92 protein-coding genes, 4 tRNA genes and 1 other annotated feature (1 of these 97 only partly in view) are annotated in these 115,343 nt (G+C 44.9%); of the genes, 44 read left to right on the plus strand and 52 right to left on the minus strand.

What is annotated here, in order from left to right; translation table 11 throughout:
* On the plus strand, positions 1–80 hold the final stretch of the coding sequence (locus tag L1076_RS05410; RefSeq protein ID WP_104037840.1) for a hypothetical protein. 151 nt of this gene lie to the left of the window's left edge; 80 of the gene's 231 nt are visible here — the last part of the coding sequence; the start codon falls outside the window, past its left edge; it ends in the stop codon at positions 78–80.
* A 200-nt stretch (positions 81–280) separates the two neighbouring features.
* On the plus strand, positions 281–580 hold the full coding sequence (locus L1076_RS05415) for a hypothetical protein (protein ID WP_038873539.1): 300 nt from the start codon (positions 281–283) through the stop codon (positions 578–580).
* 75 nt (positions 581–655) lie between these two features.
* Here the strand turns inward: L1076_RS05415 and L1076_RS05420 are convergent, their stop codons facing one another.
* Positions 656–1,717 (minus strand): LacI family DNA-binding transcriptional regulator, encoded by a 1,062-nt coding sequence (locus tag L1076_RS05420; protein ID WP_104037841.1) that lies wholly within the window; start codon positions 1,715–1,717, stop codon positions 656–658.
* 232 nt (positions 1,718–1,949) lie between these two features.
* Between L1076_RS05420 and L1076_RS05425 the strand changes: the two genes are divergently transcribed.
* The 4 genes from L1076_RS05425 to L1076_RS05440 all read left to right on the plus strand — a co-directional run bounded on the left by L1076_RS05425 (position 1,950) and on the right by L1076_RS05440 (position 9,269).
* Positions 1,950–4,052, plus strand: coding sequence for an alpha-galactosidase (locus L1076_RS05425; RefSeq protein WP_237303315.1), 2,103 nt, complete (start codon positions 1,950–1,952; stop codon positions 4,050–4,052).
* A 133-nt stretch (positions 4,053–4,185) separates the two neighbouring features.
* The gene (locus L1076_RS05430) at positions 4,186–5,907 is read left to right on the plus strand and encodes a solute:sodium symporter family transporter (protein ID WP_104047056.1); all 1,722 of its coding nucleotides are present in this window, start codon (positions 4,186–4,188) and stop codon (positions 5,905–5,907) included.
* A 523-nt stretch (positions 5,908–6,430) separates the two neighbouring features.
* Complete coding sequence (locus tag L1076_RS05435; RefSeq protein WP_237303316.1) at positions 6,431–7,897, plus strand: HD domain-containing phosphohydrolase; 1,467 nt, start codon at positions 6,431–6,433, stop codon at positions 7,895–7,897.
* Between the two features lie 181 nt (positions 7,898–8,078).
* Positions 8,079–9,269: an amino acid aminotransferase gene (locus L1076_RS05440; RefSeq protein ID WP_237303317.1), complete on the plus strand. Its 1,191-nt coding sequence runs from the start codon at positions 8,079–8,081 to the stop codon at positions 9,267–9,269.
* Between the two features lie 121 nt (positions 9,270–9,390).
* Here L1076_RS05440 and L1076_RS05445 read toward each other — a convergent pair whose 3' ends face one another.
* Positions 9,391–10,032 (minus strand): outer membrane beta-barrel protein, encoded by a 642-nt coding sequence (locus L1076_RS05445; RefSeq protein ID WP_038871763.1) that lies wholly within the window; start codon positions 10,030–10,032, stop codon positions 9,391–9,393.
* A gap of 228 nt (positions 10,033–10,260) precedes the next feature.
* On the opposite strand from L1076_RS05445, the gene L1076_RS05450 reads away from it, so the two are divergent.
* Positions 10,261–12,150, plus strand: coding sequence for a DUF294 nucleotidyltransferase-like domain-containing protein (locus L1076_RS05450; RefSeq protein WP_042602704.1), 1,890 nt, complete (start codon positions 10,261–10,263; stop codon positions 12,148–12,150).
* An 8-nt stretch (positions 12,151–12,158) separates the two neighbouring features.
* Complete coding sequence (locus tag L1076_RS05455) at positions 12,159–12,878, plus strand: 3'-5' exonuclease (protein ID WP_181028016.1); 720 nt, start codon at positions 12,159–12,161, stop codon at positions 12,876–12,878.
* A 77-nt stretch (positions 12,879–12,955) separates the two neighbouring features.
* On the opposite strand, the gene L1076_RS05460 is transcribed toward L1076_RS05455, so the two are convergent.
* Both L1076_RS05460 and L1076_RS05465 read right to left on the minus strand, forming a co-directional pair.
* Positions 12,956–14,839, minus strand: a complete 1,884-nt coding sequence (locus tag L1076_RS05460; protein ID WP_038871766.1) for a methyl-accepting chemotaxis protein — start codon at positions 14,837–14,839, stop codon at positions 12,956–12,958.
* 228 nt (positions 14,840–15,067) lie between these two features.
* Positions 15,068–16,639 carry a BCCT family transporter gene (locus tag L1076_RS05465; RefSeq protein WP_038871767.1) on the minus strand — a complete coding sequence of 524 codons (1,572 nt, stop codon included), beginning with the start codon at positions 16,637–16,639 and terminating at the stop codon, positions 15,068–15,070.
* A 395-nt stretch (positions 16,640–17,034) separates the two neighbouring features.
* On the opposite strand from L1076_RS05465, the gene cosR reads away from it, so the two are divergent.
* Positions 17,035–17,511 (plus strand): MarR family transcriptional regulator CosR, encoded by a 477-nt coding sequence (cosR, locus tag L1076_RS05470; protein ID WP_038871769.1) that lies wholly within the window; start codon positions 17,035–17,037, stop codon positions 17,509–17,511.
* A 55-nt stretch (positions 17,512–17,566) separates the two neighbouring features.
* Here the strand turns inward: cosR and L1076_RS05475 are convergent, their stop codons facing one another.
* The 6 genes from L1076_RS05475 to L1076_RS05500 all read right to left on the minus strand — a co-directional run bounded on the left by L1076_RS05475 (position 17,567) and on the right by L1076_RS05500 (position 23,554).
* Positions 17,567–18,205: a response regulator transcription factor gene (locus tag L1076_RS05475; protein WP_042602707.1), complete on the minus strand. Its 639-nt coding sequence runs from the start codon at positions 18,203–18,205 to the stop codon at positions 17,567–17,569.
* A complete protein-coding gene (locus L1076_RS05480) occupies positions 18,198–19,553 on the minus strand; it encodes a cache domain-containing protein (RefSeq protein ID WP_042602708.1) in 1,356 nt (451 codons plus the stop codon). Before L1076_RS05480 ends, L1076_RS05475 begins: the two co-directional genes overlap by 8 nt.
* A 134-nt stretch (positions 19,554–19,687) precedes the next feature.
* Positions 19,688–20,974, minus strand: coding sequence for a TRAP transporter large permease subunit (locus L1076_RS05485; RefSeq protein WP_104036092.1), 1,287 nt, complete (start codon positions 20,972–20,974; stop codon positions 19,688–19,690).
* A 12-nt stretch (positions 20,975–20,986) separates the two neighbouring features.
* Positions 20,987–21,526 (minus strand): TRAP transporter small permease subunit, encoded by a 540-nt coding sequence (locus tag L1076_RS05490; protein ID WP_038876092.1) that lies wholly within the window; start codon positions 21,524–21,526, stop codon positions 20,987–20,989.
* A gap of 131 nt (positions 21,527–21,657) precedes the next feature.
* Positions 21,658–22,752 (minus strand): TRAP transporter substrate-binding protein, encoded by a 1,095-nt coding sequence (locus L1076_RS05495; protein WP_042602709.1) that lies wholly within the window; start codon positions 22,750–22,752, stop codon positions 21,658–21,660.
* Between the two features lie 412 nt (positions 22,753–23,164).
* Positions 23,165–23,554 carry a MarR family transcriptional regulator gene (locus tag L1076_RS05500; protein ID WP_038871782.1) on the minus strand — a complete coding sequence of 130 codons (390 nt, stop codon included), beginning with the start codon at positions 23,552–23,554 and terminating at the stop codon, positions 23,165–23,167.
* Between the two features lie 271 nt (positions 23,555–23,825).
* Between L1076_RS05500 and L1076_RS05505 the strand changes: the two genes are divergently transcribed.
* Entirely contained in the window at positions 23,826–24,494 is a 669-nt protein-coding gene (locus L1076_RS05505; protein ID WP_045422413.1) for a DUF2982 domain-containing protein, read from the plus strand.
* 25 nt (positions 24,495–24,519) lie between these two features.
* Here the strand turns inward: L1076_RS05505 and L1076_RS05510 are convergent, their stop codons facing one another.
* The 15 genes from L1076_RS05510 to nrfB all read right to left on the minus strand — a co-directional run bounded on the left by L1076_RS05510 (position 24,520) and on the right by nrfB (position 39,033).
* Positions 24,520–25,176 (minus strand): MBL fold metallo-hydrolase, encoded by a 657-nt coding sequence (locus L1076_RS05510; protein WP_054757135.1) that lies wholly within the window; start codon positions 25,174–25,176, stop codon positions 24,520–24,522.
* Positions 25,177–25,306: 130 nt separating this feature from the next.
* Positions 25,307–25,855 carry a DUF882 domain-containing protein gene (locus L1076_RS05515; RefSeq protein ID WP_237303318.1) on the minus strand — a complete coding sequence of 183 codons (549 nt, stop codon included), beginning with the start codon at positions 25,853–25,855 and terminating at the stop codon, positions 25,307–25,309.
* A 173-nt stretch (positions 25,856–26,028) separates the two neighbouring features.
* A complete protein-coding gene (locus L1076_RS05520; protein ID WP_038876084.1) occupies positions 26,029–27,621 on the minus strand; it encodes a L,D-transpeptidase family protein in 1,593 nt (530 codons plus the stop codon).
* 104 nt (positions 27,622–27,725) lie between these two features.
* The gene (locus tag L1076_RS05525) at positions 27,726–28,808 is read right to left on the minus strand and encodes a DUF1513 domain-containing protein (RefSeq protein ID WP_237303319.1); all 1,083 of its coding nucleotides are present in this window, start codon (positions 28,806–28,808) and stop codon (positions 27,726–27,728) included.
* Positions 28,789–29,826, minus strand: coding sequence for an imelysin family protein (locus L1076_RS05530; protein WP_237303320.1), 1,038 nt, complete (start codon positions 29,824–29,826; stop codon positions 28,789–28,791). The genes L1076_RS05525 and L1076_RS05530 overlap by 20 nt, the downstream gene beginning before the upstream one ends.
* 10 nt (positions 29,827–29,836) lie before the next feature.
* Complete coding sequence (locus tag L1076_RS05535; protein WP_237303321.1) at positions 29,837–31,219, minus strand: di-heme oxidoredictase family protein; 1,383 nt, start codon at positions 31,217–31,219, stop codon at positions 29,837–29,839.
* A gap of 94 nt (positions 31,220–31,313) precedes the next feature.
* Positions 31,314–32,576, minus strand: a complete 1,263-nt coding sequence (locus L1076_RS05540) for an imelysin family protein (RefSeq protein ID WP_039977592.1) — start codon at positions 32,574–32,576, stop codon at positions 31,314–31,316.
* 177 nt (positions 32,577–32,753) lie between these two features.
* Positions 32,754–33,401, minus strand: coding sequence for a GTP cyclohydrolase II (ribA, locus tag L1076_RS05545; RefSeq protein ID WP_181146191.1), 648 nt, complete (start codon positions 33,399–33,401; stop codon positions 32,754–32,756).
* A 227-nt stretch (positions 33,402–33,628) separates the two neighbouring features.
* On the minus strand, positions 33,629–33,805 hold the full coding sequence (locus L1076_RS05550; protein ID WP_038871948.1) for a hypothetical protein: 177 nt from the start codon (positions 33,803–33,805) through the stop codon (positions 33,629–33,631).
* 144 nt (positions 33,806–33,949) lie between these two features.
* Positions 33,950–34,360: a heme lyase NrfEFG subunit NrfF gene (nrfF, locus tag L1076_RS05555; RefSeq protein WP_038876075.1), complete on the minus strand. Its 411-nt coding sequence runs from the start codon at positions 34,358–34,360 to the stop codon at positions 33,950–33,952.
* A complete protein-coding gene (locus L1076_RS05560; protein WP_038876074.1) occupies positions 34,347–34,880 on the minus strand; it encodes a DsbE family thiol:disulfide interchange protein in 534 nt (177 codons plus the stop codon). The genes nrfF and L1076_RS05560 overlap by 14 nt, the downstream gene beginning before the upstream one ends.
* Positions 34,858–36,765, minus strand: a complete 1,908-nt coding sequence (nrfE, locus tag L1076_RS05565; RefSeq protein WP_237303322.1) for a heme lyase NrfEFG subunit NrfE — start codon at positions 36,763–36,765, stop codon at positions 34,858–34,860. The genes L1076_RS05560 and nrfE overlap by 23 nt, the downstream gene beginning before the upstream one ends.
* A 9-nt stretch (positions 36,766–36,774) precedes the next feature.
* Positions 36,775–37,746: a cytochrome c nitrite reductase subunit NrfD gene (nrfD, locus tag L1076_RS05570; protein ID WP_104037852.1), complete on the minus strand. Its 972-nt coding sequence runs from the start codon at positions 37,744–37,746 to the stop codon at positions 36,775–36,777.
* On the minus strand, positions 37,743–38,429 hold the full coding sequence (gene nrfC / locus L1076_RS05575) for a cytochrome c nitrite reductase Fe-S protein (RefSeq protein WP_237303323.1): 687 nt from the start codon (positions 38,427–38,429) through the stop codon (positions 37,743–37,745). The genes nrfD and nrfC overlap by 4 nt, the downstream gene beginning before the upstream one ends.
* 1 nt (position 38,430) lies before the next feature.
* Entirely contained in the window at positions 38,431–39,033 is a 603-nt protein-coding gene (gene nrfB / locus L1076_RS05580; RefSeq protein WP_237303324.1) for a cytochrome c nitrite reductase pentaheme subunit, read from the minus strand.
* A gap of 449 nt (positions 39,034–39,482) precedes the next feature.
* Here nrfB and nrfA point away from each other — a divergent pair, with 449 nt between their 5' ends.
* Entirely contained in the window at positions 39,483–40,910 is a 1,428-nt protein-coding gene (gene nrfA / locus L1076_RS05585; RefSeq protein WP_237303325.1) for an ammonia-forming nitrite reductase cytochrome c552 subunit, read from the plus strand.
* A gap of 105 nt (positions 40,911–41,015) precedes the next feature.
* On the opposite strand, the gene L1076_RS05590 is transcribed toward nrfA, so the two are convergent.
* From L1076_RS05590 to gyrA, 3 genes are all read right to left on the minus strand, one after another.
* Positions 41,016–41,570, minus strand: a complete 555-nt coding sequence (locus L1076_RS05590) for a hypothetical protein (RefSeq protein WP_039977597.1) — start codon at positions 41,568–41,570, stop codon at positions 41,016–41,018.
* Between the two features lie 42 nt (positions 41,571–41,612).
* Positions 41,613–42,236 carry a tetratricopeptide repeat protein gene (locus tag L1076_RS05595; protein ID WP_042602730.1) on the minus strand — a complete coding sequence of 208 codons (624 nt, stop codon included), beginning with the start codon at positions 42,234–42,236 and terminating at the stop codon, positions 41,613–41,615.
* 121 nt (positions 42,237–42,357) lie between these two features.
* Positions 42,358–45,006 (minus strand): DNA gyrase subunit A, encoded by a 2,649-nt coding sequence (gene gyrA / locus L1076_RS05600; RefSeq protein ID WP_038876068.1) that lies wholly within the window; start codon positions 45,004–45,006, stop codon positions 42,358–42,360.
* Positions 45,007–45,315: 309 nt separating this feature from the next.
* Between gyrA and ubiG the strand changes: the two genes are divergently transcribed.
* The 4 genes from ubiG (at position 45,316) to yfaE (ending at position 50,295) form a co-directional block, all read left to right on the plus strand.
* Positions 45,316–46,023 carry a bifunctional 2-polyprenyl-6-hydroxyphenol methylase/3-demethylubiquinol 3-O-methyltransferase UbiG gene (gene ubiG, locus L1076_RS05605; RefSeq protein WP_038871823.1) on the plus strand — a complete coding sequence of 236 codons (708 nt, stop codon included), beginning with the start codon at positions 45,316–45,318 and terminating at the stop codon, positions 46,021–46,023.
* Between the two features lie 497 nt (positions 46,024–46,520).
* Entirely contained in the window at positions 46,521–48,803 is a 2,283-nt protein-coding gene (gene nrdA / locus L1076_RS05610) for a class 1a ribonucleoside-diphosphate reductase subunit alpha (protein ID WP_038871826.1), read from the plus strand.
* Between the two features lie 80 nt (positions 48,804–48,883).
* A complete protein-coding gene (nrdB, locus tag L1076_RS05615; RefSeq protein WP_038871828.1) occupies positions 48,884–50,017 on the plus strand; it encodes a class Ia ribonucleoside-diphosphate reductase subunit beta in 1,134 nt (377 codons plus the stop codon).
* Positions 50,017–50,295: a class I ribonucleotide reductase maintenance protein YfaE gene (gene yfaE / locus L1076_RS05620; protein ID WP_038871832.1), complete on the plus strand. Its 279-nt coding sequence runs from the start codon at positions 50,017–50,019 to the stop codon at positions 50,293–50,295. Before nrdB ends, yfaE begins: the two co-directional genes overlap by 1 nt.
* A gap of 80 nt (positions 50,296–50,375) precedes the next feature.
* On the opposite strand, the gene L1076_RS05625 is transcribed toward yfaE, so the two are convergent.
* Positions 50,376–51,608: a CinA family nicotinamide mononucleotide deamidase-related protein gene (locus tag L1076_RS05625; RefSeq protein ID WP_039977600.1), complete on the minus strand. Its 1,233-nt coding sequence runs from the start codon at positions 51,606–51,608 to the stop codon at positions 50,376–50,378.
* Between the two features lie 199 nt (positions 51,609–51,807).
* Here L1076_RS05625 and L1076_RS05630 point away from each other — a divergent pair, with 199 nt between their 5' ends.
* Together L1076_RS05630 and L1076_RS05635 are read left to right on the plus strand one after the other, a co-directional pair.
* Positions 51,808–52,710 (plus strand): DUF3943 domain-containing protein, encoded by a 903-nt coding sequence (locus L1076_RS05630; RefSeq protein WP_038871838.1) that lies wholly within the window; start codon positions 51,808–51,810, stop codon positions 52,708–52,710.
* A gap of 241 nt (positions 52,711–52,951) precedes the next feature.
* The gene (locus L1076_RS05635) at positions 52,952–53,464 is read left to right on the plus strand and encodes an ACT domain-containing protein (RefSeq protein WP_038871841.1); all 513 of its coding nucleotides are present in this window, start codon (positions 52,952–52,954) and stop codon (positions 53,462–53,464) included.
* Between the two features lie 80 nt (positions 53,465–53,544).
* On the opposite strand, the gene nspC is transcribed toward L1076_RS05635, so the two are convergent.
* The 10 genes from nspC to uvrY all read right to left on the minus strand — a co-directional run bounded on the left by nspC (position 53,545) and on the right by uvrY (position 63,839).
* On the minus strand, positions 53,545–54,678 hold the full coding sequence (gene nspC / locus L1076_RS05640) for a carboxynorspermidine decarboxylase (RefSeq protein ID WP_045460222.1): 1,134 nt from the start codon (positions 54,676–54,678) through the stop codon (positions 53,545–53,547).
* A gap of 337 nt (positions 54,679–55,015) precedes the next feature.
* Entirely contained in the window at positions 55,016–56,269 is a 1,254-nt protein-coding gene (locus L1076_RS05645; RefSeq protein WP_237303326.1) for a carboxynorspermidine synthase, read from the minus strand.
* 18 nt (positions 56,270–56,287) lie between these two features.
* A complete protein-coding gene (locus L1076_RS05650; protein WP_237303327.1) occupies positions 56,288–59,179 on the minus strand; it encodes a pyridoxal phosphate-dependent class III aminotransferase in 2,892 nt (963 codons plus the stop codon).
* A 753-nt stretch (positions 59,180–59,932) separates the two neighbouring features.
* Positions 59,933–60,008 (minus strand) — tRNA-Gly (locus L1076_RS05655).
* 11 nt (positions 60,009–60,019) lie between these two features.
* Positions 60,020–60,106, minus strand: a tRNA-Leu gene (locus tag L1076_RS05660).
* Between the two features lie 80 nt (positions 60,107–60,186).
* Positions 60,187–60,262, minus strand: a tRNA-Gly gene (locus L1076_RS05665).
* Between the two features lie 21 nt (positions 60,263–60,283).
* Positions 60,284–60,357 (minus strand) — tRNA-Cys (locus L1076_RS05670).
* 399 nt (positions 60,358–60,756) lie between these two features.
* The gene (gene pgsA / locus L1076_RS05675) at positions 60,757–61,314 is read right to left on the minus strand and encodes a CDP-diacylglycerol--glycerol-3-phosphate 3-phosphatidyltransferase (protein WP_005530466.1); all 558 of its coding nucleotides are present in this window, start codon (positions 61,312–61,314) and stop codon (positions 60,757–60,759) included.
* A 46-nt stretch (positions 61,315–61,360) separates the two neighbouring features.
* The gene (gene uvrC, locus L1076_RS05680) at positions 61,361–63,193 is read right to left on the minus strand and encodes an excinuclease ABC subunit UvrC (protein ID WP_102386971.1); all 1,833 of its coding nucleotides are present in this window, start codon (positions 63,191–63,193) and stop codon (positions 61,361–61,363) included.
* A 1-nt stretch (position 63,194) separates the two neighbouring features.
* Positions 63,195–63,839: a UvrY/SirA/GacA family response regulator transcription factor gene (uvrY, locus tag L1076_RS05685; RefSeq protein ID WP_005434947.1), complete on the minus strand. Its 645-nt coding sequence runs from the start codon at positions 63,837–63,839 to the stop codon at positions 63,195–63,197.
* A 429-nt stretch (positions 63,840–64,268) separates the two neighbouring features.
* On the opposite strand from uvrY, the gene L1076_RS05690 reads away from it, so the two are divergent.
* Positions 64,269–66,632 carry a DNA polymerase II gene (locus tag L1076_RS05690; RefSeq protein ID WP_237303328.1) on the plus strand — a complete coding sequence of 788 codons (2,364 nt, stop codon included), beginning with the start codon at positions 64,269–64,271 and terminating at the stop codon, positions 66,630–66,632.
* Between the two features lie 26 nt (positions 66,633–66,658).
* Here L1076_RS05690 and L1076_RS05695 read toward each other — a convergent pair whose 3' ends face one another.
* A complete protein-coding gene (locus L1076_RS05695) occupies positions 66,659–67,426 on the minus strand; it encodes a nucleotidyltransferase (RefSeq protein WP_038880500.1) in 768 nt (255 codons plus the stop codon).
* Between the two features lie 187 nt (positions 67,427–67,613).
* Between L1076_RS05695 and yeiP the strand changes: the two genes are divergently transcribed.
* Together yeiP and L1076_RS05705 are read left to right on the plus strand one after the other, a co-directional pair.
* Entirely contained in the window at positions 67,614–68,180 is a 567-nt protein-coding gene (yeiP, locus tag L1076_RS05700; protein WP_005431209.1) for an elongation factor P-like protein YeiP, read from the plus strand.
* A gap of 2 nt (positions 68,181–68,182) precedes the next feature.
* Positions 68,183–68,503, plus strand: coding sequence for an HI1450 family dsDNA-mimic protein (locus tag L1076_RS05705; protein ID WP_005431208.1), 321 nt, complete (start codon positions 68,183–68,185; stop codon positions 68,501–68,503).
* Positions 68,504–68,667: 164 nt separating this feature from the next.
* Here L1076_RS05705 and rluB read toward each other — a convergent pair whose 3' ends face one another.
* Positions 68,668–69,606 carry a 23S rRNA pseudouridine(2605) synthase RluB gene (rluB, locus tag L1076_RS05710; protein ID WP_038871854.1) on the minus strand — a complete coding sequence of 313 codons (939 nt, stop codon included), beginning with the start codon at positions 69,604–69,606 and terminating at the stop codon, positions 68,668–68,670.
* A gap of 345 nt (positions 69,607–69,951) precedes the next feature.
* On the opposite strand from rluB, the gene L1076_RS05715 reads away from it, so the two are divergent.
* Positions 69,952–70,662, plus strand: a complete 711-nt coding sequence (locus tag L1076_RS05715; RefSeq protein WP_237303329.1) for a calcium-binding protein — start codon at positions 69,952–69,954, stop codon at positions 70,660–70,662.
* A gap of 112 nt (positions 70,663–70,774) precedes the next feature.
* Here the strand turns inward: L1076_RS05715 and L1076_RS05720 are convergent, their stop codons facing one another.
* A complete protein-coding gene (locus L1076_RS05720; protein WP_038871858.1) occupies positions 70,775–71,395 on the minus strand; it encodes an L-threonylcarbamoyladenylate synthase in 621 nt (206 codons plus the stop codon).
* A 39-nt stretch (positions 71,396–71,434) separates the two neighbouring features.
* Positions 71,435–72,310, minus strand: coding sequence for a PHP domain-containing protein (locus L1076_RS05725; RefSeq protein WP_237303330.1), 876 nt, complete (start codon positions 72,308–72,310; stop codon positions 71,435–71,437).
* Between the two features lie 94 nt (positions 72,311–72,404).
* Between L1076_RS05725 and L1076_RS05730 the strand changes: the two genes are divergently transcribed.
* The 15 genes from L1076_RS05730 (at position 72,405) to L1076_RS05800 (ending at position 87,345) form a co-directional block, all read left to right on the plus strand.
* Complete coding sequence (locus L1076_RS05730; protein WP_038871861.1) at positions 72,405–72,530, plus strand: trp operon leader peptide; 126 nt, start codon at positions 72,405–72,407, stop codon at positions 72,528–72,530.
* Positions 72,477–72,580: a sequence feature (Trp leader region), on the plus strand. It overlaps the preceding gene by 54 nt.
* Before the next feature lie 125 nt (positions 72,581–72,705).
* Positions 72,706–74,271, plus strand: coding sequence for an anthranilate synthase component 1 (locus tag L1076_RS05735; protein WP_237303331.1), 1,566 nt, complete (start codon positions 72,706–72,708; stop codon positions 74,269–74,271).
* A gap of 16 nt (positions 74,272–74,287) precedes the next feature.
* Positions 74,288–74,896 carry an aminodeoxychorismate/anthranilate synthase component II gene (locus L1076_RS05740; RefSeq protein WP_038880512.1) on the plus strand — a complete coding sequence of 203 codons (609 nt, stop codon included), beginning with the start codon at positions 74,288–74,290 and terminating at the stop codon, positions 74,894–74,896.
* 37 nt (positions 74,897–74,933) lie between these two features.
* Positions 74,934–75,944, plus strand: coding sequence for an anthranilate phosphoribosyltransferase (gene trpD, locus L1076_RS05745; protein ID WP_237303332.1), 1,011 nt, complete (start codon positions 74,934–74,936; stop codon positions 75,942–75,944).
* 13 nt (positions 75,945–75,957) lie between these two features.
* Positions 75,958–77,397: a bifunctional indole-3-glycerol-phosphate synthase TrpC/phosphoribosylanthranilate isomerase TrpF gene (gene trpCF / locus L1076_RS05750; RefSeq protein WP_054757117.1), complete on the plus strand. Its 1,440-nt coding sequence runs from the start codon at positions 75,958–75,960 to the stop codon at positions 77,395–77,397.
* Positions 77,398–77,461: 64 nt separating this feature from the next.
* Positions 77,462–78,652, plus strand: a complete 1,191-nt coding sequence (trpB, locus tag L1076_RS05755) for a tryptophan synthase subunit beta (RefSeq protein ID WP_005376781.1) — start codon at positions 77,462–77,464, stop codon at positions 78,650–78,652.
* Positions 78,652–79,458 (plus strand): tryptophan synthase subunit alpha, encoded by an 807-nt coding sequence (gene trpA, locus L1076_RS05760; protein ID WP_038880521.1) that lies wholly within the window; start codon positions 78,652–78,654, stop codon positions 79,456–79,458. Before trpB ends, trpA begins: the two co-directional genes overlap by 1 nt.
* Positions 79,459–79,795: 337 nt before the next feature.
* Positions 79,796–81,055 carry a dicarboxylate/amino acid:cation symporter gene (locus tag L1076_RS05765; RefSeq protein WP_038871875.1) on the plus strand — a complete coding sequence of 420 codons (1,260 nt, stop codon included), beginning with the start codon at positions 79,796–79,798 and terminating at the stop codon, positions 81,053–81,055.
* A 158-nt stretch (positions 81,056–81,213) separates the two neighbouring features.
* The gene (locus L1076_RS05770) at positions 81,214–82,413 is read left to right on the plus strand and encodes an acyl-homoserine-lactone synthase (protein ID WP_038880524.1); all 1,200 of its coding nucleotides are present in this window, start codon (positions 81,214–81,216) and stop codon (positions 82,411–82,413) included.
* A complete protein-coding gene (locus L1076_RS05775; RefSeq protein WP_038880527.1) occupies positions 82,406–84,949 on the plus strand; it encodes a hybrid sensor histidine kinase/response regulator in 2,544 nt (847 codons plus the stop codon). The genes L1076_RS05770 and L1076_RS05775 overlap by 8 nt, the downstream gene beginning before the upstream one ends.
* A gap of 94 nt (positions 84,950–85,043) precedes the next feature.
* The gene (locus L1076_RS05780; protein WP_038871884.1) at positions 85,044–85,286 is read left to right on the plus strand and encodes a hypothetical protein; all 243 of its coding nucleotides are present in this window, start codon (positions 85,044–85,046) and stop codon (positions 85,284–85,286) included.
* A 132-nt stretch (positions 85,287–85,418) separates the two neighbouring features.
* Positions 85,419–85,991 carry a septation protein A gene (locus tag L1076_RS05785; protein WP_237303333.1) on the plus strand — a complete coding sequence of 191 codons (573 nt, stop codon included), beginning with the start codon at positions 85,419–85,421 and terminating at the stop codon, positions 85,989–85,991.
* A gap of 137 nt (positions 85,992–86,128) precedes the next feature.
* Positions 86,129–86,524 carry an acyl-CoA thioester hydrolase YciA gene (gene yciA / locus L1076_RS05790; protein ID WP_038871890.1) on the plus strand — a complete coding sequence of 132 codons (396 nt, stop codon included), beginning with the start codon at positions 86,129–86,131 and terminating at the stop codon, positions 86,522–86,524.
* 119 nt (positions 86,525–86,643) lie between these two features.
* Positions 86,644–86,940 (plus strand): YciI family protein, encoded by a 297-nt coding sequence (locus tag L1076_RS05795; RefSeq protein WP_038871892.1) that lies wholly within the window; start codon positions 86,644–86,646, stop codon positions 86,938–86,940.
* 3 nt (positions 86,941–86,943) lie between these two features.
* Positions 86,944–87,345, plus strand: a complete 402-nt coding sequence (locus L1076_RS05800) for a GspS/AspS pilotin family protein (protein ID WP_038871894.1) — start codon at positions 86,944–86,946, stop codon at positions 87,343–87,345.
* Positions 87,346–87,448: 103 nt separating this feature from the next.
* On the opposite strand, the gene metE is transcribed toward L1076_RS05800, so the two are convergent.
* Complete coding sequence (gene metE / locus L1076_RS05805) at positions 87,449–89,731, minus strand: 5-methyltetrahydropteroyltriglutamate--homocysteine S-methyltransferase (RefSeq protein WP_237303334.1); 2,283 nt, start codon at positions 89,729–89,731, stop codon at positions 87,449–87,451.
* A 263-nt stretch (positions 89,732–89,994) separates the two neighbouring features.
* Between metE and metR the strand changes: the two genes are divergently transcribed.
* A complete protein-coding gene (gene metR / locus L1076_RS05810; protein WP_038871949.1) occupies positions 89,995–90,906 on the plus strand; it encodes an HTH-type transcriptional regulator MetR in 912 nt (303 codons plus the stop codon).
* Positions 90,907–90,927: 21 nt separating this feature from the next.
* Here the strand turns inward: metR and L1076_RS05815 are convergent, their stop codons facing one another.
* Positions 90,928–91,128: a DUF4250 domain-containing protein gene (locus tag L1076_RS05815; RefSeq protein WP_005445023.1), complete on the minus strand. Its 201-nt coding sequence runs from the start codon at positions 91,126–91,128 to the stop codon at positions 90,928–90,930.
* Positions 91,129–91,311: 183 nt separating this feature from the next.
* Complete coding sequence (locus L1076_RS05820) at positions 91,312–92,022, minus strand: hypothetical protein (RefSeq protein WP_038871898.1); 711 nt, start codon at positions 92,020–92,022, stop codon at positions 91,312–91,314.
* A gap of 211 nt (positions 92,023–92,233) precedes the next feature.
* On the opposite strand from L1076_RS05820, the gene L1076_RS05825 reads away from it, so the two are divergent.
* Positions 92,234–95,932, plus strand: coding sequence for an Ig-like domain-containing protein (locus L1076_RS05825; protein WP_237303335.1), 3,699 nt, complete (start codon positions 92,234–92,236; stop codon positions 95,930–95,932).
* Between the two features lie 74 nt (positions 95,933–96,006).
* Here the strand turns inward: L1076_RS05825 and L1076_RS05830 are convergent, their stop codons facing one another.
* Positions 96,007–98,463, minus strand: a complete 2,457-nt coding sequence (locus tag L1076_RS05830) for an EAL domain-containing protein (RefSeq protein ID WP_237303336.1) — start codon at positions 98,461–98,463, stop codon at positions 96,007–96,009.
* Between the two features lie 409 nt (positions 98,464–98,872).
* Here L1076_RS05830 and L1076_RS05835 point away from each other — a divergent pair, with 409 nt between their 5' ends.
* The 6 genes from L1076_RS05835 to L1076_RS05860 all read left to right on the plus strand — a co-directional run bounded on the left by L1076_RS05835 (position 98,873) and on the right by L1076_RS05860 (position 108,363).
* Complete coding sequence (locus L1076_RS05835; RefSeq protein WP_237303337.1) at positions 98,873–101,236, plus strand: YgiQ family radical SAM protein; 2,364 nt, start codon at positions 98,873–98,875, stop codon at positions 101,234–101,236.
* Between the two features lie 308 nt (positions 101,237–101,544).
* On the plus strand, positions 101,545–102,027 hold the full coding sequence (locus L1076_RS05840) for a hypothetical protein (RefSeq protein WP_237303338.1): 483 nt from the start codon (positions 101,545–101,547) through the stop codon (positions 102,025–102,027).
* Positions 102,028–102,408: 381 nt separating this feature from the next.
* Positions 102,409–105,915: a T6SS effector BTH_I2691 family protein gene (locus L1076_RS05845; protein ID WP_237303339.1), complete on the plus strand. Its 3,507-nt coding sequence runs from the start codon at positions 102,409–102,411 to the stop codon at positions 105,913–105,915.
* Positions 105,916–105,918: 3 nt separating this feature from the next.
* The gene (locus L1076_RS05850) at positions 105,919–106,866 is read left to right on the plus strand and encodes a hypothetical protein (protein WP_237303340.1); all 948 of its coding nucleotides are present in this window, start codon (positions 105,919–105,921) and stop codon (positions 106,864–106,866) included.
* Positions 106,867–106,869: 3 nt separating this feature from the next.
* Positions 106,870–107,829, plus strand: a complete 960-nt coding sequence (locus tag L1076_RS05855) for a hypothetical protein (protein WP_237303341.1) — start codon at positions 106,870–106,872, stop codon at positions 107,827–107,829.
* A 66-nt stretch (positions 107,830–107,895) separates the two neighbouring features.
* The gene (locus tag L1076_RS05860) at positions 107,896–108,363 is read left to right on the plus strand and encodes a DUF2079 domain-containing protein (RefSeq protein WP_237303342.1); all 468 of its coding nucleotides are present in this window, start codon (positions 107,896–107,898) and stop codon (positions 108,361–108,363) included.
* Positions 108,364–108,478: 115 nt separating this feature from the next.
* On the opposite strand, the gene L1076_RS05865 is transcribed toward L1076_RS05860, so the two are convergent.
* The 5 genes from L1076_RS05865 to L1076_RS05885 form a co-directional block, all read right to left on the minus strand.
* Complete coding sequence (locus L1076_RS05865) at positions 108,479–109,801, minus strand: CoA-disulfide reductase (RefSeq protein ID WP_237303343.1); 1,323 nt, start codon at positions 109,799–109,801, stop codon at positions 108,479–108,481.
* A gap of 76 nt (positions 109,802–109,877) precedes the next feature.
* Positions 109,878–111,284, minus strand: coding sequence for a cation:dicarboxylase symporter family transporter (locus tag L1076_RS05870; RefSeq protein ID WP_045405788.1), 1,407 nt, complete (start codon positions 111,282–111,284; stop codon positions 109,878–109,880).
* Positions 111,285–111,324: 40 nt separating this feature from the next.
* Positions 111,325–111,708 (minus strand): RidA family protein, encoded by a 384-nt coding sequence (locus L1076_RS05875; protein ID WP_010447452.1) that lies wholly within the window; start codon positions 111,706–111,708, stop codon positions 111,325–111,327.
* Positions 111,709–111,732: 24 nt separating this feature from the next.
* Complete coding sequence (locus L1076_RS05880) at positions 111,733–112,401, minus strand: PAS domain-containing protein (protein WP_039974952.1); 669 nt, start codon at positions 112,399–112,401, stop codon at positions 111,733–111,735.
* A 554-nt stretch (positions 112,402–112,955) separates the two neighbouring features.
* Positions 112,956–115,052: a methyl-accepting chemotaxis protein gene (locus L1076_RS05885; RefSeq protein WP_237303344.1), complete on the minus strand. Its 2,097-nt coding sequence runs from the start codon at positions 115,050–115,052 to the stop codon at positions 112,956–112,958.
* Between the last annotated feature and the right edge of the window lie 291 nt (positions 115,053–115,343).

Here is a 115,343-nt window from a genome sequence, read left to right on the forward strand (position 1 = left end):
ACTTAGACGTTCCAATTGGTGAAACGGCGACTGAAGAACACGCTAAAGCGGCTATTATCAAGCATTTGAATGGTCAGTAAACCGAGCTAAGCACCTAATTTAAATAGGGTTACTATCAGAAAAAGCACGTTAACTGACCTGAATGAGAGCTGTGCAGCGGAATCGATTATTTATCAACAAGATTAATAGATAGTTGTCACATTATTTTCGATGACATCTGTTACATTTATAGAGTAATGGTGATGCACACCTCAACTCATGACTATGAGAGACGATAATAATGACTAAGTACAACGAAAACGACATCCAATACAAAGGCGAAACCAACGGTGTTCATGCATGGAGCACACCATCAGGTCAACCTTATTACTGGCACCCAGATTGGTTGCACGTGGCTGAAGACGCAACGGGTTCTCACCCTAAGCAAAAAATTGAAGTTGAAACATCAGAAGCGCCGACTGAAAAACATGCGTTAAAAGCTATTCTAAAACACATGAATGACTGGGCAACAGGCAAACTGTCTTCTAACCCAGACATCGAAACCAACGCTGTAGAATCAGAAATGAATCTGAAGAAGTAAACTTAGCGATTCCTGATAGAGCCCCGCATGGACGGGGCTTTTTTGTAACCACGGCAAAAATCATTAACAGTTCAACTAAGGTAATAGACGACGTATGTTCTCTAAGTGCGTCAGTATTTCTTGCTTGTCATAAAGCGTGTCCGCCTTTGCTGATGTGCTTTGTCGTTCAACCAAGCTGATTGGCAATACTTCTGACACAACGCCTTGCCCTTTTTCCATCTGACTCAGTACTAACTTGACCGCCCTACGTCCAAGTTCATTGAAATCTTGCTTAATCGTTGTCAGAGGGGGTGAGAAAAACTGGCTGTCTTGAATGCCATCGAACCCAACCACAGAGACGGTTTTAGGTACATTAATACCCGCCTCCGAAAGCGCGCATAACACGCCAAGCGCCATCTGATCATTCGCCACCAATACAGCATCAAAAGGCACACCTTTTAACACGGCGTCTTTAATAGCGTTGTAGCCACTGGCTGCTTGCCAATCTCCCTCATAGTATGCCGCTTGCACCAATTCATGTTGCTGAATCTGTGATTGCCATTCTTGGTAACGAATCTGAGAAGCCGTAGATGCCTTGGGGCCAGAAATACACACGAAGGATTCGCGCTTATGTTCGATCAAGTGAGAGATCGTTAAATTTGCCCCAGCTTTATGGTCACAACTGAGAGAATTGACGGGCGTCCCCTCGGGTACATCAATAAAAACCAGCGTGAGCTGACTGAACTGCTCCACAAGGTTTTCTGCCATCTCTCTGGTTACCGGGGCGTTGATGATAATGGCATCAACTTGCTGGGCAATGAGCTCTCGGATTGCACTACGGAATTCCTCAATGGAGTTGTCACCTAACACTGCCAGCGCCGTCGCGTAATCCATCTCGTGCGCTTGATTGCGAACGCCATTAGCAATAAGAGCAACACCGTGCAGTGAGATATCCAAAGAGACAATACCGATGATCCGCGACTTCGCTCGGCTCAACATTTGTGCCCCTTTGTTCGGCACATAGCCAAGCTTTTTGATTGCGTCGTTGACTCGCTTTCGTGTTTCTTCTGCGACGTTATCCGCGCCGTTGGTTACGCGCGACACGGTTTGCGTCGATACTCCAGCTAACCGTGCAACATCTTTAAACGTAACTGCCACTGCGTTCTCCTATTCTGATTTACTGTTCACTCTACCAAATTCATTCGAATGTTCTCGTGAACAATGTCGTAAAAAACATGAAAAAATGTTCCCGAAAACAGCAGATCTAGCACACAAAACCACGTTCTAAAACCTGTTCAAAGTCACATTTAAACGGCTATTCAATCGAAATAAAACCAAACAAGCGCATGATTATTTGCAGATTAAATGTTTGCGAAAACAGAGAAACAACATGCAAAAAATTGTTCACTTAAAATCCAAGAATCACAGCATGATCATTAAAGTGGATCGTGTTCCTGAAATCCTTCATTGGGGCGCAAAGATCGCTCAGATCGATCCCGATTTAATGCTCTCAACCGAGCGTCCTATCTCTCAGGCTCGTCTTGATGTCGACGTACCGTTATCGCTTTGCCCTGAGTTGGGCAGCGGTCACTTTAATGCACCCGGGATTGAGGGGCATCGCAATGGCGAAGACTGGGCTCCCGTGTTCACAACCACATCCATTGAGCACGATGACAACAACGCGACATTTACCCTTCAAGATGACATTGCGGGTCTTGAATTATTGATTGAGCTACAACTGGACTTTAACAGTGACGTGGTACAAAAACGCATCACAGTAAAAAATACGACTGCCGGTGAGTATTGCTTAGGTAAGCTCTCCTCTACCCTGCCACTTCCTAACCATGCAAACGAGCTGATGACGTTCCACGGGCGTTGGTGTCATGAGTTTCAAACTCAGCGTTTGAGCTTTGAGCATGGTGGCTTTATGCAAGAAAACCGTCGCGGTCGCACCTCTCACGAAAACTTCCCAGGTTTGTTCGCAGGCACTAATGGCTTTAGTGAGCAATTGGGGCAAGTTTGGGGCTTCCATCTTGGTTGGAGTGGTAACCACCAACTTCGTGCCGATGTTCGCAGTGACGGTCGTCGCTTTGTTCAAGCTGGTGAACTGCTACTGTCTGGTGAAAAGCGTCTACAAAGCGGTGAAACCTACCAATCACCATGGCTTTACGCGACATACAGTAACTCGGGTTTGAATGAAATATCAGAGCGATTCCACGAATTTGTTCGTGCCAATATTATTCAATTTCCAAACAATAAGCCTCGTCCTGTGCACTTAAACACGTGGGAAGGCATCTACTTCGAGCACAAACCTGAATACATCATGCAGATGGCAACCGAAGCTGCTGAGATGGGTGTCGAGCGCTTCATCATTGACGATGGTTGGTTCATTGGTCGTGATGGCGAACGCGCAGCGCTTGGTGACTGGTACTTGGATGAAACGAAGTACCCGAATGGTCTTGAGCCTGTCATCGAGCACGTAAACAGCAAAGGCATGGAGTTTGGTCTTTGGGTAGAGCCAGAGATGGTCAGCCAAGACTCAAACCTATATCGCCAACATCCAAATTGGGTATTGAGTCTGCAAGGCTACCACCAGCCTTCAGGTCGCTGGCAATACGTGTTGGATTTGCAAAACCAAGATTGCTTCAACTATCTGTTTGAGCGTTTGAATGACTTACTGACTCGCTACAACATCGGCTACCTGAAATGGGATATGAACCGTGAATTGGTTCAACCTGGGCATCAAGGTAAACCCGCTGTGCATGGCCAAACGAAAGCGCTATACCGCTTGCTAGACGAACTTCAAGCTGCGCATCCGGCGGTTGAAATTGAGTCTTGCTCTTCGGGTGGTGGTCGTATTGATTTTGAAATCCTTAAACGCACTCACCGTTTCTGGGCTTCTGATTGTAACGATGCATTGGAACGTCAAGCGATTCAACGTGGTATGAGCTACTTCTTCCCACCTGAAGTTATGGGCGCTCACATTGGTCCCGCAGAGTGTCACTCAACCAATCGTCGCCATGCGATCAACATGCGTGGCGTGACGGCGTTAAGTGGTCACATGGGTGTGGAGCTCGACCCAGTAAAAGAAAGCGCGGAAGAAAAACAGGCTTTTGCTCATTACATTCAACTGCACAAACAGTATCGCGATTTGCTTCATTCGGGACGTACTTTCCGCATCGATCCTGCCGATCAAAACCAGAACATCTATGGCGTTGAGAACGGGCAAGAAATGCTGATTACGGTGTGTCAGTTGGCCATGCCAAATCATGCGCTGCCATCTCCACTTCGCGTTAGCTGTGCGGATAAAAACGCCCGTTACGAAGTCAAGATTGTTGAAATGCCAAAAACCAGCTTCCAGTTGATGAAGCAACGTCCGCAATGGCTAGACAAAACCCTGACGCTAAGTGGCGATAACTTAAAAGAAATTGGGGTAACGCTTCCGATTCTCGATCCAGAATCGGCGCTCATTGTTCATCTTAAGAAAATGTAAAACTCTATCTGTGCCCTCTAGCGACCGGGTTTCAACTTCGCGTTGTTCCTGATAAAACACTCCTATACGCGCTAGAGGGACACCCTACAACTAACAAGCAAAACTTAATTGCTTAACTTGTTAAGGAAACAAAATGTCTATTACAGTATTACTTTCGTTCTTGCTGTTTACAGGCTTTGTTGTGGTGTTCACTTACAGCAAAGTTAAAAACGATAAAAACACCTCTCAAGACGGTTTCTTCCTTGGTGGACGAAGCTTAACAGGCGGGCTGATTGCCAGCTCCTTGATTCTAACCAACCTGAGTGCCACCAGCTTCGTTGGCATGAGTGCGCAATCCTACACCCACAACATGAGTGTGATGGGCTGGGAAGTGGCCTCTGGCGTCACACTGGTTATCATTGCGCTGCTGCTTGTTCCTCGCTACCTTAAGCAAGGCATCACCACCATTCCTGACTTCTTAGAAAGTCGTTACGACATGTCGGTGAAGAAGTTCGTTACCCTGTTGTTCTTGTGCCAATACGTCATCAACATTCTACCTACCACTCTTTACGCTGGCGCTGTGGTACTGGGCGAAATCTTTGATGTGCAAGCTTTGCTGGGCATTTCAGAGTTCAGCTCTATCGCCCTGATTTCCGCCACTATTGGTTTGTTGGGTTTCTTCTACGCGATTTACGGCGGTCTAAAAGCCGTGGTAATTGCAGACACGATCAACGGCGTTGGCTTGATCACCGGCGGTTTGATGATCCCTGTATTTGGTCTGATGGCATTAGGCGGCGGTAACTTTATGGAAGGTTTGGACGTATTGCTGACAGCCGCACCGGAAAAGCTGCAATCCGTAGGTAAAGAGACCGATCCACTGCCGTTCTCTACTCTGTTCACAGGTCTATTGCTGGTTAACTTGTACTACTGGGGTACTGACCAATCAATAATCCAACGTGCACTTGGTGCGAAGAACCTCAAAGAAGGTCAGAAAGGCGTGATTCTGGCGGGTGCGATTAAAGTTATCTCTCCACTTTTCCTAATCATTCCGGGCATCATTGCGTTCCATATGTTTGGCGCAGATGCGGGCAACCCAGATACGATGTACACACGCTTAGTGAACGAAGTATTGCCTAAGCCGCTTGTTGGTTTCTTCGTTGCGGTCATGTTCGGCGCTATCCTAAGTACCTTTAACGGCGTATTGAACAGCTCAACCACCTTGTTTGCTTTGAACGTTTACAAACCATTATTTGGCAAAGACAAATCGGATGAAGAGTTGGTCGGTAAAGGTCGTATCTTCGGCGTTATCATTGCGATCATTTCGGTCTGTATTGCCCCTTTCATCATGTACGCACCAGAAGGCTTGTTCCAATACCTACAAATGGTTGCGGGCTTCTTTAGTGTGCCTATCTTCACCATCGTGTTTGTGGGCTACATTTCAAAACGTGTTCCTGCTATTGCCGCTAAAGTTGCTTTGGTCGTGTTTGTTAGCTCCTACGCTGCGATGCAATTGGTCTTTGGTACACCAATCCACTTCCTACACCAATTGGCGATTCTATTCGTCGTGTGTACTGCTCTGATGTTTGCGATTGGTCACTTCATGCCGCGTGATACAGACTACGTAATGCCAGTGAATGAGAATATCGATGTGACGCCATGGTCATTCCGATTTGAAGCATCAGCGGTCATCATCTACATGGTATTGGGTGCTTACGTGATGTTTTCAGACTTCGGTTTTGTCTCAAGCGATCCGACTATCATGCAAGTGTACGGCTTCTGTGGTCTGGTCTTGATGTTCGGTGTAGTTTCTAACTACTTCATCAAACGCAGAAAGCACAAAGAAGTGTCAAAGCTCAATGACATGTACATGCCTTAAGTCGACTTAGATTGCGCACATAAAAATCGGAGCACTGGCTCCGATTTTTGTTTTCTACCGAAACTTCGTCATCAACAAAGAGCTTTTGAGGAAAGAAATGTCTCCTAAAGGCACTTTTAACCTTTCGGATTTTTCGAGGTAAACGCAACACAGGAAGAACAAATATATAGAGTAAGATAATTAGAACGAAACTTTAAATAAATTATGTAAATACATCATCAGACCTTATAAAACCTAGAAATCTCGATATTCATGCAATCATCTATTCGCCGCTCTGTTCACATTAATGAGTGTCCCTGTGAGGCAAGTCGAAGTGCGGTTTTACTTTCAAGTTAAAGATGCACCCTATTTCCCTTTCCCTGTCCTTATAGCGCTTAATGAAATCTATCGCTAGAATCGCAGGTCTTTGATTTTACAAGTGACAGATCAATCAACAGCATCAATAACATAACCAAGTTCCTCTCTAGAAGCGCAACCAAGAGCGAAGACAATGATGTTGAGGATGATCTTAGAAAGGTTAATCATGGCGAATACTAACTACAACGCACCGCTAACATTGCAACTTTATTTAGCCGCTGCATTCTTTTTTGGCACCTATGGCGGACGCGTCTGCCCCATGCTCAGTACGCTCAGCGTTTACGAAGTCATTTTGCACTGCGCCGTGGTGTTTACCTTCATCTATTTAGTGCGTCACTTTATTCTCGCAACACACCCGTTAATTGCACAAAACCGCCAAGCGAAGCTGGATACGATTTTATTTACTGCGGTTAGCATCCCTTTCGCCGCTTATTACAACCTTCAATATGACTTTACGTTCGATAGTAATGTAAAGGTCTTGTTTGGCATGGGGCTGTTTGGTTTCCTGACAGGTTCTATCCTTCAACTGCAAAGCAAATTGGCTCAATTTAATGACTTGCGTCAGCAAAACCAATTCGATTTTGTCCTCTCAGGGCAACGCCAGTCTATGGTCAAACAGATGATCGGGATGATGATTGCGTTACTGATCACTCTCACCGCAATCTTAACCATGGTCGCAGTAAAAGACATTTATTGGTTAGAGCAAAACCCAGAACAAATCAGCAATGGTTTAGGCAAGATCAGTTTTATCAAGGAACTGGTGTATATCGCGTTGGTTGTAGGGGGATACGTTATTGCCATCATGGTGTTATGGACTCGCTTGATGCAGAAGATTTTGTTTAGCCAAGAACAAGCATTATTGGAAGTCACTCAAGGTAAGGTGGCTCAACGCCTCCCGGTCTTCCAACATGATGAGCTAGGCTCAATGGCCTGCCTCACCAACCAAATGCTAGACAGCTTGCAAGTTTCGCAAGACGAGGTGAAAACGACGCGTGATGTTGCCATTGTCAGCCTGTCCGCCTTGGCAGAGTCTCGCGATAACGAAACTGGTGCTCATATCATGCGAACGCAGGAATACGTCAAAGTGCTGGCAGAACACTTAAGTCAGTTTGAACAACATCGCATGTTACTGACTCCCAATTACATTGAACTGTTGTATAAATCGGCCCCGCTTCACGATGTGGGTAAAGTCGGCGTGCCTGATAGTGTGTTACTCAAACCGGGTAAATTGACCGACGAAGAATTTGAGATCATGAAGGGTCATGCTGAAATTGGTGCCGAAGCGTTGTCAATTGCAGAAAAACAGCTAGGAAGTAGCTCATTTTTGCGAGTTGCGAAAGAGATCGCGCTGACACACCATGAAAAGTGGGATGGAAGTGGTTATCCAAATCAACTCTCGGGTGAAAGCATTCCCCTCTCTGGCCGATTGATGGCACTCGCAGATGTTTATGATGCACTTATTTCAAAGCGTGTATACAAGCCAGCGTTCAGTCATGACAAGGCAAAATCAATCATTCTTGAAGGAAATGGCAAACATTTTGACCCGCAAGTTGTCGACGCTTTCCTTGCTGTAGAAGCGCAGTTTCAGCATATCGCACATCAATATCAAGATGCTCAAGATCTCGCCGCTTAGCGAATTATCCCCCTCTTAACTCCACAGTTAAGAGGGGTTTTCATAGCAAAATCTTTGCTTATGTTAGAATTCTGTTTCAAATCAAAACTTTTTTAAGTTTTCTTTTCACTAACTGTTGTAACGAATATTGCTGAAAGGTATAAATGTCAGCAGACCCCTTCGATTAACATGGATGAAGATTATGTTTGAAAAAGTAGTTGCCGCTCCGGCCGACCCTATTCTTGGACTTACTGAAGAGTTTAAAAAAGATACTCGCGCTGAAAAAATCAACCTAGGCGTTGGTATTTACAAGAACGAACAAGGTGAAACCCCTGTTCTTGCTACCGTAAAGAAAGCCGAAGCAGCACTGATTGAAACTGAAAAAACCAAATCTTACCTAACAATCGAAGGTACAGCAGAATATGGTCTGGCAGTACAAAAACTGCTATTTGGTGCAGACGAAGAAATCGTTACGAGCAAGCGAGCTAAAACAGCTCAAGCACCTGGTGGTACGGGCGCTCTGCGCGTTGCCGGCGAGTTTATTAAACGTCAGCTTGGCGAAGTGAAGATCTGGATCAGCAACCCAACTTGGGCAAACCACAACGGCGTGTTCACTGCTGCAGGCATTGAAACGGCACAATACAGCTACTACAACGCAGAAACGAAAGACAAAGACTTTGATGCGATGCTGACAGATCTTCAAGCTGCATCGGAAGGCGATGTTGTGCTTCTGCATGGCTGCTGCCACAACCCTACTGGTATCGATCCAACGGCTGAAGAGTGGGAAGCTCTGGCGAAGCTAGTGGCAGACAAGAAACTACTGCCTCTATTTGACTTTGCATACCAAGGTTTTGCGAAAGGTGTCGAAGAAGATGCAGAAGGTCTTCGTATTTTCGCGAAGTACAACAAAGAAATCCTAGTGGCGAGCTCTTTTTCTAAGAATTTCGGCCTATACAACGAGCGTGTAGGTGCATTCACTCTAGTTGCTGAATCAGAAGAAGTAGCAACAACCGCATTCTCGCAAGTGAAAGCTATCATCCGTTCTATCTACTCTAACCCACCAGCGCACGGCAGTGCAGTTGTGACTCACATTCTAGGCGATGCAGAATTACGCGCAGAGTGGGAAGCTGAAGTAGCAGAAATGCGTGACCGTATCCAAGAGATGCGTGAGCTATTCGTTGCAACTCTGAAAGCTGAAGGTGTAGACGCTGACTTCAGCTTCATCGAGCGCCAAAACGGTATGTTCTCATTCTCTGGTCTATCTAAAGAACAGGTAAACCGCCTGAAGGAAGAGTTTGCAATCTACATTGTTGGCTCTGGTCGTATCAGCGTAGCAGGCATGACGAAGTCAAACATGGGTCCTCTATGTAAAGGCATTGCGGCAGTTCTATAACTCCGCTTTAGCTAATAGAAAGCACAATCAGAAAAGGTCAGCACATGCTGACCTTTTTGTTTTTGTGTGTTTCATTTCAAACAGCATCGTCACAAGCCGATGATGTAATTCAACCATTGCTCTAATAAACGAACTTAAAGCTGATGCCCACTTCGTTAATATGATCAGAGCTCTGATTTTGATAATCCGTATCTCGGAACTGATAGTACAAACCTGTACCAATCACATCATGCCACTGATAATTGAAAGCAATCTTGTAGTTGTTCTCATCAACGATATCACTTCGATTTAAATGCACTTCAGCCGTACCCATTAATTTTTCACTGAATAGGTAGTTAGCACCAATCGTCACGCCTTGGATAAACTCGCTTTCTGATGAAATCGTATTGTCACTCTTATCATCGGTTGCCTTAGCTTTTATGGCACCGAGCCCATAAACGCCATACACATCCAGTTTTTCGTTAATACCATAACGGTATCCACCACCAAACATTAAACGGTCAATGCGCAAAGTGAAGTCGTCTGGGTGGAAAAACTGTGCGGAGTAATCCACATTAAACAACCAGTTATCGGTCAGCAGATAGTTACCACCCAATCCTACGGTGGTGGCATTCGAGTTATCTAACCATTCTTCGTTGGTCGTACCCGCGCCGAGGTCGAGGTTAATGTGTTCATACCCAAATTTTGCGGCTTGTTCTGCCTCTGAGGCAACGCTCATTATAGGTAATGCTACAAGAGGTGCAGCTAATAACAATCTTACCATTTTACTTCCTTCCATGAGTGTCATCCAAAAGTACTTATGCTCTCTAGTTCGACTACAGTTTATTGATTTAATTCGGCATCTTGATGACAGCGTAGCCGAATTGATGGCGCTTTGCCGTGCGACTTGTCTGAATCTTATCATTGCGCACGAAAAACAGTGATCCGATAAGATTCTGTTTTAAAACTAAGTTAAGATTACTCTATCACTTGCAAACCAAAAGGCACCTTAATGGAAGCAGAACTTCTCGAGATATATAACTTTCTCGCCAAGTATCCCCCATTCAACGAGCTTCCGGAAGAAACGCTCATCAAAGTGACAGAGAACATCGAGATCTCTTACTACCGTCAGGACACCCCTATCATCCATTTAGGAGACCAAATTGACGACCTATATATGGTAAGAAGTGGCGTAGTTGAAGTCTATCGACGCAAAGGTGAGCTCTACAACCGCCTCGATGAAGGTGATCTTTTCGGTCAAATGGGCCTTCTTACTAACAACAAAGTTCGCTTTCCAGTAAAGGCAATCGAAGACTCCCTGCTCTACTGCATTCCGCAAGACATTTTCCAAGAGCTTTACGATAACTTTGACTCATTTGCCGACTTTGTCGAAGTTGAAAACAGTGCAAGACTACGCCAAGCCGTGTCTGAAAATAATGACGCGAATGATCTGACGACATCGAAAGTAAAAACACTGCTGACGCGCGATGCGCCGACCATTGAGCGAGGCCAAACCATTCAAGAAGCCGCACAGCTTATGGCGCAAGACAATGTCTCTTCGTTGTTGATTGTCGACCCTGAATTTGTTCTTGATGAAGATGACCCGCAATCGCCTGTCGTTGGTATTATTACTGACCGCGATTTGTGTACCCGTGTTTTGGCCGAAGGTTTGTCGCCTCAAGATGACGTTTCAACGGTGATGACGACAGAAGTTATTTCCCTCGATCACAACGCCTATGTGTATGAAGCCATGCTAACCATGCTGCGCTATAACGTGCATCATTTGCCTGTCGTGAAAGACCAGATGCCAATTGGCATTATTGAAGCCACCGATATCGTTCGTTACGAATCTCAAAACTCTCTGTTGTTGGTGAGCAGTATTTTCCAGCAACAAACCATCGAAGATTTAGCGATCGTTGCCGACGAAGTGAAAAGCAGCTTTGTACGTTTAGTAAATGAAGACGCAAACTCTCACATGGTTGGCAGTGCGATGTCAGTGATCGGGCGCAGCTTCAAACAGCGCTTGCTTGAGATGGCAGAAGAAGAATTAGGCCCACCACCCATTCCCTATTGCTTCCTAGCACTGGGCTCAATGGGTCGAGATGAGCAGTTGTTGGTCACAGACCAAGACAATGCCATCATCCTTGATGATACATACAAAGAAGACAAGCACGGCAAGTATTTTGAAGCGCTGGCGCAATATGTCAGTGACGGTTTGAACGTATGTGGTTACAAGTATTGTACCGGCGACATTATGGCAACCAACCCTGAATGGCGTATGACTCGCTCGCAATGGGAAGAGTGCTTTGCAGACTGGATTGATGACCCTAACCCGAAAGCGCTACTGAATGCGTCTATTTTCTTTGACTTAGATGGCGTTTATGGCCGCTTAAAATGGGCAGAACAACTGACCAGCTTTATCGTTCGTCGCGCGCGTAAGAATAACCGCTTCCTCGCTTGCTTGGCTCGCAACGCCTTAAATCGAACGCCTCCACTTGGATTCTTCAAAGACTTCGTGATGGAAAAAGATGGTCAACACAAAAACTCGATCAACTTAAAACGTCGTGGTACTGCACCATTGGTGGATTTGATTCGTGTTCACTCTTTGGCGGTAGGTTCTCGAGCTCAAAACTCTTTTGAGCGTTTGGATGACATCATTGACGCGGGCATCTTACCGAAAGGACGTGCGCAGGACTTGAAGGACGCAATGGAGTTCATCTCTATGGTTCGTATCCGTCACCAAGCCATCGATGTTGAACTCGGTATTGAGCCGGATAACAACATCGAACCAGAGAACTTATCGGATTTTGAACGACGTAATCTTAAGGATGCTTTCCAAATCTTGAGTAATGGTCAGAACTTCCTCAAGTTCCGTTATCAGGCAAGCAATAAGTTTAAGTGAGACACGGAATGATAAAGAAGCTGTTTCAAAAACCTTTTGTCCAATGGCCAACCAAGTTTCAAAGCAAATTAGAAAGCGCGAAGGATGAACGTCTGGTCGCTTACTATAGCACCGCACTGCCTGCGCCAGAAACACCATTATCTGAGGTAGAGTTTGTCGCCTTGGACTTTGAGACTACTGGGTTGAATCCGCAAAAGAACGGCATTATCACCATTGGTTTGGTGCCGTTTAATCTTAATCGTATTTTCCTTCGCCAAGCAAAGCACTGGAAAGTAAGACCGCAAGAAAAGCTCGATGAAGAATCAGTCATCATTCACGGCATTACACACAGTGAGCTGATAGACGCACCCGACTTAGGAGAGATCCTCGGACCATTATTGGAAAGCTTAGCGGGCAAAATTGTTGTCGTTCACTATCGTCGTATTGAGCGCGAATTCCTCGACCAAGCGCTACGAGCGCGCATTAAAGAAGGCATCGAGTTCCCTGTATTGGATACGCTGCAAATTGAAGAGGACATTCAACAGCGCCTCTCTGGCGGCCTTTGGAACAAGTTAAAAGGGAATAAGCCGAAGTCATTGCGCTTAGCTCAATCTCGTCGCCGTTATGGTCTGCCGGATTATACACCTCATCATGCGTTAACGGATGCAATCGCCACAGCAGAACTACTTCAAGCCCAAATTGCCCATCACTACAGCGAAGAGCAACCTATCAGTAGTCTTTGGCTGTAGGTCATAGCGAATCGAGAATACTTTCCGCTGATAAACAAAAAAGGAGCCAATCGGCTCCTTTTTAATGTTCAAATCACTTACAGTTTAAATCGATTAATCTCTTGTTCTAGCTCATGAGAAAGTTCAGATAGGTGCGCAGCTTGCTCTGCGGCCTGATGCGCTTCAACTGACAACTCGTTGGAGACATCGCGGATGCCTTCTGTGTTGCGCGTAATTTCTGTTGTTACGGACGCTTGCTCTTCAGCAGCAGACGCAATTTGTGTTGCCATGTCGCTAATGCGTTCTACTGCAGTGTGAATCTGAGTGAGGCTCACCGCTGCTGAGTTCGCATCATCCACGCTGGTGTCAGCAAGACGACGGCTGTCATCCATAATACCTACAGCTTTTGCTGTCGTACCTTGCAACATCTCAATCGTTTCTTGAATCTCTTGAGTAGACGCATGAGTACGTTGACTCAGAACACGAACCTCATCAGCAACCACCGCAAAACCACGACCTTGCTCACCCGCACGTGCCGCTTCGATAGCTGCGTTTAGTGCTAGTAGGTTAGTTTGCTCTGCAATACCTTGGATCGTGGAAAGAATCGTATTGATTGCATTACCGTGCGCCTCAAGCTCTTGAATCACGTTCGTCGCCACTTGGACTTCTTGTGCAAGGTTCTGGATAGAGCCTTGAGTTTGAGTCACTTGACCTGAACCATGAACACACGCTTGCACCGCTTCTTCCGAGCTTGATGCAGTATTGTCAGCATTGCCTGCAATCTCTTGTGTCGCCGCAGCCATTTCATTTACCGCAGTCGCAACCATATTGATTTCGTCTTGCTGGTAAGAAATACGTTGGCTACGCTCCTCAGCCTGTTGAGCGGTCGTACGAGCTTGCTCTGACAACGATGCAGAAACGTGGCTAAGCTTGGTTACCATAGTATGCATGTTGCCCACAAAACGGTTAAAGTTTTCGGCAAGTTTACCAACTTCATCATCACTACGTGGTTCAAGACGTTGTGTTAAGTCACCTTCACCAGAAGCAATCTCTTCAAGCGCCTGCGATACACGGCCAAGATCGCGGAACAAGAAGCCGACTAACCAAGACACCGCTGCAATCACTACGATGGTGATGAGAACAGCTGTAATCAGCATTTCGCGTAGTAATTGTGCATGGCTCGCCTCTTCAGTTGCACGATCCATTTCAATCGCGAACATCCAGTTTGTACCTGGCACTTTGCTGAAGTAGTAAAGCTTCTCTTGACCTTTGATCGTTGTTGTCTCAATCGAACCTGTATTGGCTGCACGCTCAATCGAATCTTTTGAAAATTGGTTAGAAAGGTCCGTAATTGGCTTAAGTGTCAAGCTCTTGTTCGGGTGCGCAAGGAAAGTACCGTCGTTCATGTCGATCAACATGGCATGCGCATTTTCACCCGCGTCCAAACTGATCACGTCATTGATCAACTGATCAATCAAAACGTCAGCACCCACTACACCAATGAATTTACCGTTCTTCATTACCGGTTCGGCAATGGTCACCAGTAGCGCGTTAGTGATCGCATCCTGATACGCTTCAGTGATGATCTGCTTACCCGCTGATTTCGCTTCAGTGTACCAAGGGCGAGTACGAGGATCGTAATCGGCACGGTTGCGTTCTGGATGAGAACGGTACATACCACCTTCCGGAGTACCTAGGAAGATATCGTCAAAGCCCCCCGCTTTGCGTGCTTGTTGTAGGAAAGGCACAACGTCTTGCTCAGTTGAGTAATCGTTGAAAGCCGTCGCAATGTCTTTGCGAATCGCAACCCAGTCAGAAATACCTTCTGATGCTGCGTTACTTAGGCTTTGTGCTCGTGAATAGACACCTGAACGCGTCTGATCAAACAATTGACCAGCCGACAACCAAGTTAATGCTGTTGCCATCACTACAACAGCAGAGAGGCTTGCGCCAATTAGCTTTTGTTTTAATGATAATTTCATAATTATTATAAGAAGTTGGGAGAACAGTTAAGGAGGCTGAATCTTACACACTTCTGACAAAGTAATCACGAAGATTGTTCACAAATTTAATACGATAACCTGTTGTAAAATAAAGAATTTGATTCGCCATTTTTTTGGCAAGCGTCAGAAAAATCGCACAAAAAAAGCCAGCATTACGCTGGCTTTTTAACTTATTAATATCTAAGAGATATTTATAAATCTTATCAATTATTGTCGTTCTGTTCTCATGCCCATCAATAAACTGACACACATGGCAAGCAATACGAATGTGAATGGAAGCGCAGTTGAGATTGCACCAGCTTGCAGTGCTTGAACCGCTTCTGAGCCACCGATCCACAGTAGTGCAACCGCAATTGCGCCTTCCATAAATGCCCAGAATACACGTTGTAGAACTGGCGCATCCACTTTACCACCAGCGGTAATGCTGTCGATAACTAAAGAACCAGAGTCTGAAGAGGTAATAAAGAATACCAATACCAGAACAACCGCAATGATAGATAGGATGTTACCAAATGGCAGAACATCAAACATTTGGAACATCGCTAATGAAACGTCAGTTAGACCGTTTGCACCTAGCTCACCCACATTGTTGATCACTTGGTCGATAGCCAGACCACCGAATACTGACATCCAAATCAACGTCACAGCTGTAGGGACAATCAGTACCGCCGTGATGAACTCACGAACTGTACGGCCGCGAGAAACTCGCGCGATGAACATACCAACAAATGGTGACCATGAAATCCACCAAGCCCAGTAGAATACAGTCCAGCCTTGGAACCATGCTTCATCAGTACGACCAAACGGATTACTCAGCGGAATTAGGTTCTCTACATACGACATAAATGTCGTCGGAATAGAACCAAGGCTCACAGCCCAACCAATTAAACCAACAAGGATAAGAAGTAAAAAGGCAATAACCATGTTGATGTTACTAATGACTTTCACACCACCGTCAATACCGCGAATAACGGATACAACAGCGAGTAAAGTCACAACAGTAATGACAACAATCTGCAAGCCAAGCCCAGGCTCAACACCGAACACGTGGTGAATACCACTTGCTGCTTGTTGTGCACCTAAACCCAAAGACGTCGCAAGACCAAATAGAGTTGCTAGTACCGCTAGGATATCAACAATATGGCCAGCCCAACCCCAAGCGCGATCACCCAATAACGGGTAGAAGATCGAACGCATTGATAGCGGCAAACCTTTGTTATAGGTAAAGAAGGCGAGTGAAAGCGCAACCACACCGTAAATTGCCCAAGGGTGTAGACCCCAGTGGAACATGGTCGCACCTAGTGCTAACTTAGCCGCCTCTGGTGTATTCGCTTCAACACCCAACGGTGTCTCATACCAACCGGTGAAGTAAGCCACTGGCTCAGCAACACTCCAGAACATCAAGCCGATACCCATACCTGCAGCGAACAGCATAGAAAGCCATGATATGAAAGAGTAATCGGCAACGGCATCTTTACCACCAAGGCGAATCTTACCCATTGGTGAAACAATCAATACCAAACAGAAGATAACGAAGATGTTACCGGAAAGGATGAACAGCCAGTCAAACGAGCTGATGATTTTCAGCTTAATGCCATCTAACGCTGTTTTTGCGGTATGTGCATCAAGAACTAATGCAGCAATAAGAAATAGTGCAATGAAACCCGCACTGATACCAAAAACAGGATTATGTACGTCAAAACCCCATTTTTGCACGTTGTCTTGACCAACCGTATAGTCGGTACTGTCGATACTGTACTTATCTATACCTTTTGTCATTGTTCCTCTCTTTTGCATTCTAGTTTTTCGACGCAGCGCCAAAAAACCTTTCGAACACGATACATTTTATTTTCCATGAAAGTGGAAGATCCTACCATTTGAGGCGTTTTTGTCTATCTTTTGCTGATAAAAAATCCAATAACTTACTTTTAAATCAGAAAAATCCACCAAAAAAAGCGAAAACAACCACAGCAATAATTAGACCACAAACATTTCTTACTATAATAATTCTAGGTCATCCTTTTTTACCCGCAAAAAACCATAAATTTAATAAGGAGAGCCAAGGCAAATAATTGAAAAATGGTGTCGCGATCCCTGACTAACCCCTTTTATTAGCAACGCTTTTGAGTTAGTGTCGCGTCGTTACATGATCCCTTAATGACTGGATTACTAAATTGGAAAAGTACGAAGAAGTCTTGGTCTCGATTCGTCAGATCATCCGCGCCATTGATTTACATTCTAAAAAGTTGAGCAAAGAGTCTGGTTTGACGGCTCCACAGCTGATTCTTATGCGTGCCATTAGTGAATTAGACAATGTCACGATTAAGCAACTGTCTAGCCACACCAATATGAGTCAGGCAACCGCTACCACTATTTTAGACCGTTTAGAGCGTAATCAGCTTGTTGAACGCCGCCGTAGTGTGGAAGACAAGCGTAAAGTGCATGCAGTGCTAACAGAAAAAGGACAAGAAGCGTTAAAACAAGCGCCAACGCCACTTCAAGAGCACTTCATCAGCCGCTTCCAAAAACTGGAAGAATGGGAGCAAAGCTTGCTGCTTTCGTCTGTTCAGCGCATTTCTACCATGATGAATGCGGAAGATATCGATGTTGCACCAATGCTAGAGATCGGCAGCATCACCAAACCTGAATAACATGCTTTGTTAGCGCTCATTCGTCCAGTGATGAGCGCTTTCTCCTACCCAGAAATCACTCTGTCAAACCAGTCTCAAACGCGTATTTAGCCAATTCCGCTGTCGAGTGCAGATCCAACTTGTGCTTAATGTTGTGGCGGTGCGTTTCTACCGTTCGATAGCTAATATCTAAAAGCGTAGCAATTTTTTTGCTGCTATTGCCCTGAGCCACCAGTTTCAATACCGCTTCTTCACGGCGACTGAGTGGGTTCGGCTTTTGTGCCGCAGGTACAACATCTTGTGTAAATAATGTTTGAGTAACCGATTCACAAAAATATGTTGAACCTTGGTTGACGGTTTTTATCGCTTGTACCATTTTTTCTGCCGAGATTTCTTTAAGCATGTAGCCGACCGCACCCGCTTGCATCACCTTCATGATGTATTCACGATTGTCATGCATGGTAAGCATTAAGATTTTACTCTCGGGTAGTTCCTCCTTAATCACCCCCGTGGCTTCGATACCGTTCATGATCGGCATACTGATGTCCATCAAGATGACATCAGGGTTAAGTAACTTAGCGACTTCGATGGCTTCCAGCCCGTTACTCGCAGTACCGATAACATTGATGTCAGACTCAAGCTCCAAGCGTGCCATAAAACCATCAAGCACGACTTGGTGGTCATCCACAATCACCACACTAATCGGTTTATCCATAAACTAATCCATCCAAATCTAACAAAACGGTAATCTCTGTCCCTAACCTTGGTTCACTCATCAGTTCAAACTCACCACCAATAAATTCGACCCGCTCACGCATGTTACGCAATCCTATACCTTGCCGATGAACCGATTGGTTAACTAAGAACCCCGTACCATCATCACGTATCAGTAATTGCAGCATATTGCCCATTTTTTGCAAAATTACCGTGACCTTTTTTGCCTTCGCGTGTTTCTCAATATTGTTCAACGACTCTTGAGCAACGCGATACAACGTTGTCGCTACTTCGGATTTTAACTTCACATGGTTGGTATCAAAATGGCAGTCGATATCAATACCGGAATGCGAATGAAAATCTTGCAATAAGGTTGATAGCGCCGCCTCAAGACCAATGTCATCCAACGCACTTGGTCTCAACTGATGGGAAATGTGGCGAACTTCATTGATTGCCGTAATCAACGAACGCTGAGATTTATCGAGGTGTGATTTGAGTTTTTCATCGTCAATCCGATGCCCCATTAGATCTAAATGGCATTTACTCGAAACCAATAACTGATTAATGCCATCATGCAACTCTCTAGCTAAATGCTTCTTCTCGTCCTCTTGGAACATCACCGTCTTGTGAGCGAGCTCTTTTAGATGTTTATCGGCTAACCTGTGCTCATGTAGGTTGATTGCAAGAGTTAGAACAATGATGACCGCGACTGTCACCACCAAAATGACAACCACGGTGAAAAATGTTGTCTCGATATTTTGATTTACAGCGGCGCGCATATTAGCCACTTCGCGACTGACATCTTCTATATACAAACCTGTGCCAATCATCCACTCCCACTTATCCAGCCAAGCGGCATAACTCAACTTAGGCACGACTTCCCCCGTAGAAGGCTTCTGCCAAAGGTATTGATGAAAGCCGCCTCCAAGCTGAGCCTGATAGAGCAACGCTTCGATGAGGTGATCGCCGTTTTCATCTTGGATATGCAGTAAGTTCTGCCCAACCAAATCGGGCAAAATAGGATGAACTAAATTGGTTCCGTGTTTATCGTAGGCAAAGAAGTAGCCATCGGAACCGTAGCGAAGTCGATTGAGGATCGCTTTCACTCGTGCTTTGGCAGCATGCTCTTCTATGGTGGGATCATTGTAGATGTGCGAAATCGCGTCGAAAGCCAAATCAACGGTGTCTTTCAACGCGACTTCTTTAGATTGAATCAAGCTTTGATGAAAGATTTCCACCTCTCGTTGACCTAGCGTCTTCGCTTGATAAATGGAAATCCAACTGATGCTTGCGGACACCAACAACACAGGGATCAACGCCAGCAAGATAAGTTTGGCTTTAAGAGGCATCCCTTTCCTCCAATGAAACGCTGATTAGCTTAATGACTAATCAGCTTAACAACTTGTCTCAAAAGGTAAAAACTCTCAGCTCACAAATTCGCCTTTCACCTTTGCATTGCTACGCTAGTGTCACTGCATGCGTATTACGACATGCCGTAGAAACCAGGGAAGAATAACAGAGAGGCGAGTACAACAATTTGAATCGCGATAAACGGCATTACCCCTTTATAAATATCTCGTGTTGTCACACCTGCTGGCGCCACCCCTTTCAGATAGAACAAGCTAAAACCAAACGGTGGCGTGAGGAATGAAGTCTGTAAGTTCATAGCAATCAGAATCGCAAACCACGTCATGTTGATGCCCATGAGCTCAGCAACAGGCGCAATGATTGGGACAATAATGAAACAAATCTCAACGAAATCGATGAAGAAACCGAGAATCAAAATCACGAGCATGGTGATGATCAAGAAGCCCCATTTTTCTCCCGGAATTTGCAGCATCCACTCTTCTACCAAGTAGTCGCCACCAGTATAAGTAAATGCCATAGAGAACGCCGTCGCACCCAACAAAATAGCAAATACCATCGCTGTGACTTTTACCGTTTCTTTCGATGCTTCGTACACCATCGACCAGCTAAACTGTTTATACAACAGTGACAGCACAATCGCGCCTGCACCACCGAGTGCAGCAGATTCTGTTGGCGTCGCAATGCCCGCAAAAATAGAGCCAAGCACCACAATGATCAATGCTAAAGGCGGCAATACAGCTTTCAGTGCGGTGATCACTTCCTCTTTGCGACTGATCGATTCATCACGATCAATAGGACGGGCTGCTTCTGGGTTAAGTTTGGCGTAAATCAGAATATAGATAACATAAGCACCCACCAGCACAATACCCGGCCACACCGCAGCTTGGAACAAATCGCCAACTGGGACACCAAGTACATCGCCCAATAAAATTAATACAATCGAAGGTGGGATAATTTGGCCGAGTGTCCCCGACGCGCAAATAGTGCCGCAAGCTAACCCTTTATCGTAGTTATACTTGAGCATGACGGGAAGAGAGATCAAACCCATCGCGACGACAGACGCTCCAACCACACCGGTCGATGCCGCCAATAACGCCCCCACTAGCACGGTAGAAATCGCAATACCACCACGAACGCCACCAAATAGACGTCCCATGGATTCCAACAACTGCTCTGCTAACCGTGTCTTTTGTAATACCAACCCCATAAAGACAAAGAGAGGTACAGCCATCAATACCGTGTTTTCCATGATGGATTGAATGCGATATGGCATGAAGGCGAACATCTCGACCCCTTCTGCCCAAACGCCAAAAATTAATGCGATCCCGCCAAAAGTAAAAGCAACAGGAAAACCGAGCAGTAGCGCAAACAAGGCGACAAAAAACATCACTATACCGATCATACTGAATTCCTTTTACGACTTACCGTTATTACCGGCATAGATAAGATGAGGGTTAACAATTTTGTTGATGGAGTGCAGCAGCAATCCCATACCACTGATTGCCATGAACAAGAAAGAAAGTGGGATCATTGCTTTGATAATCCAACGATATGGTAAGCCACCAGGATCACCCGATGTTTCACCCAAGGCATAACTTTCTTTGGCAAAATCGATGCCGTACCAAGCCACCAATAGACAGAAAGGAAATAAGAAAAAGAGTGTGCCTAAGAGATCGATAACGGATTGAGCTTTATAAGATAAACGCTCATAGAAAATATCCACTCGAACGTGACCACCGGATTTAATCGCGTAAGGAACACCGAGTAAAAATACCGCAGAAAAGAGGTGCCATTCCATTTCTTGAAAGGCAATAGAGACATCATTAAACACGTAACGCATGACAACGTCGTACACCACGTTCGCTAATAACAATATAAATAGGATGCTGGATAACCACCCCAGAAAATCACCGAAGCGGTTAAAGATTCGCTCAATATAAATAAGGCTTCTCATTCCGAACTCCATGGAACGTGTGAATTGGCTCCGCTGGCTCACGGAGCACTTGTTATGATCTTCTCTAAGAGAAGTTTTTCTTGGGCTTCGCTAGCTGGCTAGAACCAATAGATTCAGCCAGCATATTGAAGTTATTGTTGAGCTTGGCTGTTTAAGTAAGCTCGGTGAGAAATGTCAGACCAAGGACGCACTTGCTCAATATAGCTCGCTTGAGATTCTTGAATCTCTTTTGCCAATGCATCTTTTTCCGCATGTTGTTTTAGAAGGCGTTCGTTCGCTTCACGTAGCGCAGAGATAACTTCCGGCGGAAAATCTTTGACTTGAACATCAGGGTATTCTGATTGAATTGATGCCCAGTTCTTACCACTCTCGTGCTTAGACTGAGTGTACATGTCGTACGCGGCGGCTTTCATCGCAACTTGAAGGATCGCTTTCAAATCATCTGGTAGACGTTCCCAAGTACGCTTGTTCACTAGGAACTGCAGCTCAGTGCCCGGCTCATGCCAACCTGTGTAGTAGTAAGGCGCAATTTTGTGGAAGCCCATACGTAAATCAAGAGAAGGACCTACCCACTCCAATGCATCGATAGTACGGCGCTCAAGAGAAGTGTACAGCTCACCCGGTGCGATATTGGTAGGCTTCGCCCCCAGTTCTGCAAGAATTTCACCAGCAAAACCCGGGATACGCATTTTCAGACCTTGTAGGTCATCGACTGATTTGATTTCTTTCTGGAACCAGCCACCCATCTGAGTATCTGTGTTACCACCAGGGAAAGAGAGTAAATTATGAGGAGAGTAAACCTTCTCCATCAATTCCATGCCGCCACCGTAATAGAACCACGCGTATTGCTCTGTAGGCAACATACCGAAAGGCATAGAGGTAAAGTAAAGGGTGTTTGGTACTTTGCCTTTCCAGTAGTAAGACGCCGAGTGCCCCATGTCGTACTGACCAGATTTCACCATATCAAACACACCCAGTGGAGCTTTATGTTTGTTCGCAGAGTCAATACGGATTTGTAAGCGCCCGTTTGACATTTCTTCTGCCATTTTCGCCATGTTTTTAGTCGCATCACCAAAGATTGGGAAGTTCGGCCCCCATGTCTCCGCCAGTTTTAAGCGATAAACTTTGTCGTCAGCAGCATGAGCAGAAGTAGTTACAAATGCCATAGCAGCAACCATCGCTGTCGCTTTGAGCACTCGTTTCAGAGATTTTTGGATAAGACTCATCGTTCACGTCCTTTGTCACCAAGGTTATTGTTGTCATCCATTACATAAGGATTCGCTATAGAAGATGGGACATTACATGGAAGTAAGAAATGGGCATGAACACGCACAAATTTGTGCTTTGAAACGGGCTTTAGCCATTAGTATTACGTAGTTATACGTAGTCGTTATGATGGCTAAATTTTATAAAGTCTATTAATCAGACAGTTAAGCTAGCATTCTGGATTATAAGAATAAGGAACTACTTAAGTATCTGACTGCAGAAGAATTTACACAGTATTTAAAAAAATGTGACAAATGACGGCTTTATATCTTTAGAATTCTCAATTAGAAACTCTATTAAGCGTATCGCAGGTAAAAAAATACCCCGACCAATGTCGAGGCATTTAATTAGAAAACAGAATTACAGCGGTAATTAAACTGCTTTATAGATAACTTTGTTACCTGCTAACTGCTCTTTTTGAACTAGGTTTTCTTCAAGAAGCTTCTTCAGTGCGCCAGTAGCCCATGATGCCGCTTTAGTGTCTTCTTGACCTGCAGCTTGACCAATACCTTTAGGGTTAATACCTTCAGCATTTGCTACAACGATGTCTAGTACTTGTTGCTGCTTAGGAGTAAGTGCAACCTCAACCGTTTTTGCTGCAGCTACTTTCTTTTCAGCTACAACTTTCTCAGCAACAGAAGGTGCTGCTGCTTTTTCAACAGCAGGCTTAGCCGCTTTAGGTGCAGCAGCTACTTTTGCTACTGTCGCTTTAATGCGTTTTTGCAGTTTCATCTGCACCTTACGCTTATGAGCAAGTCTCATCGAATATTTCTCCAGTTCACTGCATCTCAGCAGGGATGAAAATTTGAAGCGCGTTTTATACCAAAATTCACAAGCGATTTGTAGGTTTTAGCGGCGAAACGCGATGAAAAATGCGCTCACTGCATAGAACGTCTACTATTTAATCAGATTAATTGTGAACGGATTTATTGAATACTGGGTATAAAAACAGAGGTTCTTTGCACTTAATAGGCAACAAGTTGAGCAATCAATATCAGAGACCTCAGACTCATTATTCATTGAGGTTAAAAGCATGGAAACGCTGCATCTGACTAACTCACATTTCAAATCCAACTCCCCAGTGAACAAACTGATCATGCTCCTTGTGGTGCTGATTACCTTGTTTCTGGTTCTAATTGCACCTGGCTGGAAGCAAGCGATGCTCTCTGTGGTGCTGATGGCCATCATCATCGGCTTTGCAATCATGATGATTAAAAAGAGCCAAGTATCTTATACCTTGACCGCTTCGCATTTTCAGCAGCACCTTTTCAAAGGCGGATGGGTCGTCCGTTGGAAGAATATCGACTCCATTGGTGTGTGTACTTATGAGCAAGAAGGGTGGCATCAACCACTACCTTGGATAGGCATACGCCTCAAGCATTACTCGCCCTACCTCAACGCGATATGTCCACGTATCGCAACTGAAATTTTATTGGGCCAACGCGCACTGCTCTATTTGGGAGCGAGACAAAATAACTGCGAGACAAAGTTCGAAGACATTGTGCTCGACCCTGCTCCCTACATCAATGAGGACGGAATGCAATTCGACGGCCTACAAGCCATGCTAGCAAATAGAATGAGATATCAAAGGAAGTTCTATGGCTATGATGTGTTTATTTCGGCCAGTGATTTGGATAGAGAGGCGGAAGAGTTTGTGGGGTTGGCTCGACGGTACCTAGCGGCAGCCGAGCCAGATGCATAATTTACGAGAGCTAAATCTGCATGCTCTAGTATAGCGGCATCTCATCAGCGACAAACGGGTTAGTTTTACGCTCATGACCAAAAGTCGATTGAGGTCCATGACCCGGGACGAAAGTAACGTCGTTACCAAGTGGCCACAGTTTCTCTTTGATCGAGCCAATAAGCGTGTTGAAATCACCTTGTGGGAAATCTGTACGACCAACACTGCCGTTAAACAGAACATCACCGACAAATGCCAAACGCGCGTCTTCGCTGTAAAGCACTACGTGGCCCGGAGTATGGCCTGGCGTGTGGATGACATTTAGGGTTTGCTGGCCAAAAGTGACCTTGTCACCTTCATTCAACCACTGATGAGGTTCAAAGGCCTCTGTCAAAGGAAAACCAAACATTTGGCTTTGGCCTTCTAGGCCTTGCAACCAAAAGTTGTCCGCTTTATGAGGCCCAACAATCTCTGTACCGCCCAGCATAGCAGCCAAAGGCTCAGTGCCACCTACATGGTCCAAATGACCATGGGTCAATACTAGATTCACAACGTCAACACCCAGTTCTTTGATTAACATTGCTAGTTGCTTCTCGTCACCACCCGGATCAATCACAATCCCCTTCATGGTTTCATCACACCAAACGATAGAGCAGTTTTGAGAGAAAGATGTTACTGGAACAACTTGGTATTTCAGAGCCATAGATAACCTATACCGAATAAATTTGCATGAAAACTGCCGCAACTATGACACTAACCCTAAGCGACTTCAAGCTTTGTGGGACGGGTTGTTCACGGCGATTTATCACAAAAAATAGAGTATCAATAAGGTGTTACCAAGAACGTACTGCTCCGGTATCGATATGAACAAAGTTACTGCGTGGGTAATAACCAACCCCACCCGCTTTTAAGCTAAGCGCGGCTTCACGCACGGTAGAGAGCTTCACGCCATCTAAACGGAAATCAATGGCCTTTCCTTCCATGTGCATGCTTTTCTTCGCTACACCTGAAGAGCCATTACGTAAAGATGCATTGGTTACCGGAGAGCGATAGCCGGAAATCACAATGACTTCTGACTCAGTCCCAATTAACTTTTGAATTTGGCTGATTTGGTCGAACAAGCGTCGATCCATTGGGTGCACTTCGTTACGGCGATGATCGCGGCAGAACTGATCCAAGCGTTTCAACTCTTCATCCACATAACCTTTACCATCGAAGTAGCAGGACTCTAGCAACTCACCTGTGTTTAAGTTGTTCATAGCGAGTACGCGTGGTTCATCAGGCAACGCAGCCCAAGAGATACTTGGCATTGCAGATGCGACAACCACACTACCAGCGGTCATTTTAAGAAAATCACGACGGGAAAAATTACGACTTACCATTTAAAAGATACTGCTCATTTACTGTACAAGCAGCGGACATTACCGAAACCAATTTAGCGCGTCAAATGCATAAATTGGTCCGGCTTGTCACATTTAGGCTGGAATTCTTGTTTACTTATTGAACAGCAAACAGATTTTATGAATTGTAAATTTTTTTAAATTGAGAACGAATCTCACCCTTGATGATCGTATTGATAAATGTCATCACGATAGTAAAGCACACCCTCTTCTAACCATGCCGTTTGATAAATGATATGCACTTGAATGCGTTCACTCAATGGTACGGAGTTATTTGAACGACGTGAGCTTTGACGCTTCTTAGCTAACCGCTCTTCTAAGCCTTGAGTTTTGAACAGCAATTCTGCTAATTGATCGGCATTCTCTACTCTCACACAACCTGAACTGTAAGCCCGTCGATCTTGCTGGAACAAGTTTTTACTCGGCGTATCGTGCAAGTAAATCGCTTGTGGATTGGGCATGTTGAATTTGTACAGACCCAATGCGTTGTGCGCACCAGAAGATTGTCGCATGCGGTAAGGGAACGTTCTTGGATTTACGGTTGCCCAGTTGATCGTCGTAGGGTCGATGATCTCACGCGATGTCCAAGAGCGAATAATCTGAATGTTGTGTTCCATCAGGTACATTGGATTACGCTTCACCTTAGGAATGATGTCTTTCACCATGATTTTCCAAGGCACGTTCCATGTAGGATTAAGAATGACGGAATCTAATGTTCCCGTCATGATTGGTGTCTTACGTGACGCTCGCCCAACCACTACCTTCGATTCAAACAGAGCTTGGCCATCATGCCAATAAGTGACCTCATACCCAGGAACATTAACAAATACGACATTGTCACGCTCTTTTGCCCAAATACGAGAACGCTCAGCATTTAACGCTAATGAATGTAAACGTTGTTGTGGCGAGAAATTAATCCAACGAAGCGTGTTTGGACCAATCACACCGTCTTGTTTTAGGCCATGAATACGCTGAAACTCTTTGACTGCAAGCTCTAGATTTTCATCGTAAAGTGTTGTTTCTGTCTCCAAATGTCCTACGTCAACACCGACAATTTGCATTCGTGCAATCAAACTTGCTTTATCAAACAAGTCGTCACCCACTTTCGCCAAGCGTTGATCTTGCTGATACAAAGGGAACTCAAATTTGGCGTACGTCGACAAGGACGCAAATGCCGTGTTAAACGACTCATCCATTTGCAGGGGGGAACGAAGACCATCAAGAAATTGGCCCATCTTTCCGACAGTGATTTCATTACTCAACAGAGAAAGGGTTTCAATGCTCGGAGCAGGAAGCTTGATGTGGTCTTTGTTTGCGAACAACCAATTGATGCCTTCTTCAGGCACTTGTTCAAGGTAACTAAGATACATGAGCAATGAGTCCGTCATCACAAGATCGAAGTCAAGCTTATCACCTTGTGCTCTAACCTGTTCGATACGACGAAGCTGATCGTCAAACTCTTGAGTTACGTCTGCTAGTGCCACCAAATTCATCTGGAACACTAATCGATCGACATCACTGTCATTTTCCCAATTCAGGCGATAATTGGTGCTTTGGTAAAGTTGATCAATCACTTCTGGGTAATGGATCATCTTCTCGACTGACAGCTGAGCGACTGCCCCTTCTTGCTCTGTTTGTGCAGAAGCATCGAGAGAAACTACAGTAGAAAAGCTGCAAAACGGCACCATAAGTGCCGTTATTATAAGGAATCTAGCAATCACTGAATCGATCCTTCCGTTGTTTGCCATAAAAAAAGTATGGCAAATATCTCACGGGTTGCAGCTTTAAAATTAAGAATCTGAAGATGAAATCGACAACAAATTTCTCAATAAGCAATTAAGTCATGATCTTTCTAGATAATTCGCGACCAATGGTTATCCCATTGGATGCCGCTAGAGAAGCTTTTTTTTGACTCTAATGGCCGTTGCTCAACCACTTTTCCTGCACCCGAACTCACTCGAAATTCATCGCCATAAATCACGACGCCAGACGCATCCGGCAAGGCATTGAGCTCAACCAACTTGCCGGTAGATTTAGACCAGATTCCATAACAACTACCAGGGGGAGAAGTCGCTAAAATCCATTCATCTGTCGCAGCAATACTCGCCACATAGTGATTGAATCGGGCCCACTCTTCAGGCTCAGCTTGAAGATCTTGAATTTCACCACTACGCGTATGCATGGCGATCAAGGCTGGATACTCGTCCGGTTCGCCACGATATTGCTGACCACAAAGCACGGTTTCCGCACCATCATGAGCTAAATGACGAATACTTAGCTTATGATCTGGTAAAGAAACCTGATCTAATAACTCGCCATCTTGCGAGAGGTAGCTCAAGCTAGGTGCCATATTGTCGAGGTTTAACGGTTCACGACCGTTGGTGTGTACTCCACCGACTCCAATCGCTAATGCGCCGTCCGGCATCATGATCACTTCATGAGGCCCAAGGCCAAAGCCCGTTAACTCATCGATCTTTTGATATTGCTTTTGCACATCATAAACACCAATGATCCCACGACTTGTCCCCCTCTCCCCTTCTGTGGCAAATAGCAACGTGCCATCATGGGAGTAAACACCATGACCATAGAAATGGCGATTCGGTTTTGCTAGCTGCAGTTTGATCATCTGCTCTGAGCGATAGTCAAACACCATGAAGAAAGTACCAGGCCGGCGGCCAAAAACCACGGCATGACCTTGTGGGTTTGTCGCCACACCATGACCACGCTCTGGGATCGGCAATGTCGTGATCGGCATACCGTGTTCATCAGCGACGACAGCTGCAAACTTATCTCGGCCTATGATTGAACAGCCAATCAATGCAGGCTCTCGCGATATTGTCGAAGCACAACCAAATGGCATAACGGGCGCTGCCGCTCCAAACAGAGCGGCCTTTAATAATGTGCGGCGGGTTTGATCAGTCACCATCGGTAGCATTGAATCCTATTACGACACCAAGTTCGATCGCCACTTCTTCGTGGATCAAGTACTTCAATTGCTCTAGCTTATTGTATTGAGCGAGCACCATGCGATAGCCTTCTTTTGTTTGTAGTGCAGCAAATAAGCTTTTATCTTCTGGCCAAGTTTCTAACGCCATTTCAAACTGATGAACGACACGGTCTGCGAGATCTGTATGGCCTTGCTCTCTCAGTAGCGCATCTAGACCATTTCCGTTAGCAAAGTACAACGCTTCCATCCCTTGAAGGTTGGCTTTTAAGTTTGAAAGCGAGGTCTCTGAACGCCACGATTCTGAAAAATACGGGCGAGGCTTACCAATCTTCGCTAGTGGTCGACTGAGCTTCTTCATGCTGTATTCAAGCTGATTCGACAAAAGAGAAATGTACTCTGACTCCCATTCCGCCATCTCTAATGAATTCCATGGATTTTCTGCCCAAGAATCTGCGATGATCTGTGCTTTCTCATGCAAGTTTTCAGCAATCGCAACGCCAGTTGCACAAGTGTTGTGATTGGTAGAAAGTGTCGATGCATTGTCGTAAATCAACCATTCCAACGCCCCCAGTCCTTGCACAGTAACGCTTTGTGTCGCAATCTGCTCTGATGTCCATTCTTGTTCAGATTTCGTCAGTACCGACATTTTGCGTCCAGTGGTGTTCTTTTTATCTGGCCAAAACTGAACATTCCAACTTTGCTCTAATGCCGTAGCAGGACCGCGCTCTTGGCCTTGAAGTGACATCCAAGACAACATGGTTTGGTGCCATTGCTGCTTTACTTGAGCATCATTTTTCGACTCTGATGCGCAATAATCTGCGAAGCGTTGTTCAAGTTCTGTGGTTTGCGCTAAAAACGTCTGAGCTGATTGAAACTCGACCTCGTACACGCTTTGAGAAATATGACTTGTACTCTCAGGCTTTGCAGAGCTCGAACTAATGGTCGATTGGCAACCAACCAAACTTAACGTTGCGGTAATCGCACTCACTAACAGTGTTTTTTTCATGGTTGCTTCCTTATAGAGAATTCAGAAACGCAATCAATGCATCTCGTTCTTTTTTGTTCAGTGCTAAGACGTTTTGTTTCGCTGTTTCAGCTTCACCGCCATGCCACAACACCGCTTCCATTAGGTTACGAGCACGGCCATCATGTAAGAAGTACGTGTGACCGTTTACTTCTTCGGTATAACCAATGCCCCATAACGGTGCAGTTCGCCACTCACGGCCGTTTGCTAAGTATTCCGGGCGGTTATCGGCTAAGCCTTCACCCATGTCATGCAGAAGCATGTCTGAGTATGGGTGGATAAGCTGCTCAGAAAGCGCTGGCAATTCAGGTCGTTTCGCCGTTTTTACGCTGGTCTTGTGGCAACTCTCACAACCCGATGATGCAAAGGTCTGCTGTCCTAGTTGCACTTTCGGATCCTTGACATTGCGACGAATTGGCACCGCCAAGTGCTGGCTGTAAAACTCAACGAAGTCGAGAATATTTTCACTCACTTCTGGTTTGCCGCCATTTGGCATGTCGTCACAAATGCTTTGCTTCGAGGTGCAGTTTTCGTTCGGGAATAAATGGCTTGTCAAACCCACATCGCCATTGAATGCCGCCGCATTTTGCTGCATCAACGTCGGTTGTCCTGCTTTCCATCCAAAACGACCAATTGAGAAGTCACCCTTCTCAATGTCCCACACCTTATTTACTTTGCCTGAGATACCATCTTTGTTGGCATCTTGTTCATCAACCCAAGCGAGTAGCGTTTCGTCGGGAATACTCTCCAACAAACCAAGACCGATCATTGGCGGTGCCACACGCGCGGAAAATTCCGTATCTGGGTGCATGTCACCATAGCCTAATTCGGTAATTTTCAGGTTTGGTTTTCTCAAAACGACTGTCGTTCCGTCTTTAAACTGCACCGGAACATCGGTATAGGTAATGTCGATTTTTCCTTCTGGTTTTTGGTCTTGGAGTGCAAAATCTTGTAACTGGCCGCCGTATGTTGGTTCAGGGATTCCGCCATCCTTAATAAAAGCTTTCTTTTGTTCTGGCGTTATCGCAGGAATGCTTAAGCGCACCAGCATAGACACCGCATGTAAATCGTCTTTTTCTGGTGGATGACCACGGCCATCTTTGATGTGACAGTTCTGACAACCATTAGTGTTAAAAAGCGGGCCTAAGCCATCACGAGCATCTGTTGACGCTGGCGCTTGTACCCAAGGGTTACGAAAAAAGCTGTTACCTACACTGAAATCGAGGCGCTTACTCATCGGCAAGTTGGCAGCAGGAAGAGAATACGCATTCGCGCCGTCTTTTTTAACACTGGTTTTGCCACCAGACTTAACATCGTAAGCCATGGCAGAAGAAGAAAGGAGCGCGGCTAGCGCAGAAATTAGGTATGGCTTCATATCATTGCTCTACATATACAACAAGGGTGATAACAACGAGCTCAAACGGCAAAAGGGCTCACAAAGAGCCCTTATTTATTATGGTTATGAACGATTAAAACTCGTGGTCAGCAGTATCAGGGCTTAGGCTGTCGATGCCGACAATGTTTGCCGCTCGCTCAATCGCACCGGTCTGGGCTACCAACGACATGATGGTGTCGTTTACTAGCGCGTTGCCTTGTGCGTTGCCCGCTGCAATCAATTGATCGAAGTGCTGGTTGTTCTTCTCAGCAGACGTTACTAATTCACCAACTTGGCTACGAGTCATGTCAAACTGCTTTTGGATCTCTTTCGCTGCTTTTTGATCTTTTTGAGCAACAAGATCAGCGATACTTGGACCAGACAATTCTTTACCGTTTACACCTTTGTAGGTACCAGTGTAAACGTTGTAGATACCTTGCTCATTGTAGTAGTGAGAGTTATGCGTGTTATCTGAGAAACAATCGTGCTCGTCTTCTGTCGAGTTCGCTTCTAGTGCCACCTTCATACGCTCACCCGCCAGCTCACCTAGAGAAAGAGAACCCATGCCGAATAGCATTTTGCGTAGACCATTTTCAGCCGAGCCAGCAAGTAGCTCTTCGCGGTAGTTGCCTTTCACTTCTGCAGACCACTGTTTTTCCATCCACTCAAGGTCTTGAACCAGCAGATCAGCAGCGGCTTTTAGATACTCGCCGCGACGGTCACAGTGACCGTTAGTACATTCAGATCCCACAACAAAATCTGTGTAAGCACGTTGACCAGCACCTGCGTTAGTGCCGTTTAAGTCTTGGCCCCATAATAAGAACTCGATCGCGTGGTAACCAGAAGCCACGTTTGCTTCCGAGCCGCCAACTTCGTTCAAGTCCGCAATTAATTCTGGTGTAATTTTTGATACATCGAGTTTAGACGCGCCAATCTGTAGGCTTGTATTGGCAATAATGTTAGCAGAGGCGCCTTCGTTGCCTAATTCGTATTGGTAATCTGTCGCAACGTAATCGATCAGCCCTTCATCCAGTGGCCATGCATTTAGCTGGCCTTCCCAATCATCAACGACTGCGTTACCAAAACGGAAAACTTCAGACTGTTGGTAAGGAACACGAGAGTCAAGCCAAGCTTGTTTTACTTCTTCAAGCTTTGCAGCAGATGGGGACTTTAGGAATTCGTCGATTTTTACGTCGAGTGCTTTAGCTGTTGTCACTGAATCAGCAAATACAGCATGAGCAACGTCCGCGTAATGTTCGACAACTTGTTGTTGAGTTACTGAAGCAGCAACCGTAGAACCACTAGCAATGAGAAGTGATGCAGCAATAGATTGGACTAACACTTTTTTTGCATTCATCAGAAGCATCCTTGTTGAGCGTTTTTAATAATCTTATTCGTAGTGCTAATTATTCTTATTTGCACTTTTGTCCCGAGATAATACAAATTTACAATTTATTTGCAACTCTAGATACAAAAAAAGCCTCATAAATATGAGGCTTTTAAAATGCTTTACTGTTAGATTTATCTTTAAAGATTAAACCTTTAGGTGATGTTTACCATGGGAAGCTTTCGCCTTCAGATAATTTTCATTGCCATCTTTGATGTGCGCAGACGTATTGACAACCTCTGCGATTTCAATTCCGTACTCTGACAACTCGCGTATCTTCTTAGGGTTGTTAGTAACAAGCTGAATCTTATTCACACCTAGTGCTTCAAGCATTTGTGCTGCTTCTGTGAAATCACGTAAGTCATCATCGAAGCCCAAATGATTATTTGCTTCGTAAGTATTCATACCCTGACTTTGAAGACGGTATGCATCAATCTTGTTATAAAGACCGATACCGCGGCCTTCTTGACGAAGGTATAGGATAATGCCACCTGATTCGCCCATTCGATTGATGGTCTCTTCTAGTTGCTCACCGCAGTCACAGCGTGAAGAGTGGAACACATCGCCAGTCAGACACTCAGAGTGCATACGCACTAAAGGCATATCCTGCGTTTGATCCGCTTGTTTAAAGATAATTGCTACATGCTCTTTATCTGTCTTTAGGCCATGGAAAGACAGGATTTCGGCATCTATGTTGCTGTTAGCCCCGACTTTAAAATCTACTCTGGCACGTACTTCCGCCATATCTACACTCACTCGATTTATTGCTTGATGCATTTTCGTTATCGCATTCATGGGATTGCTCTCATTTGCTCTTCAACTATGGGGATTGATACCGTATTTTTCAATGTTGAGATCACAACGAGGCGTACTCTTATTCTAGCAACAGCGAGAATTCATAGCGAAAATGATCCCCAACTGCCGACTTTACATTTGTTATAGTATAACATTTACAGCTAACTACAATAAAAAAACCCCAGACAAATTTGCCTGGGGTTTAAAGTCGCTAAGTTTGAATCGGTTTAATGAGTTTGACTGCGCTTCCATACAGCGAGCTCAATCCAAACGGCTTCGAGTTCTTGAATTTCCTCGTCGGTTAAGACGGCGAGAGACGAAGTGACTTGTGGCAGCTTCGGTGACTGCAATGCACGAATCTGCGAATAAAAGTCCTTTTTTAATTGCGATATAACTGAATCCACTGCGTACACCTTTCGTTCTTTTATTACTTCTCCAGCTCATTTTTATGGTCTGCTATTCACTGGAGCCTTCATAAATTCTGCAAAATGATAACATTCTGCTTGTTATGTGCACAATTTATTTTTAATAGTGGAATTATCATCACATTAATTACGTTTTGTCATTCGGATCGAATATAAGACAAAAAAGATCAAAAATAGCGCAGGAAAGATCCACAACAATGCTGTGGAATAATTAAACGGCGGCTGATAAAGAACAATATTCCCATATCTTGCAACTAAATATTCTTTGACCTCTTGTTCACTACTCCCCTCATTCACCATCGTGTAGACCTTTAAACGTAAGTCTTTTGCCGCTGGGGCATTTGATTCAACAAGGTTTTGATTTTGGCATTGAGGACAGCGTAATGTCTTGGCTAGAGCGGTTGCCTGTTGTTGCACTTCAACAGAATGAAACTGAAATAGATCAACATTCTGCTTAATGTCTTCCGCTTTCACTAAAGATGAAAATAACGTAAAAGCCAACAAACAGGCGAGTAGATAATTAAATCGAAACATCAAAATACTCCGAAAATATATCATTCCATTTATCTTTAGTGAGCTCTCCACGATATTTGATCAACACGATTCCATTTTGATCAATCAAGTAAGTTTCTGGTGTACCTATTACACCAAGTTCAACAGCAAGCTTTCCATTGGGATCACTGATCACCTCTTTATATGGATTTCGTTTAAAGCTCAAATATTCACGAGCAGCTTGTTTTTGGTCTCGATAATTCAAACCAATGATGGGTACACCCTGCTCTGCTAATAGAAGTAATTCATCGTGCTCACTCTTGCATATTCCACACCAAGAAGCCCAAATATTCAGCAATTTATAACCTTCGCTTTTAAACACGGTTTGGTTTACTTCCTTTTCAGAAAGCAATGATATCGAGGTAAAGCTAGGAATCACCAACTTGCGCTGCTCAGACAATTCAACATTGGGCCTGTCAGACAGAGCGGTTGCCGTAAGAGCAGCAAACAAAGCCACAACGCTAACAAGAAATAACAACTTAAGCGTATTCTTCGACACCATGTGCCACCTTTTTTCTTTTGTTCGCGAGTGTCATTAACGCACCAAATACTGCGATTAGCCCACCACTCCAAATCCACCAGATACCGGCTCGATACTGAAGTTTAATTGCATAGGCATTGGAATCTACTTTATCGCCTAGCGTGACATAGTAGTCTCCATGCCACAATGAGCGAATGGCTGGCTCGGTCATATTCATAACTCGAACTGGATAATGGCGTTTTTCCGGTTGAAGGGACAAGGTACGACCATCTTCCAAATGAAGATAAATACTCGCTCGTTCTGCGGTGTAATTTGGACCAATTACCCACTCAATGCCATGATAATCAATACTCACGTTTGAACGTTGGTGCGAGCTCTCAGGCTCAACTCGCAAATGATATTCATAAGAATAGTCACTGTTTATCACCGCCCCAGTTGCGGCGAGGGCAAAACCAATATGCGCCATTACCATAGGAACCAGCGTCACCTTAGTCTCAGACGTTAATATCAGCAAAAAATGGGCGACCACAACCCACACCGCTAACATAATCGTGATCAAACTGGTTGTACGCACGCTTTCAACCGAGAAAACAAACACGAAAGCAGAGCTCACCACTGCCAACATAGCAATCAAGGCAAAGATAAAAACATTTTTATCCGCTCCCTTTTGCCACCTAAGCAAAGGAATAATCGCCATTACGCCCAATGCTAATAATGATAATGGGAATAGCAAGCTGTTGAAGTAAGGAGCACCAACGGAAATATTACCAAGTCCAAACAGTTGGTAGACCATCGGGTAGAACGTACCCAAGAAAACAATCGCTGTAGTAATGACGAACAAGCCTATCGCAACGTAAGTCAAGTATGCTCGGCTAAGAAGAGAAACTAGCTTAAAAGCTTTGATGCCGTCACCTCGAACAATAAGTATCCCAAAAGTGACCACGACCAACAGACTCAACACCGCCAGCAGTAATAAGCCTTTGGTTGGATCAACCGCAAAAGCATGCACCGAGGTAAGAACCCCAGAGCGCACAATGAATGTTCCCAAAATACTCAAGCTAAAAGTCGCAAATGCCAACGCATAGGTACTCCATAGAGCACTTTTATGTCTTTGAGCTAGAACTCCGCTGTGCAACAGTGCAGTTCCGGTTAACCATGGTAATAATGAAGCGTTCTCTACTGGGTCCCAGAACCACCAACCGCCCCACCCTAACTCGTTGTAAGCCCACCAAGAGCCAACCAAAATACCGACAGTGAGTGTCCCCCAAGCAAAGAAAGCGGCACGACGAGCAATCCCGTACCATTCATTCAGAGGACATTTACCCAGCAAAGCAGCTAAAGCAAAGGCCAATATCGCGGCATAACCGACATAACCTAAATAAAGCAGTGGTGGATGAATAATAAGCCCAATGTCTTGCAACATCGGATTCAAGTCTCGTCCTTCTGTAGCTAGGACTTGAGCGTATTCAAAGGGGTTAGAAGTTGTTAATGTGAACCAAGCAAAGACGGCTATTAACACGTTCATGATGCCTAAGCAGTCACCTGTATATTGCGTACTAATAGGAGATTTGAACGCAATAAATGACGCCCACACGCTAAGCGTTACCACCCAAAACAGCATCGAGCCTTGATGCCCTCCCCATGCGGCAGCAACCTTAAAAGCGACTGGCAAATGGCTATTAGAGTGAGCTATGACATATTCAAGAGCGAAGTTGTCTTTAATGAAACAAAGAACAAGAAGCAATAGACAGATAACGGAAGCTAAACTGATGATGTGCGACGTGGCAATTTGATGTGTTAACGCCACGTTCTTTCCGATAGCACGTCGAAACCAGTGCAACAATGCCGCGCTGCTGGACGCCATGACCACCAATACCAGTAAGAAAAACCCCAATTCAGCTTCCATTTTACCTCCTTATACAACCGTCATTTGGCCTGCATAAAGGATGAACGTACGTAGCATGAGTACACCGACCAAGCTCAAAGTGGTAACGACAAAGACATAACTGCCTTTATGGCGCACTTCTGAAGGTATCAGCCAGTTCATGGTAAGAGGTGTTAGCATACCTATTAGTACTACACCAACCCAGAACCACTGCGCCCAAAAACCACTGGATATCGCGTTCCACGCAGCTGCTTCATTTTGCCCTCCACTGAAGATTAAGCCCGTGAAAAATGTCACCAATACGAACAATTCGAACAACACCACTGGGCGTTCAAACCCGTGAACCCAAGACACGCTAGGGCTGCTAGTCGGTTCTTTAAAGACGAGAATTCCGAACATCAAGCAAGCCGCTGCGCCAGAAGACAAGCTCGAGAACAAGAATAAAATAGGCAGCACTGGGTTGTTAAGCATTGGATAGGTCTTCAATGCAGACAGTAAGAAACCGGTGTATGCAGCTAAGACTATCGCTAAGAATCCCAGAAAAAGTTCTATCGCGTTGTTGCCTTTACCTAACTTAATAAGCAGACCATCAACAAAGTCCAGTAGCTTACTTGGCAGCTTTCCTTCACTGAAGTTGATGATTGGATGGCGGAAAATTACGCCGATCCAGACAAACAACACAATCATGTACACTTGGAACAGGATAACGCCCATCGACATCACGGAAGTCGGATTGTAGTAAATCATGATCTTCCAAAACTCTAGCGGTTTAGTTAGGTGGAAAATCAGAATAACCAAACCAGCAATGATACCAAATGGCGCCAACCAAGCCATGGCCTTCATGATGCCGTTATTTGCTGGGTCACCCTCGATGACTTTACGTTTTAGATAGATGGCAATCATCACCGCACCAGCGGACATACCCGCTAAGAACAAATAGATCGCGATAATCCAATCCCAGACTAACGAGTCAAAGTGGAAAGCACTTTCAAAGCCGTTCATGATGACACCTCCCCTTTGCTATGCGGAATTTTATACAGCTTAGGTTGCGTACCTAGGTGCGATTTATCCCGGTAAACAACGTGGCCTTCTATCGCTTTGCTCACTTCACTCGTCGGATCGTTCAAATCACCAAATATCAGTGCCTTCGTCGGACAAGACTCCACACAAGCTGGCTGTTTACCTTGCGCTAAATTGGTATCGCGACAGAAATTACATTTATCTGCAGAGTGGTCAACAGGGTTGAAAAAGCGCACTTGGTAAGGGCAGGCCGCTAAGCAATAACCACAGCCGACACATTTCTCTTTGTGCACATCAACGATGCCTGTCGTTTCGTCTTTATATGCAGCACCTGTTGGACAAACATACACACAAGGTGGGTTATCACAGTGCTGGCAAGATTCACGAGTGAATTGGTATTCCACATCAGGGAATTCCCCTATCGGCTCTCCTCGATGAATTTTAAGACGAGTCACACCTTCCGGAACATTATTCACTTCACGACACGCATCAGTACACGCGGTGCAACCAATACAAGCCGTTTCATCGTGTACCATACCTAAACGTTTAGCTCGCTCACTGTCACTGGCATAAAGAGAAGAGCTCACAACGGAAGTGCCTGCAACGCCTGCAGTCAAAATCAGTGCGCCGCTACCGGCTAAGAAATTTCTTCTAGAACATTTCATGCTATCTCTCCTCCTCTTTTGCAAGTTCAGGCTCGATGGCAAATTCAGAGTGACAGTCGACACATTGCTTAATCAGTTCTTTACGGTCGTATGCCAGCGCTTTGGCTTTCGCAGCATGCACATCATGACAATTTGAACACGTCAGGTTTTTCGCGTGTACATCATGCGTCCAGTGACTTTCACGTAACTTCAACGGGGTATGACAATCCACACATTGACTATTGGCTTTAAGGATTAAACTTGGATCAAGAAAAACTTTATCGTGAACGGCTTTAGATTGTGCTGCGGAGAACTTAATCACCTCCGAAGCATCTTCACGGTGATCGGGTCCGATATTACTATGACAATTCGTGCAGTTGAGCTGTTTGCCCTGGCTTAATAGCGCTTGCGGGTCATGCGATAGATTCAGAGTATCTTTGGCGTCCTTATGACACTGGAGACATTTATAGTCTCTGTCACGGATTAATTCGACTTGATGGCGCTCGGTTTGAGCACCTTCAACTGGCTCTGAAGAAGTCGCATGGGCGGCGATGGAAAAACCATAGACGGCAAAGATGAAGAGAAGTTTCAACATTGTCTCTATGGCCAATTTTATATTGCCCATATTTTCTTTCCTTAGCTCTTAAATAAGTGATAATTATTCTCAATTATTTATTTGAGCGACAATTAATTTCCTCTGAAGATATTTTTAACATCTTCAAATGACATCAATTCTTATTTCAGAAAGCCACAACGCTAAACCTATATTTATAATACCTCTATTATTCATAAGAGGTAGAGACAACCGTTCAAAAAGCGAGCTTAATCACCCTATTTTTAAAATGGTTAAAAAGCTAACCCCTTATCAAACAAAGCATTGATAACTACCCCTTTAGGGTTATATAAATTCAAACATGATTGAGATCACTGGTATAAATTGATCTAAAACAAAACAAGTTCCGCTCACTATTTCATCTACTTAATTAAGCCATATTATAAACAGTAGATCTCCGATTCTTATTTGGAATAGCTTCTCACAACGCTGCTAATAAAAATGAATATGGAGATAACACCGTGAGCATAAAACACTGGATGAGCACACCTATCGCGGTTGCGACCTTATTCGCCAGCCAATTATTTTTGGTCGGCGCTCCTTTGGCGGCGGAAGATAAAGGTCTCATCGATCCACGCAATGACGCCTTCGAACAAAACCACCCTGACCAATACCATTCTTGGAAAGCGACATCTGAAAGCGAACATATTGAAGATGCACTCGGAGAAGACCCTAATATGGTCATTCTTTGGGCTGGCTATGGCTTCGCTAAAGACTACAATAAGGCTCGCGGGCACTTTTACGCTCTCGATGATGTTCGTCAAACACTTCGCACTGGTGCTCCCACCGATGAAAAATCAGGTCCCATGCCAATGGCGTGTTGGAGCTGTAAGAGCCCAGATGTCGCACGTGTGATTGATGAACGAGGTGAAGATGGGTATTTCGAGGGAAAATGGGCACGCTTGGGCTCAGAAATCGTAAATCCTATTGGCTGCTCTGACTGTCACGATACTCGCTCTGAGGAGTTCAAAAATGGCGAGCCAGCACTTGCGGTCACTCGCCCGTATGTTGAGCGAGCTTTTGATACGATTGGCAAAAAATTTGATGAGCAATCCCGCCTCGATCAACAAGCCTCTGTTTGTGCACAATGCCACGTTGAATACTACTTCACAGGCCCAACAAAAGCGGTCAAATTCCCTTGGGATATGGGAACTTCAGTAAACGACATGGAGAAGTATTACGACGCACTAAACTTCAAAGATTGGACGCATGCCGTTTCTAAAGCACCCATGTTAAAAGCACAACATCCTGGTTACGAAACTTGGCGAGAAGGCATCCACGGTAAGAACAAAGTAGTTTGTGTAGACTGCCATATGCCGAAAGTAACCAAAGAAGATGGCACTGTGTATACCGATCATAAAGTCGGTAACCCATTTGATCGCTTTGATGATACGTGCGCGCAATGCCACACTCAAACAAAAGAGCAGCTACAGGGCATCGTTTCAACACGTAAGGCGCAAGTATTGAACATGAAGCTAACCGCCGAGAAACAAATCGTTGCTGCACACTTTGAAGCAGGAGCGGCTTGGGATGCCGGTGCAACAGAAGAAGAAATGCAACCAATCTTACAAGACATCCGTCACGCACAATGGCGTTGGGACTATGCAATAGCGTCTCACGGTGTCCACATGCATGCACCTGAAGTTGCGCTCGAAGTGCTCGGTACCGCCGTTGACCGTGCTGCGGATGCGCGTACTAAACTTGTTCGTCTACTTGCGAAGAAAGGCATTACCGAACCAGTACAGATCCCGGACATCTCCACTAAAGCGAAAGCGCAGCAAGCACTCGGTATGGACATGGAGAAAATGAACGCCGATAAAAAAGACTTCTTGGAAACCATTGCTCCAGATTGGGATAAGGTTGCAGCCGAACGCGAAGCCACGTACTAATTAAACTGACAGATATGGTTAAATAGATACGACAAGGGGCGCACAGTACGCCCCTTTCTTTATTTCTTCATCCTCAATCTTATCGAGAGATAAAAATTAGATTCACTAGCGACGAGGAAGCCTCGGCCTAGGTTGGATATTTGGACGTGCTTTAGGCATCTGCACATTTGGACGAGCAACTGGTCGCTGGATTTTCGTTTCCGGTAATGCTTTTCTTTGTTGAACCTTTTCTTTCACGGCTTTGTCTTGTAAAGCTGCTGGCTCAATACGCTCCGGACGATTTTCCCACTTGGTTTGAATCTCCTGCTTTTGTTCTTCAGGAAGCGATTGCCAATGGTCGTCTAACTGACGCTTCATATTGTCAATATTGGCGGACATATCATCGTCCTTCCAATCTTCTACCTTGTCTTTAATCGATTGCTGTTGGTCTTCATCTAAGCCATTCCACCATTCTTCGAGCTTCTCTTTGTATTCATCGTCGTTGTCGCAACAACCCGGGTAGTAATAAATCCAGTAGTCGTCATGATCGTACCACCAAGGATCATAGTAACCTGAAGAATAATAAACCGAAGAGGAAGAGCCAGAATGATCGGAAGAGCTACAACCCGCCAATATAGAGCCGCACAGCAAAACCAATATGCTCAGTGCTTTATTTTTCATTCGTTGCCCACCTTTCCCTCTACTGCTTATTAAATTGTACGCCTACAACAGCTCTTTTGCTTTGTTGATAGAGTTAATGATTTGCACTCTATCTAAGTTTGGATCATTAGAATCTAATAATAGTACCCAAGTATCAATGGCCTCCTGAAAGCGGAATGACAAAAAATGGTCATTTGCGATCAAAGACAAAGCCGCTTCATTGTGAGGTTCAAGTTGTAGCGCTTGTTCAAGCAACAAACCCACTTCATCCGTCATTGCTTGCTTATGAATGTAATACAGGGTCGTCGCTTTAGCGGCAAGCTGAGTAGCACTGACTGGGTCAGTCAATTGGATCGCGTAGTCGAAACAAATAAGAGCACCATCAAACTCTCCTTCGAGCAAATAGCCCTGCCCTAGCTGGAACCAAAGCTCGGCATTATTAGGCTCCTCCCGAAGTTGGGTTTGAATCTCTTCCATGATGTCGCGAGTGGTCATCATGCGTGACATTTCGGCTTGAATCGGCGGTGGCGGCGGTTGTCGAAATAGCAAAAAGCCAGCGGTCGTCAGAACGAAAACTAATACGCAAAAACCAAACCATTTTGCCGGTTTTATTCGAGACGCGCTCAAGGACAACAAGACGATGAACAAACCCATCAACGTGATGGCAACAAAAAACCAAACAGACATAACACGACCTATCGGAGAATGTACGCACAGTTTACTGGTTTATGATTTGAATTGCGGTGATACAAATACAAAAAAGCCGAGCATTTAGCTCGGCTTTCACATTTAGCTATGAAGGTGAAGATTATTCTTCTTCAGAGCCTTCTTCTGCGTCATCTGCTTTTGGCGCTTCAGGTGCTTGTTGCTCTGCATTCACTTCTGTCGTTTCGGCTGCTTCTGCTTCTTCGCCTTCAGGCAATTCAACTTCTTCAACTTCATCGATACGCTGTAGGCCAACCACTGATTCGTCTTCTGCTGTACGGATCAGAGTCACACCTTGAGTGTTACGACCAACTTGGCTAACTTCTGCAACACGTGTACGAACTAGAGTACCAGCGTCGGTGATCATCATCATCTCGTCGCCTTCTTCTACTTGTACCGCACCAACTACTGGACCGTTACGTTCAGAAACCTTGATAGACACAACGCCCTGAGTTGCACGACCTTTCGTTGGGTATTCTGCTAGTTCAGTACGTTTACCATAACCGTTTTGAGTAACGGTTAGGATGTCACCTTCGTTCGATGGAACGATCAGAGAAACCACTTGGTCATCGTCTGCTAACTTCATACCGCGAACACCCGCCGCTGTACGACCCATTGCACGTACTTTGTCTTCGCTAAAGCGAACCACTTTACCTGCTTTAGAGAACAGCATGATGTCACTATCGCCGTTGGTGATATCAACACCAATTAGCGAGTCATCATCACGCAAGTTAACAGCGATTAGACCGTTTGAACGTACGTTTGCAAACTGGTTCAGTGGGGTCTTCTTAACCGTACCGTCACCCGTTGCCATGAAGATAAATTTCTCTGGAGAGAACTCATCAACAGGAAGGATTGCAGTAATACGCTCGCCTTCCTCTAGCGGAAGGATGTTTACGATTGGCTTACCACGAGCAGTGCGAGTTGCATGCGGCAATTGGTAAACTTTCAGACGGTAAGTCTTACCACGAGTAGAGAAACATAGGATGTTATCGTGAGTATTTGCAACAAGTAGACGCTCGATGAAGTCTTCATCTTTCATCTTCGTTGCACTCTTACCTTTACCACCACGACGCTGAGCTTCGTAGTCGCTTAGAATTTGGTACTTAACGTAACCTTCGTGAGACAGAGTCACAACCACGTCTTCACGAGCAATCAGCTCTTCCATGTCAATGTCATGGGTTGCTGCTGTGATTTCTGTACGACGAACATCACCGTAACTATCACGAACTGCTTCTAATTCTTCGCGGATCACTTCCATTAGACGCTCAGTGCTTGCAAGGATATGCATTAGCTCTGCAATTTCTTCTAGAAGTGCTTTGTATTCATCAAGAATCTTCTCGTGCTCTAGACCGGTTAGGCGGTGTAGACGAAGTTCTAGGATTGCTTGCGCTTGAGTTTCAGTTAGGTAGTACAGACCATCACGGATACCGTATTGATCTTCTAGCCATTCTGGACGAGCTGCATCAGTACCAGCACGCTCAAGCATTGATGCTACGTTACCAAGATCCCAACCACGCGATACCAAGCCAACTTTTGCTTCTGCTGGTGTTGGTGCGTTTTTGATCAACTCAATAACTTCATCGATGTTTGCAAGAGCAAGAGACAGTGCTTCAAGGATATGAGCACGTTCACGCGCTTTGCGTAGTTCGAAGATAGTACGACGAGTTACAACTTCACGACGGTGGTCAACGAAGCACTTCAACATGTCTTTTAAGTTGAATAGCTGTGGTTGGCCGTTGTTTAGCGCAACCATGTTGATACCGAAAGTGGTTTGAAGCTGAGTTTGTGCGTAAAGGTTGTTTAGTACAACTTCACCCACTGCATCGCGCTTACATTCAATAACAATACGCATACCGTCTTTATCCGACTCGTCGCGCAGTGCACTGATGCCTTCTACTTTCTTATCTTTCACTAGCTCAGCGATCTTTTCGATCAAGCGAGCTTTGTTTACCTGGTAAGGGATTTCAGTGACGATGATGGTTTCTTTACCATTCTTCTCCACTTCGATGTCCGCTTTTGAACGCATGTAGATTTTGCCGCGACCAGTTTTGTACGCGTCTACGATGCCTTTACGACCGCTGATAAGTGCTGCCGTAGGGAAATCAGGACCAGGAATGTAATCCATCAGTTCATCAATGGTGATTTCTTCATTATTGATGAATGCAAGACAGCCATCGATCACTTCGCCAAGGTTGTGTGGCGGGATGTTGGTTGCCATACCTACCGCGATACCAGAAGCACCGTTTACCAATAGGTTAGGAATTTTCGTTGGAAGAACCGCTGGGATTTGCTCCGTACCATCGTAGTTAGGTACGTAGTCCACGGTTTCTTTATCTAGGTCAGCCAGAAGCTCGTGGGCAATTTTCGCCATACGTACTTCGGTATAACGCATTGCCGCAGCAGAGTCGCCATCGATCGAGCCAAAGTTACCTTGACCATCGACCAGCATGTAACGAAGTGAGAACGGCTGAGCCATACGTACGATTGTGTCGTACACAGCACTATCACCGTGTGGGTGATATTTACCGATTACGTCGCCGACAACACGGGCTGATTTTTTATATGGTTTGTTCCAATCGTTGCCTAGTACGTTCATCGCGAATAAAACGCGGCGGTGTACTGGTTTTAGGCCATCACGCACATCTGGAAGAGCACGACCCACGATTACTGACATCGCGTAGTCTAGGTATGAACCTCTAAGCTCATCTTCAATGTTTACGGGCGTGATCTCTTTAGCTAAATCGCTCATAGAGCCATTATCCCTCTATTATCTGATCGTAATTACGATACGTGTAAGGTGCAAAAATATAACACACAATTCATCAACGGGGCATCACTTTCCCGCTCCTTTTATCAGGTTGTGAGCTTCGTTATGAGTTAAATGAAGAGAATTTGCACATTCATCCCATATCTTTCTGAAAACTGACTACATTTCCACCAACGTCGTTCAAAAATCTCCCCTGTAGCGATTGTGAGAAAAGAAGCAGTTTTAACGTATCGTACCATTGGAGTATAATCTCGCCTTCCAAAGGACTATTAGCGAAGCGATATAACTATCATGACTAAAGCACAAAACGTCGACCCTAGTGAAATTAAGAAATTCGAAGAGATGGCTTCTCGTTGGTGGGATTTAGAGGGCGAGTTCAAACCACTTCACCAAATTAACCCGCTTCGCTTGAACTATGTCCTAGACAAAGCCGATGGCCTGTTTGGGAAGAAAGTGCTCGATGTTGGCTGCGGTGGTGGCATCCTTGCCGAGAGTATGGCAAAAGAAGGCGCCGTCGTTACCGGGCTAGATATGGGTAAAGAGCCTCTCGAAGTTGCTCGTCTTCATGCGCTTGAAACAGGCACCAAGTTGACTTACATCCAAAGCACGATTGAAGACCATGCAGAAGAAAATGCGGGGTCTTACGATGTCGTCACTTGTATGGAAATGCTTGAGCACGTGCCAGACCCGCTTTCAGTTATTCGGTCGTGTGCGGCACTTGTGAAACCTGGTGGCCATGTCTTCTTCTCTACACTAAACCGCAACATCAAATCTTACTTGTTTGCGATTGTGGGTGCTGAAAAACTATTAAAGATTGTTCCTGAAGGCACGCACGACCATGAAAAGTTCATCAAGCCAGCAGAAATGATGAAGATGATAGACCAAACTGACCTCACAGAAATGGGCATCACCGGCTTACATTACAACCCACTAAACGACAGTTACAAACTAGGCCGTAATGTGGATGTAAACTACATCGTACACACTCAGAAGTATTGATAATGTCACCATCTCGCCAAGAGATATCCTTTCATTAAAATATGAAATTAAGTGAAAAGCGGTAGCATAAATGCACCGTTTTTTTGTCATATCCTGTATAAAAATAGTGCTCTAGATTCCATTTTGACCAATCTATTTTTAACAGACAAAAACTATCAAAGATCAAGGAAAATATTTTTACATGCGGCTATTTATGAACCGATCTGAAAAACGTAATTTTCCCCATTCAAGTCCGCCCTTTTCTCATCGGTTAGTGTTCACTTACTGATTTTTTTTATTTTGTTAGTTATCCACAAGTCATCCCAAACCTGTGCCTTGAAAAATTGGGGTAACAGCACTATCTTGTAACTCGAAAACAAATTAACCCCTATATGTTGTGTTTAAGCTACAATATATAGATAGACTTTGATCACAAAGCCGCCGCAAATTTTACAAGTTTTGCACATAAACAAACAAAAACACGGCTTTTATCAGTTTTCTTAGGGAAATAAAGCAGAATGAACCAACAACTTACCGTCACCAAGCGTGATGGCCGTAAAGAAACTATCGATCTGGAAAAAATCCATCGCGTTATCACTTGGGCTGCCGAAGGTCTTAACAACGTTTCAGTATCTCAAGTAGAACTGCGTGCTCACATCCAGTTTTACGACGGCATCACCACGTCAGATATCCATGAGACGATGATCAAGTCTGCCGCAGACCTGATTTCAGAAGAAACACCGGACTACCAATACCTAGCTGCTCGCCTAGCGGTATTCCACCTACGTAAAAAAGCATACGGCCAATACGAGCCGCCAACGCTATACAATCACGTAGCTCGTCTTATTGATATGGGTAAGTACGATCAGCACATTCTGGAAGACTACACAAAAGAAGAACTAGACGAACTTGATGCGTACCTAGACCACAAACGCGATCTAGACTTCTCTTACGCTGCTGTAAAACAGCTAGAAGGTAAGTACTTCGTACAGAACCGTGTATCTGGCGAGATCTACGAAAGTGCTCAGTTCCTATACATCCTAGTTTCAGCTTGTCTGTTCGCAAATTACCCGAAAGAAACACGCCTTGATTACATCAAGCGTTTCTACGATGCGACATCGACATTTAAGATTTCTCTACCTACACCGATCATGTCTGGTGTACGTACTCCTACTCGTCAGTTCAGCTCATGCGTGCTGATCGAGTGTGGTGATAGCCTTGATTCTATCAACGCAACGGCGAGCTCAATCGTACGTTATGTATCTCAACGTGCTGGTATCGGTATCAACGCAGGTCGTATCCGTGCGCTAGGTTCTGAAATCCGTGGTGGTGAAGCATTCCACACTGGTTGTATCCCATTCTACAAATACTTCCAAACTGCTGTGAAATGTTGTTCTCAAGGTGGTGTTCGTGGTGGTGCTGCGACGGTGTTCTACCCACTATGGCACGGTGAAGCTCGTTCACTGATGGTTCTTAAAAACAACCGTGGTGTTGAAGAGAACCGTGTTCGTCACATGGATTACGGTGTTCAGTTAAACAAACTGATGTACCAACGCTTGGTAGAGGGTGGCAACATCACGCTGTTCTCACCATCTGACGTACCAGGCCTATATGACGCATTCTTCGAAAACCAAGAAGAATTTGAACGTCTATACGTAAAATACGAGAACGATCCTTCAATCAAGAAAGAGACCGTTAAGGCGATTGAAATGTTCACTCTGCTAATGCAAGAGCGTGCATCAACGGGTCGTATCTACATTCAGAACGTAGACCACTGTAACACTCACAGCCCGTTCGACTCAGAAGTCGCGCCAGTTCGTCAATCAAACCTATGTTTAGAGATCGCACTGCCAACTAAGCCTCTGAAGAACGTTGAAGATGACTCAGGCGAGATCGCACTATGTACGCTTTCTGCGTTCAACCTTGGTGCAATCAAATCTCTTGATGATTTCGAAGAGCTATCTGAACTTGTAGTCCGTGCACTAGATGCACTACTTGATTACCAAGATTACCCACTACCAGCAGCATACAAGTCGACAATGAACCGTCGTACGCTGGGCGTTGGTGTTATCAACTACGCATACTACCTAGCAAAGAACGGTGTTAAATACTCTGACGGTAGCGCAAACGGTCTAACGCACCGTACATTCGAAGCGATTCAATACTACCTATTGAAAGCATCGGTAGCACTTGCGAAAGAACAAGGTAAGTGTCCTTCGTTCCACGAAACGAACTACGCGAAAGGCTTATTGCCAATCGACACTTACAAGAAAGACATCGATCTTATCTGTGAAGAAGAACTTCATTACGACTGGGATAGTCTACGCAAAGAAATCGTTGAACACGGTCTACGTAACTCAACACTGACTGCGCTGATGCCATCAGAGACTTCTTCTCAAATTTCGAACGCAACAAATGGTATTGAGCCACCACGTGGTTATGTATCAGTAAAAGCATCGAAAGACGGTATCCTGAAGCAAGTTGTGCCTGATTTCACTGAGCTGAAAGACAACTATGAACTGCTTTGGAACATCGGTTCTAACGACGGTTACTTGCATCTTGTGGGTATCATGCAGAAATTCGTTGACCAAGCGATCTCAGCTAACACAAACTACGACCCATCAGGTTACGAAACTGGCAAGGTTCCAATGAAGAAGCTTCTTCAAGACCTGCTAACTGCGTATAAGTTTGGTGTGAAGACACTTTACTACCATAACACTCGTGATGGCGCGAAAGACGACCAGAAAGACGCAGTTCAACCACAAGATGACGATTGTGCAGGCGGCGGTTGTAAGATTTAAACTTCCCCACTGAACAATACGTAAAAACAGACTATCGAACGCCTCCCCTCTTGGGGAGGTCTAAAAGGAATTGAGGCATTATGGCTTACAGTACTTTTAACCAGAACAAAAATGACCAGCTAAAGGAACCAATGTTCCTTGGTCAATCCGTGAACGTTGCTCGTTACGACCAACAAAAATTCGAAATTTTCGAAAAGCTAATCGAAAAACAATTGTCGTTCTTCTGGCGTCCAGAAGAAGTTGACGTGTCAAGCGATCGCATCGATTACAACAAGCTACCAGATCATGAGAAGCACATCTTCATCTCAAACTTGAAGTACCAAACGCTTCTAGATTCAATCCAAGGTCGTAGCCCGAACGTAGCACTACTTCCGCTTGTTTCTTTGCCAGAGCTAGAAACATGGATTGAGACTTGGTCTTTCTCTGAAACGATCCACTCTCGTTCATACACGCACATCATCCGTAACATCGTGAATGATCCAAGTGTTGTATTCGATGACATCGTTGAAAATGAGCATATCCTAAAGCGCGCGAAAGACATTGCACACTACTATGATGATTTGATCCAAGCGACAAATGACTACCACCGCTACGGTGAAGGCGAGCACGTTCTAAATGGCGAAACGGTTAAAGTTAGCCTGTACGACTTGAAGAAGAAATTGTACGTGTGCTTGATGTCAGTAAACGCACTAGAAGCCATCCGCTTCTACGTAAGTTTTGCTTGTTCATTCGCTTTCGCAGAGCGTGAGCTGATGGAAGGTAACGCGAAAATCATCAAGCTGATCGCACGTGATGAAGCCCTTCACCTGAACGGCACGCAACACATGATCAACTTGCTACGCAACGGCCAAGATGACTTCACATTCATGCAAATCGCTGAAGAAGCAAAACAAGACTGTTTTGATCTTTTCAAAGAAGCGGCTGAGCAAGAAAAAGAATGGGCAGAGTACCTATTTAAAGACGGTTCAATGATCGGTCTGAACAAAGATATCCTGAGCCAATACGTTGAGTACATCACCAACATCCGTATGCAAGCGGTAGGTCTACCAATGGCATACCCAGAAGCAACAACGAACCCTATCCCATGGATCAACGCTTGGTTGTCATCGGATAACGTTCAAGTAGCGCCACAAGAAGCAGAGATTTCTTCTTACCTTGTTGGTCAAATTGACAACGAAGTAAGCGCAGACGACTTCGAAGGATTTGAGCTGTAATGCCAACCATCAAAATCAACAAACTCGTCAGCATTGAGTCTAACCCATCCAATACTATTTTGGAGACGATGGAGCAAGCTGGACTGTTACCAGAATATAACTGCCGAGACGGCCACTGTGGTGCTTGTCGCTGCAAGTTAGAATCTGGTGAGGTAGAGTATGTAGGTTTTGCAATGGCTTACACTCAGCCAGATGAGATTCTGCCTTGTATTTGCAAAGCGAAATCCAGTGTTTCGCTTAGTGGCGTAAACTATGCGATGAAAGAAAAACGCGCATAAGCTTAGCTCTAACAAATACAAAAAAGCCAAGACAATCGTCTTGGCTTTTTGCTATGTAAATTGGGCAGTCTGCCATTAGACTAAAGCGCACTACTTGGAATGTGCATTTCTTTGACTTTCTCTAAGAAAGCGTATTGTGCAGACATTGGCTTGCGTTCCAAATAACGACGTAGCATATCTAGTGCCGCCGCGCTGATGACTTTCACTTGGTCGTCACGTTGGTATTTTCTCGATAACTTATACAACGCGCCCCACTCTCCCGTTGAAGTGGAAAGTGCGACAGAGAAAACGCCCTCATCAAGCTTACCTGTGACTAACGCTAAATCAGTACCACACTTCTCACGCGTCGCACCCGCCAACGCAAACGTCGCCGCTAACGGATCACCTTCATCAGTAATGGTTTGGCTCTGCGCTGAGAGCACCCATCCATGTCCAAATTGTTTTTCGACGTTCTCATCGCCATTGAGCCAATAAGTTAAATGCCCGGCACTGCTCTTCTCAGAAACCGATAAGGTTAACCCTTTCTCCACCAGCAAGTGGCCGACGTGCTCAACCATTGGTGTGTCAACGCTCACCGTGTTGCTCTCAAGGTGTTTGTGAATGAGCTGCATGAGCTTCATACGCTGCTCTAGTTGATTAGATGGCCCAAACAGCTTCACTTCGATAAAAGGCAAATAAGAGCGGTAGCCAAGCTCATAACCTTGCGGCAATTTCATTTGATCGAGCTTGTCAGAAATACCAGATTCAGAGAGACCAAAGGTATAAATTCGACTGCATGACGAGCTTTCGATTTCAGGAAACTGTTTTTTTAAATCAGGCAGAATCTGCGCCTCTGCCATCAACTTAAATTCACTTGGCACACCAGGGGTAAAATAGAAAACCGCATCATTGATCAGCATCTTAAAACCACAAGCGGTGCCGATTGGGTTATCTACGATTTCTGCCGTCTCTGGCAACATCGCTTGCTTGAGGTTGCTGTCTGGCATTGGGATACCACGACGAGCGTACATCGACTCCAGATTCTCTAACCAATCTTTGAACAGTACTAACTTACATTCGGCGGCTTTTGCCGCTGCCGCGGCGCTCATATCATCTGTAGTTGGGCCCAAACCTCCATTAACAATAACAACATCGTTGTTAAAGCTAAGCATGAGAAATTCTTCAATAAGGCTCGACTGTTTATCTCCGACCGTCGAGCGCTTGGTTAAGCCAAATCCATGTTGATAAAACAAGCTCGACAACCAAGCTGCATTCGTATCAACAATATCACCGTGAAGCACTTCTTCTCCGGTACTAAGCATCGCAATTTTCACAACTGACTCCTGGAAATAGGCAAAATTCACTTTTTTTCGACATTGTGCCTATATCGTTTTCTTTTTATTAGACTAATCTCTTAGTCAAATTGTTGAGATTAAATGTAGGTCAAGTATTTAAATGGCTGTTCTTTTAAGGGATAATTGTGAGCCCGATCATCAAACCAACAACTCGGAGACCTCTGTGTCAAAATCATCCATGTTCAAGAAAACGCTAAGTGGTCTTGTTCTGACAGCATCTGCTTCAGCAAACGCAAGCCAGTACGATATGACTAATCATATTGAGTTTTCTTACACGCCTGATTGCTTGTCAGGTTACTGCGAAACAACCACTCTGTATAGCTTCGAGCCACAAAATCGTAGTTTCGCTATGGGTCTGGATAATGATGACTCTTTAAACCTTGACGCTGGTCTTCAACCAAAACACCTCATCATCCCTAAAGATAAAGATTGGGACTATTTAATGGGGCAGACATACACCATTCTTGGCTTGAGTGTCGCAACCGTCGGTTTGATGACACTGTTACCTGAAAGCATCACGAAATGGGACGATGAAGATCGTGACATGAGTAAGCTTGGTAGTAAATGGAAAGACAACGTTTCAAGCGGTCCAGTTTGGGATCGTGATGAACACTTCCTAAACTACGTTATGCACCCTTACTTTGGCGGTGTTTACTATACGGCTGCACGTCACGCAGGCTACAACGAGTTTGAATCGTTTTTATATTCTGCGACCATGTCGACGTTCTTCTGGGAATACGGCGTAGAAGCATTTGCAGAAATCCCATCATGGCAAGACTTGTTTATTACTCCATTTTTTGGTGCCGTGGTTGGTGAGATGATGCTAACAGCCGAGCAAGACATTATTGCAGGTGGTGGCGAGGTGATGGGTTCAGAAACAATGGGGGATGTGTCTCTGTTCTTCCTAAACCCGGTTGGTCATATCCACTATTGGGTATCCGACGCTTGGGGTGGTAGCGCAGAATTCCAATTCAGTTCATCGCCTTGGTTCGGCAACCAAGATGCCGCGAAATTCGCGATGGACGCAGGCGCAAGCTACGACAACGTCTTCTACGGTTTTGAAATGAAGGTAACCTTCTAAAACCAAACATTTAAGAAGCAGCTCACGAGCTGCTTTTTTTGTGCCCCAAGCATAGTTTTCATTATTTACATCACGAATTAGTGTTAAAAATTGACCTTTGTCAAACCTAACCCTCCCCCAACATCTACACTGAATTTAAGGAAAAACTCTAATAACTTAAGTTCTTGAACCTTAAGCCCAAATAACTATAGCGATACGTCTATCCGTGCCGCACCCAAACCTTATTCCGGGAGGGGACATTATGAACACAGTGTTTATCGTTAATTTTGTCGGTCAGGCATCACCAGCGACCATTAAACAGCTTGCAGCTGTTACACACGAAAACGACGGCAAATGGTTAATCAGTAAAGTGAACTTTATTGAAGATCAGGTCGCCGGTGTTATCAAGGTTGAACTTCCTGAAGAAAACGCAGACATTGTTAAAGAAGCGTTTTCAGCGTGCCAAACATTGGTCGTAAAATTTGTTGATTCAGAGCCGCATGCTCACTCAGAAGATACGGTTTTTCAATTACGTCTAGATGCGAACGATCGAGCTGGTATCGTCAATGAAATCACTCATGTCCTCGACGGGCAAGGCATCTCTATTCTCGATATGGACTGCCAACGTGTGTTTATTGCTGGCGGAGGTGGCGTTAGCTCGAGCCTCTTCAGTGCAAAAATGGCGATTAAGTTACCAAGTGAGTTGGGCATTGATGACGTAGCGAATGAGCTTGAAGCATTAAGTGAAGATACACGCGTTATTGTGGAAGGTTAAAGCACTATTCAAACGCTTTCATCCAATAAAAAAGAGCAGCGTTATGCTGCTCTTTTTACGTTCAACCAAATGAAATAGGATTACTTCACTGTCCATTGAGACAGAGAGCGTTTGAAATCTGAGTAATCAAACTCGTTCAGTTTTTGAATCTCGCCACTTGAACGCTCGCAGTACACAGACGGCATACGTAGACCGTTAAACCAGTTCAGCTTCACCATGGTGTAACCCGCGCTATCCAGAATGTGCAGACGCTGGCCAATCTCTAGTGGTTGCTCAAAGTTCGCCACACAGAACTGGTCACCAGCCAGACAAGAGCATGAACCAATAACGTATTCATGCTCGCCGTTTTCAGACGCTTCTAGAATCGACGCTGGCTCATTGTAAATCAAGGTATCTAGTCTATGCGCTTCCGTTGCAGAATCCACAATCGCCGTCTTCTTCACATTTTCTACGACGTCCACTACGGTAACCACAAGGTCCGTGGTCTTGGTAATAATGGCTTCGCCCGGCTCTAAATACATTTGTACACCGTGCTTCTCCGAGAAAGCTTTTAGTGCTAAGCCTAGCTTCTCAATGTCATAGCCCGGCCATGTGAAGAACACGCCGCCGCCCATGCTTACCCAATCAAGCTTATCTAAATGCTCACCAAACTGTTCAGAGATGGCATCCAACAAGCCAATAAACGCATCGACGTCTTTGTTCTCACAGTTCATGTGGAACATCACGCCATCAATGCCATCGAAGATTTCAGGCTTGATATGGTCTGCTTGTACGCCAAGACGAGAGAACTGACGAGCAGGGTTCGCTAAGTCTTGACCTGCGTAGCTCACACCAGGGTTTAAGCGCAAACCAATCGACGCTTTGCCTTCAACAATATGACGGTATGCCGCCAACTGTGACTGAGAGTTGAAGATCATCTTGTCACAGATATCGGCTACTTCACGGACATCATCTTCGCTGTAACCCACGCTGTATGCGTGTGTCTCTCCGCCGAAAGTTTCATAGCCAAGCTTTACTTCAAACGGGCCAGAGCTGGTTGTCCCGTCTAAGTAAGGCTTGATGATGTCGAACACACCCCATGTTGAGAAGCACTTCAGTGCCAACACCAGTTTCACACCAGAGATATCTTTCAGCTGTTTTGCTTTCTCTAAGTTCTCAACCAACTTGTCTTCATTGATCATGAAGTACGGGGTTTTCAGTTGCTCTTTACTCATAACTAACCATTTATCAACGATTAACCCCCTCTAACTCCCTCTTAGAAAGGGGGAGGATTAAACCAAGCCACCTCTACTCTTGCCAAAAAAGTGGAAAGATTGAAGCTACACCCAGTAAATCCCTGTTCCTCTCCTTACAAAGGAAAGTGGAAACCGTACTCGGTTTGCCTCAGCTTCCCCCCTTTTAAAGGTGGAAGATTTGAAACTAAGCTCGGCCTGTCTTTGCTCCTCCCCTTTTCAAGGGGAGGCTGGGAGGGGTTAACCTTAAATACGACAAAAGCAGCCACGGCTTCATGCCATGACTGCTCGAGTTATCTAAATAAGTTTGACGTTAAACTTATTTGTTCAGTTCGTGAATCAGCGGCAAACCTTGGCCTGCTTCTAATTCCTGAACATGCCAATCAAGGCCGATAGTTGGCATCGTTTCTAGGAACGGGTCTGGGTTTAGTTGTTCCATGTTGAACACACCTTTACCTGCCCATTCGCCACGGAAGAATTGCAGCGCTGCTGTGATCGCAGGAACACCCGTAGTGTAAGAGATCGCTTGGTGTTCTACATCTTCGTAAGCCACTTCGTGGTCTGCGTTGTTGTAGATAAACACGCTACGCTCTTTGCCGTCTTTCTTACCTTGAACCCAAGTACCGATACACGTTAGGCCAGTGTAGCCCGGAGCTAAAGACGTTGGATCTGGTAGCATCGCTTTTAGTACGTGCAAAGGTTGTACGACTGTACCATCGTGTAGCTTCAGTGGTTCTGGGCTCAATAGGCCGATATCACGCATTACATTGAAGTAGTTTAGGTAACGGTCACCGAAACCCATCCAGAATTCAATGCGTTTAGCAGGGATGAACTCTTTCATTGAGCGAACTTCATCATGTGCCATTGAGTACACTTTGTGTGAACCACAGTTCGGGAAATCGAACTCTAGCATACGAGAGTGACAAGGTACTTGTTTCCACTCGCCGTTTTCCCAGTAGAATGAATCGCCTTGGATCTCAAGCATGTTCGTTTCTGGGTCAAAGTTCGTCGCAAACTTCTTACCGTGGTCGCCTGCATTCACGTCCATTACGTCGATCGTGTCAATTTCATCAAACAGATGCTTCACTGCGTACGCCGCAAATACTGATACTACGCCTGGATCGAAACCCGCCCCTAGGATACCCGTGATGCCCGCTTCTTCGAACTTCTCACGGTAGCCCCATTGCCAGTCGTAAGCTTCTGGTACTTGTTGGCCTTCAGAACATAGGTCTACTGCTACTGATGTATCTAAGTATGAAACTTTTGCTCGGTAACACGCTTCCATGATTGGCATGTTAACCCACGGAGGACCCGCGTTAATCACTAGATCCGGTTTTACTTCTTCAATAAGAGCAACCAGAGAATCTACGTCGTCAGCATTCACTGCACGCGCGTCTAGCTTCTTAGCTGAATCTTTCAGGTTGTTTTTCTTCTGAATCGATTCGATGATCTTCTCACACTTACCGATAGTACGTGATGCGATTGTGATATCACCCAGAACGTCGTTGTTTTGTGCTGCTTTATGTGCAACAACCCAGCCAACGCCGCCTGCACCAATCTGTAGAACTGCCATAGTTTTCCGTTACCTTTATTAAACTAGCTCAACTGCTAGCGTGTTGATTTTCAAGAGCAAAGATTCAAAGTCCGCTGTCGTCAAACAAGGATTCAAAATCGTAAATTTAAGAGCGGTCTTACCATCAACAATGGTTTCACCAAGAACTGCAATACCGCGAGTCAGCGCTTCAAGACGCAATGCTTTGTTCAGTTCATCTAGATCAGCACACACGTTTGTTACGGGAACGTTTGTTGCACGGAATAGAACTGTAGAAAGTGCTGGTTCAGCGAGAAGTTCGAACTGCTCGTGGTTGCGAATCATGTCAGCAACTTGCTGCGTTTGTACCAATAAGTGGTCGTACATATCGCCAAGCGTCTTAGGACCGACGTTTTGCATCGTCATAAAGACTTTCAATGCATCAAAACGCTTCGTGGTTGCGATAGATTTGTCGACCAAGTTTGGTAGCTCATCATGTTCACGGTTTAGGTAGTCAGCATGATGAAGTAAGAACTTAAAGTTCGACTTATCGTTCACCAGCAACGCGCCACAGCTGATTGTTTGGTAGAACAGTTTGTGGAAGTCGACACTGATCGAGTGTGCACGCTCTACACCTTTCAGGCGTGATTTGTAGCTGCTAAGAATCAATGCACCACCGTAAGCGCCATCCACGTGCATCCACATTTCGTGTTTCGCTGCCATATCAGCAATGAAATCTAAATCGTCAATTGCACCGTGATCAGTCGTACCCGCTGTGCCAACAATAGCGAATGGAATCAAACCTTTTGCTTTTGCCTGCGTTAGAACTTGATCTAACTGAGTAATGTCCATTGTGCCGTCAGCATTCGCATCGACGGTCATCACGGCTTTCTCACCTAGCCCCATCCAAGATGCTGACTTTTGAACCGTGAAGTGTGATTTCTTAGAACACACAATGCGCAGTTTGTCTGCGTAATCAGGAAGACCGAGCTTTTGGATTGAGTGGTTGCTTAGCTTGTCTGCAATCCAGTCACGCGCCAGCATTAGGCCCATTTGGTTACTTTGTGTACCGCCGCTAGTGAAAATGCCATCCGCCTTCTCACCAAGCTCGTACTTGTCACACAGCCAGTTAATTACCTTCTGCTCAACGTAAGTCGCAGACGATGCTTGATCCCATGAATCCATTGATTGGTTCAACGCTGCAATCATGGCTTCTGCCGCTACCGCAGGCATGAGAGGAGGCGTATGCAAGTGAGCAATACAATCAGGGTGCTGAGTGAAAATCGCATTCTTCGCAACAAGCTCTGCTGATTCATCAATCACTGATTTTAGCGATGCGTTTTTGTTGTCTAGGTCGACCGCGTTAATCGCCGCTTCCAGCAGTTTAGGTTCCATTCCCGAGTATGGTGAATTCACCTGCTCAAACACTGACTTCATTGCTGCAGTCATGTGATTCATCACAGACGCAAACTCAGTACCACCAAGCTCACCGGTTTGAATGAAGTGCTTCTTCCACTCTTCTTGTGGGTCTGTTTCAACGTGGCTACCACCCGCCGCGATAATGGCGTCTTCCAATACTCGGAGGGCAAAGTCGATTTGCTCGAAAGAGATGATAAGTGGTGGAAGGAAACGAATCACAGAGCCGTCACGGCCGCCCTTTTCTACCATCAAGCCACGTTCAAGTGCCGCGCGTTGAATATCTAGAGTAAGTTGGCCATCCGACAAAGGCTCGCCGAACTTATTTAGTTCGCCGTTTGGACTCTTAATTTCTACACCTAGCATTAAGCCTTTACCGCGAACATCTGCAATACAGTTAACGCGTTTTTGAATGCTCTCAAGACCAAAGCGTAGGTACTGGCCTGCAACGTTTGCATGCTCTACAAGGTTGTCGCGCTGGATGATTTCTAGTGCTTTCGCACCTGACACCATTGCTAACTGGTTGCCTCGGAAAGTACCAGTGTGCTCACCTGGCTTCCATGTATCGTGTTGTTTGTTGATCACCAATAGTGACATTGGCAAGCCACCACCGATCGCTTTAGACAAACATAAAATATCAGGAACAATACCCGCTTCTTCAAACGCGAAGTTGTAGCCCGACTTGCCAACACCACATTGAATTTCATCGAAGATCAACAAGATCCCATGATCATCACAAATACGGCGTAGTTCACGTAGCCAGAACGCAGGAGCAGGAATAACACCGCCCTCACCTTGTACCGGTTCTGCAATGATTGCAGCAGGTTTCATGATGCCTGCTTCGTCGTCGTTCAGTAGACGCTCGATGTAACGAATACTCGCTTTCGCACCCTCGTCACCGCCTAGACCAAACGGACAACGTAAGCTGTATGGGAAGGGCATAAAGTGTACGTCTGACATCAAACCGGTACGACGAGCCTTAGTGCCCAAGTTACCCATCATGCCCATAGTGCCGTTCGTCATGCCGTGGTAGGCACCACGAAAAGCAAACATGGTATTACGACCTGTGGTTTGCTTCGCCAGTTTGATCGCGGCTTCAACAGCATCTGCACCAGAAGGGCCACAAAACTGAATCACACAATTGTCGCTCAACTCTTGAGGTAGGAAGCCTTTAACAGACTTAATGAAATGCGTTTTCGTAGATGTTGCGATATCCAGAGTCTGGTACGGCAAACCAGAATCCAATTGTTCTTTTAGCGCTTGGTTGATTTCTGGGTGGTTATAACCCAGAGCCAAAGTGCCCGCCCCCGCAAGACAGTCTAAGAAGATTTGACCACGAGTGTCTTCAACCAAACAACCATAGGCTTGTTTTATCGCGATTGGTAGACGACGTGGATAAGATCGAACCTCAGATTCATGCTCCGCCTGATCAATAAGAATTTGATCTGGCGTTAAATCATACGTTCCTTCAACTACAGGAACCTGGGAAGAAAAAAAGTTTGCGATAGTATTATCGACTTCAAAGGCAGTGCTCATACTACATAATCCCTTGAATTATAATGATTCTCTTTCCTGTATTTATTATCGTTAGTATTAAATAACAGGAGATACAGATACACCTCCGCATTCGTCATTACTTAAATGACAAATACAGATAACCCGTCACGACAAGCGCGACTTTTATAAATATTGGGAAGTAATCAAGGTTCCGTAATGCATCCGTTTTGTAAAACAGGACATTTCGGCAGTATGAAGCTGATTAGTGTGTGGTTGTTAAAAGGTTTCAATGTTGGGTTTCCCATAAACATGCTGCGTTTACAGCATTAGTATCCCGTCTATCGACAAATGGCTTTGCCGATACCTACCCTACGTAGTGTCACAATCAGCTTGAATGGTCACTACGCGTATCCCCCAGAGAATCAAATGTCGTAAAAGTTACGCTCCGAGATTGCGCGCGAATTTATCACAAAATAAAATCTTCTGGCAATATGTTTTCACAGGTTGCATATTGATTGAGATCACAAACAACAGCAAACGTTTACTCCATTCATTTTTAATCATATCAAACCGTATCGCTGCAGTTTTGCACCGCAAAGGTTCGTGCTTTAGAGGAAACAAACTATCGATAACAGCGATTCGAGGAACGGAAGAAACGGCTCAGAAGATCTGAAAAGAAAAAGCGTGAGAGGCATATTCAAAGCCCACCACTAAAAATGAATCCTTGATGAAAACAGCCATGAGGAATGACAGATACGAAAAAGCCCAACATAAATGCTGGGCTTTCGAATCTGGAGCGACACACGAGGTTCGAACTCGTGACCTCAACCTTGGCAAGGTTGCGCTCTACCAACTGAGCTAGTGTCGCAGATTTTGAGATGGTGCCCCGGGCCGGACTTGAACCGGCACAACGCGAACGTCGAGGGATTTTAAATCCCTTGTGTCTACCAATTCCACCACCAGGGCACACAAATTTCTTTGTGATGCCTTTACAGAAAAGTAAAACACCATCATCTGATACCGCTTAACGCCATATCATTTTTATTTGGAGCGACACACGAGGTTCGAACTCGTGACCTCAACCTTGGCAAGGTTGCGCTCTACCAACTGAGCTAGTGTCGCATTCATTCTCAAAGAGAATAATGGAGGCGCCTCCCGGAGTCGAACCGAGGTCCACGGATTTGCAATCCGCTGCATAGCCACTCTGCCAAGGCGCCTCATTTGTGAAGGAAGGTTAACTTCTTTCACCACCCTTTCGAGCAATGCTCTCTTGGGTACGGGATGCATTCTACGGATTCGAGCGATCGAGTCAACACTATTTTTATTTTTTTAAATCGTTTGACCAGATTTTGTGCGAAAGACGGTAAATTGATTAGTTTTAATACTGAGAATCTCCCAAATACACTTGTTTATCATGAATTTTGGGCTACTTTCCTTCCCTTTATCATGTATTCCGCTAGCCCCCAACAGTAGAGAAATTCGTACTTGAGTATCCGACCACGGCCCAGCGAGCAAAAACCAGACTTAGATCACAGTTATTATTTAAGGCAGCTTTCCCTCAAGCAATAAAAAAGCAGGCTAATAGCCTGCTTTCTAAATTCATCTGTTTCGATTACTTAGTGATGTTCTTCATTAAGTAAATCATCTTTCGCCGCAGCTAGGTATTGAACCATAGACCAGTATGTTAAGAACGTGGCAACGTAAAGCGCTCCAAAGCCAAGCCATACCATCCAGTCGTCGTAACGCCAGATCAGAACCCAAAGGGCGAACATCTGAGATACGGTTTTGACTTTGCCGACCCAAGAAACCGCAACACTCGCACGTTTACCGATTTCTGCCATCCATTCACGCAATGCAGAGATGATGATTTCACGAGCAATCATTGTGACGGCTGGAATCGTTACCCAAATCGAGTGGTAATGCTCAGTAATCAAAATCAGCGCTGTCGCCACCAGTACCTTGTCTGCTACTGGGTCAATGAAAGCACCGAATCGAGAGGTTTGGCCTAACTTACGGGCTAACATGCCATCTAACCAATCGGTAAAACCCGCAACCCAGAAAACCATTGCCGCAGCAAAAGGAGCCCAAGAGTAAGGTAGATAGAAAACAACCACGAAAACTGGGATTAGGAACAGTCTAAGTAGAGACAGAATGTTCGGGATATTCAAACGCATTTTATTATTCTCTTACACATTGCGTGTTAATGTTGCGGGATTTTCCTTATTGTTTCAATGCTTGGAAAATAATTTCTGCCAAAGAGTGACTAATTCCTGGCACTTTGGCGATTTCTTCGACACTTGCCCGCTTGAGTTCTTGTAAACCGCCCATGTATTTCAGCAAAGCTTGACGACGTTTGGGACCAACGCCTTCAATCCCTTCTAACGCACTGGTACGTCTGGTTTTTCCACGTTTGGCTCTATGACCTGCAATAGCATGATTATGGCTTTCATCGCGAATATGTTGAATGAGATGCAGTGCTGGCGCATCACTTGGCAAGTTAAACTCCTCACCATCTACGGTAATTAAGGTTTCAAGCCCCGGCTTACGGGTTACCCCTTTTGCGATACCGATCATCGTTGGACGCTTTGGCCAGTCTCCCCAATATTGCGAAATGATCTCATGAGATCTATTTAGCTGACCTTTACCACCATCGATAAAGATGATGTCTGGGATCTTTTCTACGTCCAACTGCTTTGAATAACGACGCTCTAACGCCTGCCCCATCGCAGCATAGTCATCACCACCTGTAATGCCCGTGATGTTGTAACGGCGATATTCTTGTTTTACCGGGCCTTCACCATTAAATACCACACACGACGCAATCGTACTTTCGCCCATCGTGTGCGAGATATCGAAACATTCCATACGACTTATCGACTCCATTCCCAACACCTCACGCAGCGCTTTGAAGCGTTGGTTAATGGTCATCTTATGGTTAATCTTAGTCGTAATCGCCGTCAATGCGTTGGTGTTGGACAGTTTGAGGTAACGAGCACGAGAGCCTGTCGGTGAAGTATGAAATTGCACCTTACGCCCTGCTACGTCACTTAACGCTTGCTGTATAGACAACACATCCTCACCTAGCTCTTGGTTCAAAATAATGCGAGAAGGGATGGTGCGCGCCTCGTTATGACTCAAATAGTACTGAGTAAGAAAGCTATCGAAGACTTCTTGTTGACTGGTATTGTGCGGGATCTTAGGGAAATGACTGCGACTGCCTAGCACCTTACCCTGACGGATCATCAGGATATGGATACAAGCGATGCCGTTTTCTTGTGCAAAACCGAGTACATCCATATCGTCCATGCTGTCTTCAGAAACATATTGCTGCTCCTGAACACGGCGAATAGCTTGAATTTGGTCTCGGAACTTAGCCGCGTCTTCAAAGCGAAGCTGCTGACTGGCCAACTCCATCTTTTCGATGAGTTGCTCTAGCACTTGCTTATCTTTGCCTTGCAAGAACAACCGGACCAAACCCACCAGTTCAGCATATTCTTCGTCGGAAATAATGGTGCTGACACAAGGTCCTGCACAGCGACCAATTTGATACATCAAGCACGGTCGAGTTCGGTTAGAGTAAACCGTATCTTCACACTGTCGAACGGGTAAGATTTTTTGCAATAAATGCAACGTCTCGCGCACTGCACCAGAATCAGGATATGGACCAAAGTACTCACCTTTACGTTTTTTAGCACCACGATGCATAGATAATCGAGGATGTTTATGTCCACTAATAAAAATGTAAGGATAGGATTTATCGTCACGTAGTAGGACATTGTACTTAGGTAAATACTGCTTGATGTAGTTATGCTCAAGAATGAGCGCTTCCGTCTCTGTATGAGTTACTGTGACATCAATCTTGGCGATATTGCTAACGAGGGCGCGGGTCTTTTCACTGTCTACTTTTTTACGAAAGTAACTGGAAAGACGTTTTTGGAGATCTTTGGCTTTGCCTACGTAAATAACAACAGCCTCGGCGTTGTACATTCTGTAAACGCCGGGCTGATGAGTTACTGTCTTGAGAAAGGAAGCCGAATCGAAGGGAGGATTCACACTAAAGGGTCTCGGTGTCCAGCATTCCATGGCGAATCGCTAAGTGTGTCAACTCAACGTCACCGTTAATGTCCAGTTTGCTAAACAGACGGTAGCGGTAGCTGTTGACTGTTTTTGGACTTAAATTCAATTGTTCAGAAATATCCGTCACTTTCTGACCTTTGGTGATCATCATCATGATCTGTAATTCGCGTTCTGAAAGGTCTTTAAATGGGTTCTCAGAGGCTGGTGAGAATTGACTCAACGCCATTTGTTGCGCGATCTCTGGGGAGATATAACGCTGCCCACTATTAACAACACGAATTGCATTAACCATTTCATCAGGACCTGCGCCTTTGGTCAAATAACCAGAAGCCCCTGCCTGCATCACCTTAGTAGGGAACGGATTTTCCGTATGAACGGTTAGTACGATGATTTTTACATCAGGATTCACGCGAAGAATTTTTTTCGTGGCTTCCAAGCCGCCAATTCCTGGCATGTTCATATCCATTAAAACAACGTCGGCATGATTACTGCGACACCATTTTACTGCTTCTTCACCGCTGTCAGCTTCTCCTGCTACGTTCATTCCACGGACGTCTTCAATAATACGTCGTATCCCTGTGCGAACCAGCTCGTGATCATCTACAAGGAAAACATTTATCAAACTTGTATCTCCACACTTTTATTGGCTCTGCACCCACATAACTTGGTTAAATGTGGATATCAGTATGAGTGCCTATATAATAACGCATTAGGCAAAAAATTGCTTTCTATGAATATGTGCTCAAACGCAAAATTTGGCAAGAACTTATTCATAAACCACTCTATTATTTGAGTGAAAGACCTGCAAAGCCGAAATTTAAGACAAGCTAATTAACAACAGAAATTCCCATAAATCAAGCAACTAGGTTTCATATTGTTTAGCAGTGCGCAATATCAACCCTAAATGGTTATTCCATAAGCGAGCAAACGTTGCCTAACAAGCGAAAACATGGGTTCTTCTTCCCCCATACCGACTCAGGGTTTTACTGGTTATTTTTACAGTTCTTAATGTTAGAATAGTGAACTCAAAGAATTATAAGGTTTCTCTCTTTTGAATATCCAACAAGGCTTCCTACTCACTCGTCAAGCACGAGACATCAAAGGCCAAACGCAAATTGAACTTTGGCTTTCGACAGAGGACGGACCATCTCAATTGCTGATTCATGGGGAAAAACCGGTGTTCTTTGTTGAACAAGCGCACCTTGAACAAGTCAATATGCTGGCTGCTTCAAAACAGCTCGAGGTGTCAGTAAAACCACTCCAACTCAAAAACTTCCAACACTCAGCTCTCGCGGCTTGCTACACCCACAACACCAAAGACGCTTTCACTTTGCAAGATGCTCTGACACAAAATGACATCATTCATTATGAAGGGGATGTGCGCTTAGCTGATCGCTACCTTATGGAACGTTTTATCAAAGGTAGTATTGAGTTTACGGGCAACCAACAGTTCCTTAATGGCTTCCAACGTGTCCAAAATGCGAAATGCCGTAGTGGCGAATATGAACCAAATCTGCACGTTGTTTCCCTTGATTTGGAATGTTCAGAGAAAGGCATTCTTTATTCCATTGGTTTAGATAGCCCTGTTGATTCACGCGTGATTATGATTGGCGACCCGGAGCCCGCAGAAACAAAAATCCAATGGGTGAAAGACGAGAGAGCATTACTTGAAGCTATGATTGATTGGTTTAAGCAGTTCGACCCGGATGTCATTGTTGGCTGGAACGTCATTGACTTCGACTTCCGCCTCTTACACAAACGTGCAGAATGGCACAGTATGAAGCTAATGATTGGTCGCGCGGATCAAGCCAGCTTTTTCCGGAGTTCAGCGCAAAGCCAGCAAGGGTTTATCTCGATTCCCGGCCGTGTGGTTCTCGATGGTATCGATACCTTAAAGACAGCAACATATCATTTCCGTTCATGGTCACTTGAGTCTGTATCTCAAGAGTTGCTTGGCGAAGGTAAAGAAATTCATAACGTGCATGACCGAATGGACGAGATCAATCGCATGTACCGATTGGATAAGCCCTCTCTTGCAAAATATAACCTGCAAGATTGCGTTTTGGTAAATAAGATTTTCGACCATACCCACCTCCTCGACTTCGCTATTGAACGATCACGTTTAACGGGAGTGGAACTGGATCGCGTAGGGGGCTCAGTGGCAGCGTTTACTAACTTGTATTTGCCACAGATTCACCGTGCAGGTTATGTCGCACCTAACCTACACCCCGAGAACTGGATCGCTAGCCCAGGCGGTTATGTGATGGATTCTATTCCGAATCTGTATGACTCAGTCTTGGTATTGGATTTTAAAAGCCTATATCCATCGATCATTCGTTCTTTCTTGATTGACCCAATGGGCTTAGTCGAAGGTTTACAGCTTGAAATCGGCAAGGCAGATGATGAAGCCGTCCCGGGATTCCGTGGCGGTCAGTTCCATCGCTCGAAACACTTCCTACCGGAGATGATTGAGAAGCTGTGGGCCGCGCGTGATGTCGCCAAAAAGAATAACGAGAAAGCCTTTTCGCAAGCAATTAAGATCATCATGAACTCATTCTATGGTGTGCTAGGTTCGTCTGGCTGCCGTTTCTTTGATACCCGCCTTGCTTCAAGCATCACCATGCGTGGCCACGAGATCATGAAGCAAACCAAAGTGCTGATTGAAGACAAAGGCTATCAAGTGATTTATGGCGATACCGATTCCACCTTCGTATCTTTAAATGGCGCTTATAGCCAAGAAGAGGCGGATGAGGTTGGGAATACGCTGGTCGACTACATCAACCACTGGTGGACGGAACACTTACGGAGTGAATACAACTTAACGTCTATTCTCGAAATAGAATACGAGACCCATTACCGCAAGTTCTTAATGCCGACAATTCGTGGGGCAGAGACAGGCTCTAAGAAACGTTACGCCGGGCTGATTGGCGAAGGCGAACAAGAGCGCATTATCTTCAAAGGATTAGAAAGCGCTCGGACTGACTGGACGCCTCTGGCACAGAAGTTCCAGAACACCTTGTATCAAATGGTTTTTCACGGTGAAGATCCAAGTGACTATGTGCGAGAAATGGTCGAGAAAACCAACAGCGGTGAATTCGATGATCAATTGGTGTATCAGAAACGCCTACGTCGAAAGCTGCACGAATACCAAAAAAACATTCCACCACAGGTACGAGCCGCACGCTTAGCAGATGACATCAATGCTAAACTTGGGAGACCGTTGCAGTATCAAAACCGTGGTCGAATCGAATACCTGATTACCGTAAATGGACCAGAGCCACACGAATACCTAAACAGTCCTATCGATTACCAACATTACATTGATAAACAACTAAAGCCGGTCGCCGATGCTATTCTGCCGTTTATCGGCACTGACTTTGAGCAACTGTCAGCGCCTCAAATGGGATTATTTTAGAAGATACTGCGCATAGATGGCGTGGCTTAACCTATTCGGAACTCGGTTTTTTGATACTGCTTTACAAGCCAACTTCCAAAGCCATCCATCAAACCAAGTACAGAGCGTTTGGGAATTGCTCGACCAGCCAGCAAGATACCCAAACGTTCGATCTCCAATTGCTTTTCAGGGTGATACTTCAAAAATACCTCACCGCATTCAACAGGATCATCAAACCAACGTTTATCTCGATACATCACCAACGAATAAGACGCTCGCAGTAATTTCTTCGCAATCACGATTTGTGCCGCTACCTGCTCTTTTACGCTGCTGGCTTGGCTAATCTTACTTCGATAGACTGAGATCCAATCTTCCACATCCATATTCCAGTGTTTAGCAATTTCCCAACTTGGAACATAATCGCCAAAACAATCGCCTAAGCTCTCACCATACACACAAACGCAACAATGCTTGAGCATAAACCCCCAAGTAAAAATACTGTCTAGGTTTGCTACCTCACTCACCAGCGCGGTACGAATAGAAACACCTTGAACTTGTGGGTGTCCTTGCTGCGCTCGCCATTTGATGGTGTTGAGTATTGTTGCTCGGTTGTTTTCAAAACTGGACTTCGTTACCACCACCAGATCAAGATTTGATTTACCTGCAATGGCACTTTTTCGCGCAACACTGCCATACACGTAAACACTATGCAGGTTAGCACCGAGGCCGCCTTTTAGGCACGCTAGCACCTCTCGAATAAGAGGTTCAAATTCTGGTTGGAAAGGTTGTTTTGGATTGATAACAGAGAGAGACATTGATTGAAACGCGATCTCGAGTTTTTAGCGAACGATGGTCAATATGATCCACTAGCTATGGTTTTGAATCAAGCCCATTCAGCCGTTTCATTAGGATTAAACAACAACGATTAATTTTGGTGCCAGACAAACAAGTTAGCGCTATAATCACCAAGTTTTGCTTAATAAGTGTAAATAGGAAAATACAATGCCAAAGGCAAGTGAAATCAAAAAAGGCTTCGCAATCGAGTCTAATGGTAAAACTCTTCTAGTTAAAGACATCGAAGTTACGACTCCTGGTGGTCGTGGCGGCGCTAAGATCTACAAAATGCGTTGTACAGATCTAAACACTGGCGCTCGTGTAGATGAGCGTTACAAATCTGATGATGTGGTTGAAACGGTAGAAATGAACAAACGTGCAGTTGTGTACTCATACGCTGATGGCGATGAGCACATCTTCATGGATAACGAAGACTACTCACAATACACATTCAAACACAACGAAGTTGAAGATGAGCTTCTGTTCATCAACGAAGACACTCAAGGTATCCACCTTATTCTAATCAACGGCTCTGCTGTTGGTATCGAGCTTCCTTCTTCTGTTGAGCTAGTGATTGAAGAAACTGACCCTTCAATTAAAGGGGCATCTGCATCTGCACGTACTAAACCAGCACGCTTTGCTTCAGGCCTTGTAATTCAAGTTCCTGAGTACATCGCGACTGGTGACCGCGTGATCATCAACACGACTGAACGTAAATACATGAGCCGAGCATAAGCATGTCTGATTTGATTTCTTACGACGACGTTATCGACGCTGCGTACGACATCTTCCTTGAAATGGCTCCAGATAACCTAGAGCCAGCTGATGTCATTCTGTTTACCGCGCAATTTGAAGATCGTGGTGCCGCAGAACTTGTTGAAACCGGTGATGACTGGGTTGAACATGTTGGCTTCGACATCGACAAAGAAGTGTATGCAGAAGTTCGAATCGGCTTAGTAAACGAGGAAAATGACGTACTTGATGACGTGTTTGCTCGTATGCTAATCAGTCGAGACCCAGAACATAAGTTCTGCCATATGCTTTGGAAACGTGATTAACGATTTCCTCATCATGATCAAAAACACCAGCCTCTCGCTGGTGTTTTTTTATGTCAGTAAGTTAAAGTTACGTGTGATTGGCAAACACGAAAGATTACGAACGCGAAACGCTAGATAAGAAAAAGGCTTGCCAAGTGGCAAGCCTTTCTAATTTTCGCTATCGATTAACGATGCTTGTTGCGTGCACCCTGATCACCTGCGCTCTTCTTTGGCTTACGGCGAGAAGGGTTGTTGCTGCGGCCTTTAGGCGTATTTACGCGCTCTTCGTGACGCTTAACAGCGCGACGGATTTTTTGGCTACGAGCACGTTCACGTTTACGTGAGGTGTTGTCTTTGTTCAGATCAAGCATGGTTTCTTTTTCTGGACGAAGCTCTACCAATTCGCGTAGGTAGTTTACTTCTTTAAGATCAAGTTCCATCCAACCACCACGAGGCAGTTTCTTATCCAGATAGATATCACCGTAACGAACACGTTTTAGGCGGCTAACCGTCGTATCTTGCGATTCCCACAGACGGCGAACTTCACGGTTACGACCTTCGTTGATAGCAACATAAAACGTGTGGTTCATACCTTCGCCACCCGCATATACCACATCTTCGAAACGTGCCATACCATCTTCAAGTTCAACACCACGAACTAAGTTTTTCACTTTCTGTTCAGTTACTTCGCCGAAAACACGAACAAGGTATTCACGCTCAACCTGACGGCTTGGGTGCATAAGGCGGTTCGCCAGTTCCCCATCTGTTGTAAACAGCAGCAAACCTGATGTGTTAGCATCAAGACGACCTACTGAAATCCAACGAGAACCACGGATCTTTGGCAGACGATCGAAAACAGTGCGACGACCTTCTGGGTCGTGACGAGTACACAGTTCACCTTCTGGCTTGTAATAAGCCAAAACACGACAGATCACTTCTTCTTGTACCTTCGCAGACACAACGTGACCATCGATACGAACTACGCTGTTCTCATCTTCTAGTCTTTCACCAAGTTTAGCTACGACTCCGTTCACGCTAACGCGACCAGATTTAATTAACGATTCAATCTCGCGACGAGAACCGTGACCTGCGCGTGCTAATACTTTTTGTAACTTTTCGCTCATTTATCTACCTATGTGTCGTCTTCACAGACGTCGAGACCAGAATTGGTCTTCATTTTGCAAGTTACCCATGTAAATGGGATTTTTTCGGTCGGACATTATACGAGATTCTCCCATTTAATGTAAGTGAAATCGTCCAGATTCTCTCGTTAAAATCTCGCTCTAAAACTCACACTTAACTCATCATCTTCTCCAACTTAGTACTAAGCCGCACTAGGGTAGAACCGCACTATTATGGGTCTGTCCACACCTCTGAATTTTTGGTGCACCTGATAAAATTATCAAGGTTATAAGAAAGATAACTGTTCAGCTTGCTAGCTCCCTTAATCAGATGAAAAGGAATAATAAATGTCTCATACAAATCTTGACCTAAATTGGATATTTGGCACCTCAGAAGACGACAACATGACCGGAACAAAAGGCTCAGATACCAACGACGTTTTCGTCGGTTTTGGTGGCGATGATAAGTTTGTTGGTTTCGACGGAAATGACTATGTCTTTGGTTGCCGTGGTGACGACACTCTATTAGGCGGCAGAGGTGATGACTTACTGGCTGGTGGTTCAGGCGACGATTACTTGTCTGGCGGCTTGGGTAATGACTCTCTATTTGGTGGTTGTGGTGACGATACGATTTTCGACTACTCTGGCAACAACTTCATCAATGCCGGTTGGGGTGATGATACGGTCGTCGTTGGTGATGGCAACTCTGTGATTGCTGGTGGATGTGGTGATGACACGTTCGTAATGACAAACCGTCTTGCGGTTGGCGTTCCAGATCAGCCAGTTTCCTCAAACGACATTGAAGTGAAAGCAGAGATCCTAGACTTCAACATTTGCCACGATAAGCTTGTATTTGATATGGGTCTCGATACCAACGACGATGGTATTCGCGACACGTTCCTCGATTCCGCAGACGACCTAACGCTGTCATACAACGACTTTGGTTGGGCTGTGTTCTCTAGCGACGAGTTTAATGTGGAAGTAACGTTGAAAGGTATTGATGCGGGTTACATGAACTACGTTGAGCACCACAATATCGATATCTTTGACTTCGCATAATCCACGAATGTGAACTTCTACTCATAGATTCAAAAATTAAAGGGAGGCGTCTTCGCCTCCCTTTCTTATTTAGCTTTGTGCTAGTTTCGTATTTGCTTTTGAGTTGACGAGCTTACTCAAATGGCGCTGGGTCACCAGAACCTACGCGCGCTATCACTTGCTCACCATCACTAAAGTCAATCACTGTTGTCGGTTGCTCACCCAGATACCCACCATTAAGGATGACATCAACCGCGTGCTCTAATTTGTCACGAATATCCTCAGGGTCCGATTCCGTCACGTCACTACCTGGCAAAATTAGCGATGTTGACATCAACGGCTCGCCAAGCGCTTCTAATAAGTCCAATGCGATACGATTATCTGGAACACGGATACCAATCGTTTTGCGTTTTGCGTTCATCAAACGACGCGGCACTTCTTTTGTGCCTTTGAAGATAAAAGTGTAAGGACCCGGTGTGTTGTTTTTTAGTAGTCGGAATGCCGAGTTATCCACTCGTGCGTACAGAGAAAGCTCCGACAAATCGCGGCACAACAACGTAAAGTTATGCTTGTCATCCAGACGACGGATCTGACAAATTCGTTCCAGCGCCTGCTTGTTCTCCAATTGACAGCCTAGTGCGTAACCTGAATCGGTTGGGTAAACCACCACACCGCCGTTACGAATGATTGCTACTGCTTGATTGATCAAGCGAGCCTGTGGGTTTTCTGGATGAACGTAAAAAAACTGGCTCATTGTAATTCCTCATTATCGAACCTCTCGGCTCTATATTTTTTATGGCGTTTCGACTTCGTCAGGTTGAGTATTCAACGAAGGATCAATACCCCAATCTTTCCAAACTGGTTCTACACCCGCAGGCAACCAGAGGTTTCTTCCCAACTCCATCCACGGTGACGGATAGTGAAAATCACTGCCTTGAGAAGCTAATAGTTTGTATTGTATAGCATAATCAGCCAAGTTGCGTCTTTCTTGTTGTGCTTGTTGGGGCTGAGCCACTTCCATAGCATCACCACCCGCCTCCACAAACGCAGCCAGCATTCGCTTCACCCATTTGGCGGTAAGTTGATATCGCCCTGGATGTGCTAAAACCGCTTGTCCACCAGCAGCATGAATCGCGTCGACAGCGTCTTTCATCGAACACCAGTTTGGTGGAACATAACCTGGATTGTTACGCGTCAAAAACTTCTTGAACACCATCTGCATGTTCTTTGCGTAGCCATTGTCCACAAGCCATTTAGCAAAGTGAGCTCGTGTGATTGGCGCATCACCGGCAATTAACTGAACTTCTTCGAGCACCCCATCGCGAGTGGCTTTCTGTAGACGCTCCGCAATCAGCTGCGCCCTTGCTACGCGATGCGTTTTCTGTTGCTGAATTAACTCAACCAATGCTGGGCTTTCCGGATCAATATTCAAACCCACAATATGGATGTCTTTGTTCTGCCAAACAGTCGAGATCTCGATACCGTTAATGATTTTGAGCGGCAGATTATTTTCTTCAACGTATTGCTTGGCCGGAGCTAAGCCGTCAACCGTATCATGATCCGTGATCGCCAAAACCTCGATATCAAAACTTAGTGCCCGATCCACCAAATCACTCGGTGCAAATCGACCATCCGAGGCTGTAGTGTGGCTGTGTAAATCAATTCTCATCTTTTTGTCGTTTTAATGCTGTTTTGGGGTTGACTTTTTATCTCTGCACTAGTTAACTAGTACACAAATACGAAGTACCTATTTAAGGCTCACCATGTTACAAGAATTTAACCAAAACCAGAAAGCGAAAGTTGCGGTTCGTCTGAATAAGATGAATTCCGCAGACGTTGCTTGGTGGCGCACTTGGACAAGTTCTTGGTGGGCGAACGTGTACTTCTAGTTTAGAGAATTAAATGTCACAAAGCCCGCTACTTCAGCGGGCTTTTTGTTTTGTCGTCCATCTCACATTCAACTGCTTAAACATTCATCGAATATGACCAAAACTTGATTGGGTGAACGTTTGCTTTATGCGACTATGTACGGCAGGAAGATGTAAACAGCTATAAGGAGGTCTTGTGAACAAGGCCATTGAAATTAAGAAACTTGGACAGCTTGAAGTGCTAACGGCTTCCGTCCCTTATACTCAAGACCCGACTCGCTTGTTCCACACGCTATGTAAGAACAAAACTGACAGCCTATTGCTGGAATCTGCTGAAATCGATTCAAAGCAAGACTTGAAATCCCTGTTACTGGTTGATTCGGCAGTTCGTATCGTCTGCTTTGGTCACACTGTCACCATGCAAGCTCTCACGGATAACGGCAAAAACCTACTAGCACACTTAAACCAAAATGTCCGTGGTGATGTCTCTCGTCAATTTGACGTTGACACATTAACGCTAGAATTTACACAACCATGCGACACACTGGATGAAGATTCTCGTCTACGTGAAGCGTCATCTTTTGATGCACTTCGCTTGGTTCAGCACAGCTTCGATATCTCAGAGCAAGACAAACATGCAATTTTCCTTGGTGGTCTATTTGCCTACGACTTAGTTGCGAACTTCGAACCGTTGGGCAATGCAGAAGCAACTAACCAATGCCCAGACTACGTGTTTTACGTAGCAGAAACGCTATTGGTTGTGGATCATCAGACAGAGTCTTGCCATTTGCAGGCAACTTTGTTTGTCGATGATTCTCAAAAGTCAGCGTTAAAAGCAAGAATCGAAGAAATCAGTACTCAATGTACTTCTCCTAAGCTGCTACCTAGTGCCGCCCAACTTGAGAATGTTCACGCCCAACCTAGCATCGAAGATAAAGACTTCTGCCAAATCGTTCGTGACCTTAAAGAGTACGTAGTGAAAGGCGATGTATTCCAAGTCGTACCATCTCGTCGATTCACACTACCTTGCCCTTCTCCATTGGCAGCCTACAAAGAACTTAAACAAAGCAACCCAAGCCCTTACATGTTCTACATGCAAGATGAGCTATTCACTTTGTTTGGCGCATCACCAGAAAGCGCGCTTAAGTACGAAACCGATACCAACCAAATTGAAATCTACCCAATCGCAGGCACTCGTCGCCGTGGCAAGCGCCCTAACGGCGAGATTGATTTCGACCTAGATAGCCGCATCGAACTTGAACTGCGCACCGACAAGAAAGAAAACGCAGAACACATGATGTTGGTTGACTTGGCACGTAACGACGTCGCTCGTATTGCTCAAGCTGGCACTCGCCACGTAGCAGACCTTCTAAAAGTCGACCGCTACAGCCACGTAATGCACTTGGTATCTCGTGTGGTCGGTCAACTACGTGAAGACCTAGACGCACTGCACGCATACCAAGCGTGTATGAACATGGGCACGTTGACAGGCGCACCTAAGATTCGCGCAATGCAGTTGATTCGCGATGTAGAAGGCGCACGTCGCGGTAGCTACGGTGGTGCTGTGGGTTACCTAACTGGTGAAGGCACACTCGACACCTGTATCGTGATCCGCTCAGCGTACGTTGAGAACGGCATTGCTCAAGTTCAAGCTGGTGCTGGCGTGGTATTCGATTCTGATCCACAAGCGGAAGCAGACGAAACGCGCGGCAAAGCACAAGCAGTAATCTCTGCTATCCAAGCAGCGCATAAGTCACAATAAGGAATAGGGTTCAGAGATGGCTAATATCATTTTTATCGACAACTTTGACTCGTTCACCTACAACCTTGTGGATCAATTCCGCTCGCTAGGTCACTCAGTCAAGATTTACCGAAATAACATCCCAGCACAAACCATTGAACAAGCGGTGAACGAGCTTGAAAACCCAGTGGTTCTGCTATCGCCTGGTCCTGGTGCACCGTCAGAAGCAGGCTCAATGCCAGAACTGATTCAACTGATGAAAGGCAAAGTTCCAATGATCGGCATTTGTCTTGGTCACCAAGCGATTGTTGAAGCGTACGGCGGTACCGTTGCTGGTGCAGGCGAAATCATTCACGGTAAGGTCTCCATGATGGAGCACCAAAACCATGCGATTTACCAAAACCTACCATCACCACTTGCGATTGCGCGTTACCACTCGCTAGTTGCGACCAAGGTTCCTGAGAGCCTAGCCATCACAGCAGAAGTGGATGACTTGGTAATGTCTGTTGTACATGAAGAAGATAAAGTTTGCGGGTTCCAGTTCCACCCGGAATCTATTATGACGACCTACGGAGCAACACTGTTGGCCAATGCCATTGAATGGGCACTTGAAGAACAAACTTCAGCGAACCCACTCACTGCTTAAAAAGCACTTGGCACATAAGAAATTTAGGAGAGGAAATATGGAAGCAATCATCAACCCTATTATTACTAAACTGTACGAGCAAGAATCGCTTACTCAGGAAGAGAGCCAACAGCTATTCGACATCATTATCCGTGGTGAACTAGGCCCAATTTTGATGGCGTCAGCACTGACTGCACTAAAAATCAAAGGCGAAACACCAGATGAAATTGCAGGCGCGGCGAAAGCACTTCTGGCAAACGCAAACCCATTCCCTCGCCCAGATTACGATTTCGCAGATATCGTAGGTACTGGCGGCGACGGTCACAACACCATCAACATTTCAACCACTGCGGCGTTTGTTGCTGCAGCATGTGGTCTAAAAGTAGCGAAACACGGTAACCGCAGCGTCTCCAGCAAATCAGGCTCTTCTGACCTTCTTGATTCATTTGGTATCAATCTAGCAATGAGCGCAGAAGATACGCGCAAAGCGGTAGACGATATCGGTGTTGCTTTCCTATTTGCACCTCAATACCACGGTGGTGTGCGCCATGCGATGCCAGTGCGTCAAACCATGAAAACACGTACCATCTTTAACATTCTTGGCCCACTGATTAACCCAGCTCGTCCAAACATCGAATTGATGGGTGTTTACAGTGAAGAACTGGTTCGTCCTATCGCAGAAACCATGCTACAAATGGGTATGAAGCGCGCCGCGGTGGTACACGGCAGTGGCTTGGACGAAGTAGCAATTCACGGTGAAACAACCGTTGCCGAAATCAAAGACGGTAAGATCACAGAATACAAACTAACGCCTGAAGACTTCGGTCTAGAAGCACACCCACTAGAAGCGATCAAAGGTGGCGATCCTGAAGAAAACAAAGCGATCATTACCAATATTCTGACGGGTAAAGGTACAGACGCACAATTGGGCGCAGTGGCAGTAAACGTTGCTCTGCTAATGCGTCTATTCGGCCGCGAAGATTTAAAAGCCAACACGCAGCAAGCGATTGAGGCAATGAATTCAGGCAAGGCGTACCAATTGGTACAACAACTTGCCGCACACGCTTAAGGAATTGAAGAAGATGACTGACTTCAACACTCAGCAAGCTGGCAACCTGTCTGAACACGTTTCTAAGAAAGAAGCAGAAATGGCAGAAGTACTGGCGAAAATTGTCCGCGACAAATATCAGTGGGTAGCAGACCGTAAGGTGTCTCAACCGCTAAGCACATTTCAGTCTGATTTGCTGCCATCGGACCGCAGCTTCTACGATGCTCTGAGTGGCGAAAAGACGGCATTCATCACCGAATGTAAGAAGGCATCTCCTTCTAAAGGTTTAATTCGTGATCACTTCGACTTGGATTACATTGCATCGGTTTACAACAACCATGCAGATGCCATTTCAGTCTTAACAGACGAAAAGTACTTCCAAGGTAACTTTGACTTTCTTCCTCAAGTGCGTGGTCAAGTCAAACAACCAGTTATTTGTAAAGACTTCATGGTAGATAACTACCAAGTTTACCTAGCGCGTCATTACAGTGCTGATGCTGTCTTGCTAATGCTGTCTGTCCTCAATGACGAAGAGTACAAAGCGCTAGAAGAAGCAGCACACAGCCTGAACATGGGTATCCTGACCGAAGTCAGCAACGAAGAAGAGCTTCATCGTGCCGTTAAGCTAGGCGCACGCGTTATCGGCATCAATAACCGTAACTTGCGCGACCTAAGTACTGATTTGAATCGTACTAAAGAACTGGCACCGACAATTCGCGAATTAGCACCAAATGCGACCGTGATTTCAGAGTCTGGCATTTATACGCATCAACAAGTTCGTGATTTAGCGGAATACGCAGACGGATTCTTGATTGGTAGTTCACTGATGGCGGAAGACAACCTTGAACTTGCAGTACGTAAAGTGACGTTAGGCGAAAACAAAGTGTGTGGCTTAACGCACCCAGATGACGCAGCAAAAGCGTATCAATCTGGCGCAGTATTTGGTGGCCTGATTTTTGTCGAGAAGTCGAAGCGTGCGGTTGACCTTGAGGGTGCTCGCTTAACTATGAGCGGTGCCCCACTGAATTACGTTGGCGTTTTCCAAAATCACGATATCGATTTTGTTGCTTCAGTCGCAACCTCTTTGGGCTTAAAAGCGGTGCAACTGCACGGGCAAGAAGACCAAGCTTACGTAAACCAACTCAAAGCCGAACTGCCAGCAGCGGTAGAAATTTGGAAAGCTTACGGCGTGACAGATGCGAAGCCAGAACTGCTTGCAGACAACATTGACCGCCATTTATTAGATGCACAAGTTGGCACTCAAACCGGCGGAACCGGTCAAGTGTTCGACTGGTCACTGATCGGCGACCCAAGTCAAATTATGCTAGCGGGCGGACTGTCGCCAGAAAATGCTCAACAAGCAGCGACACTAGGTTGCTTGGGATTAGATTTAAACTCTGGTGTAGAAAGCGCACCAGGCAAAAAAGATTCACAGAAGTTGCTTGCGGCATTCACCGCCATTCGCAACTACTAAAGCTGGACATCAGCTAAAAAATTTAAAGCTATTCGTAGCGAAAAATACGAGAAGGAATATAACGATGGCAAAACTGAATGCCTACTTTGGCGAATACGGCGGTCAGTACGTTCCGCAAATTCTAGTTCCAGCACTGGAGCAACTAGAGCAAGCGTTTATCGACGCGCAAGAAGATCCAGAATTCCGCAGCGAATTCATGACGCTTCTTCAAGAGTATGCGGGCCGTCCAACGGCTTTGACTCTAACTCGTAACCTAACCAAAGGTACGAAAACTAAACTGTACCTAAAACGTGAAGACCTACTTCACGGTGGCGCGCACAAGACCAACCAAGTGTTAGGTCAAGCTCTGCTTGCGAAACGCATGGGTAAAAACGAAATCATCGCTGAAACGGGAGCAGGTCAACACGGTGTAGCAACGGCACTAGCGTGTGCGCTGCTTGGCCTTAAGTGTCGCGTTTACATGGGTGCAAAAGACGTTGAGCGTCAAAGCCCGAACGTATTCCGTATGAAGCTAATGGGTGCAGAAGTCATTCCTGTTCACTCGGGTTCAGCGACACTTAAAGATGCATGTAACGAAGCGCTACGCGACTGGTCTGCAACTTATGAAGACGCGCACTACCTATTAGGTACAGCGGCAGGTCCTCACCCATTCCCAACCATCGTGCGTGACTTCCAACGCATGATTGGTGAAGAAACGAAGAATCAGATTTTGGCACGTGAAGGTCGTCTTCCTGATGCGGTTATCGCATGTGTGGGCGGTGGTTCAAATGCGATTGGTATGTTTGCTGACTTCATCGAAGAAGAAAGCGTTCGCCTAATTGGTGTTGAGCCAGCAGGTAAAGGCATCGATACAGACCAGCACGGTGCACCACTTAAACATGGCAAAACGGGCATCTTCTTTGGTATGAAAGCGCCATTGATGCAAGATCCTAACGGCCAAGTTGAGGAGTCTTACTCTGTATCTGCGGGTCTTGATTTCCCTTCAGTTGGTCCTCAGCACGCGCACCTAAACGCAATTGGTCGTGCAGAATACGACAACGTGACAGACGATGAAGCGTTAGAAGCATTCCAAGAGATTGCACGCCATGAAGGCATTATCCCTGCCCTAGAATCTTCTCACGCAGTGGCACACGCACTGCGTATGGCTCGTGAGAATCCTGAGAAAGAACAATTGCTGGTAGTCAACCTATCTGGTCGTGGTGATAAAGATATCTTCACTGTGCATGCCATCCTAGAAGAAAAAGGAGCGATCTAATGAGCCGTTATGAAAAGATGTTCTCGCGTCTAAACGAGAAAAACCAAGGCGCATTTGTACCGTTCGTAACGGTTTGCGATCCAAACGCAGAGCAGTCTTACAAAATCATGGAAACACTGGTTGAATCTGGCGCAGATGCCCTTGAACTTGGTATTCCATTCTCAGATCCGCTAGCCGATGGCCCAACCATCCAAGGCGCTAACATTCGCGCGTTAGATTCAGGTGCAACACCAGATATCTGCTTCGAGCAAATTGGTAAGATCCGAGCTAAGTACCCAGAGCTGCCTATTGGTCTTCTGATGTACGCGAACCTTGTTTACTCTCGTGGTATCGAGAACTTCTATGAGCGTTGTGCAAAAGCAGGCATCGATTCTGTTTTGATTGCAGATGTACCAACTAATGAAAGTGCCGAATTTGTTGCTGCTGCAGAAAAGTTTGGTATTCACCCAATCTTCATCGCACCACCAACGGCAAGTGATGAAACACTGAAGCAAGTATCGAAGCTGGGTGGCGGCTACACTTACCTACTATCTCGTGCAGGTGTTACTGGCGCAGAAACCAAAGCAAACATGCCTGTAGGTCACATGCTGGATAGACTGAACCAATTTGATGCGCCACCAGCATTACTTGGTTTTGGCATCTCTGAGCCAGCACAGGTGAAACAAGCACTAGAATCTGGTGCCGCTGGTGCGATTTCTGGCTCAGCCGTGGTGAAGATCATTGAAGCGCACGTTGAGCAACCACAAATCATGCTAGATAAGCTAAGTGAATTCGTTTCTGCTATGAAAGCAGCAACACAAAAATAACGTATTACTACTCGCATGAATATGAGATCGATTCCTTATTTACCATTCGGAATCGATCTTTTTTTTAACATCCATTCTCTAAATTTCCCTCTTTCTTACCATATATTTTATAAACATCACCTAGTAAAAATATCAGCACGATCGATAGCAATCGTTTGCTTGTGATTAAAAAACTACCATTCATCAATGAATTCCCGATCAGTTGATAAGTTTGTACGGAAATTGTATTGCTAATTGTGAATGATAAGTGTAAAAAGCAAGGCGATATAATTATCCAAATAACAACTTTATATTGGTGGGTAATTTTAGGATTTTACATTTTATTAGCACAGAGGTTATGGAAGTGTTAAACAAAAAGAGTTTGCTAAACAACATTGGCGTACAAGTCGTCATTGCAATGATCGTAGGTACTGCCGTTGGTGCCTTCATGGGTCAAAGCGCGACAGTATTTGCACCACTAGGTGCTATCTTCATCAACCTGATCAAGATGCTTGTGATCCCTCTGGTCGCAGTAGCGCTTATCTCAGGTGCAGCAGGTCTAGGCAATAGCCAATCTGCAGGTAAAGTGGGCTTGGTAACCCTAGGTTACTTTGGTCTAACGTCTGCCCTAGCTGTCGCACTAGCACTGTTTATGGGTGAAGTATTCCAACCAGGCATGGGCATCGACGTTTCTGGCGTTGAAGGTATGTTCTCAGCTGAATACGCTTCAAAAGGTGAATTACCTACTTTCTGGGCAACCATCACTGGTATGATCCCAACCAACGTTTTCCAATCACTAAACGAAGCGAACATCCTTCAGATCCTTGTGTTCTGTATGTTCTTCGGTATCGCGATTTCAAAACAAGAAAAATCACGTCGCGAGCCAATCATCAATGGTGTTAACTGCATCGTTGACGCTATGGTTTGGATGATCAACAAAGTGATGATCATTGCGCCTATCGGTGTATTTGGTCTGATGGCTGAAGCGGTAGGTACGTTCGGTTTTGGTGCCCTAATGGTGGTCTTCAAACTGTTCGTCGTTTACGTAGCGGCAATCCTAGTGTTCGGCTTCGTGGTTTACCCAGCAATGGTACATATCTTCACTAAGACATCGGCGAAGAAATTCGTATCAGCAATGAAGAAGCCACAAGCAGTTGCCCTTTCTACCGCCTCTTCAATGGCAACGCTGCCTGTAACAATGGATACGTGTGAGAAAGAGTTGGGCGTAAGAAACTCAACCGCTTCATTTGTTTTACCGCTTGGCGCAACCATCAACATGTCAGGTAACGCGATTTACTACGGCCTAGTGGCAATCTTCTTTGCGCAACTGTTCAACATCGACCTAGGCATGGGCGCTTACGTTGCGATCATCGTCACTTCGACACTGGGCGCAGTAGGCCAAGCAGGTGTTCCTGGTCCTTCATTCCTAGTAGTCGCGGTACTGCTTGCTGCTGGTATTCCAATCGAAGGTCTCCCACTATTGTTTGCGCTTGACCGTATCTTCGACATGATTCGTACCGCACTAAACATCACAGGTGATGCAGCATGTGCCGTTATCGTGGATGCACTTATTGAAGAAGAAGCACAACAAACTGAGCTTCAAAAGCAAGAAGCATAATTTAAATTAACGCTCATTCAAGCCGCTCCATCGAGCGGCTTTTTTTACGATAAACCTGCCTTAGGTAACCGTTTAAATAGAAACTAATGGCATATTTTGTTTTAAATGATATAAGAGCGGCATAAATAAAAAACCATAAACCTTGGCTAGGTTATCTCATGAATTTTACGTCGTCTTTAGGGGTGCTATCTGCGAGCAGCATGCCTATTGAAAAAAAGCAGCTCGCGCTGATCAATGCGGTTCTTAGTGGTTTCGATACGCAAGAACGTCAAGTTATATTCCAATCCGTTACTGACTACCGAAGAAATCAACTCATTGCACTCTTCCCAGAACATAAGGCTAAGAGCTTTTCAGTGCTGTTTGAATCGATGGACTATCGTGATTTAGTACAACGTTACCCTTCCACCTTATCGCCTTACATTACGGCGTTAGAGCTTGTCGCATCTCAGTGCTTTACGCACTGGCTGGAGTTTTGGTGTGAATGTGAAATTGCAGCAATCAAGACGAAGCCTCCTGTACAGGAAATCTCTACAATAAGTACCAAACTGCCCTTTGAAGATAGCGCTTATTACGGTGCCATGATTGAACGCATAGAAGATGCTCAACTTATGGTAAAAACACCCTCTCACTCTCAAGCGATATCACTGAGTGATGCAGTCACGTTAAGTAATCTTGAGCTTTTTATACAAGGTGAAAAGTGGTACGAAATGCTGCCGTTACTGTCGCTGTCGCAAACAGGGAAGCACTTTATATTACTAAAACATCCAGACAATGAAGCGGTCCCTACCCTTGTTGCCTCTGCTTTGGTTCAGGATTGGGCTATTCACAACCGTTGGTTGAGCTACGCACCACAATTTAGCAACGAACAATGGCACTACTGTTTACCAAACCATGGGTACGAAGAACTAACGCGATTACAGCTTTTTACATCATCTACACTGTTAAAATGTTACTCTCTCCCAGAATTTGATCGCGAATTCAAGTTACTATTATCCGATACACAATCCGTGTGTGAAGTCCTGCGCTTGACAGTAAGTGGAAATGCCCAGCAGAAACTCTACTTTCTCTACCTTGCGCAAAAAGAGCTAATGAACGTACTGTATCAAGCTGGTTATAAAGTAGGCTTCACCATCATTGAGCAACCTTTCATGCTCAACTTTTATCAGTCGATCGATAAGAAAGCGTATTTCCATTCTGGATATTGCGATCTCAATAATGACGGCAAAGAAACTTACCGGGGATTCTGGAATTTCGAAATGATGGTCAAAGCATTCAATCAAACCGATTTCCGCGCCTACAAACGCGCAGTGAGAGCCAACCGAAAACGAGCGTCATCCGAAAGGGATGAATATGTTTGATTTCGGTTTAGAGACAATCATCTACGCAAAAGCCATTACGCTACTTGCCACGGTAGCAGTGGTTTTTATGTGGCTGATTTACTACTGCTTTCGCTTAAAACAAAAAAACGAGGTTATCTTTGGGACGCATCACGCGCCTTACATTGCTTACTCTGTTTGCATCATTGCTTGGATAAGCAGCAATGCGTATTTCCATACCGAGCTCTTGCCTGATTTGGGGCCGGATGTCGGCATCTTTATGGCAAAGTTTGCTAACCTTGCGTCCTTCTTCGCATTTGCGTTCGCCTATTACTTTTCTTGCCAACTCTCAGCCGAGCAAAGAAAGGGCAAAGTACACCCTTGGCAACAACTGATCTTCGTCACCCTGACGGTCTACTCATTATTTATCAACTTACAACCGAACTTAACGGTAGAGCATGTCGAAATCGTTGGGCCTAGTGAGTTTGTCATTGAGTTTGGCCCACAGACCTCCTACTTCTTCATAGGTTTGGTAAGTTTCGTTGTGCTCACTTTGGTCAACTTAGTCGCCATGCGCGCTAACAGCAGCAGACTAACGCTAGCCAAAACCAACTACATGATCGCAGGCATCTTGGTGTTCATGCTATCAACGGCAACCATACACCTTGGCATGACTTACTTCATGGGTGACTTTTCACTGACTTGGCTACCACCAGCGTTGTCTATCAGTGAAATGTTATTCGTAGGTTATGCGCTACTCACCTCACGTTTTTATAGCGTCAAATACCTCGCATACATGTCACTCAGCGCATTGCTCGTATGCGCGATATTCGTTTTGCCTTTAGGTGCAATCTTCATCCCAATGACAGATAGCAAACAATGGTTAATCGCCACACCAATCTGCGCCCTAATCGGCATTACTTGGCATCTACTTTATAAACGAGTAAGCCGTTATTCATCGTTTTTGATTTACGGCAATAAGAAAACACCTGTGCAACAAATCTTAGCGCTTGAGGATGAGTTCAAACTGTCGATTGATGATGCGATGAGACGTTTGGGAATATTACTTCAAATCCCGAACGACAAGCTCCGCTTGGTGACCAGTAATTACACTGAGACATTTTACGAAGATTACTTGTCGTCAAACAAATCTGTCTTAGTGTTAGACGAACTCTCTGACGAGATTGACTATGCAAGCTCATCAAAGGGCTCCGTAAAAGCCTTGTACGAAAAAATGAGTTCAAATAATACGGCTTTGGTTATGCCACTGTTCGGGCAAGGCAAATCCGTGACGCACCTATTGGTCTCACCACATAAGATCAACAATCAGTTGTTCTCAAATGAAGAGATCTCCGCGTTGCAAACCTTGCTTACACGTGTTCAAAGCACCATTGAGGCCGATCGACGTATTCGTCAAAGCCGTGCGCTGGCTAACTCAATTGCCCACGAAATGCGTAATCCTCTCGCTCAAGTTCAATTGCAATTTGAGGCTCTGAAGCAGCATATTGAAAACCAAGCACCGATTGAGCAGATAAAAATTGACATCGAAAATGGTCAGGCGGCCATCCAACGTGGCCGTCAGTTGATTGATATCATTCTTCGGGAGGTCAGCGACAGCGCCCCTGAACATGAGCCCATTGCCCTCTCTTCAATTCATAAAGCGGTCGATCAAGCGGTCAGCCACTACGGTTTTGAAAATGAGAAGATAATTGAGAGAATTCGTTTACCACAACATACTGATTTTGTGGCCAAGCTAAATGAGACCTTATTTAACTTCGTTATTTTTAACCTCATTCGTAACGCAATTTACTATTTTGATTCCTATCCAGATAGTCAAATTGAAATCAGCACCAGTACGGGGGCTTATGAAAACGTGCTTGTGTTCCGCGATACCGGTCCTGGTATCGACGAAACCATCTCTCACAAAATCTTTGACGACTTCTTCTCTTACCAGAAAAGTGGTGGTAGCGGCTTGGGGCTTGGTTATTGCCAACGCGTAATGCGTTCATTTGGCGGGAGAATTGAGTGCCACTCAAAACTGGAAGAGTTCACCGAGTTTCACCTTTATTTCCCTGTTGTCCCCAATGCGCCAAAAGCTGAAACCTTACGTACGCCTTATTTCACGGATTGGAAGAATAGTCACACTGAACAAAAAGCCAAATCGAACGTAAAAATAGATAAGAACGCACCAACCGTACTCATCGTTGATGATAAAGAAGTGCAACGAGCATTAGTGCAAATGTATTTAAACCAACTTGGTGTGAATAGCTTGCAAGCCAAGAACGGAGAGAATGCGGTCGAACTGTTTGAAGCTAACCACATCGATTTGATATTAATGGATGTGCAAATGCCTGTAATGAATGGATTTGAAGCCAGTGAAAAGATAAAAGCGCTATCGCCTAACACGCCGATCATTGCGCTCTCAGGAGAGTCTGGAGAACGCGAGCTTGAAATGATTGCCAAGCTCATGGATGGGCGTTTGGAAAAGCCGACGACTTTAAATGCCCTCAGGCATGTCCTGAACAATTGGCTCAACAAAGACACCGCGTCGAATTCTTTCGAAATTGAGAACGAATAATTGGCATCTGATATGCATTACTGAAGTACAAACGAATTATCCATAGATTCAAGCCCTCTCTTTATTAGCGGGGAAACTTGATAAGGAGATGACCATGATGCTTCATCGACATACTTATTACGGCTTGATTCACCACGGTATTAAAACCTTACTTTTAGACCGTGTTGGACACTATACAGAAGAAGAATACCATCAGTACCTCAACCTGATGACGGGAAAATCAACCTGCTTCACCATGTCCCATGACGAACTAGAAGCAACTGTCGATAACCTGTTACGCGAAGGCTATTTGGAAGATGTGAAAAACCTCATCACTCGTTACCAAAACGTTGCCTAAATCTCTTCCTTCTGTCCAACAAAATAGCCGCTGAATGCGGCTATTTCTTTCCTCTATATTCTATAAATATTCACATTGCCTCAGATTCCGCTAGACTGTCCTCAACTCAATAACTAGGTAGTTTTTTGCATCATGAAGCAAATCCTTGATTTTATTCCACTCATTGTCTTCTTTGTCCTATACAAGATGCACGATATCTATGTTGCGACAGGCGCGCTTATCATCGCAACGGCTATTCAAATCGTGTTGACGTTTGCTCTATACAAGAAAGTAGAAAAGATGCAATTGGTTACTTTCGCAATGGTGGCTATCTTCGGTGGCATGACCATATTTTTCCACGATGACAACTTCATCAAATGGAAAGTAACCATCATCTATGCACTGTTCGCTGTTGGCTTAGCCGTAAGTCATGTTATGGGCAAGTCCGCGATCAAAGGCATGCTTGGTAAAGAAATCACTTTGCCTGAAGAGATCTGGACCAAAATCAACTGGGCATGGGTTGGCTTTTTCTCGTTCTGTGCCGGCCTAAACGTATACGTAGCGTTTAAGCTCCCACTCGATGTGTGGGTTAACTTCAAAGTGTTCGGTTTACTGATCGCGACATTCGCTTACATGATCGCTACGGGCTTCTACATCTACAAGCACATGCCAAAAGATCAAAAAGAGAAGAAAGAAAACTCATCCGATGTTTCGGTTGATGATTAAAAGCTCAATTTTGCTATAATCTTCTTACATTGATTATTTACAGCGACCTCAGGGTCGCTGTTTTGTTGTTTGCGCCAGAAATCTTGGTGCATTATTTGCTCCATTTTTGAGCTTAATAAAGATTGTAGGATGTCATCATGAATCAAGAAGGTCATACACCAAAAGGCCAATTATTGCTTCGCACCCTTGCTATGCCCGCTGATACTAATGCCAATGGCGATATCTTCGGCGGCTGGATCATGTCCCAACTCGACTTAGCTGGTGCGATTCTGGCTAAAGAAATCTCCTTAGGCCGAGTTGTTACTGTCTCGGTTTCTAGCATCACATTTAAAAAACCTGTCAGCGTCGGCGATGTTGTCTGTTGTTACGGAGTATGCTCAAAGATCGGCAGAACTTCGATGAGTGTAGACCTAGAAGTATGGGTGAAGCCTGTTAAAGTCGACGGTGTAGAAGAGCGCTTCATGGTTTGTGATGCCACATTCAACTATGTTGCGATCGATAGCGAAGGTAAACCACGCCCAGTTCAAAAGTAATAACTTGGTTTAATATAACGAATTGCTAGGAACAACCTCACAAATTCCATTGTTGACTTGTGAGTGGCACAAAAAAGGCGTTAAATTAGGACTTTACCTACCAATTAAGGAAATATGCTATGTGGTACGTCATTTTTTCTCAGGACATCGAGAACTCATTAGAAAAACGTCTGAGTGTTCGCCCTCAACATCTTGAGCGCTTGCAGCAACTTCAAGACGAAGGACGTCTACTCACTGCAGGTCCAATGCCAGCCATTGATTCCGATAATCCGGGTGAAGCAGGCTTTACTGGCTCGACAGTCATAGCAGAATTTTCCTCTTTGGAAGAAGCTCAAACATGGGCTGATGCCGATCCATACATTGCAGCGGGCGTTTACGAAAATGTCATCGTAAAACCGTTCAAGAAAGTGTTTTAAGTTATGAAAAAATTACTGTGTCTTTTCCTCGTATTCGGTGCACTAGCAGGTTGTTCATCAAGTGATGACAAGCAACATCAACTTGAGTTGATGGCTTCTAACCGCGCTGGTGTTCTTTCTGCAGGTTTACCGCTTGAATACGGTCCATTAAAAATCTTACGCATTTCTTCCAACAAAAATGTGGTTGAGATGATGATGATTTATAACGATGATGCGCTTGGTGCCAAGCCGTTAAATCAAGTAGTGAACACCAGTATATACACTTACTGCAATACACCAGCGGTGCGTGAGCAAATTGATATGGGCTTGATGTACCGAATCAAAGTACGCAACTCCCGCGGCCAATTAATGGCGGATGAGTTGGTGTCAGCGCAAACATGCAGCGCAGGTCAAAAAGCACAGTAATACGCGACTCAATCTTCTTGAGTTAGACGCTCGATAAAATAAAAAAGCGAGGATAGATATCCTCGCTTTTTTGTTTCTGCGGCCAGTTTGAAAAACTAAGCGCTTATACGAGTTCAGCTCTGAGCTTCTTAGCAGCAGAGACAAGGTTACCTAATGCGGCTTCGGTTTCTGCCCAATTACGCGTTTTAAGTCCACAATCAGGGTTCACCCACAAGCGTTGCGCCGGTATTTTTTCAGCTGCTTTCTTGAGTAAGCCTTCAATCCACTCCTCCGTTGGAATGTTCGGAGAATGGATGTCGTACACACCCGGACCAATTTCATTCGGATAATTAAAGTCTTCGAACGCTTTCAGTAATTCCATATTGGATCGCGATGTCTCGATTGTAATCACGTCAGCATCAAGCGCGGCAACTGAATCAATGATTTCGTTAAACTCGCTGTAGCACATGTGAGTATGAATTTGCGTTTCTGGTTTTGCGCTAGCCGCAGAGATCTTAAACGCATCGACGGCCCAATTTAGGTATTCTTTATGGTCACGCTTCTTCAATGGTAAGCCTTCACGAATCGCTGGCTCATCGATTTGAATAATGTTGATACCCGCCTCTTGCAAGTCAGAGACCTCATCACGAAGTGCAAGGGCGAGCTGGTCTGCAATTTGTTTACGAGTAATGTCTTCACGTGGGAATGTCCAACACAGAATCGTCACTGGACCGGTCAACATGCCCTTCATTTGCTTGCTGGTCAACGATTGTGCATACGTCGACCATTCCACCGTAATCGGTTTTATGCGCTCAATATCTGCGACCACAATCGCTGGTTTGACACAACGAGAACCATAGCTCTGTACCCAACCAAATTGAGTGGTTTGGAAGCCCGCCAGGTTTTCAGCAAAATACTCCACCATGTCATTACGCTCAGCCTCACCATGCACAAGAACATCAAGATCGAGCGCTTCTTGGCGTTTCACCGCATCAGCGATGTGTCCTTTCAATGCCTGTTTATAATCTGATTCTGAAAGTTCACCACTGCGGAACGCACTTCTCTGAACCCGAATTTCTCCCGTTTGTGGGAAAGACCCGATAGTCGTAGTCGGCAAGAGTGGCAAGCCAAGCACTTCAGCTTGGTGTACGGCACGCTCTTCATAAGGTGCACTGCGCTGACTGAGCGCCGCCGTGATTTGGTTCAAACGAGACTGAACGTGTGGTTTGTTAACATGTGAAGCGGCTTTACGATCTTTAATGGGTTGACTATACGTATCACAAGCTAAAATCGCATTTTGGTCTCCATCAAGTGCACGGCCAAGCAAGGCAACTTCCGTTACTTTTTGTTTGGCGAAAGAAAACCAACTTTTTACTTCGTCACTTAACTCCGTTTCTAACTCTAGGTCTACCGGGCTGTGTAGCAATGAACACGAACTGGCTACCCATAAATTGTCGCCAAGTTTTTCTTTAACTGGCTGTAAGCGCTCTAATTGAGCACTTAAATCCGATCGCCACACATTACGTCCATTCACCACGCCCGCAGACAATACCCAGCCACTAGGCAGTTTTGCTACCACTTCTTCAAACTGCTCAGGCGATGCAGATAAATCGACATGAAGTCCATCAACATTAAGCTCGATGATTTTATCCAACGTGTCCGTGACCGAATCAAAATAAGTGGTTAGCAACACTTTTACGTCACTACGAATGACCTGATAAGCTAGCTTGAACGCATCCAACCATTTACTTTCCAGCTCAAGCGAGAGAATCGGTTCGTCAATTTGTACCCATTCCACACCTTGACTAGCAAGTTTAGAAAGAATTGCTTGATACGCGGAGAGTAGCCTTGGCAATAAAGTCAAACGATCAAAATCTTCTTCCACTTCCTTACCTAGATAGAGGTAACTGAGCGGCCCAAGCAAAACAGGTTTTACTTTGTGACCGGCTTTGACTGCCTCATTCACTTCTTCAAAAAGCTGTGGCCAACTGACTTCAAACGTATCATCCTTGCTGAACTCAGGCACAATGTAATGGTAATTGGTATTAAACCACTTCGTCATATCAGAGGCTGCCGCCCCCCCACAGTCGCAAGCAGATTGAGATTGACCACGACCGACTTTAAATAGTGTGTCTAAATCTGGAAACCCACTTGCGTGTCGCTTTGGTACATGTCCCAATAGCAATGTTGTGGTTAAGACATGATCGTACCAAGCAAAATCACCCGCGGTTGTGAAACTCAAACCCGCCTCTGTTTGTGTGTTCCAGTTTTGTGCTCGCAAGCTTGCCCCTGCTCGCTTAAGCTCCGCCTGATCGATTTCACCACGCCAGTATTTTTCCTGAGCAAACTTAAGTTCTCGTTTTTCACCAATGCGTGGGTAACCAAGAATATGCGTTGTCGTTGCCATGTCCGTATTCCTTATTCAGTGTCTGATATTGAGGTCAGAACATCGAGAGAAAACCTATCAAGATGTCTGGATGGCTAAAACTATCGCTCTGGCAACCGCATTGAACAACATCCAATTATTCAACTTGTTTATTAAAAAATTTCATATTGAGCGATCTCACTCGCACTAGACTAAAACAAATGGACGTCTAGACGTTTACATATCCATTTTTTATGGGTAAGTTAATAAAGCTCATGGCAGACATAAAAGGATGAATGGGATTCATGATAGAGTTGAAACACTTACGCACACTCACTTCACTGAGGGATACGGGTTCATTAACGGCAACCGCAACCGCTTTACACCTGACGCAATCTGCCCTTTCTCATCAAATCAAAGATCTTGAATCTCGTATTGGTGGGCAGCTTTTTTTGCGCAAAACCCGCCCCGTTAAATTCACTTCAGAAGGTGAAATTTTGCTTCGTCTCGCTGATGAAATCTTGCCAAAACTCGCCAAAGCAGAAAACGAGCTTGCAAGCTTGAAAGAGGACGTGAACGGTCGTTTGCACATGGCGATTGAGTGCCACTCTTGCTTCCAATGGTTAATGCCAGCACTGAAGGAATACCAATTAACTTGGCCAAGTGTGACGCTCGATTTCTCTTCCGGCTTCGGTTTTGAACCTCTACCAGCCCTGTTGGCTGGCGAGCTTGATTTGGTCATTACATCAGACATTCAGCCACGCTCCGAAGTCCATTATGAACCGTTGTTTGACTTCGAAATGCGCTTGATTACTTCGACTAGCCACCCACTAGCGAACAAAAACGTCATTGAGCCTGAAGATCTTGCTGATCAAACCATGCTTTCTTATCCAGTACAGAAACAAAGATTGGATGTGGTCAAACACTTCTTACACCCTGCGGGAGTTGAGCCAGCCAAGTGGAAACAAGCGGACAACACGTTAATGCTCGTACAAATGGTGTCAGCAGGATTGGGGGTAGCAGCATTACCAAATTGGGCGATTTCTGAGTTCTCGCGCCAAGGTTTGATTACCAGCATGCCTTTTGGAGAGGGGTTATGGCGTAGATTGTTCGCAGCAACACGTAACTCAGAAAAAGAGAAGCGTTACTTACAGGCTTTCTTTGCAACAGCTCGCCAACAATGTAAAAGCCACCTTGATGGGATCAAGATGGCTTAAAGATCGACAATTGAAACGAAACTAACGTTCGTAAGATTTAAATTGATTGGTCAGTGGGTCATATTGATAGCCAAGCATATCGAGCTTGCCCACTACCGATTCCACATCCATCTCGTACATCGATACCAACTCTTCAAAGCTATCACATTCTAAGCGCAGCTTTTCATTAACGATACCCAACAAGATAATGCTGTCCCAGTTACTTACGTTGCTTAAATCCATCGCGACACTCCTCTAAGACAAGGTATTTGACCCCAATTCCGTTGAGCACGTGCGTCAAGACTCTCTCGAAATGAATGAGGCTATAACTAAAGCGTAGACTTAATCGAATGATTTGAAAGTGAGCTCGATCTAAATCCCGAGCTCACAAAAAGAAAAGAAGACAGAAGTGTTAGTTCATTCGGTCTATGCCCCCAATAGGAACAGACCCTGTAAGCTTGTCATTGAAGCCAAAGCAAGAAGCAACGCTGCCGCCAATTGCACTTTGTTTGGCGCTTTATGAGTGAAGATATGCCAGCACCAAACCACGATTGCCATAATCAGCATCGCCAGTGACGCTAGAATATGTTGTGTCACGCCATTCAATGTCGCTTCATCCAACTGATAAGCAGAAAACAGCGTCATTACGACCAACAGCATGCCCGAAACAACACCCGTAACCGGTAAGATTCGGTGAAATGCTTGCAAGCGGCTACGTGCGATAACTAGAAGTAACTGCGCAAACACGGCACCTAAGAAGAAGATCATCAATGCCACTGAAGCGCTTGCCGCCCAATGCGGTTGCTCAAATAGTTGAATGCTCACGTACGCGAACGCCAAACCGTTCGCTAGATGCAGAGCCCATAATGGCCCTTTCTCACGTGTCTTCTTAGTCTGAACTTGAGAGTAAAAATAAAAGATCGCGAATACGATCATGAAAGCTTCAATACGAAGCGACGCCACTGCCAACCAAAGTACGCCAATTGATGGCAACATCTTATGCAGGCGACCACGTTGACCAGGGCAGATATCACCCTTAATCAAAAGTAAGGTCAACAGCGCTTGGGCGCCAAATAGCATTGGAGGAAAAGTTAACAGCAATTGTTGAATCATGTTGAATGCAAACTCAAAAGTCATTTTGGGGTGGCGATAATAGCAAATCACCTAATGGTCGACTAGCCCGTAACTTCACCACTCGCTCGCAGAGTTCACAAGTCAGCATCTCTTGAGGGGCTGATTCGCTTTCCGTGTTAGCATCGCCGCGAAATAGCCGTCAAACCTGCTATTTAATCTCTCCGCTTGAACTTTACATTTTGCAATAAAATGAAAGTGTAAAGTCAAAAACAACATGAAAAACAGAACGCTCATCTCTATTCTCTTTTGTCTATTTTCGTTAACAGGCTGTGATTTCAACAAAGGTCCAGTCCTCTCCCTATCATACGAAGAGTCCACGGTTTCTCATGAGTTAGTCATTCATGCTGAATCTCAGTCACTACCCAAAGGGGATAAGCTCTATTTACGCGCTCAACTCCTTGATTCAGAGAATAACGGTTGGCTTACCGAAACAGATACCGTGATTTGGAATAGCTCGAATGAGAAGGTCGCGACGATTAACTCAAGCGGCTTATTGCTTGCGAAATCACAAGGAGCCACAACCATCACCGCATCAGTAAATAAAGATGGTCTCGCCTTCTCTGTAAGCTTAGAAATCACAGTATCCGAAGCAATGCTCTCAAAATTAACTCTCGTATTGGTAAACGAAGGTTCAACAGCTAAAGGCTTAACGCTTCCCTTTCAAGTCATGGGGGAATATTCAGATGGAAACCGCATTGATTTGACTGACTCTTCGGAACTTCAGTGTCATATTGCAGACTCTACTGTCGCCCAACTCACACTCGGGAATCCAGCCAACCTCATCCAAGGAATGAGTGTAGGGAATACTGTACTTAACTGCACATATGGAGATACCGCCTTAGAGGCAGGTAAGAAAATCTCTATCAGCAAAGCCATACCTGTCGAATTGTCCCTTAGCCTAGAGCATTCAGAACTGCCTGTCGGTTCGAGCTCTCAAATACTCGCGTTCGCTAAATTTTCAGATAGTTCAACGCAAGAAATTACAAACTCGCCGGAGATCCATTTAGACATCAGGGATCGCTCGCTGGCATCTATTATTCAAGAACAAGATCAAACCCAATTATTTGCTACCTCTACCGGGACAGCAATCTTGACGGCGAAAATTAAAAACACAGAGCTGTCCGACGAAGTATCAGTCGTCATTACTCCAGCTGAGTTTTCTACACTCAATGTAACCCTCGAGAAAGATGAAATACCCTTGGGCCTCTCAACGCATGTTCAAGCACTGGCAGAACTTACAGACCAATCCACTATCAATGTCACACGAGACCCTCGAGTGATTTGGTCTGTGCTCCCTGTAACCATTGCTCGAATAGAAACAAAAGAGAACAAACTGACCATCAAAGCGCTTAAACCTGGTCAAGCGACGCTCATTGCCTCGCTGAACGATGGACAAATACGCTCGCAAGTACCGTTTAGCGTATCCGAACCTGTCGTGACCAAACTTAGTTTATCTCCCAATGTCGATTCATTGCCTAAAGGGTTATCTCATTCATTTCAAGCTTGGGCCACATACTCGGACGGTTCCATTGCCGAAGTTACGTCTGCCTCAGAATTTCAATGGAGCGTAGATAATACAGACATCGCGACATTTGAACTTAGTCCTCATAAAGGAATGATAACGGGCATTCAAGTTGGTGAAACCAACATAACAGGTACACTTTCTGATAGATGGCGTAGTACCGCTACATTAACGGTTTCAGATGCTATCGTTACCGAGATCAGCTTTGATGAAACTGAGCTTTCTTTACCCGTAGGGCTAGAGCATCCTTTGAAAGTAAACGCCCTATTGTCAGATGGAAGTGTCATTGATATTTCGAACTCTCCTGAGATTAGCTTTATTGTTAGCAATAAAGAGTTTGCCGATTTTGACGCCCAAGAAAGAAATGTGGTTGTTGGAAAGAATATGGGCTCGACCACAATTACAGCACTCGCTAAATTTAATTCATTAGAACATCAAAACCATATGACATTGTTCGTCATGCCTCCCGTAATAAAACGACTTTCTCTAGAATCAACATTTACAGAAATAACGGCTGGTGTTCCTCTGGTACTGCAAGCTATCGCAACCATGACCGACGGCTCTGAGGTTAACGTAACAAACAGCTCAACATTAGATTGGAGCGTCGAACCCGTTGGTAGCGCAGAGCTTACTCAATCAACGGAAGGGATAACGCTTACCGGAATTGAAAAAGGTGAAATAAAAGTCTCTGTTACTGCGGAGTCTTTTCCCTCAATGGTCACAACTCAGAAAACATTCACTGTTATCCCTAAGGACTACACGATTACATTGGTAGAAGAAGCGATATCTCCTCTAAGTCGCTCCGTTTTCGAAGGTTATGACATCGATGATATAAAAATTAGGCATAACGGTTTAACAAGCTTTGATTTGTTGAACACAACACCACGCTACTTGAATAATCCTTTAGTCAGAGTCAATCAACAACACTTTCGCATTACGGGGGTTGTCTCACCATTTAAAGCTGTGAATTTTGAACTGCCAGAATGGTTTGATGAACCCATCGCTTCTGCTTATTTCGTTGATGAGCAACCATTGTTCAAAGCACATATACGAGCTTATGCCGACGTCAGACAAAATGACGACAAATACGCACAGCCAACGACAGAAAACGTTTATCAATATGAAAAAGAGTTGCGTGGCTTCAAACAGTTAATGAATAACTATGACTATAACCATCGGTTTATCGGCTTCATTCAAAGCTATATGAATTCAAGAACCCGCATGATCCGGCATGAAGATCATTGGTGTGAAGTAAAAACGCTACTGACATCAACTCGTTCAATAGAAAGCAGTTCTGACCACTTTGCTAAATTCAAAGGTAACGATACTTCACCACATACATTGAAACACGTAAGTCTTATCGCAAATAAGCCGAGTGCGACCTACATGATGCTGACCCGAGAAGCCAACGGCGTCGCAACGGTTGGAGATGGGTGGTTGAGCGTACGTGATTTTAGGTTGTTTTCTGAAGGGGCTACATCACCTAAAACAACCTACCTACACGAAAAGATGCACAACCACGGCTTCGGTCATAAAGGAGGGATGACCTATGGCTACCCCGCAGAGACTGGCAAGTTTGTGAATCAATCTTGGACACAGTTTTACGAAGATGGCGCGGTTGAGGCATCGACACCCACACTAGCAAGCCAATACGAACTCAAAGATCTGGGTAAACAGTTTAAGTTAGAGATTTCATTTTTAGATAAGAGCACATCGGCGCCATCAAACCGACATATTGATAAGTTCATCTTACTCACCACTTCTTTGGCTAAATTAGAGCGTAGCTATCTAATTGATCATAATAACAATGCCATCGAAATTTACCCAGAACTCGACTCTGGTTATGAGCACACGTATGTATTTAACAATATTGAGCCAATTCAACCTCAAAGCATAAGTGAGGCGAACTCTGAACCAGTCGCGTCAAAACTCATTTTTGTTTTTGATAAACCAGAACAAGCAAATACAAACAACATCCCTACGTCTATCATCTTTATCGGTGGTAACAGGGAAGATACAAAGCAACAAGCGAACCTCGTAATCAACTACTCAGGTTCAGGAGGATTTGTCAGCAAAGATGGACAGTTCGTCTATCTAACCAAGCAATGGAATAAAAATGACAATAACGTCTTCACCAATGAAGTAAATACACTCTCACCAATTGAAGCGGAACAGTTCTGCAAAGAGAAAGGACTCAACCTAGGAACATTAAAGCCATTTCGCTCAAGAAATATGATGGATTTTCAAACGAAATATCAGAAATACGGAACTCAAGTGGGGCTGTCGTACGAAACTGGTACACCGATGGCCATCTCAGTACCAACCACTTACCGACCAAATACTATTACAGAAGTAGAAAAAGGTGCCGTAATTGTATGTAATGAGCAGTGAACTGAATGAAAGCAGCATTGAGCACTTTTACCAGTCCCCAACACTGCCCATATAAAAGATCGATGCAACTAATACTAGCTCTTTGCCAGATAACTCAACGCATCTTCTTGAGTTAACAAACCACGGTACTGATTTTGTGCATCACAAAGTATCCATGGAAATGCCGTTCCTGCTGTCACTAGCTCTCGAACGGTCGAGACAGGCAAGTTCGCATCCACCAGCTCAAACTCTGTACTCATGATTTGATTCACTGGTCGCTTCCAAATCCTATTCTCACGTTCCGATTCCAAATCAGTCCCCATCGTTGGTGTTAAGTGCAAGTTGATTTGAGCTTTAGTAATCAGACCAACGCATTGCTTTTCATTAATGACCACCAAAGGCGCCGTCGGGCTCAAGTTCATGTACTCAACGGCGAGTGACAATGGCTCACCCGGATCAAGTCGACGAACATCGGTATGGCTGAGAGACATCAGTGGTGCATCTTGCGTCGGTTTTACTTTCACGTTGTTAAAGTGCTTTTTGTGACACTGTGGCTTGTCCAGTAGCACCACAGGTACCGCTTGAGAAAACAAAAAACCCTGCATAAAATCAACACCAAGGTCTGCAAGCTCTGTTAGTTCTTGTTGCGACTCAACCCCTTCAGCAACCACTTTCACGCCAAGCTTGTGTGCTAACTCAGTGATCATTTTGACGATGTTGTAACGAGTGCTCCCTTCTTCGATACCTCTGATAAATTTTCGATCTATTTTGAGCAGATCAAACTGCCCTTCTTCAAGGTAAGAAAAGGAAGAGTAGCCAGTACCAAAATCATCAATAGCGATCTTGATGCCCTTGTCACGCAGTTCACTCAAAGCAAGGGTATGCTCTTTATCTTGTTCAAAATACGCAGTTTCCGTGAGTTCGATAGTGATTCGATTCGGATCAACACCACTTCCAGCAATCAAATCATAGGAACTTTGCAAAACTTGCAGCGCATCCAACTTGGTATTCAGTGAACGATTCAACGTTAATCCTATTTCTTCTCCATAAACTTTCTGGATATGAGGAAGTTGCTTGAGTGCTGTGCGGCAAACGAGATCATCCAACGCAGCAATCAACTCTAAATCCTCGACAACTGCGATCATCTCTTGGGTATCATAGGTTTTATTCTGATGATAGAAACGCGCTAACGCTTCGAACTTCACCACTTTGCCCGTACGTGTTTCAATGATCGGCTGATAATAGACATCAACAAGTTGGCTCTCAATTTGTGTTCTTAGAAAGGCTTCGAGATGATGACGCTTGACGAGTTCATCATGCAGTTCACTATTATAAAAACTGAAGTAGTTCTGGCCTCCACTCGGAGAGGAAACCATCGCTTGCGCTGCATGCACCAGTGCTTGTTTTGGATTATCAGTATCGTAACCGAGCACCGATACACCAGTTTGTCCTTCTACTATTGCATCATGCATACTTGATCCCAACTCACTTCTTAATTCCGAAAAAAAGCCTCGTAACGCAATCTGAATAAGACGCAGTGGGCTTAACCATTGGCATCGAGGCGTTTGCAAACACACTACAAATACGTCCCGCGACAACTGACCCGCAATACTGGCGTGGCGACTTCGCATCACAAAATCGGAAAAACCTAACTGCTGCTCAAGTAGGGACTGCTGTGAGAATTTCGGTCTAATTGTCACGATGATATTGAGATCTTTGTGGCTATTTTCATCCACTAATCGTGCTAACTGTTGTTCAAACTCTTCGCGAGGGGGAAGAAAAGTAGTCCACTGTTGAGGTTGGTCACTGGCCTTTTTCATCCACAATAATGAGGCAGAAATATCGGTAGAAAAACCGAGGTAAAGCGTACGACCAGAATTGAACACTAACCGATAAATGCAAAGATGATGCGCTTGGTTACTCCCATTCACGGTACGACTAAGAAGGTTACCACTCCAAAAACCTTCAGTATCAATGTCTTGCCAGATCTGTTCGTAAAACGCTTTACTATGATGTTCAGAACTTAAAATATGGGTTTTCAGACCAACAAGGTCACGGTTGTCATAACCCATTTGCTGCTCGAACGCTTGGTTGCAGCCTAATATGCGAGTGTCTTGATCGGCGACCAAAACGCCTACGTTGGGTAAATTGAAAATGGTTTCCAGAATTTTGGCTAACTCTTCGCACCCGGTAATACTCAATTGCGGGATGATGGCACCTTGCACGATATGACCGTTAAGGCGCTCAAAGCTCAACGCTACATGCACGAGTCGATCATTATCTAGCATCAGGCAACCAGAAAACTTACCATGCCCACCATTTTGTTCTACATCTAAGATGTGTTGCTTCGCGCTGTCACCCTGACCAAGCAACATGTATTGAAAAACATCATCCAAACTATTCACTGTCTGTTTTAAGCCCAAAACAGACATCATGCTTTGCTGGTCACATTCAAACTCATGTGTCTCTATATCATAAGACCACTCGATCACTTGAGAATGACCGGACGCAGGCTGCACTTCTCCTTGTGCTACGGATAGCATTTCACTCATAACCTAGCCCCCTATTGTATCGGCTTAAGACTTTGAGAGCGCCACCCATGTATGACGATTGTTTGCTGTAGTTTTTTGATTGCAAATCGGTCAATACAATTTGAAACATCAACGATGTTTACGGCGCGTTTCAGTCAACAAGCGCGTGCATTTTAGTATGCACTAATACAATTATAGGAACAGAATTCGATAAGCACACCATTGCTTATTGCTAATTTTTACAAGGTTAAAAAACTCAATAACCATAAGGGATTGAAGGACATAATGGCGTAAAAGTCAGCGATGGAATTGAGAGTGATTTTCATCTCCAAATAAATCTAGTCGAACTAAGCTTTATATAATCACTTGGGTATAGATACCTGATCATCAAATCGCTATAATTCGCGCTCCCTGGAACAGAGAGCAAAATATGACCAACGACATTACTCCTATTCATGAGTACAAAAAATACTGGGCTGAGTGTTTTGGTACGGCACCTTTCTTGCCGACCAGCCGCAAAGAAATGGATGCCCTAGGATGGGATAGTTGTGACATTATCATTGTCACGGGTGACGCGTACGTGGACCACCCAAGCTTTGGTATGGCAATCATTGGTCGTCTGTTGGAAGCACAAGGATTCCGTGTCGGTATCATTGCTCAACCAGAATGGAACAACAAAGATGCTTTCATGCAGCTTGGTAAGCCAAATCTGTTCTTCGGGATCACTGCGGGTAACATGGACTCCATGATCAACCGTTACACGGCGGACAAAAAGCTTCGTCACGATGATGCTTACACACCAAACAACGAAGGCGGCAAGCGTCCCGATCGTGCAACCTTGGTGTACTCACAACGTTGTCGTGAAGCCTACAAAGGCACACCTATTGTTCTTGGTGGTATCGAAGCCAGCTTGCGTCGTGTTGCTCACTACGATTATTGGTCAGACAAAGTTCGTCGTTCTGTGCTGTTCGATGCAAAAGCAGACATTCTTCTTTTTGGTAACGCTGAGCGTGCCCTAGTAGAAGTCGCGCACCGTCTTGCTGATGGCGAAGACATCTCGACCATGACCAACATTCGCGGTACTGCGGTTAACCTGCCAGCCGAACCAGAAGGTTACACCGTTATTGATTCTTCTCGTATTGAGAAACCTCGTAAAGAAGCGTTCGTACCAAAGAACCCATACGAAGTGGAAACTCAGTGCGATACCAAAAAAGAAGAGCCTGTTGCACAGCCAATCACGATTCGCCCATCACGTCATGATGCTGCGAATACAGCGGTGCGCTTACCTGCCTTCGAAAAGCTGCACAATGACCGTATTCTTTATGCGCATGCCAGCCGTATTCTGCACTTAGAAACCAACCCATATTCGGGTCGTGCTCTACTGCAACGTCATGGTGACCGTGAACTTTGGGTAAACCAAGCGCCAATTCCTTTGACTACGGAAGAGATGGACTACGTATTCGGCCTATCGTACGCGCGTGTTCCTCACCCTATGTATGGCAAAGCAAAGATCCCTGCTTACGACATGATCAAAACCTCGGTTAACATCATGCGTGGCTGTTTTGGTGGCTGTTCTTTCTGTTCGATTACTGAGCACGAAGGCCGTATCATTCAGAACCGTTCACAAGAATCCATCATCAATGAGTTGGAGGAAATCCGCGACAAAGTGCCTGGCTTTACCGGTACGATTTCTGACTTGGGTGGTCCAACGGCAAACATGTACCGTCTTGGCTGTAGCGATCCAAAAGCAGAAGCAAACTGTCGTCGCCCTTCTTGTGTGTTCCCGGGTATCTGTAACAAGCTAAACACGGACCACAAGCACACCATCGATCTTTACCGTGCAGCGCGTAAAGTAGAAGGCGTGAAGAAAGTCATGATCGCATCTGGCGTACGTTACGACCTCGCGATTGAATCACCAGAGTACGTGAAAGAGCTTGTGACGCACCACGTCGGCGGTTACTTAAAGATTGCACCTGAGCATACAGAAAAAGGTCCACTGGATCTGATGATGAAGCCGGGCATGGGTACTTATGACCGCTTTAAAGAGATGTTTGAGAAGTACAGCGCGGAAGCAGGTAAAAAACAATACCTAATCCCTTACTTCATCTCAGCACACCCAGGTACAGAAGACGAAGACATGCTGAACTTGGCACTATGGCTTAAGAAGAACAACTTCGAATGTGACCAAGTACAGAACTTCTATCCATCGCCAATGTGTAACGCAACGTCGATGTACTACTCAGAGACAAACCCTCTGAAACGCGTGAAGTACAAACAACGTGAAGATGTACCAGTGGCGAAAGGTGAACGTCAGCGTCGCCTACACAAAGCCCTACTTCGCTACCACGATCCAGCGAACTGGCCAATGATCCGCGAAGCGCTGATCAACATGGGTAAAAAACACCTGATTGGTGATAAACCGAACTGTTTGGTTCCAGCAGAAGACATTGATGCGCAAACTCCAGCACAGCGTCGTAAGTCTGGTCGTCACGGTGCAAACCGTTTTGCGACCAAACACACCAAGAACCAACCGGGTTTCGGTGGTCACTTGAATAAACGCTCAGAAGGCGGCTCTCGCGACGGCAAGCCATCTGGCAACCGCAACGGTTCAGGTAAAGCGCAAGGTGGTCAAAACGGCCAAGGTCGTGGCAACCAAAACGGTCAGCGTCCTAATACGGGATCACGTCCTGGTAGCAACAGCCAAAGCCGCTCAAACGGTGCAGGTTCACAAGGTCAAGGTCGTCCTCAAGGACAAGGCAAACCAGCGGGTCAACGCAAACCTAAGCGCCGTTAATTCAATAGAGCTTGAATAGAAAAAAGGGCTTCAGAGGTAACTCTGGAGCCCTTTTGTTTTGTCTTTCGTTTGTGACTATCACTGCGATGCCATTAAGAACTTCACACTAGAAACTACCCCCTCAGAGAACCGCCTTTCTAGAGCATCCGAGTATCCCTTCCTATAATCGGATTAAGGTAAGCAAGCACGTGATATCTAGTCATGTACATGAGCGCAGGAATACAAATTACTGAATTGACTCAACGTTGACATAATTGATCTAAATCAATTTTACTGTATTTCGCATAATTAAAATAGGAAGTATAAGTATGTCAAACAAGAACTATGTAACCACCTTAATGCTGTTGTGTGCCTTTGCCTCGAGTGCAAGTGCGGAAAGCAAAGATGACATTGATAACATTAAAAACAAAATTGGCGATATCCAAGATAGCCTCTCTCAATCGCAAGACACCATGCAATTCGTGAGGTCGGTTTCTGGCTCCACCTTTGTACCAGAGCCTAAACACACTAAAGATATGCCTTCTTACAGTTACTTCACGATAGAGAGCTACGACATATTCAGCAGCCCTTCTGGTAAGCGTATGATTCAAGCCGTTATTACCAACAACTCAGGCGGTGGTATTAAGCTCAAATCATCTCAAATCAAAGCGTACTTTGGTGGCCAAGTGTACTTATCCCCTTCTTCGATTGAACAGGGCGATAAATTCGCTCAAGGAGAAACGAAGTCCGTCACTTTGCATTTCGATGAGAATAGCGCTTCCATCCTTGGCCTGATGACCAGAAACTACTAAGCGATTTGGGGGCTCAAGCTCCCCCTACAGTAATCGATGGTAATAAAACCGATGCTCTGAACTTCATATTCCCTTTTTAAGCCATCAGCTTCCCCAAAAATCGTACTAGAAACAGATACTAGAGAGGCTCCTGGGGTAACTCCGGGGCCTTTTTTTTGTATACAGCTCTCAATAGTCCCTATCACAACTCACAATTAGGCTCTAAGTCACCCTTAAGCCCTATCGATACAAAAAATGGTATGGGCCAACCAACTTATTGGAAAAACAAACAACTTTTTGGTTAAAGCAGAATCACGCAAGGAATAACCCACTGATTTTTAGTTGTTTTATTTTGGTGCGATATTTGCCTAATGGAGTAAAACTCTTAAACATAGGCTGACGATGAGTAATCCACTTCCTCCAAAAACTTCGATGTTTTGGCACGACAACAGCTATACCCACGAAGAAGCTGTTCAGGCATTTGAAAGCGATGGCACGTTGAAATCTCTGAATACCGTTCCAACCACCGCATCCGATGATATGGCTGGCTCGCCTCCAGAGCGCAGTATGTTTTGGGAGGGAGAAACCAAAAAAATCGATCCGCCACCGCCGTCTGAACCAGAACCTCTCAACCTAAAAACCGAGAAAGAACCAACAGAGGCTCTACCGGCACACTTCATCCCTGTTCGCTACGCTATCGATCAGCTAGAAACAGAAGAAACACAACCTTTTGGTTTGCCTGATGAATGGAAAGGCCAAGGCCCAGCCAAACTCAATACCGTTGGCTACACCTTGCGTCAGCTTCGCGATGGTTGGTTGTATGTCTATGATGCAATCAACAAAAGCCTAGACGAATACGAAATCAAAGGAACGCAATTCACGCTCTACAAGCTGGGAGAGTCGGAAAGCCCAGAATCCGAACAGCGTGGGACACCAGAAGGGGCAAAACCTTTCCTTACCTACGAAGACGGGAGCGTGCTGTCGATTTGTTACTCTGAACACCGTTGGACATGGAACATGTTCATGCGCGTCCTTAACAATCCGAGCAACCATATCGATCGCATGCAGACTGTTGTTCTGTCTGCAAACGAGAATCAGCACAACATTGCACCAATCGATAAGTTAACTCAAGTGGCTGATATTGAATCTTCTGCCGTTGATGATGGGCGCTTTGCCGATTCTGGCATCGCCACCAAAGCTGACGAAGATGGCTCTGACTTTAAACCTGTCGCAGCCGAGAGTGACTTAACCTCTGCGATTCCAGAAGAAGAGTCAGGCTACTTCGTCGCGATAAAAGATTACGCCGCAGACATTCAAGATATATCACTGCATTTTGTTGGTGCCGCAAGCCCTTACCGCCTTTTCACTGACCAGTTTTCAAACCAGTGGAACTTGATGCAGACCGCCATGCAGCTGTGCATGTTCGGGGCAAGTGACGAGATAGACATGCCAGCTAGCGTTAAGCGTAACGGCGAAGAGCTGTCGTTTTATACCGACATGGCAGAATATTATGACTCATCTAGTCAACTCGATTTGGCAGAACAAAACAAAAGCTCAGTTCAATCAGGCTATCCTGCTAAATTTTCCGCTGGAGCGATTGAATCACACCAACATACCCAAAGTGACATTGCCAAAGCAATACAGGACAAATATCGAATTTCTGCGAGTCGATTTGGTAAATACGAACAATGGATAGCGACTGAACGCTGGCGCAAGCAGCTCAACTGGAAGCAAATGCTGAGCGAAATGCAAGAGCTGTCAGAACAAAAAGAAACCATGCTAGCTCAAGTTGTCTCGGTAAAAAGCGACTTTATTGCTGTAATGGAATCTTTGACACCTCATCATCTCGAGAGAACCTTCGACCTATACAGCGAAGACACGCAGTACAGCTTGTATCAACTGCACAAGCAAGCCGTTGAATCATTTACTTTGGTGGTACAAGAAGAAGACCGCCAATGGGCTGAAAGCCAATGGGAGAAACCAACCAGTTTACTTGCTCTCTATGCCTCTGGGTTTAGCCGAAGCTTATTTAAAGTAATAGAGAAGAATATTACTGAGGCGCAGAATGAACAGTCGATCGCCTCAGAAAATTCTGATGCTGATAATCAGCTGATGGACCAGATCTCTGCTACTAGCAACCGCGTGAGTATGTACTCTAAAATCATGGACTTTGTTTCCAACCCAAACACAGCGGAAACGGACTTTCTCAAGGATATCGCTAAAGGTTTCCAAGAGCTCGATATTATCTTTAAATCTGCAATAGGTGCGCTTGCAAAAGGCGTTATAGAGTTTGGCGTTAGCTTGACCTCACAAGCATCGATTTTACTGATGCCTGTTTTCGCTAAACCTCTGAACCGTCATAGCTATTATTTGTTTGCCATTATTGCAGAGCATATGGCACACAATATGCCGGTGACTATAAATGAAAGCTACGCTCGCGATTTTAAAAAATGGAAAACACGCGTAAATGATTACCTAAATGAGCTCAAGAAAAACGATGTGATCATTGCTGACTTCCAGAAAAACAACCGCAAAGCCGACTCTAAATACACAACAGCTTTAAAAAATAAAAAGAGAATTAAGAAGGCACTCGCTGTGACTACATTGGAGTACCCACAGTATATTGAATTACCCGATAATCTACCGCAAAGAACCGTCGAGCTTAGAACTCGGATCGCTATGAATAAGCTCGATGATTTGAATAAACTGTTCGAGAATGCAGGTAGCCTAGGCTTTTTAGCACTAATATTCAACTGCATCGCGCTTGGTGATGCTGTGAGTAGTATCCAAGACACGGGGTTAATGTCCTCAGATGAATTTTTGGATATTCAGCAAAAGCTTTTTTATACAGTAAACGCTTGGACGGGAATTCGCACTGGTAAACTTTGGGACAACGTAAGAGTAGATAAAACGCTACGAGCACGTTCTTTATCTGCCCTAAAAGAAATGGCGAAACGTGATACCACAATACCTATTTCTTCTTTGAGTGATCTTAAAATTTTCAACAAATGGCTTGCGGTAACAGGAATAATAGGTGCTTTAGCTTCAGGGATAGAAGCTTACCGGTCGTTACAACAACTTGATAGTTTGAATGGCACTGCAAAAATTGCGGGATACTTCAACTTTTCTTCTTTAGTTGGACTTACAGCAGTAGGGACCTTTCAAGCTGTAGGAGGAATAACTGGCGTATGGTCAGCAAACGTTCTTTTCGGTGGGCCAATCATGTTCGTCATTATGGGGCTAACTGCAATTTACCTTTTGAGCAACTATGTAATGAGCAAGTTCAAACAAGACGATTTTCAAAAATGGTTAGATAAATTACCGTGGGGATATCATTCCGCCAGAGCACAATGGAGTCAGTCTCCAGATCTGTTAGAACGAGAAAAACACAACTCTTCATTAGTACAAAAGGCACTATTTGATTTACAAACCATCATAGATAAACCATCAATCTACCAAGTGCCAATGATGCGGGTTGTTCCCAATTCATCAACGCAATACCCATCAGCAATGCAGGAGCTGTTTGGTGTTGAGTTGCATATCCAAGTTCCTACCAAAATAGCAAGAGATGGAATTAAACTTCGGACAAATACTTCTGTAACTAAGGGAGAATTGATATCAGGAACTTGGTACACCGGAGTAGATCTAGAAACCTTGAATAGCCCGATGAACTCCGCAAACTCTCAAAGCGTGTATAAATTGAGTTTACCTATGAAAGACTCAGCTGACTATCTAGCATTTGAGATAGAATACATCCTCGATGATGAAAACGAATTAAGCCGTAAGTACTGGTTCCAAAATAATGCAAAACAGCGTGCAACTTATACGGCGATTTCAGACAATACTAAACAAGCAACGATCAGAAGTTCATTAACTTCAGATACTAGTGAACTTAGCTTACAGGAGTAACCCTTGGCTTATTTACCTTTTTACATCACGCCAGACGAGTTTTCGGCTTATCAAGAAGAACAAGAGCAACAAATTCTAAAAGGGAAAGAGCTCACAACCTGGCACAAGCACGATATTGAAGAGCCTTTTCGATACTTATACTTATCAATTGCTATAGCCGCAGTCAGCCCATTATTTTTCCTTACCTACTTTCTCCACGATAGTAGTCAGATGCTCTTGACCTACATATTATCAGGCTTAACGATAATCATGTCCGGTGTTTCTTATCTTACATTTGGTTTAGACAATCGTTATGACTACACCATATCCGAGCAAGGCATGGTCTTGAGAAAGAGACGTGATCTCCCTAGTTGGGTGAACTCAGCAGCGCAAGTGATGGGTTGGTTTGGAGCAGTAGTCTGCGTATTTATGGTAATCGCAGTAGGACCAATGGCTCTAGTCGGTGCTGGTGGATTTATTTTAGTTTCATTTCGCATGCTGAAGCGCCAACCTGAAGAAGAAACTGAAGTACGAGTGGGGCTTCGCAAAGATTCATTGTTTGCTCAATACAACAAACAGCGAAAACTCATTGTGATTTATCACAAATTTGACGACTGCTATTTCTTTGACATTGAGCATACAGAAGTCAGTCGAAACCAAACTCGTGGTCGTAGTTATATATTTTGCAAAACTGAATCAGAAGTGGATTACTTGTTGAAGTTGTTCGTTAACAAGTGGAACATCGAATGCTCTGAAGAAAACAATATTAAACAGCTTTTCAATACAGACCTAATGTACGAAAAACTTCAAGATATTCCAGTAAGAGGAACTAAATATCTACTAAGCGAAGTAGATAGCCTGAGAAATCAGAATGCCACATTACCCGAACTAAAATACTTGCGTGGTGACTTATGGCTAAGCGAAGCGGAAATCGACCAACGCAAAGCAGAACTGAATACAACCAAGGAGTAACCCTTGGCATATTCACCATTTTATATCACCCCAGAAGAGTTGGCGGTTTATCAAGAGGCGCAAGAGCAAGAGATCCTCTCAGGAGACAATTTAACAACATGGCGTAAATATGATATCGAGGAAACGAATCGTTTTGCATATATATTTGACAGCTTAGTTCCAATTGCCATCATGTCAGTGGTTCTTTTCTTGTTTTGGTATACCTTAGGCCAAGACCCTCTGATGGGGTATGTTGCTGTTGGTGTACTAATAATGGGGTACGGACTCAGCTACCTTTTGTTTGGCCTCGATTATCGCTATGACTATATTTTTTCTAGCAAAGGCTTTGTGATCAAAAAGCGTCGCAATATGCCTAAATGGGTAAATACCGCTACGCAAGCTGTTGGCTGGATAGGTGCAGTGGTGTGTGTGATTATGGTAGCACTGGTTGGTCCGATGGCATTAGCTGGAGCAGGTGCCTTCATTTTGCTTTCATTTGGTATGTTAAAACGCCAGCCTGATGAACGAACAGAAGTTAAAGTGGGCGAACGAGAAGATTGGCTTTTTGCGGACTACAACAAGAAAAGGAAAGTGATCCAGTTCTATTTTAAGCATGACATATGCAGATATCGAGATACTGCTCATAAGACTATCTTTCGCTCACAAGATCGATTCGATTGTTATGTTTTCTTTAAAACTGAAGCGGATTTAGAATCCATGGTCGCGCAACTGTCAAAGGTCTACAAACTGAATTGTACCGAGGTCGATGACCATAAAAAGTTGTTTGAAGCAAAGCCAGAATCAAGACTGTTTAGTATTCCTGTTTGTAGTCGAGAATATAAAACCGATGAGGTGTTTGATTTAAGGGCTTCGAAAGCCCCGCTCCCAGAGCGAGAGTACCTATACAACGGCAAGTGGCAAACGGAATCTGAAATCGAACGCTTAAAAGCAGCTGGTGAACAGCAAGCCACTCCCGCTTTATAGTTCACAACAAGCACTAAAAGAAGGGCTCCAGGTATCAACCTGCCCCCGTACCTTATGTTTTTGAGAATGCAAAAACATAAGGTACACAAACCAAGCCTAAAACTTCTGGTTAGTCAATTTATGTATTTAAGTGGTTTATTGCTCCTTGCTGGCTTAACGAGCTTCTGTTTTTACTTTGGATATCAAAAAATCTCAGCGCTAACTTCCCAAATTGGAGACGTTGCGGTTTACTCAAGGTTTGACTTAGCGATGATTCCATTTGGCTTCGTATTACTTGGAGGATTAATCAGTGCTTTGTTTTTTGCATTTAAAAAGAAACGCTGGGATGAAGTATATGGAAACGGCTTACAATATTTGATCTTAGGTTCTCTTGCTGTTGCTATCGTCTTGACTCTGATAACCCCTTCGATTTATCAGACACGATATGAAAATGCAGGTCTGAAAGAGTGCTCTCGTTCCCCTGAAGGCTACCTACCATTCTTCGCAACTAAGTTTGCTAGAGAAGAATCTCTTTGCATTGATGTTTCTAAATAAGTTGATAAATCGATACGCACAAAAAACCGCTTCATAGTCGCTCCAAGCATGAAAAAGGGCTCCTGATTTAACTCTGGAGCCCTTTTGTTTTGTCTGAATTACGTGGACAGCTAAATTATTTCGCTACGTTACCTGCAACGTTTAGTGCATCCCATGTACGTGCGAATGGTGGTGCGTAGCAGAAGTCCATGTAGCCTAGTTGCTGTGTTGTCATCTTCGCAGTGATGGCAACAGCAAGTGCGTTGATTCGGCCTACTGCACCCTTCTTGCCAACGATTTCGCCACCAAGCAGTACATTGGTTTCTGGGTGGTAAACCAACTTCACTTTAATGTCTTCTTGGCCTGGGTAGTAGTCGGTTTGGTTCTTATCTGAAATGGTTGAAACCTTCACTTCCAAACCGTGTTCTTTAGCTAGAAGTTCCGATACGCCTGTGCATGCCAGTTCGTAATCCAACACTTTCAAGCAAGACGAGCCCAAGAAACCACTCATGTAAGTGTCTTTGCCTGCAAGTTTGTCGGCCATCATGCGCGCTTGCTTGTTCGCTGTGGTTGCCAGTGGAACATACACTGATTTGCCTAGCGCCATATGGTGAACCACGGCACAGTCGCCAACAGCGTAAATGTGCGCATCTTCTGTTGCGCCAAACTCATCCACTAACAATGCGCCGTTCGCTGCTTTTGGTAACTCGAACGCTTCTGTGTTTGGTTTGAAGCCAAGTGACATGATCACAACGTCAGCTTCAACATTGCCGTTGTCGGTTTCTACGATGTAACCGCCCTGCTCTGCGTCGCGAATGGCTGATACGCTACAACCGGTTTTAAGCTCAGCGCCAGATTCACGAATCGCGCTTTCTACCACCTCAATCATTTCAGGGCTGAACTGACGACTCATCACGTGTTGTTCACGCTCGATGATGGTGACGTGCTTACCTAGTAAGTGTGCCGCATCGAACACTTCTAGCCCGATAAAACCACCGCCGATAACGCAAATGCGTTGTTTGTTGCTGTCCTTAAGCGCTTCTTTTACTGCCAAACCATCTTCCATGCTGGTTAGCGTGTATACATGCTCTGGGTTGAACTCACCGAACGATGGCACGATTGGGCGCGCACCCGTGGCAATCACCAACATATCGTAATCGATGGTGCTTTCTTCACCTTGGTGACGAACTTTAATCTGCTTTTCTGTTCGGTCTAGTGCCACCATTTCAGTCTCAATGCGCACGTCTAAACCAGATTTAATCGCTTGTTCTGGCGTACGAGAAATCATGCGCTCAGTGTCATCAAACATGCCACCAGCAAAATAAGGTAAACCACACGCACCGAACGAGATGTAATCGCGCTTATCGAGCACAATCACTTCATCTGATGGCTGATTACGTTTGTATTTCGCTGCGAAACTCATACCTGCAGCGCTACCGCCTACGACAACAACTTTCATATTTATTACCTAAATAACCTGAACTCAGGAAAAACGGAGAGCACCCGCGTTGGGTGCTCTTTATTAAGTTTGGAAATTACACTGCTGCTTCTTTTGCTACTGTTGCAGTAACGTCAGCATTGTATTGCTCAGTGTTTAGTGAGCCATTCTTCTTCGCGGTTAGTACACCTGACAACATTGAGCCAGAGATGTTAAGCGCGGTACGAGCCATGTCGATAAGCGCTTCGATAGAAACCAGAATCGCTACAACCGTAATGTCTAGACCCATGATAGTCAGTACCGCTACTGCTGCGAACGTTGCACCGCCACCAACACCTGCGATACCGAATGAGGCAATCGCGATGACAGCAATCAGTTGTAGGATGAAGCCTAGGTCAACTGGCATGCCCATTACTTGAGCTGCCATGATAGCGAGCATTGCTGGGTAGATACCTGCACAACCGTTCTGACCGATACTGGTACCAAACGTTGCTGACATGTTTGCTGTTTCTTCGTCCACACCTAGACGTTGAGTTTGAGTTTCAACGTTTAGTGGGATTGCCGCCATGCTTGAGCGAGAACCAAAGCCAAATACAAGCACTGGCCAGATTTTCTTCATGAACTTCGCAGGAGACAGACCAAACATAGACACCATCACGAAGTGGATAGCGAACATTACACCGATTGCCACGTAGCTTGCTAGTAGGAAGCGACCCATTTCTGCTAGTGCGAACAAATCGTTTGTCATCATGAACGTGGTCATCAGAGCAAATACACCGTAAGGCGTCAGCTTCAGGATCTCACGTACCATTGAAAGTACTACTTCTTTTGCAGAGTTGATGAAATCAACGAAGTTTTGCACTTTCTCAGGCTTACGGTTTTTCACTTGCAGGATACAGTAACCAAGGAACATACCGAACAATACTGTTGATAGTGTTGAAGTACGCTCAGAACCCGTTAGCATGTCGAAAATGTTAGCTGGAATGATAGATAGCGCCATACCAGACAAACCGCTGTTCGCCATTGCATCTTGCGTTGCTACTAATGCATCACCACGAGCTTCAATCGCACCATTCGTACCGATTGTACTGACTAGTGCGTTTGCATCGATACCGAATAGGTAAATACTTGCGATACCAACGGCTGCTGAGATTGCACAAGTGAAAAGTAGAATACCGATGATTTTTGGTGCGATACGCGATAGCGCACCACCGCCTTCTACGTTCATGATTGAAGAGATCATCGCCACAAATACCAGCGGGATTACAATCATTTGTAGAAGCTTGATGTAGCCTTTACCGAACACGGAAATCAGTTCAGCAAAGCCTGCGGTTGCCACGTTGCCCACACCGAATACGAGCTGAATCGCACCGCCGAATAACAGACCAGCAGCAAGCGCACTTAGTACGCGGAAGTTAAAGCTTTTCTTTTGTTTTTTGAAGTTCGCAAGTAATGCATAGAACCCAAAGAACAGGATGCTCAATCCAATAAATGAAACGCTCATGAGAATCTCCTATTGATACCCATTTATGTCCGAAGATCGGTTACTTTTTGTATGCAATGGCTTCAACTTCAACCAATGCGTCTTTTGGTAGTCTTGCTGCTTCAACGCAAGAGCGAGCTGGTGCGTTTTCTGTACCAAATACCTCTGTGTACACTTCGTTAAATGCGGCGAAGTTTTCCATGTCTGATAGGAAGCATGTTGTCTTCAATACTGTGTCTAGGCCTGCACCGCTTGCTTCTAGAACCGCTTTTAAATTCTCAAGAGACTGACGTGCCTGCTCTTTGATGCCGCCTTCAACAAACTGCATGGTTTCTGGAACCAGTGGTAGTTGGCCTGATGTGTAAACCATGTCACCATAAGCCGTACCTTGTGAGTAAGGGCCGATAGCTGCTGGTGCTTGTTCAGTGGCAATGATCTGTTTCACGATGTAACTCCTAAGTTATTAATTTTATTCTGATTTAAATTCACGGATAAACTTGTAAACCGCCTGACGGCTGATCCCAAGCTGCTCTGATACTTGTGTGGTCGTCTCTTTTAGCTCAAATACGCCGTTATCAAACAGACAACGAATGATGGCTTTGTTACGGCCTTTGCAAGAAATCGTCTCGTCTTGCTCCACCTCTGTGATCGCGGCGCTCAAGGCTTTTTGAATGACCTCATTAGCATTTTTGCTAAACGTCTCGCTGACTAAGGTTTGAGACACATTGCACTGCGGCATAAGCGTTTTAACGATTTCTGGGAATGGGAAGGATAAGTTCATATTGATGCAAAGCATGCCAATCGGCTTTTGCTCAGGGCCCGCCAAAATGCATGTGGTCGATTTCAGTAACGAACCATCCGCAGCATTAGTGAAGTAACTCTTTGGCGAGACCTCTCCGGTTTTCTCGAATGTGCTCCACATACGTAGACCCAAATCCGTGATAGGCGAGCCGATTTCGCGGCCAGTATGATGACCATTGACGATTTTCACGACTGAATTTTCTAAGCTTTCAAATGAATGAATGACCACTTCGCAGTACGGCCCGATTAAATCGGCAATCGTGTCTGCTAAACGAAAATAATTGCTTAAACATTCTCTGTCTTCGTCGGTGAATCGAACTTGCTTTACACTCATCATCTCGGTTTACATTTTTGAACTCAATGACTAAAAAGTACTCCTTTCGAGTTAGTTGAGCAATACAGGGTAAACTTCTGTAAACCTAAAAAATGCGTCTAAAACACCGCCAAAAACCGAAGAATTGATCGAAATCACGCACAATACTTGAACAAGATCACCAAAAACATATGAATTGGGTTTAATTTCTTAAACCTCATCAAAGTTTAAATATTTAAAATCAAAGATTGCATTTTTGAACACTTTAATGATCTAGAACAAGTTCTTAAAGTCAGTAAAAATCGCGTACGGTAATAACAAATTTAAAAGGCAATAATATTTATAAAATGCCATTCATTTACGATACAAAACAATGGTTGTGAATGAATAAAACATCAATAACTGCTCTCTCCAACCTTAGTCCATGCTGATAAGACGACGTGAATTTTAAAAAGACGCAAACGTTGAAGAAAATACCGAGAAAAAGCGGTGATCGAAGTGAAAAGAAGGAAGTACAGAACAAAAAAACCGAGCAGATTTACCTGCTCGGCTTTATATGAAAAATGAGGAAAGACGAATTAAGACAGCTTGAACTTACTCAGCTCACCGTGAAGATCGCTCGCTTTTACCGTCAACTCGTTACTGATTTCTACTGAAGAGGTCATCGTATCCATCACCTCTACCGCCGTGTCGTTGATGATCACTACATTGCGGTTAATCTCTTCTGATACTGAGCTCTGCTCTTCTGCTGCCGAGGCGATTTGGTTGTTCATATCATTAATGACTTCAATCGCTTGGTTGATTTCAGACAGCGCTAAGTGGGCAGCTTGTGTTTCACCTTTAGTATCATTAGCTTGCTTTTGGCTTTGCTCCATCAAGACCACAATTGATTGAGTTTCTTGTTCTAGACGGGCCAGCATCGTACGAATCTCTTCAGTTGATCCTTGAGTACGATTTGCAAGGTTACGAACCTCATCGGCAACCACCGCAAAGCCTCGACCCGCTTCACCTGCACGTGCAGCTTCAATAGCCGCGTTCAGAGCCAGCAGATTGGTTTGCTCTGCAATGCCACCAATCTCACTCAGAATACCTTGAATCGCCGTGCTGGAATCCACTAGGTTTTGTGTTTGTTGCTGCGCATCGTTGACTTGCATTGCCAAGCTATCTACCGCACTCGCAGCATTGTCCATGCGAGTCATACCATTTAGACTGTTGCTTTGTACTTGGCTCGCCGCCGCTGCCGCTTGGACCGCAGAGTTCGCCACTTCTTGAGCGGTTGCACTCATTTCATTGATGGCCGTCGCTAATGAGTTCACCTCATTTACTTGCGTATTCAATTGATCGCGAGAAGCCGCAGCTCGCGTTTGACCTTCGGTCGCATTCTTATCGACTTGATCAGCAGTCACCATCACGGTCAGCAGCATCTCTTGCATACGCGATAGGAAAGTATTGAACCAATGTGCCAATTGCGCAGTTTCATCTTTACCTTTCACTTCGATACGGTAAGTTAAGTCACCTTCACCTTGCGCGGCATCTTTAAAACGCTCAACCAGATTGTTTAGCACTTTACCCAGAGAGTTCGCGATCAAAGCCATCGAGGCAATACCTAGAAGAGCAGCGATGATCCCCGCCCACACACCTTTTTCAAGCGCTTTTGAATTCTGTTCATCACTCCATTGCGCGTAGTCATCGACGCTTCTTGCAAGGTGGCTACTGGGAACCGACACCATGACTACCCATGGAGCGTCACTCGTATCGATAGAAGTAATCGCATATTCATCACCGCCAAAGGTCACAAGACCAGCGCCTTGACGTTTTGCAATAGATTGGATGTTAGACCATTCAGAGGCCAGTTCAGAAGAGACCTTCTTACCGACCATATCAGCAGCGCGGCTGTTCGCTAGGGTGATGCCCTTCCATGATGTGATGAGGATTTTACCTTTGCCATCAAACAAGTTACGTGCAGATTGCTCGCTCTGGCTTTGTAGTTCATAAAGAGACAGATCAAACCCAAGAGAGCCGATGATTTTGCCATCTTGTTTGATTGGTTGACTGATCGTTGTGATCAACTCTTGCTTACCACGTACAGGATAAAAGTACGGCTCCATAACGAACGTTTTACCCGTTTCATAAGGCATTAAATGCCAATCGTCTTTACGTTCACCACTGCTATTTAGCTCCGTGTTGCTAAAGCTCTCCATCGCCACTGCATCAAAGCTATTTTGGTCATTTGGCGAGAAGAAAGGCGCCAGATAGCCTTGGCTGTTAAAACCCTCTTCTGGATTAAACGTCACTTGTTCTGGCCACGTTTTGTCTTGCCAAACCATGTAGCCCGCAAATACGGCTTTATTCTGTGCTTCTAGCGCGGCAGTAAACTGTTTAACAATAAGGTCTGCGCTTGCGTTGGTCTCTGCGCTCAACTCAATGATCGAACGTACTTGTTTTAAGTTTGCCAATACAGGATCAAGTTGGTTAGCAATATCCAACCCCTGCTGAATCGCGGTATTTTGCAAATCGGTGCTAGTCGCATCCGTCAATTGCGCTTTTACTTTCTCGTTCACTTGCTTGTTCACGTCAGTAAATGCGTTGGTTGTCATACCCATTGCAATCAATAAGGTGAAGGCCATTGCACCGCCCGCACTGACTGCGATTCGCGTACGTATACTGTTAAACATAGTCGCCTCTGTAACTGATGATAGATTGGCATTATTTTCTGAAATTTCATGGATTTTAAACAACAGAGGTGAACAGAAGACGTCAAGATATGAATGGAAAGAGAATGGAAAGATCAAACTTATTAACAGGGTTACGTATGAGGCCAGTTTTATATTTTAAGTGCATGAGCCCCACAATAAATAAAACCTAGAGAATCGATCATTAAGTCATTGTATTTATAGAATTTAAAATCAACATTCAAGATGAATCTTATACGAAAGTACCCATAGCTATTCACTCTCCTATACTGA

It is taken from the genome of Vibrio sp. MMG023, assembly GCF_021654215.1.
GTDB classification, from domain to species: Bacteria; Pseudomonadota; Gammaproteobacteria; order Enterobacterales; family Vibrionaceae; genus Vibrio; species Vibrio jasicida.

Bases quoted from the DNA above. Each gene is read 5' to 3' on its own strand.
- trpA (WP_038880521.1), top strand. From the start codon at position 78,652: ATGAGCCGTTATGAAAAGATGTTCTCGCGTCTAAACGAGAAAAACCAA.
- L1076_RS05425 (WP_237303315.1), top strand. From the start codon at position 1,950: ATGCAAAAAATTGTTCACTTAAAATCCAAGAATCACAGCATGATCATT.
- L1076_RS05520 (WP_038876084.1), bottom strand. From the start codon at position 27,621: ATGGCAAACAACGGAAGGATCGATTCAGTGATTGCTAGATTCCTTATA.
- rluB (WP_038871854.1), bottom strand. From the start codon at position 69,606: ATGAGCGAAAAGTTACAAAAAGTATTAGCACGCGCAGGTCACGGTTCT.
- L1076_RS05630 (WP_038871838.1), top strand. From the start codon at position 51,808: ATGTTCAAGAAAACGCTAAGTGGTCTTGTTCTGACAGCATCTGCTTCA.
- metE (WP_237303334.1), bottom strand. From the start codon at position 89,731: ATGGCAACGACAACGCATATTCTTGGTTACCCACGCATTGGTGAAAAA.
- L1076_RS05530 (WP_237303320.1), bottom strand. From the start codon at position 29,826: ATGAAAAAAACACTGTTAGTGAGTGCGATTACCGCAACGTTAAGTTTG.
- L1076_RS05840 (WP_237303338.1), top strand. From the start codon at position 101,545: ATGTCAAACAAGAACTATGTAACCACCTTAATGCTGTTGTGTGCCTTT.
- L1076_RS05560 (WP_038876074.1), bottom strand. From the start codon at position 34,880: ATGGTGTCGAAGAATACGCTTAAGTTGTTATTTCTTGTTAGCGTTGTG.
- nrfE (WP_237303322.1), bottom strand. From the start codon at position 36,765: ATGGAAGCTGAATTGGGGTTTTTCTTACTGGTATTGGTGGTCATGGCG.
- gyrA (WP_038876068.1), bottom strand. From the start codon at position 45,006: ATGAGCGATTTAGCTAAAGAGATCACGCCCGTAAACATTGAAGATGAG.
- pgsA (WP_005530466.1), bottom strand. From the start codon at position 61,314: ATGCGTTTGAATATCCCGAACATTCTGTCTCTACTTAGACTGTTCCTA.
- L1076_RS05730 (WP_038871861.1), top strand. From the start codon at position 72,405: ATGTTACAAGAATTTAACCAAAACCAGAAAGCGAAAGTTGCGGTTCGT.
- L1076_RS05510 (WP_054757135.1), bottom strand. From the start codon at position 25,176: ATGGCTCTGAAATACCAAGTTGTTCCAGTAACATCTTTCTCTCAAAAC.
- ubiG (WP_038871823.1), top strand. From the start codon at position 45,316: ATGACTAAAGCACAAAACGTCGACCCTAGTGAAATTAAGAAATTCGAA.
- trpB (WP_005376781.1), top strand. From the start codon at position 77,462: ATGGCAAAACTGAATGCCTACTTTGGCGAATACGGCGGTCAGTACGTT.
- yciA (WP_038871890.1), top strand. From the start codon at position 86,129: ATGAATCAAGAAGGTCATACACCAAAAGGCCAATTATTGCTTCGCACC.
- nrfD (WP_104037852.1), bottom strand. From the start codon at position 37,746: ATGAACGGCTTTGAAAGTGCTTTCCACTTTGACTCGTTAGTCTGGGAT.
- L1076_RS05415 (WP_038873539.1), top strand. From the start codon at position 281: ATGACTAAGTACAACGAAAACGACATCCAATACAAAGGCGAAACCAAC.
- L1076_RS05770 (WP_038880524.1), top strand. From the start codon at position 81,214: ATGAATTTTACGTCGTCTTTAGGGGTGCTATCTGCGAGCAGCATGCCT.
- L1076_RS05495 (WP_042602709.1), bottom strand. From the start codon at position 22,752: ATGAGTCTTATCCAAAAATCTCTGAAACGAGTGCTCAAAGCGACAGCG.
- nrfC (WP_237303323.1), bottom strand. From the start codon at position 38,429: ATGAAATGTTCTAGAAGAAATTTCTTAGCCGGTAGCGGCGCACTGATT.
- L1076_RS05475 (WP_042602707.1), bottom strand. From the start codon at position 18,205: ATGGATAAACCGATTAGTGTGGTGATTGTGGATGACCACCAAGTCGTG.
- nrfB (WP_237303324.1), bottom strand. From the start codon at position 39,033: ATGGGCAATATAAAATTGGCCATAGAGACAATGTTGAAACTTCTCTTC.
- L1076_RS05815 (WP_005445023.1), bottom strand. From the start codon at position 91,128: ATGGATTTAAGCAACGTAAGTAACTGGGACAGCATTATCTTGTTGGGT.
- L1076_RS05725 (WP_237303330.1), bottom strand. From the start codon at position 72,310: ATGAGAATTGATTTACACAGCCACACTACAGCCTCGGATGGTCGATTT.
- L1076_RS05500 (WP_038871782.1), bottom strand. From the start codon at position 23,554: ATGAGACTTGCTCATAAGCGTAAGGTGCAGATGAAACTGCAAAAACGC.
- L1076_RS05715 (WP_237303329.1), top strand. From the start codon at position 69,952: ATGTCTCATACAAATCTTGACCTAAATTGGATATTTGGCACCTCAGAA.
- yeiP (WP_005431209.1), top strand. From the start codon at position 67,614: ATGCCAAAGGCAAGTGAAATCAAAAAAGGCTTCGCAATCGAGTCTAAT.
- L1076_RS05740 (WP_038880512.1), top strand. From the start codon at position 74,288: ATGGCTAATATCATTTTTATCGACAACTTTGACTCGTTCACCTACAAC.
- L1076_RS05795 (WP_038871892.1), top strand. From the start codon at position 86,644: ATGTGGTACGTCATTTTTTCTCAGGACATCGAGAACTCATTAGAAAAA.
- L1076_RS05590 (WP_039977597.1), bottom strand. From the start codon at position 41,570: ATGAAAAATAAAGCACTGAGCATATTGGTTTTGCTGTGCGGCTCTATA.
- L1076_RS05645 (WP_237303326.1), bottom strand. From the start codon at position 56,269: ATGGCAGTTCTACAGATTGGTGCAGGCGGCGTTGGCTGGGTTGTTGCA.
- L1076_RS05635 (WP_038871841.1), top strand. From the start codon at position 52,952: ATGAACACAGTGTTTATCGTTAATTTTGTCGGTCAGGCATCACCAGCG.
- nrfF (WP_038876075.1), bottom strand. From the start codon at position 34,360: ATGTTTCGATTTAATTATCTACTCGCCTGTTTGTTGGCTTTTACGTTA.
- L1076_RS05460 (WP_038871766.1), bottom strand. From the start codon at position 14,839: ATGAAATTATCATTAAAACAAAAGCTAATTGGCGCAAGCCTCTCTGCT.
- L1076_RS05435 (WP_237303316.1), top strand. From the start codon at position 6,431: ATGGCGAATACTAACTACAACGCACCGCTAACATTGCAACTTTATTTA.
- L1076_RS05485 (WP_104036092.1), bottom strand. From the start codon at position 20,974: ATGATCGGTATAGTGATGTTTTTTGTCGCCTTGTTTGCGCTACTGCTC.
- L1076_RS05505 (WP_045422413.1), top strand. From the start codon at position 23,826: ATGGAAACGCTGCATCTGACTAACTCACATTTCAAATCCAACTCCCCA.
- L1076_RS05650 (WP_237303327.1), bottom strand. From the start codon at position 59,179: ATGAGCACTGCCTTTGAAGTCGATAATACTATCGCAAACTTTTTTTCT.
- L1076_RS05695 (WP_038880500.1), bottom strand. From the start codon at position 67,426: ATGTCTCTCTCTGTTATCAATCCAAAACAACCTTTCCAACCAGAATTT.
- L1076_RS05835 (WP_237303337.1), top strand. From the start codon at position 98,873: ATGACCAACGACATTACTCCTATTCATGAGTACAAAAAATACTGGGCT.
- L1076_RS05820 (WP_038871898.1), bottom strand. From the start codon at position 92,022: ATGACTTTTGAGTTTGCATTCAACATGATTCAACAATTGCTGTTAACT.
- L1076_RS05825 (WP_237303335.1), top strand. From the start codon at position 92,234: ATGAAAAACAGAACGCTCATCTCTATTCTCTTTTGTCTATTTTCGTTA.
- L1076_RS05455 (WP_181028016.1), top strand. From the start codon at position 12,159: ATGATAAAGAAGCTGTTTCAAAAACCTTTTGTCCAATGGCCAACCAAG.
- L1076_RS05845 (WP_237303339.1), top strand. From the start codon at position 102,409: ATGAGTAATCCACTTCCTCCAAAAACTTCGATGTTTTGGCACGACAAC.
- L1076_RS05800 (WP_038871894.1), top strand. From the start codon at position 86,944: ATGAAAAAATTACTGTGTCTTTTCCTCGTATTCGGTGCACTAGCAGGT.
- L1076_RS05870 (WP_045405788.1), bottom strand. From the start codon at position 111,284: ATGAGCGTTTCATTTATTGGATTGAGCATCCTGTTCTTTGGGTTCTAT.
- L1076_RS05450 (WP_042602704.1), top strand. From the start codon at position 10,261: ATGGAAGCAGAACTTCTCGAGATATATAACTTTCTCGCCAAGTATCCC.
- L1076_RS05540 (WP_039977592.1), bottom strand. From the start codon at position 32,576: ATGAATGCAAAAAAAGTGTTAGTCCAATCTATTGCTGCATCACTTCTC.
- trpD (WP_237303332.1), top strand. From the start codon at position 74,934: ATGGAAGCAATCATCAACCCTATTATTACTAAACTGTACGAGCAAGAA.
- metR (WP_038871949.1), top strand. From the start codon at position 89,995: ATGATAGAGTTGAAACACTTACGCACACTCACTTCACTGAGGGATACG.
- trpCF (WP_054757117.1), top strand. From the start codon at position 75,958: ATGACTGACTTCAACACTCAGCAAGCTGGCAACCTGTCTGAACACGTT.
- L1076_RS05860 (WP_237303342.1), top strand. From the start codon at position 107,896: ATGCAAAAACATAAGGTACACAAACCAAGCCTAAAACTTCTGGTTAGT.
- L1076_RS05885 (WP_237303344.1), bottom strand. From the start codon at position 115,052: ATGTTTAACAGTATACGTACGCGAATCGCAGTCAGTGCGGGCGGTGCA.
- L1076_RS05440 (WP_237303317.1), top strand. From the start codon at position 8,079: ATGTTTGAAAAAGTAGTTGCCGCTCCGGCCGACCCTATTCTTGGACTT.
- L1076_RS05480 (WP_042602708.1), bottom strand. From the start codon at position 19,553: ATGCCTCTTAAAGCCAAACTTATCTTGCTGGCGTTGATCCCTGTGTTG.
- L1076_RS05780 (WP_038871884.1), top strand. From the start codon at position 85,044: ATGATGCTTCATCGACATACTTATTACGGCTTGATTCACCACGGTATT.
- yfaE (WP_038871832.1), top strand. From the start codon at position 50,017: ATGCCAACCATCAAAATCAACAAACTCGTCAGCATTGAGTCTAACCCA.
- L1076_RS05490 (WP_038876092.1), bottom strand. From the start codon at position 21,526: ATGAGAAGCCTTATTTATATTGAGCGAATCTTTAACCGCTTCGGTGAT.
- L1076_RS05445 (WP_038871763.1), bottom strand. From the start codon at position 10,032: ATGGTAAGATTGTTATTAGCTGCACCTCTTGTAGCATTACCTATAATG.
- L1076_RS05720 (WP_038871858.1), bottom strand. From the start codon at position 71,395: ATGAGCCAGTTTTTTTACGTTCATCCAGAAAACCCACAGGCTCGCTTG.
- L1076_RS05705 (WP_005431208.1), top strand. From the start codon at position 68,183: ATGTCTGATTTGATTTCTTACGACGACGTTATCGACGCTGCGTACGAC.
- L1076_RS05865 (WP_237303343.1), bottom strand. From the start codon at position 109,801: ATGAAAGTTGTTGTCGTAGGCGGTAGCGCTGCAGGTATGAGTTTCGCA.
- L1076_RS05595 (WP_042602730.1), bottom strand. From the start codon at position 42,236: ATGTCTGTTTGGTTTTTTGTTGCCATCACGTTGATGGGTTTGTTCATC.
- nrdA (WP_038871826.1), top strand. From the start codon at position 46,521: ATGAACCAACAACTTACCGTCACCAAGCGTGATGGCCGTAAAGAAACT.
- ribA (WP_181146191.1), bottom strand. From the start codon at position 33,401: ATGAATGCGATAACGAAAATGCATCAAGCAATAAATCGAGTGAGTGTA.
- L1076_RS05525 (WP_237303319.1), bottom strand. From the start codon at position 28,808: ATGCTACCGATGGTGACTGATCAAACCCGCCGCACATTATTAAAGGCC.
- L1076_RS05775 (WP_038880527.1), top strand. From the start codon at position 82,406: ATGTTTGATTTCGGTTTAGAGACAATCATCTACGCAAAAGCCATTACG.
- L1076_RS05880 (WP_039974952.1), bottom strand. From the start codon at position 112,401: ATGATGAGTGTAAAGCAAGTTCGATTCACCGACGAAGACAGAGAATGT.
- L1076_RS05515 (WP_237303318.1), bottom strand. From the start codon at position 25,855: ATGGTAAGTCGTAATTTTTCCCGTCGTGATTTTCTTAAAATGACCGCT.
- L1076_RS05830 (WP_237303336.1), bottom strand. From the start codon at position 98,463: ATGAGTGAAATGCTATCCGTAGCACAAGGAGAAGTGCAGCCTGCGTCC.
- L1076_RS05765 (WP_038871875.1), top strand. From the start codon at position 79,796: ATGGAAGTGTTAAACAAAAAGAGTTTGCTAAACAACATTGGCGTACAA.
- L1076_RS05535 (WP_237303321.1), bottom strand. From the start codon at position 31,219: ATGAAGCCATACCTAATTTCTGCGCTAGCCGCGCTCCTTTCTTCTTCT.
- nspC (WP_045460222.1), bottom strand. From the start codon at position 54,678: ATGAGTAAAGAGCAACTGAAAACCCCGTACTTCATGATCAATGAAGAC.
- L1076_RS05465 (WP_038871767.1), bottom strand. From the start codon at position 16,639: ATGACAAAAGGTATAGATAAGTACAGTATCGACAGTACCGACTATACG.
- L1076_RS05430 (WP_104047056.1), top strand. From the start codon at position 4,186: ATGTCTATTACAGTATTACTTTCGTTCTTGCTGTTTACAGGCTTTGTT.
- L1076_RS05785 (WP_237303333.1), top strand. From the start codon at position 85,419: ATGAAGCAAATCCTTGATTTTATTCCACTCATTGTCTTCTTTGTCCTA.
- nrdB (WP_038871828.1), top strand. From the start codon at position 48,884: ATGGCTTACAGTACTTTTAACCAGAACAAAAATGACCAGCTAAAGGAA.